We start from the raw sequence: 114,208 nt of genomic DNA on the forward strand, positions 1-114,208 counted from the left end.
CTTTGAAATTGCCCAGGGCCGTCTCGGCCCAGGCCGGATTCATCACTGCATGCGTTCCATCGGCATGGCCGAGCGCGCATTGGAATTGATGTGCAAGCGTGCCGCCAGCCGCACAGCCTTCGGCCAACCGTTGGCGCGCCTGGGCGGTAACATCGACAAGATTGCCGACTCGCGGATGGAAATCGACATGGCGCGCCTGCTGACGTTGAAGGCGGCGTACATGATGGACACGGTTGGCAATAAAGTGGCGAAGAGCGAAATCGCCCAGATCAAGGTCGTCGCGCCAAACGTGGCCTTGAAGGTCATCGACCGGGCGATCCAGATCCACGGCGGCGCCGGGGTCTCCAACGATTTCCCGCTGGCCTACATGTACGCCATGCAACGCACCCTGCGCCTGGCCGACGGCCCGGATGAAGTCCATCGCGCCGCGATCGGCAAGTTCGAGATCGGCAAGTACGTGCCCAAGGAAATGTTGCGCAGCAAGGGCTAGGATCTGGCTCAACACGGGTTTCTGTGGGAGCAAGCTTTGCTCCCACAGGCTAATCCTGTGGGGCGAGTCCGTTACTCCTTGACGCTCATGTACTCCTCGGCCCAACGGATATAGTCCTCGGGCTGGGTGTAGGTGTGTGTCAGTTCGGTGGCGCTCAGGTCCGAAGCCTGGGTGAAGATCTGCCGTTGTTCGCGAAGGCTGTCGTAGGTCGCCTTGATCGCGGCGAAATAGGCGCCGTGGCCGTCGATGGTCACGCGCACGCCCAACTCGGCCAGGCGCTTGTCGTCGCGCAGCAACGGGTTGCCATAAGTGACCAGCATCAGCGGCACCGTCAGGTTTTCGCTGATCTTCTCCAGATGATCGAAGTCTTGCACGCCCACCATGCAAATCCCGTCCGCCCCAGCACGTTCATATTGCTGGGTACGGCTGATGATTTCCTGGACCGGCAGAATCGCAGCGTTGGTCCGGGCGATGATCGCCATTTCCGGATCGACTCGCGCCTCCAGCGCCGCACGAATCTTGCCGACGCCTTCGGCGACGCCGATCAGGTCGGTGGATTTGCGCCCGAACTGGGCCGGCAGCAAGGTGTCCTCAATGGTCAGCGCGGCGATGCCGGCTCGTTCCAGTTCGACGATGGTGCGCATCACGTTCAGGGCATTGCCGTAACCGTGGTCGGCGTCGGCAATCACCGGCAGTTGGGCCACCCGGCCGATGCGAGTGGCCTGTTCGGCAAATTCGCTGAGAGTGATCAGGGCGAAGTCCGGCGCGCCCAATACTTGCAACGATGCTACCGAGCCTCCCAGGATGCCGACTTCAAAACCCAGGTCAGCGGCAATGCGCGCCGACATCGGGTCGAACACCGAGGCGGTGTGGTAGCAGGTGTTGGAAGCCAGCAGTTGGCGAAAGTTACGACGCAAATCTTGATGGGAAAGCCTGGACATATAAGTTCCACCAATGGAATGGAAAGGCTTGAGCAAAAGTGTCAACGCCGAAAGATCCAAAGGCTATCACGTGGCAAGCGCAAAGATGATGACGAATGTGTATGGGTGATGCCGTTATGGCATCAAGCGAAACAACGGGCCCGCAAGGTGGGCAGCCGGTGCTCTGCCGGTCAGTCGGGATACGAGGGGGCTACGCCGCCACCGCTTGTTGCCCCAGCCTGGGCAATGCCACGGCCCGCACCGTATCACCCGGTTGTACTTGCAGGCGTTTGGCAGTGAGGCGATCGACGAGCAGCTTGTGACCATGCTGATGCGCGCGAGCGCTGGTGACACGGCAATTTTCCAGGCGTCGATTGTGAATCAGCCACACCGGTGCCTGTTCGTCCGGGGTGCCAATGACCAGGGTCAGCGTCTGGCTGTCGCGGACTGTGCGGATCTTCGACACCGGCGCCTCGATCACCGGGCCGCCGTCAAAAATATCAATGTAGCCCTTGTGGCTGAAGCCTTCGGCACTGAGGATTTTCATGGCCGGCTCGGTGTTCGGATGAGCCTTGCCGATCACCGCCTGGGCCTGTTCGGTGAGCAGGCAGGTATACAGTGGCTGGCGTGGCATCAGCTCGGCGATGAACGACTTGTTGCCCATGCCGGACAGCTGATCGGCGTAGCTGAAATCCTTCTTGAAAAAATGCCGTCCCAGGCTGTCCCAGAACGGCGAACAGCCCTGTTCGTCGGCATGGCCACGCAGTTCGGCGATCAGTTTCTCGCCGAACAGTTGGGAAAATTCGGCCACGAACAGCAGGCGTGCCAGGGACAACAGGCGTCCGTTGTGGCCACGACGTTGCTCGGGGTGCAGGAACAACGAGCAGATCTCCGATTGCCCGGACATCTCGTTGTTGAGGAACAGGGTCGGGATCTGCCGCTGGATCCCCAGTTCCGGCGCCGAGCTGACCGTCAGCCCGACCCGATAGTTGTACCAGGGCTCGCGCAGCCCGACCGCGCCGGTCAGGGCGCTGATACCCACCACCTGCCGGTCATCGTCTTCAAGCACGAACAGGTAATCGGCGTCGGCACGTTCAACTTGCCCGGCAAAGGTCCGTTGGGCCCAGCGAACACGGTTGGCCAGACGCTCTTCGTTGGCCGGCAGGCTGGTGAAGCCGGGGCCGGCGCAACGGGCCAGGTCCAGCAATGCGGGCAGATCGGTAATGGCGACCGGACGGACAATCATGATGCGACTCCTTCATCGTGTCGGTCCAAACGTCGGTACAGGCCATGGGGTCGAGTGAGGTTCATAGGGCAATCACCCGGATCGGCTCGCCGTCCGTGATGTCCAGGGCGGCCAGCATGTCGGGCGACAGAGCCACGCAGCCCTCGGCGTTTAAGTCCAGCTCGGCGACGATGGCCCGGTAGTTTCCGAGGCCGTCGTTGCTCACCAGGTAACGGCCTTTTGCATCAATCTGCCGGCTTTGCCGGGCCGTGGCGATTCGGCTCTGCGTGATGGAGTGGATATGGGCGATACGGGCATGCAAGGTCGGCCCACCGTCGAAGATATCGACGTAGCTGTTGGTCTCGAAACCTTCGCGCTCGAGGATGTCGAAGGCTTCCTGGCCATCGGGATGCACCCGGCCGATGCAGGCCTGGGCCGCTGGCGGGAGCATAGGCACGTAGATCGGGTACTGCGGCATCAGCTCGGCAAGAAAGGTCCGGCTCTGCAAGCCACACAGCCTTTCGGCTTCGACGTAGGGCAAGTCAAAGAAGTGCTGGCCGATGGCGTCCCAGAAGGGCGACTGGCCGTCCTCGCTGCTGAAACCGACGATTTCGGTGATGACCGATTCGGCAAAGCGCTGGGGGTGGGCGGCGATGAACATCAGCCGGGCCCGGGACAGCAACTCCGATTCCGGCGTGCGCACCCGTTCGGCGTCGATGTGGAAGCCACGCAGCAGCGTCTGTCCGCTGAGGTCCTGACACAACGACAGCGCGGGCACGCCATGCTGGATGTTCAGCTCCCGGGATTCGCTGGAAAACGGTCGGTTGCGCAGGCTGTAGAACGGTTCGTTGTAACCGGTGCTGGAAAGAATTTCCGAACAACCGACCAGGCGCCCGGCCGCCAGGTCCTCCAAGACAAAAAAATAAGTCTGCGCGCCTGGGGCCTGCACATCGGCCTCGAACGAGGCGCATGAGTCGAGGATCTTTTCCTCCAGGCGGGCGGTATCGTCCGGCAGCGACGTGACGCCCACCAGGCTGTCACGCGCCAATTGCTGCAGTTGCGGCAGATCGGTTAATTGAACTGGACGTAAGGCCAGCATGGATTGCACTCCTGTTCCAGAGAGCCCGGTGGCAGGCACCGGGCTTGACGATCACTGTCGATGTCCACGCGTTGTAACCAAGGTTGGCCGAATCCTTCGGCCGCCGGCTTTCACTGACCGGCCGGATCGGGCACGGTGGCAGGGTTGCCGAATTTGTTGAGCACACACAAATAGACCACGCCCGCGGCGATCCAGATCAGGCCGAGCTTCTGCGCAGCCACGCCCATGTTGTACATGATGGCCGCGACGATCACGAAGCCGATCAGTGGGCAGATCAAGTGGCGGATCCATTGGCCGGACTGCTGGCGGCGCCAGTAGTGGTTGATGACGGTGATGTGCAGCAACATGAAGCCGCTCAGGGCGCCAAAGTTGACCAGGGAGGTGAGGGTGTCCACGGCGTCGATGAACAGGTAGCAGATCAACAGCGACAGCACTGCCACCAGGTAAATGCTCAGGTACGGGGTGTTGTGGGTCGGATGGACTTTGGCCAGCACCTTGGGCAACTGGCCGTCCCGGGCCATGCCGAACAACAGGCGCGATACCGCTGCCTGCGAAGTGATCGCCACGGCCACGCCCCAGGCCAGGGCCGTGGCAACCGCGGTCAAGGTGGCCAGCCAGCTGCCGGCCGCCAGCTCGGCGATTTCATAGAATGCGGTGTCGGCGGACTTGAAACCCATGCCGGCGGCCAGGTCCGTGGCGATCCAGGTCTGCACCACGAAGATCGCCCCCATCACCAGCAAGGTCACCAGGGCTGCCTTGCCGACGCTGCGGCCCGGGTCGCCCTTGATCTCTTCGGCCAGGGTGGAAATGGCGTCGAAGCCCAGGAACGACAATACCGCGATGGACACGGCTTGCATCAGCAAGGCGAAGTTGAAGTGTTCCGGGCTGTACAGCGGTGCCAGGGTCAGTTGGCCGTTACCGGCTCCACCGTGCAGGGCATTCCAGGCGTAGAACAGGAAAATCCCCAGCACCACCAACTGCGCCAATAGAAAAATGATGTTCATCCGTGCAGTGAAGGTAATGCCGCGCAGGTTGACGAAGGTCGCGCTCACCAGGAAGGCCAGGATGAAACCGACCTTGGGAATGTCCGGGTACAAATGGTTCAGCGCCATGGCGGCATAGACATAGAGCAGCGGCGGGATCAGCAGGTAGTCCAGCAGCATCAGCCAGCCGGCGATGAACCCGACGTGTGGGTTAAGACCCCGCTGAGCGTAGGAATAGACCGAACCTGCCACCGGAAAGGCCCGGGCCATGCTGCCGTAGCTCAAGGCAGTGAACAGCATCGCCACCATGCCGATGATGTACGCCAGCGGCACCATCCCCGGCGCCTCGGCGTTGACATAGCCATACACGCCGAACGGGGCGATGGGGATCATGAAAATCATCCCGTATACCACCAGGTCTGTCAGCGACAGGCCGCGTTTCAATTCCTGTTTGTAGCCAAATGCCTCAATGCTCATGAGCCGTTTTCCTTTTCAGCTGTGTGGGTTGCTCTTGCTTGCTGTCTGTCGCTGGAAACTTGCCGCTGCCGCGCTACAGCAGGGGCGCCAGGTAGGCGCTCCAGGTCCGTACCGCTTCGGGGCTGCGCAGTTGGTCGTTGCGCACCTCGATCAACACTGAATCCAGGCCGCGGCCATCGCCATGCACCGGAACCGTCATGTCGGTCATGGGGTTGATCTTGTAGGGCTGGTTGCCTGCTGCTCGCAGCGAATGGCGGCCCAGCCCGTCGACGATCTGCTGGGCGTATTCCTTGGCTTCACCGAACAGCACGCCCGCTTCGAGGGCGCGCGGCTGGCCATAGAACACCGGGGTGAAACTGTGGATGCCCACCACGCGCACCGGTCGATTGGCGGCCAGGCGTCGGTCGATCAACGCCCGCAACCGATCATGGAAGGGATGGAACAGACACTGCTGGCGATATTCGCGAGTGGCTTCGTCCAGGGCATGGTTACCCGGAACCTGGTAGATCTCACTCTGGGCCGGAATGCTGTCGGGTACGTGCAGCGGCCGGTTGAGGTCGATCAACAGCCGTGAGTAATTGGCCGACAGCAACGTCGCGCCGAGGGTTTCGGACAGGCGCTCGGCCAAGGCCAGGGCACCGATGTCCCAGGCAATGTGCTCCTGGGAGGCCGTTTCATCCAGGCCCAGGTTGTTCAGCGCATCGGGAATGAAGCGGCTGGCGTGTTCGCACACCAGCAGCACCGGGTGTTCGGACTCCTCCCGCGACAGTCGGTAGGGGGCCCTGGTGTAGAGGCCCGATTCAGCAAACTCAATAGATTCGTGCATAGTGCTCACAACGCTCGGCAGGTGACAGCGCCTCGGTCAAGGCCAGCTCCTGGGCCTTCAAGGCGAAGTAGGTTTCGACCAACGGGCCGGGCAGGGTATCGAGCAGCGCCCCGCTGTGGCGCAGGCAGTCCAGCGCCTGGGCCAGGGTGGTCGGCAGGGCGATAATGCCACGGGCGCGACGTTGTGCTTCATCCAGCTCATCGGGTATTTCATCGGTGACAGCGTTCAGTGCCAACCGTTGCTGGATGCCCAGTCGCCCGGCAATCAACAGTGCCGCCATCGCCAGGTGCGGCGAGGCGGTGGCGTCCATGGCGCGGAACTCCAGGTTGTACTGGTTCGCCAGCGGTTTTCCGCTCAGGCTCACGGTCGGGCAGATGCGCAGCGCCGCTTCACGGTTGCGCTGCCCCAGGCACGCATAGGAAGCGCTCCAGTGATGAGGTTGCAGGCGCTCGTAGGACACTGGCGTCGGCGCAGTCAGCGCGCACAGTGCAGGCAGATAGTGCAGCACCCCGGCGGCCCAATGCTGGCCGAGGCTGGACAAGCCGTTGCTGCTGGCAGCGTCATGCAGCACCGGGTCCGCGCTCAGATTTTGCAGGCTCAGGTGCAAATGCACGCCGTTGCACACGGCATGTGCCGAGGCCTTGGGGGCGAAGCTCACGTCCAGGCCCATTTGCCGGGCGATCTCGCGGGTGATTTCCCGTACGTTCACGGCCCGGTCGGCAGCGGCCACGCCCAAGCTCGGGCGGCAGGTGATCTCGTATTGATGCTGGCCATATTCGGGCAGGAACATTTCCGGCTCGACACCGCCGGCCCGCAGGGCGCTGAGCAACCATCCGGCGAATTCGGCCTGCTGGCGCTGGGCCTGGAGGCTGAAGGCCAGGCGATCAGGCGGCGCCGGCGTGGCAACCAGGTTGAATTCATGCTCGAACGCGGCAAAAACCTGCAAGCCCAGTTCGGTGCGATAACGCGCCACCTCGTCCTGCAACAGTGTACGCGGGCAGGCGCTCCAGGGCCGGCCGTCAGTCTCGCGCACATCGCAATGGATGAAGTCCAGGGCGGGCGCCTGGGCGTCGGGGCCGTTGTTGACGGTCACCCGGCTGGACAGGTCCGGCACCAGCCGCAGGTCGCCATAAGCGCCCCAAGGGTTGGCCGACGCGATGATGTCCTGGGGCGTCAGCGCGCTGTTGGCGGGCACCCAGCCACAACCGGCGGTGACGTAGTGGGGCAATTCATCGCTGGGAAACGAGCGCCCACGGGTCACGCCGATCAGGTCGGTGGTCACCAGGGTCGTGACGGGCAACGGAGCGAGGACGGCGGCAGGATCGAGGCGGCTCATGGCTGCATCTCCTGCAAACGCGCGAGCACGGTGTCGGTATCGGTGATCCAGCAATAGCCCTTGATCGCGTTCAGGCACGCCAGGTGCCGTTGTTCGGTGTAGGTGGCGCAGGCGTCTTCCACCAGCGTGACCAGGTAGCCGCGATCGGCGGCGTCGCGCACGGCCATGTCGACGCACTGGTCGGTGACAATGCCGGCGACGATCAAGTGGCGGGTCTGCAGGTTGCGCAGCACGTAGTCGATGTTGGTGGAGTTGAAAACCCCGGAGGAGGTCTTGGGCAGCACGATTTCGTTTTCCTGCGGCGCCAGTTCGGCAATGATCTGCGCCTCGGGGCTGCCCTTGGGCAGGTGCATGTCCGACAGCTTGTGATCCAGGGAGCGGTCGCGGCCATCGGCGGTGAGGCTTTCGATGTGGGTGTGCAACACGTTGTGCTGCCCTTCGCGCATCGCGTTGAGCAAGCGCTGCTGGTTGGGGATGACCTGCCGGCGGGCCCGATGGATGAAATACTCGGCTTCGGGGCTGTGCAAGTGGGCATCGAATTGCGGTTCCAGCCAGGCGCGTTGCATGTCCACCAGCAGCAAGGCGGTGTGCTGGCGGGTAAACGGCAGATCCCGCGGCGAGCGGTGGGGGAGCGAGAACATCCTTATTTTTCCTCCAACAAGTGCGTGTTGAATTCCGTGCGCAAGGCATCGATGCCTTCCAGGCGTTCGGCCAGCTCGGGGCATTGCAGGGTCAGGCAGGCAATCAGCGCCTCGACCTGGGCCAGCGCCGGCACCAGGCTGTCGAAGGCCGAGGCCGATTCCACCGGGGCGCTGATGATCAGGTCGGCCAGCTCGCGCAACGGCGAAGCGTAGACGTCGCTGAACAGCACGACCCGGGCGTGGCGCTCCTTGGCCGCGCTGGCCACGCGCAGGGCCTGGGCCTGGTAGCGACGGTAATCGAAGATCAACACCACGTCCTGGCGCTGCACGTCGAACAACCGGTCAGGCAGTTGGGCGTTGTCTTCCAGGGCGAAACAGCCGGCGCGCAGCAGACGCAGATGGTTGAGCAGGTAGTGGGCCAGGAAGCTGCTGAAGCGCCCGCCGAAGCAGTGCACCTGATGACGGTTGTCGAGCAACCACTGCACGAGAATGCGCACGTCTTCGGGTTGGGTCAGGGCCTGGGTGTCGATGAGGTTGCGTTGACTGGCGGCCAGGTACTGGCTCCAGGTATCGCCTTGCTGCAATTTGGCCCGCGGTTTCAACAGCGTGCGGGGGGAGCGCAGGCGATGGTCCATGTCACTGAGCAGTGCATCCTGGAATTCGGCATAACCGCCAAACCCGAGTTTTTTTACCAGCCGCACGATGGTCGGGTCGCTGACGCCGGCATGGTCTGCCAGGCGTGACATCGGACCGAGGCCGTTGCGTGGGTAGTGATCGAGCAGGGCACGTACGACCTTGCGTTCCGACGGCGTCAAAACCAGGCCGGGATCGGTGATCAGGTCTCTGAGAGGTGGCATCCGTGCTCCTTGCCAGGATGGGTGTTGAATTTCTTTCATAACTCCTGAAAACAGTATTTATGTAGCTGATGCTACATGTCCAGTGGTTTTTACGTTCCGTTTAAAATGCCCCAAGATTGTGCGAAACCCCTGTAGGAATTGGTCTCGGCTGGGTAGACCAGGTATGTCAGTCGATGCTTTTAGCGATGTCGGACATAACGCCTTTTTGTCTCACTTATTTGATTTCGTATAAGGTGCTGTACAACTAAAGGCGTGAATATCCCGCCCATGCGACCCTTCCGATTGCCTGAGAATCCAGTGTGCAAGCCACTCGTCTGACCTTGATCTGCCACGCCCGTACCAGTGCCCAGAAGCAGGCATGCTTTGGCTTGGACGAATCGCTGGACGCCGACTGGCTGACACGCCGCGCGCAGGTCGCCCCCCGCTACCGAAACGTCCGGCAACTGCTTTGCGGGCCGGAGCTGCGCACGCGCCAGACCGCCGCCCTGTTCGGCGACGAACCCCAGGTGGACCAGGCCCTGGCCGATTGCGATCTGGGACGCTGGCGCGGGTTGTCCATCGAGGAGTTGCTCGAGGCTGAACCGCAAGCCCTGCAAACCTGGCTCGACGATGCCGAGGCGGCCCCCCATGGCGGTGAATCTGTCGCCCAGTTGTGTCGCCGTGTCGGGGATTGGCTGGCCAGTCTGGAGACCCGGCCAGGGCATCTGCTGGCCGTCACCCACCCCTTCGTGATCCGCGCAGCCCTGGTGAGTGTCCTGGGTTGTCCGGCCGCCACATTCAACCGGATCGACATTGAACCGCTGTCCACCCTCGAGTTGCGTTTCAACGGCGTATGGCGATTGCGGACCCAGGGACCTGGCCAGGAGTCGCCGCGATGAAGACGTTGTCAGTCATTGGCATTGGAGCCGGCGATCCGGATCACCTGACGATGCAGGCAGTGAAAGCCTTGAACCGCTTGGACGTAGTCTTCCTCATGGACAAGGGCCCGGCCAAGGACAAGTTGTTGGACCTGCGGCGCGAAGTCTGTCGGCGCTACATCGTTGATCGCACCTACCGTTTCGTCGAAGCCTACAGCCCGGAGCGCCAACGCGGCGACCTGGACTACAAGGACAGCGTCGAAGCGTTGAACCACGCTAAACAGGCTACCTTCGAACGCTTGATCAATGATGAACTGTCCGATGGTCAACGGGGTGGTTTTCTGGTGTGGGGTGATCCGGCGTTGTACGACAGTACCGTGCGCATCCTGCAGGCGATCCTCGACGCGGGCCACTGCGCCTTCGAATTCGAGGTGATCCCCGGCATCACCAGCGTCCAGGCCCTGGCCGCCCGGCATAAAGTGCCGTTGACCCGCATTGGCGGTTCGCTGGAAATCACCACCGGACGCCGATTGGCGGCGGGGCAGGTGGGCGACGCGGCGAGTGTGGTGGTGATGCTCGATGCCGAGGGCGCCTATCGCCAGGTGAGCGATCCCGATACGCACATTTACTGGGGGGCCTATGTGGGGACGCCGGATGAAATCCTTATCGCCGGTCGCCTGGGAGACGTGGCCGATGACATCGAGCGCACCCGCAAGGCCGCGCGAAAGGCCAATGGCTGGATCATGGATACCTATTTGTTGCGTAAACCCTGATCTGACGACTCAAACCGAACCGTGGCGGGGGCGCTTGCTCCCGCTGTGCTCTGTAGGAGCTGGCGAAGCCTGCGATCTTTTGATCTTTTGATCTTTCGCTTGAGACTCAAGTGTTTGGGGAAAGATCGCAGCCTCGTTGCACTCGACAGCTCCTACACAGCTCCTACACAGCTCCACACGCTCCTACACAGCTCCTGCACAGCTTCTACGGCCCAGCGGGAGCAAGCGCCCTCGTCACGGGGATTTCACCCCCGACCAAACCGCTCCCGATACACCGATGGCGCCAACCCCACGACGCTGCGAAACGCCACGCGAAAGCTTTCCACCGAGCGGTAGCCACACAGTTGCGCGATGTTGTCGGTATTGTCCCCGGTGCTTTCCAGCAACTCGCGGGCCCGGGCCAGGCGTTCATGTTGCAGCCAGGCCTTGGGCGACACGCCGCAGGCCTGGGTGAAATGGCGCAGGAAGGTGCGTTCGCTCATGGCTGCCTGGCTGGCCAGTTCGCGCACCCCGAGGGGTTCGTGCAGGCGTTCGCGGGCCCATTGCATGACGCTCGACAGATCGCTGCGTGGCGTGCGGCTGACCGGCGAGGGAATGAACTGCGCCTGGCCGCCCGTACGTTGCGGCGACATCACCAACCGGCGTGCCACGGAGTTGGCGACCTGGACGCCAAAGTCCCGTGCCACCAAGTGCAGGCAGGCATCGATACCGGCGGCGCTGCCCGCCGAGGTGATGACCTGTCCTGAGTCCACGTACAGCACATCCGGGTCTACCCGCACGGCCGGAAAGCTTGCGGCCAATTCGTCGGTGTAGCGCCAATGCGTCGTGGCGCCCAGGCCGTCGAGCAGCCCGGCAGCGGCGAGTACGAAGGCACCGGAGCAGATCGACAGCAAGCGCGCACCACGGGCGTGGGCCCTGCGCAGTGCTTCGAGCAACGCCGGGGACGGTGGCTCGCTGCGGCTGCGCCAGCCGGGCACGACAATGGTCCGGGCGGTTTCGAGCAGTTCCATGCCACCATCGGCCAATACCTGGAAGCCGCCCATGGCGCGCATCGGGCCGTCATCGACCGCGACGATTCGATGCGTGTACCAGGGGAAATCGAATTCCGGTCGCTCCAATCCGAAGATCTCGACGGCGACACCGAATTCGAACGTGCACAGGCCGTCGTAGGCAAGAATCGCGACCAGACCAGGGTTAGGCTGCATTTGGCGGAAAATTCCCACAGAGTGTCTTGTGCGCCACTGTAGCGGTAAGCATCGGGGGGATAAAGTCTCTTCACGCCTTATCTATCCTGGAGTACACGCCCATGACCAGCCTGGTTCGCGAAGTGCCTGCTGCCCCCTCCGATATCGCCCTGCAGCATTTCAGCCGTCGCCTGACATTCGAAACCGATTGTTCCGACGTTCACGCCAGCCAACAGGCCGGCGACATCGATTTTGTGCTGGTGGATGTACGCGGACCCTTGGCCTACGAACGCGGCCACGTACCTGGGGCGATCAACCTGCCAACCCGCACACTCACCGCCCAGGCACTGGCCGCCTATGCCAAGACCACCCTGTTCGTGGTGTATTGCGCCGGCCCGCATTGCAATGGCGCGAACAAGGCAGCGGTGCGCCTGGCAACGTTGGGATACCCGGTCAAGGAGATGATCGGCGGTGTCATGGGCTGGCTCGATGAAGGCTTTCGCTTGACCGGCCTGGTGGAGCGCGTGACGGACGAGGCCATTCGCTGCGATTGCTGAAGCTGGCCGATCCGCTGTCCGATCGCGTTCTCAGGGCATGATTCGAACGAGGTCATCCATTGCCGACAGGAAACGATGAACGTCGTCTTGAGAGGTGTACTGCGCAAGGCTGATCCTGGCCACGCCGTCATGCTCGTCAATGCCCAGGGCGCGAACGGTCTGCGGGCTGAAATGATGACCATGCCAGAGACGAATGCCTTGTTCGGCCATGCGCCGGGAAATCATTTCGCTTGGTGTCGACTCCAGGGTAAAGGACACGGTCGGTACCCGGCGCTCCCGTTCATGTGACGCTCGGTAGCCGTGGATATGAACGCCTTTGAAGCTGCTCAATCCTTCCAGGGCTGATTGCACCAGTCGCTGCTCGTGTTCGACGATGGCGTGCATCCCCGCGACAATCTGCTGTCGCTTGCCAGTCTGCTCGCCGCACGTTCCAAACTCGCGACCGATCCATGCCAGATGATCGATGGCCCCCAGGATTCCGGCAATGGCCTCTCGGCTCTTGCTCCCGGTTTCGAATTTATAGGGCGGCTTATCGGCAGTGGGGCGAGGTTTGTAGGGCATGAGCCTTTCGAGCAAGGCCAGGCGACCCCAGAGGATTGCGTGATGGGGGCCGTGGAGTTTGTGCGAGGAACACACCAGGAAGTCACACCCCAGGGTCTGCACATCGATCACCCCATGGGGCGCGAACTGAACCGCATCGACATAGACCAATGCACCTTTGCGCTTGGCCAGTGCGGCAACCGCGGCGACATCATTGATCGTGCCGGTGACGTTGTTTGCATAGCTCAACGCGACAACCTTGGTACGCTCCGTAATGATCGAGTCCATGTCGGCGATGCTGAAACCGTAGGTAAGGGGATCGAACGGCAGCCAGCGAACTTTCAGCTCCAGGTCTTTCGCCAATTCGAGCCAGGGCGAAATATTGGCTTCATGATCTGACTGGGTAAGGACAATCTCATCGCCTTTGCCAAGGCTTCGCCCGAGGCAACGGGAGAGATGAAATGTCAGCGTCGTCATGTTCTGGCCGAACACGATTTCCTCGGCACAGTGGGCATTGACCAGTGCGGCGGCTGCGTACCGCGCCTGGCCGATGGCTTTTTCTGCAATGACCGATGTCGAGAAATGGCCGCCCAGGTTGGCATTGTTTTCAATCGCGGCCTCGATGCTCGCCTCCAGCGCGCGCTTGCACATCTGGGTACCTGCGGCGCTGTCGAGAAACACGCTGTTCCTCGCCGATGCCAGGGAGAAAATCGGAAACTGTTGCCTGATACGCTCGATATTCAAACTGTCGTTCCTTCGTGGTAGCGACTGAAACCGTTCAGGCCTTCAGGTCGCTGAGGCTGATGCCCTGGGCTAGTAGCAAATCCCTGATTCGATCGGATTCCGCCCAGTTTCTTTCGTTACGGGCAACGTTACGCGCCGCGATCAAGTCGCTTTGTTCCGATGTCAGGCGGGTGGCCTGAGTGTCGAATAAACCGATGTCCAGCACCGCATTGAAACTGCGTAGCAGGTCGATGCGTTCCGGCTCAGTCAGTTCATTGGTCTTGATCACCCACCAGAACTCAGCCATGGCGCTTGGCGTGTGCAGGTCCTTTTCGAGCGCAGCGAAGAACCTTCGATAGGACGCGGCATGCATTGCCGAAAAAGCCTCGCCGGGAGGGCTGCTGTTATCCAGGGCACTGCTGATCCGTCGCCGAGCTTTCTGCAATGCCGTGGCGACGTCATCCAGAGCCTCCCATGAAAAAGCCAGGGCGCTGCGATAATGCGAGCCCAGGACCAGCAACCGGAACGCGCAGGGGTCGTAGCCTTTGTCGACCAGCGAGTCCACAGTGAGGAATTCCCCGCTGGACTTGGACATTTTCTCTGTATCCACGTTGAGAAACTCGCAGTGGAACCAGTAGTTGACCCAACGGTGACCGAAGCAGCATTCCGATTGCGCGATCTCGTTGGAATGATGGACGTTGATATGATCGATACCACCGCAATGGATATCGACCCTTTCACCCAGGTATTTGCTTGCCATGGCTGAGCACTCGATATGCCAGCCGGGAAATCCCAGGCCCCAGGGAGATTCCCACTTCATGATCTGACCAGGAAACTTCGAGGTAGAAAACCATAAGGCGAAGTCCGCTTGCGAGCGCTTCAATGGATCGTGACTGACACGCTCAGTGGCTCTTTGCTCGTCCAGCACCAGCTGGCCAAGTTCATGATAGGCAGGAAACTTTTCCACGCTGAAATAGACATTGCCGGCACTTTCATAGGCCACACCTTTTTCCAGCAAGCGTTCGATCAACGTGATGATTTCAGGAATATGCTGCGTCGCCCGGCATACCACGTCAGGCCGGGTGATATTCAACAGGCCGCAGTGACGAAAAAACGCTTCTTCGTAGAATTGAGCAACCTGCCAGGGGGTCTTGTTCTCGCGAGCGGCACCCACCATCAATTTGTCGTGGCCCGCGTCGGCGTCGGATTGCAGGTGCCCGACATCCGTGATGTTCATGACGTGCTTTACCACCAGCCCTCGATGGCGCAGGGTCTTGGCCAGGACATCTTCGAAGATGTATGTGCGCATATTCCCTATGTGCGCATAGTGGTAGACCGTGGGGCCGCAGGCATAGAGGCCTACATGGTTTTCAACGATCGGAATAAAGGGGACGACAGTCCTTCCAAGGGTATTGAATAGTTCCATTTCTAACTCTTGCGTTGAGGGGGCATTGACGCCCCGGGCCAACCGGGCTCAGCGCCCGGAGGAAGTCGTATTGCCCTGTCGGTCGAGATCCAGCCATTGATGGACACTCTCGCGATCCCACGCCCGAAGCGCATAGTGCTTCAACGTCTCGGGAACCGGGTCGCCGTTGTAGATGAGCCTGTTCAACATGCCGGCGGCATCGACGTCGGCGATGCTCCAATCGTTGAAAAGAAACGTTTTCCCGTCCCGAAGGCTATGGGACAAGGTCTCGACCAGCCGCCGAGCATCGGCCATCGCCAATGGCCCCAGTGGTTCCTGCGACGGTGCGATGAAGATGGTCTCCGTGGGCCGGTTGCCGCGCAGGTTGAAGAAGTCGCTCCTCAGCCAGGCCTGGACCTGCCGGGCTTGGGCGCGGGCCTGAACGTCAACCGGTAACAAGCGGGCGCCTGGCGCAATGTCGTTCAGGTATTCGGCGATGGCGGACGATTCAGCCAGCGAAAACGCCCCATCCACCAGCGTCGGAACGCGGTGGGTGAGCGAGATCCCGGTAAATGGCGGCCGCTGGTGATCGCCTTGTGAGAGGTCGAGGTAGTGCAGGTCAAAATCGAACCGGCACTCCTTGAGCGCTACGAACGCGCACATGGCAAAGGGCGATGTGCATTGATGATCCACATATAGCTTCATTGAGTCCGCTCCATCCCGATCGAAGTCAGCAGGCTTGCGCGACAGCTTCCTGGCTGAGTTGCACGTCGAAAAAGCCGGTGTCCTCGGCCTCCTTTTCTCGGATCCACAGGTAATCGGCATAGGTAACCGCAGGGTCTTCGTGAACCAGATAGATAAAGCCGTAGTTCGTCGAGATCCCGATGGTAGGCGCAACGCTGTCGCCAATTTCAGGGGCCCTGATCATCTTGAAGAAACTTGGCCTGGCGCTCAGTTCATCGAGCCAACGGCGATGGATCACTTGGCCGGAGACGCTGTTGATCATCCCGATGACTTCGCACGTCGCGTTCGATCGGTTGACTTTATCCAGCATCGAATAGAACACCTCGGGATCGGTATAGCAGGCCGCGCAGAGATTGACGGCGTTGACGCCGCGCACGCGAGTCATCGCGCTGAGCTCCTGGGTCCCCATCATCCGGGCTGCCCACTCGATCAGCATCGGTCCGTTGGCCGTCACCATGACTTCCAGGAACGAGGGGCCGATGTTGACGCCGAATGCCTCCAGGCATTGGTGAACGTAAGCGATGATGGGGGCCGCTTCTTCCGAGAGCAGGTCGATCAGCACCTCACGATCGTTGACTACCCCGGCGCCTGGCACGGGCTTGCGATTGTCGCGCCAGATCTCGAAGACGAAATGTTCACCGTCGCGGGAAACAGCCTGTACCAGGTACTGCTGGCCAGCCAGGTATTCCATCGCCAGCAGCGTGTCGTTGATGAGCCCCATTTCGTTGAGTCGGCCCAGCTCCTTGTCCACCGCGTGACGCACCTGCGCCATCTCGTAGCAGAAATGAATACCGTCCGCCCCGGCGCTGTTGACCGGCTTAATGACCACCGGCCAGCCGTCGATCGTCTCGGTCGCCGCCTCGACCTCACTCGTCTGATGAATCAAGGCGACCCGTGCTGCCGGGATACCCATCTGATGCAGCCGCTTGGCCATGTGCCATTTGTCCCGGCGGCAGGCTGACAGCGCCGTGCCGTTGCCAGGCGTGCCCATCAACTCGCTGAGCTGGTCGGCCAGCTCAACGCCGGACTCGCATCCGGGAATGATGAACGCCGGTTCGAATTCAGCCAATTTGTCCGTCAGCGCCTTGAGATCTTGCGTCGCGACAAACCGCTGCTGGAAATCCTCTGGCTTGTAGCTGTCCACGTCATATTCAAGAATTTCGGCGGATGTCTGCACATGGACGCAGGTTATTCCATACAACTTGAGTTCGTCCGCAAGGCTTGCCCCGGTCGAGTAGGCATCGACGATCACCGCGTATTTCATGTTCTAACTCCTTCGACTGAAAGGCGACTAAGGTGGGAATAGCCGTTGTAGGTTGCGGCCAGGCAGATAAGGACCACCCCCGCGAAACTGAACACTGAAAAGGCCAGTCTCGAATCAACGGTTTGAAAAATGATGGTGAACAAGGGGGCGGCCGCCAGGATGGCTTCCGTGGTCACTGGTTCGCAGCGCTTTATCCCTTCCTGCAGCAATAGCAAGGGCAGGATCACGCCGACGAACGCCAGCAAGACCAAGGCGTCGAGATGATCGATGACGGCGGCGATCTCGCTCAGGTTCAAAGAGGTGTAGACGCCGGTAATCGCCAGCAAGAGATAGAACCGATGGGCGTAGAGATAGTGACTCGACGCCCCGTGATCCGCGACGACCTTCGAGAGAATGCTGGTCAATGCCATTGCGACACCGCACACGAGCATCATCAGGTAGCCCAGCAGCACCTGGTTGCTGTCGAATTCATCCCTGACTGCGGTGCGTCCGTCCATCGAGACCCAGCCCAGGTAGACGCTGGCCAGTGCGATGACAAGGGCGGCTATATAGTCGGCCCGGATCATGATCGCGGTCGGACGCAACAGCTTGTTCAGCACGAGCGTCGAAATGATCCCGACCCCGCCCACCAGCGCACTGACGATGGCCGGCTCCACCCATTTCAATGCCAGCAGAAAGGAGATCCAGAGTGCGGCGGAGCTGACGTTCAACATCAGCAGGCAACGTCGGATGGAGGCCTTTTTTTCCGGAGTCGCAAGCAGCGCAGGCGTCGAGCGTTTCCGGGCCATGTAGCCGAGAAAGAACACAGGCCAGGCGACGGCGAATAACACGAATGTCGCGATGACACTGTCGAGGCGTTGCAGCAGGATCCCGAAATACACCTCCTTGAGCCCATCGATCACGTTGACAAGCATCAACGCCGTGATCCCCACAAACAGAGCGTGTGCAGTGCGCATGGTACGGATTCCAATCAAGAAAGCGGTCATAGGGCGGTAAGTGTGCGAATGTTCCCTTTTCTCGATTGCTTATAGCGTTGGAGCAGCGCTTCTGCCGGCAATGTCCTGGATAACTTCGCGACTTCGTCCAGGCCGCTCTGTATATCGCCCAGGATGCGCTGGAGTGCAGACTCCGACAGCGTATCGAGCGGGTGAGCCCTGAGTCGTTCGTTCCCATGCAAACGGTCCAGCAGTGCATAGGTAATGATGTCGGCAACAGTCGGCGGGTTGATCACGAAGCCGATGGAAAAGGACTCTTCATGGGCCACCGTGGCATGCCAATAACCCCGGGGCATGAACGTCGTGGTGCCGGGCTTGACCAGCCGCTCCTCGTGGCCTTCGGGCATCGTCAGCGGCAATTTGGCGCCGGTGTAGGGATGCGTACCTTCTTGGTAGAAGCGGTTCGGGTTGTTCGGGAAAAATGGATAGATGGGGTCTGGTAGCGAAGTGTTTTCGGCGAACCTCCAGGTCTTTTCGCCTTTGATCTGGATCATGAAGTTGGTTTCATGATCGAAGTGCGTCGCCACTTCCACGCCATGGTTGGCCGCGAACGCCTCGCAGCTGACATAGTGCCTTGGAATGTCGAGTAGCTTCGCCAGTTCATCGCAGGCCAGGGATATCGCGGGGAGCGCTTCCAGATCCTTTATATAGACCATCGCGGCGCCATCGTTGTACGGAGCGAGGGCATCGGCGGACCTGGCCACGGTAATACGCTTGCCACCTGGAAAGAGCAGGTCGACGGGCCCAGGCAGCGCATTGAACAACTGTCGAATGTCCTGGAATTCTTCCAGGGCCGACAATTGCGTAAAGCGGCTCATTGCACCGTCGGCGACGTATGAGCGCTTGGGCCAGCACGTGTCGAGGAACACCTCGGTTTGGTCGCCAAACATCTGCTGCAGAATATTCATCACGCATTCCATCCTTGAAGCGGCGCGCATTGCGCGCCGCATTTTTTTCATCACACGGCCGCGGCTACTGGCTGAGTATTCGACGTGGCGTAGGAGGCGTTTTCCCGCTTGTAGAGGTAGCCCTCGTAGACGCGGGCAAGCTCATCGCTGCGGGTTTTCAGTTGGCTGGCGGCGCTGGCGAAAAGCGCTTGCTGCTCGTCTCGCGACAGGCCCACCATTTCACCCTCGGCGCGGCCCAGTGCGTTGAACAGGAGCTTGGCGAGCAGTTCGGTTTCTGATCGTTCATGGCCGATTCGCTGGCAAATGGTTTCGACCACCGCGGCATGATCGTGGAAGTGCCAACCCAGTCGGCAAAGACGGAATTTCACCGAGATAGGCGAGTCTTCCCACCAGTTCAGCGAGGCGTCGAGTTCGGTGTCGGTGATCCCGGAGAACTCCTCCACCAGCTGTTGGTGGCGTTTTTCCCAGAGGGTCAGCAACGACTGGATGCTGCCGAAGTTGTAGGGGGCCGGGCCATGTATCTTCCAGTTGAGCAACGCCGGGCTGACGTCCTTGGAGTGGCGGATGCCCGTCCGGCTGGCTTCCAGGGTCGAACGTATAGCAGGGGAGTGCGCCCAGAACTCGGCCATGACGCAGTGGACGATGTTGTTGCGAATCGTCCGCTGCTTGCCGAGGGTGTAATTCTGATGCAGGTGCTGCTGATCGTATTCGGGACCCTTGAGACCGATGAGGCTGGCTTGCAGGTCTCGGAAGGAAATCTGCCAGTCCCGGATGATCATTTGCGCACGGCTCAACCCGCGGCCTTGTGCCGCGCGTTTCTGCGCCGTTTCGGTCGCGACATCCAGCAGCATCTGGTAGATGCCCAGGCACAACTCACGCAGGCAGTCAGTGTAATGGGCCCAGCCGCCTTCGCCCTGGACACCCGGCCAGTCGGCCATCAGTTCATGGTCCGGCACCTGGATCAGCGTATTGCAGAAGCGGCGCACTTCGCGGGCAATGGCTGTCTGCGCGATGCCATCTTCAGACAAGCTGTCTTCAGGGTATTGTCCACGGGCCTGCACGACAGGCAGCCAATACGCCGCTTCCCGCACCGCCACGCTGGCCGTACTGCTGGCGTTCAGCGCCTTTCGCAATTTCGATTCGGCGATGGAATAGTTGAAGCTGGCCATTGCCTGCTTGGCCAGGCCTACCGAGAGTTGGGAAACGGTTTCGCTGGCATCGATATCACCCTCGACATCGTGATGCACACGGCAGTACCCCAGGTCGAGTCGCGTATGGAGCGGAGCGCCGAGGAATTTATGGTAGATGTCACCGTCACTGGAAATGAGTTGGAGAACCGGCGACATGATGAAGATGTGGCTCCCGACCAACTCGGAGATGCGTGGGTCGGGTTGGGAGTTCTCCACTTCAACCCACACCGGAATCGTTGACTCATTGACCGCACCGATAAGCTGGGGGTCGTTGAAAACGCTGTCCACCAAGCGATTACAACCATTACAGGACTGGCTATGGAAATAAATCAGTATCGGCTTGCCAGTCGATTTGGATTGCTCAATGGCGTGGACGTAGGACGTATGGTGGACCCAGTCAATCTTGTTGGTTTCGCTCATTTCTATGCTTCCATTCACGGTGGTTGAACACTTATTTGACGGATTTCAGTACATCGTCGAGCAACTGTGTCCGCGTCGCCGGATTCGTCCAGAGAGCTTGGGCGTCTGCGGTCAGGGTATGGAGCGGGTCGCAGTAAAGAAAAATCTTGTCCTTCTTTACGGCTGGCGCGCGATAGGCAGCGATGCCCAGGTGTTGGTCGTAGTAGTCGTAGCTATGGATATCGCGCTTGCCGCCACCGCCGGGCAAATCCACGATGAAATGCGGCGTGTTATGCCCGGCAATCAGGCCACGGGTGGATTTTTCCAGGGCGATCGAATCGCAAAGGCTCGTTCTGAGTGCTTCGACACCACGGATCATGTCCCCTTGAAAACAGTAGTAGGGACGCACGTTCAAGTAGGCTAGGCATTCGTTCAAGCGGTGCATGGTCTGCGGGTTGTCATTGACGCCTTTCAGGATGACGGCCTGGTTCCTGACCTCGACGCCACGCTCATAGAGCATCCCCAAGGCCTTGGCGGTGACCGCCGTTATTTCGTTCGGATGGTTGAAATGAGTGTGTATCGCAATGGACTTGTGCATCTTTCTCGCCCGGTCCGACAAGCGCGAAATGGCATCGGTCCAGTCGTGATCGCTCTGGATCTTCATCGGCAATACCGCCAACCCCTTGGTGGCGAAACGCATGCGCCGTACATGGGGAACGTCCAGCAGTCGTTCACCGATCTCGGTGATCTGCCGGGCCTTGAGTCGATAGGCATCGCCGCCCGAGATCACTACGTCCTCGACACTGGAATTGGTTTCTATGTAGCGCAAGGCAGGTTCCCAGCGCTCGCCGGGGGCGTTGATCTTCTTCTTGGTCACCGCATCGGTGTCCAGCCCCACCGCATAGCTGCGGGTGCAATACCGGCAGTAGACCGGACAGACATTGGTCGCCAGGAACAACACACGGTCCGGGTAGCGGTGGGTCAGCCCCGGGGCCGGTGAGTCGTCCTGCTCGCCCATGGGGTCGAGCTTCACCATGGGATGATCGATGGAGATCTCCGAGGCCAGGGGCAGGAACTGGCGCCGCAACGGGTCCAGGTAAGGGTTGTCCCAGTCAATCAGCGAGAGGATATATGGCGTCAGCCGGATAGACATCGGAGCCATCTGGTGACCTTCTTCAAGGTCTCTCAGGAACGCGGCACTGATTCTGTTCTTGATCAATGCGCCCAGCGCACCAACGCTGGTAATGGCATTTTTTTCTTGCCACAGATGATTCAGAAACAACTCGACATCAATGTCTTTCCAATGATTCAGGTCGCGCCAGAATTCATCACTTCGAAAGGCATATCGCAGCGACAGTAATGGTTTCAGACGCTGGCCCTGAGAAGAATGGGCAATCAATGACTTTAATTGAATGTCAGCAAAGTCATAATCCACAATGTTACTTGACATTTGGTGTCGTCCCTTTCAGGTGGCTGCGTCCATAGACTGACAATACTTAATATTTATCTTAAATCAAGGTGCTGGTTTGTTTATTTATCCAGTGCTTTTCAAAGGCGAAAGTGTACGTGCTGCAATTTTTTTAATTGCAGTTTTTATCCCGAACATAACCAGGCCAAGCAGTATTGTAGGGCGCGTATTGTTCTACGCTGCTCTATCGGCGCCTGAAACGGTTAATGAAGGTATATAGGAGTGCGATGAATTTAATTAGACACGGTGCCCGATTTCACTTCTTGATGAGTGAGTGTTGTCGAGGACGCGACAACGCCCGGTTGAGGCTGCGCCGTGCCCGAAGACTGAGTCGTGGAAGACTGCACCAGATATTGCGCCACGTTGGCGATGTCTTGGTCGTTGAGGGACTTGGCCACAGTCACCATCACAGGAGATGGACGCGAGGCATCACGAAAGGCTCGCAGTTGTGTCTCCACATACTTGGCAAACTGACCTGCCAGTTTTGGGTACTCGGCGTTTTCAGACGCGCCAGCCGTGCCATGGCAGGAAGAGCAGGCCACGATGCCGCGGGCATGATCGCCCCCGTTGAAGAGTCGTTCCCCTGCACCAGCGTCAACGGCCGCAGCGACAGCGGGTTCGTCGAACGGGCAGGCGTCTGGCTGGGCTTTGACGACGCCGCCCATCTGCGTGCAGGTGCCTTTGGGTACAGCGACCCACTCAAGTGGATCGTTGTCGACCTTGCTCATTTCCGAGCAGTCGTGCAGGCAACTGCTGTCGGAGCAATCGTTATGGCCTGCCTTGGCTACGCCGTAGCAAACCTCGGTCTCTGCTGTTTTATCAGCCGCCACATCGGCCAGCGAAGCACTGCTGATGGAGGCCAGCGCGGTGGCTACCAGAATATCCTTTAGATTCATCACGCAAGTTCCCGGTCAAGGTTTTATACAGTCATTAATTTTTATGAGCCCTTCGCACACACGAACGGACTGTATTGCAGTTAGTCTGTAAACACGTATCAGGCGTTCAGCGGATTATTTGATTTTTAAATGGGTTTTTAGCGGTGCCCGCGACAAGCGAACTTGACCGGCAAGTCGTGCCGGCACTTCGTGTGCAGGGAGTCATGAGTGTCGAGGAGGCAAGCAGCAATAAGATGGCGCCGTGTGCGCAGAGTTGATTCGCTCAAGTAACTGTTTGGATACATTTATCGCTCCCTTTTTTACAGGCCGCGTCTGGCGACTTGTCCGGAATCCGTTCCTGTCAGGTTACACAGCGCTCGTTGTCTATCGAAAGCGCTATGTGTCCGTCGTATCTTCACCGCGAAATCGAATGTATTGCTTTAGTGGGAGTTGCAAGGTGCTTTCTATTTGTAGCCCACGGCCAGAATATGTCTAATCGTTGTAAGCTTACAAAATGATTCAAGATGTAACAGGATGTCGCCGCCCGTCTGCAATCGGGGTTCGGCCCCAGCAGTACACGACCACGAAGACAAATTTGCCCGATACAGGTGCTTCGGCAGGGCTCAGGGAACGGCAGTCAGCAGGCCATCATTCAACCAGCGGGTGACCAGGGTAGCGCTATCGACAAGTTGGGGCTGACCCAGCGCGCTGTAACGCTCCTGGGCGGCGATTAACGCTTCACCCAGGGTCGTGCCCTGCGCCAAGCGCTCCAGCGCCGCGGCTTCCCAGGGCTCGACCTCGCGTGCTTCGACGCTCCAGCCGTTTCGATAGACGAGGGCGGTGCAGACGTGGCGATTCACTGACGGTAGAGGCTGGCTCTGCTGGCGGTGGGCGGTCCATATCGCGACCACCGGCCATTCGCAGGGCAGCAGCCCACAGCCCGGCGACAAGGTGAATCGTTGGACATCCAGCCCAGCGCTGCTCATTGTGGCCAGTGCCCGAGGATCGAGTGCCGTGGCTTCGCGGGCATGAGAGGCAAGGTGGAGGGTCCATTCCAATGACGCCACCGCCGCAAAATAAGGGTAGGGCGCTACGGGAAGATATTGATCGAGGAAAGTCGGCAGGCGCTCGCCGAACATGCCCAGGTCTGGATGTCGCGATGGATAGCGCCGCCCATAGTCATAGGCGAGCGAGCGAAAAAAATGATCGCCCACCAGCGCCTTGATGACAGGATAGGTCAAGGCCAACGATTGCTCCTGATGCCGCCACAGCCCGCTGCGATAGCGTGCGAAGCGTCGCCGGTCGCCAGCGCTTGCCGTCTCCAACCATCCTTGTGGCAGGACAGAGGGTGATGATGAACAATCCAGCGCCTGGGTAAAGCTGACCTGCAGCGCGGCCAACTCTTCACGTGTCATGCAACACCTCCCGGGCAATCGTCCGAGCGATCTCGACCTGATCGAGCAGCTCGCCCAGCGGCGGCAGGCGTGTGTCCCATTCAACCAGTACCGGTACCGGGCCAAACCGGCGCAACGCATTGCGATACAGTGACCAGACCGGTTCCGCCACCGCGCTGCCATGATCGTCGATCAGCAGGTCCTCTTCCTGGCTATGGCCCGCCAGATGAAATTCGCGAACAGTCGATTTATCCAGAGCCTGCAAGGCGGCGAGTGCGCATTCCCCATGGTTGCACTGATTGACGTGGAGGTTATTGAGGTCGAGTAGCACTGCACTTCCGGTGCGTGCCACCACTTCGGCGAGGAATTGGGCTTCGCCCAGGGTATCGCCATGGTAGCGCAAGCTGGTGGAGATGTTTTCGAGCAACAACTGTTGGCCCAACGTATCCTGGACCTGGTCGACCCGGTCACAGACCAGGTCCAGCGAAGCTTCAACCAGGGGTAGCGGCAGCAGGTCGTTGAGGCACCGTCCTTCAATCGCCCCCCAACTCAAATGCTCGGACACCAGGAACGGATCTACGTCCGCAGCCAGGCGTCGTATGCGTTCGACATGGGCGCTGGAAAAACCATGGACCGAGCCGATGCCCAGTCCGACGCCATGTAGGCTGATGGGATATCTTTGCGCCAGGCGTCGCAGAATATGCAGGTCCTTGCCGCCAGGCCCCAAGTAGTTCTCCGTATGAACCTCAAGCCAGTCAACGGCGGGATGGCCCTCCAGGAACGCTTGATAATGAGGGGCCCTGAGGCCAACACCAATCCGTGGTAATGGACGCACTTTTTATTGACTCGCTTCTCGATGGTCGCCGCTGATCATAGCGCAGTGCCGGATCGAATTGAGCAACCATTGATAACCGCTGTCTACCGCCGGCACCGTGTCTGCCGTGCGGCTATCGAACGATGGAGGAAGATCGATGTTCAAAGCGCTCGCCCTGTTCCTGTTGCTGGTCTCGTCCGGGTTGCAGGCCCAGCCCTCGTTGCACACGGACTTGCCGCTCAACTACCTGGCCCAAGTCGATGGGCAAGCCCGTAACCGCCCGCTGGTGATCTTCTTGCACGGCTCCGGCAGCAACGAACAGGACCTGTTCGAACTCAAGGACGAACTGCCCCGGCATTACAACTACCTCTCGGTGCGAGCGCCGAAGAACATGGAACAGGACCGTTACCAGTGGTTCGCCAAAAAAGGCGACGGTGCCTACGACGGTGACACTTCGGACCTGAAGGCCAGCGGCCAGGTGCTGCTGGACTTCATCGACAAGGCTCGGGCCAAGTATTCGACCGACGCGAGCAAGGTCTACCTGGTAGGGTTCAGTCAGGGTGCGATGATGAGTTACGAAGTGGCCTTGCGACACCCCGAAGCCGTCGGTGGCATCGCCGCGATGGGCGGGCGGGTCCTGTCGGTGTTGCGGGCGGAACTGACCCCCGATGAGCCGCGCCGGACTCTGGCGGTGTTCATCGGCCATGGCACGGCAGACCCGATCATTCCCTACCACGATGGCACCGAGGCCAACAGTTTCCTGAAGACCCTGGCGCTGGAGCCGCAATTCCATGCCTATCCGGGCGTGGGCCACAGCATCAGCGCCCTGGAAGTGCAGGACCTGCGGGCCTGGTTGGAGCGGCTCAATCCCTAGCTAGCGGCTGCATAGGATGCGCCGACGCCATCGCGAGCAAGCTCGGCTTCCACATCTGACGGTGTTTGTCTTCGATTCTTCGGCGAATACAAGCCCCTGTGGGAGCTGAGCTTGCTCGCGATAGCGGTAGGTCAGCTTGCAACAAAGTTAGGTGTGCCGACGCCATCGCGAGCAAGCTTGGCTCCCACATTTTGACGGTGTTTGTCTTCGATTCTTCGGCGAATACAAGCCCCTGTGGGAGCTGAGCTTGCTCGCGATAGCGGTGGGTCAGCGTGCAACAAAGTTGGATGTGCCGACGCCATCGCGAGCAGGCTCGGCTTCCACAGGGTGCTTATCACTTACCGCTGGCGATCTGCTTCACCAACGCTTCATGACCGGCTTTGTCGCTGGCTCGGGAAATGACCTGTACCACGGCCATGCGCGTGCCGGAGGCGCCCAGCAACGTGGTGTCGAGGGTTGGCCCGCCGCCCTGGGTCGCGCGGGTGTCGAGCTGGCGCAGGCCCAGGCCGGTGCCTTTTTGAGTCAGGCTTTTTTCGCTGAGGATCTTGGCGTCTGGCAAGGCTTTGATGCGTTGGGCAGCGAAGTCGGCCATGGTGGTGTCGAGAAACGCGCCATCGTCGTCCTTCACATGCGTGCCGTTGACAATGGTGTTCTCAGCGGCAATCACCACGGTTCTGCTGGTGGCATTGCTGTACATCGTCCCTGTCGCCCCGGCGGTGCCCTGGACGGCCTCACCAGCGGGCAATGGCGTCGCGGTAAAACCCTTGGGCAAGGTAAAGGTGAACTTGCCGCCGAGCATCGACACCTTCTGCGCCGGTGCATCGCCACCAGGTTTGGCCGGGGCCGCTTGGGCGGATACCACGACCAGGCTGGCGATGGCCCCCAGCAACAGGGCGGCGGCTTGTTTACTCAGCAATGACATTGAAACGCTCCACAGATAGGCCTGCCTGAAGGCCGATCATCCCATGGGCGTCGCACCGGACTCCAGCGCCAGTGCAAAAGAGCCCGTCATTTCAGCGAAAGGTGTGCGGTGTCGCAGGGCGGCGGCCGTCGACCCGTTCAGTCGGGTTCCACGTCCAATTGCAGGCTGTCGTCGGCCAGGCGTTCGGTTCGCCGGACAATACCGCTGATGCGCCGTCCTTCGGCGCTGAATACCACGATCTGGGCCTTATCCAGATCCTTCGGCAGCGGTGCTCGCACGTGCAGCGCGAACCAGGGTGGTTCGCCGTCGTCGAGGCGTTTGACGTCGAGCTGGCAGTCGACACTTTTGGTGTCGCGACCAAACAGCGTGTCGAGGCCGTAATCAAGATGAGTGCTGTCGGCAGCAGGGTCGAGGGACATCGGCGGTCTCCTGGATGGGTACGCACGGCTGATGTTCAAGTGATCCCTCCCGAAGTGGAAAATTCCATCAGATGAACTGCAGGGATTGAGTTGTGGGAGCAAGGCTTGCTCCCACAGATCACAAGAGCCTGGGCGGCTGGTGATCAAAGGCCAGGCACGCCGTCTTTCCACGCCGACCAGTTCTTCACAATGTCCTGCACCAGCGGGTTAGCGGTGCGGAACAGGTTTTCCAGCGCCGGGACGAACGCGCCCTGGTCGGCGTATTTGAGCAGGTTGTCGACCTCGTTGCCGCCGGGCTCGGGGCGGTCGAAGTCGGACCCGGCCCGCAGCACGGCCAGCCGGTTGATGTCCACCCGACCTTCGCGGCTGGCCCGCAGCAGGGCCTCGTAGGTGGAGTTGTCTTCCTGTTGGGTGGTGCAGTACACGCCTTTGTTATCGGTGAGCAGGCGGGTCCAGACTTCGGCGCGCTCGCTCAGGCGCGTACCGGAGAACCAGGTGTTGCCGGCCAGGGTGTCGCAGCGGGTCACCACCGGCGGCTGGTTGGCCGGGGCGTACGGATACTTCAAGCGCCAGGCCGCCGATTCCTTGCTTTCCGCCAAGCTCACCTTCTGGCTGAGGGCAAAGGCCTTGGCTTGCAGGGCCGGGTTGAGTTCGAAGACTTCCGTCTTGTAGTCCAGCGGCGGCTTTTCGTTCGGCCCCTTGGTGTTGATGCCCAGGTAACCGGTGGGCCAGTCCTTGGGCACGTCCCGCGAATCCAGCTCCCACTGGGTGCCGAACTCCACCAGGTAATGAGCCCAGGCCGTCGTGCCAAGCGTGCCGTGGTGCGGGTTGATGCCGGCGATCCCGGCCACCAGGAAATAGCTTTTGCGCAGGTCGACGGTGGGGGAGAGGGCCAGGGCCAGTGTCGAGGCCGCGGCGTTGGTCTGGCCCATGCCGGTGATCAGCAGGCAGACCCGCTCGGTATTGCAGCGGATCGTCGGATACTCGGCGGACAGACCCGGCACGCGGATTTCATCCTTGAGTTCGAGGCGTTCGATCCAATGCTGCGCCTCGGGGGCGAACATCGTGATCAGCATCACTTTGGGTTGAAGCGGCGGCGCGGCCCCGGCGGTCGAGCAGAACAGGGCCGTGCAGGCCAGGCCGATAGAAATAGACAGGCGATTGATCATGTATTCGTGACCTCCATGGATTCGAAATGGTGCTTCTACGGTTTGCTCAGAATTGATAGCCAACCCCGGCGTAGTATCCCCAGCCGTCGGAGCGGGCACGGAAGTCGCCGTCGCCGAAGTCAAGCTCACTGCCGTCCTGCCAGTTGCCGCCGTTGTGGAAGTAACGGCCCACCAGCGTAAAGCGCAGGTGCGTGAATGAATACAGCAAGACGTTGGTGGCGACTGTGGCGTTGGCGGTGCGGGCGGGGTTGTCCTTGTGCAGGTCCGAACCGAAATCGAAGTTGGTGAAGCCGATGTAAGTCAGCGAGGCGCCATTGCCGAACTGGCTGATCGGCACGATGTATTTGAGCTGGGCGCGGTAGCCGTCCCAGGAATATTCATTGCTGGCGCCATAGTTTTCCCATTGATAACGGCCATAGAAGTTGGCCGACAGGTTGACCCTTGAGTGAGTGTCGATGTCGGTGCCCAGGCCGCTGTACAAGGTGTTCGCTCGATTGGCGCTGTTGCTGCCGTGATCGTAGATCCAGTCGAACGCCACATACCATTCCTTGAACGGCCCGATGGCCAGGCTGCGACCGGCCAGGTAATCGATGGAGATACGCGGTTCGTGCTCCATGAACACGGGGGAGCCGTGGTCCCACACCCCTTTGTCGTGACTGTTGCCAATGTCGAAGATCTTTGGAATGTCGACGTAGCCATAGAGCTCGAAGGGCCCTTTGCGTCCGAAGTACTCATATTCCAGATAGATATCGTCGACCGGTTGCGGGCCGAAGCTGATGTCCTTGCTGCCGATGAGCGTCAAGTCCTGGTTGTACCAGTCCGACAGGTAGGCACCCTTTTTCGAGGGGGTCGCCTCGGGGCTGAGGGCTTCGCCCTGGGCGGACGCCTCGGTGGTTTGGGCTTGGGCCGTGGTGCTGAGTAGTCCGGTAACGGCGGTCAGTAGCAGGGCGGCTGCCAATACGCCGGGCGTAGCGCGACACTGGGAAGTGCAGTGCATGGAAAGTCCTTGTTCGTGCGGGCCGAAGCCCGGGGTCCGTGGTTGAAAAAAAACCATCGGTCCGCTGGGTAGGACCGATTGCGCAAACGTTTGCACATGTCGTACCAGTTTTTTGTATTGGATTGAAATGCATGGGATTCAGGCTTTTTTTCTGTCTTGTTGGTCAGGCTTGGTGCACCGAAATCGGCAGCGTCGTGTGAAGCGGCACCAACGTGTTGCAGGAGCATGTGCTCGACGCGGCACTGAGTCGGTGGCGTTGCTGATAGAATCGGCCATCTTGACTGACCAGAGGTATGCCCATGAGCGAGCCGATTCGCCTGACCCAGTACAGCCACGGCGCCGGCTGCGGCTGCAAGATTTCGCCCCAGGTGCTGGAAGTGATCCTGGCCGGCAGCGGTGCGCAGAACCTCGATCCCAAGTTGTGGGTCGGCAATGCGTCCCGGGACGATGCGGCGGTGTATGCCATCGACGAGGAGCGCGGGGTGGTCTCGACCACCGACTTTTTCATGCCGATTGTCGATGATCCCTTCGATTTCGGTCGCATCGCCGCCACCAATGCCATCAGCGATATCTACGCCATGGGCGGTGACCCGCTAATGGCCATTGCGATTCTCGGCTGGCCAGTCAACGTATTGGCCCCGGAAATTGCCCGGGAAGTGATTCGCGGCGGTCGTTCCGTGTGCGACGAGGCTGGGATTCCCCTGGCCGGCGGGCATTCGATCGACGCGCCTGAGCCGATTTTCGGCCTGGCGGTCACAGGCCTGGTGCAAAAGCGCCATATGAAACGCAACGACACGGCCACCGCCGGTTGCCGCTTGTACCTGACCAAGCCGCTGGGCATCGGCATCCTCACCACGGCGGAAAAGAAAGGCAAGCTGCGCGCCGCCGATGTCGGCCTGGCCCGTGACTGGATGTGCACCCTCAACAAACCTGGCAGCCGTTTTGGCAAGCTCGACGGCGTGACGGCGATGACCGACGTCACCGGTTTCGGCCTGCTCGGGCACCTGGTGGAAATGGCCGACGGCAGCCGCCTGACCGCGCGCATCCGCTATGACGCGGTGCCGCGCCTGCCGGGCGTCGAGTACTACCTCGACCTGGGCTGTGTGCCGGGCGGTACGCTGCGCAACTACGACAGTTACGCCAGCAAGGTCGGCCGCGTCCAGGAACTGCACAAGCGCGTGCTGTGCGACCCGCAGACCAGCGGCGGCCTGCTGATTGCCGTTACCCCCGAAGGCGAGGGCGAATTCTTGCAGGTTGCCGCTGAACTCGGCCTGGCGCTGGAACCCATCGGCGAATTGGTCGAGCGACAGCGTTACGCGGTCGAGGTGTCTTGATGAGCCATGACATCACCGATTACCGCGACATCTTCCTCAATGACCGGCCGATGATGGACACGCGCGCCCCGGTCGAATTCATCAAGGGTGCCTTCCCCGGCGTGGTCAATTTGCCGTTGATGACCGACAGCGAACGGCAACGCGTCGGTACCTGCTATAAACAGCAGGGACAGCAGGCCGCCATTGTCCTGGGGCATCAACTGGTGTCCGGCGAAATCAAGGCCCAACGCATCCAGGCCTGGGCGGAGTTCGCCAAGACCCATCCCGACGGTGTGCTGTATTGCTTTCGCGGCGGCCTGCGTTCGCAGATCGTCCAGCAGTGGCTCAAGGATGAAGCCGGCATTGACTACCCCAGGGTCGGCGGCGGCTACAAGGCCATGCGCAGCTTCTTGCTGGACACTGTCGAGCAGGCGGTCGCCCAGTGCGACCTGGTGCTGCTGGGCGGCATGACCGGTACTGGCAAGACCGAAGCGCTGGGCCAACTGAGCAATAGCCTGGATCTGGAAGGCTATGCCAACCATCGCGGTTCCAGCTTCGGCAAACGCGCCACCGGCCAGCCTTCCAATATCGACTTTGAAAACCGCCTGGCGGTGGACGTACTGAAAAAACGCGCCAGCGGCATCGAACAGTTCGTGCTTGAAGATGAGAGCCGTGCGGTCGGCAGTTGCGCCTTGCCGCTGCCCTTGTACCAGCGCATGCAGCAGGTTCCGATGGTCTGGCTTGAAGACAGCCTGCAGAACCGGGTCGAGCGGATCCTGCAGGATTACGTCATCGACCTGTGCGCGGAGTTTGTCGCCGTACATGGCGACGAAGGTTTCTCTCTGTTTTCCGAGCGGTTGCTGGCGAGCCTGGACAACATCCACAAGCGCTTGGGCGGCGATCGTCACCGGCGCTTGATGAACATCCTGGAAACGGCCCTGGCCGAGCAGGCCAACAGCGGTGCCGTCGACTTGCATCGCGGGTGGATCGAAGGCTTGTTGCGTGAGTATTACGACCCGATGTACGTGTTCCAGCGGGAAAAGAAGGGGCTGCGGATCGAGTTCTCGGGAGAGCAGGCGGCGGTGCTGGAGTATCTGCGCGAGCGGGCCGCCCGGGGCGGGTGACCACAGGTTTCATATCCCCTGTCAATCCCGGTGGGAGCGGGCTTGATTACGTCGGGCAGGTTTCCTGGCCATGGTCCAGGCCCTGCTTGTAGCTCTGGCTGGTGAGGCTGGCCTTGCCGTTGTGCCAGGTCAGGGTCAGCACGTACAGCGAATCAAAATCGCCTGACGCCCAGTCATCGGTAATAGTCTGCTTCTTGCCCACGGCCTCGCCGGCAACCTTGTTGATCAGCTCCGGCAGGTAGCCATGGGACCAGGCGGTATAGATGGTGGCGTTGTGGTATTTGTCGTGCAGCAGTTCGTCAGCCAGGTCGCTGGTGTCGTTGGCCGAATATTTGATGTTCACCGGCAACCCGAGCTTGATGGCGCTGGGGCTGATGGTCATCAGCGGGCGAATATAGCTGTAGGAATTGTCCAGCTCACCTTCTTCGACATTGCGGGTCGGGTTGGCCGCGAACACGTAGTCGGCCTTGCCGAATTTTTCCGGCAGCAGGGTGGCCAGGTCGATGGCACGGTTGAGGCCCTGGCAGTTGAGCTGGCCCAGGCCACCGGCGGGTTTCTCGGCGTGGCGCAGGAACACCAACGTTTGCACACCGTCGGCTGGCTGGGCGCGGCTGATGCTGGATTCCAGCGACAGCACCAGGCCACAGACCACAAGCAGCGTCGGCAGCAACAGCCACGAACGGTGTTTGAGGCGCTTGGCGAAATTCAGTGGGTTCATCATCGAATAAATAGTCTTCGGCACGCTTGAGTCAGGCTGACAAACCCTGGCACCACGAAGCGGCTGGCTTCGGGGGTTTTCCGTGTCGTTACGCCGTGTCGAATCCTTGGGGGCATTGCTCAGAGTCTCTTCAAGCCCTTTGGTTCGATGCTGGCGGGTTCCGGTGCACTGTAGCGACCTCCGTCAGGAGATGGGATGAACGTTAACGACAGGATGTTGCGAAATTAAGAAGGGATGACGTGAATTGCGTGACGGGCAGTGGTGCCGTCCCGTACATCTTGGATTATCCTCGGGCTTTCCTTCATTTCCGAGCCGACCCCATGCCCGACTTGACCCCATTCCCCATCACCGAGAAATGGCCCGCCCAATACCCGGAGTGGATCCAGCTCTACTCCCTGCCCACCCCCAACGGCGTGAAGGTCTCGATCATGCTCGAAGAGATCGGCCTGCCGTACGAGCCCCACAAAGTGGACTTCGGTAGCAACGATCAACTGTCGCCCGAGTTCCTTTCCTTGAACCCTAACAACAAGATCCCGGCGATTCTCGATCCCCATGGGCCGGGCGACCAGCCGTTGGCGCTGTTCGAGTCGGGGGCGATCCTGATTTATCTGGCGGACAAGAGCGGGCAGCTGCTGGCCCAGGAGTCGGCCGCGCGCTACGAGACGATCCAGTGGCTGATGTTCCAGATGGGCGGGATCGGGCCGATGTTCGGGCAGTTGGGGTTCTTCAACAAGTTCGCCGGCAAGGACTACGAGGACAAGCGGCCGCGCGATCGCTACATCGAGGAAAGCAAGCGCCTGCTCAAGGTGCTCGATGGCCGTCTGCAAGGGCGCGACTGGATCATGGGCGAGCGCTACACCATCGCCGATATCGCCACGTTCCCCTGGGTGCGCAACTTGATCGGCTTCTACGAGGCCGGTGATTTGGTCGGTATCCAGAACTTCCCCAATGTGACGCGGGTACTGGAGCGCTTCCTGGCGCGACCGGCTGTGGTGCGCGGGTTGAAAATTCCGGAATGAGTAGCCCGACAACCCGCCGATTCGATTACAAACAACTGGATGTATTCAGCAACGTGCCACTCAAGGGCAATCCGCTGGCGGTGGTGCTGGGGGCCGATGGGCTCAGTGACTCGCGCATGGCTGCCTTTGCCAACTGGACCAACCTCAGCGAAACCACATTCCTGTTGGCGCCGCAGCACCCGGAAGCCGATTACCGGGTGCGTATTTTCACCACCTCGACCGAGTTGCCGTTTGCCGGACATCCGACCCTGGGCAGTTGTCATGCCTGGCTGGAAGCCGGAGGTGTGCCGAAAGGGCAGGAGATCGTGCAGGAATGTGGCGTCGGCCTGGTCAGGATTCGCCGCAGCGATCATGGCTTGGCATTCCTCGCGCCGCCCTTGCTCAAGTCCGGCCCCCTGGAGGCCGACTTGCTCGAGCGAGTGCGCAAGGGGTTGGGGCTCGCAGCCGAGGCAATTGTCGAGGCACAGTGGGTCGATAACGGTGCCGGCTGGCTGGCCTTGATGCTCAAGGATCGCCAACAGGTCCTGACGCTCGAGCCCGATTACCCTCAGTTGCTGGATCTGGCCGTGGGCGTGATTGCACCTTGGGATCGGGCCGTGGATGGCGATGAGGCCCATTTTGAAGTGCGGGGCTTCATCGCCGGTGATGGCATGCCCGAGGATCCTGCCACCGGCAGCCTGAACGCCGGGCTCGCGCAGTGGATGCTGGGCAAAGGGCTGGCGCCTTCATCCTACGTGGTCAGCCAGGGGGTGACGATGGGCCGCGCCGGACGAATTCATGTCGAACAGGTGGGGGATGCGGTCTGGATTGGTGGCGCGGTGGTGACGTGCATCAATGGCTCGCTGACCTTGTGAGTAGATTATTGCCTGGCTGGTAACACGCTGTTTTCCAGCCGACGTTTGTGCCCTGGCCGGTCAGGGCATAAGCTTTGCTCCTTGTGATCGAGCACCCATTTCTGCCCAGGAGTCCCATGTCCAGCCAGTTCCCCGAAGCACGTCCACGCCGTCTGCGTCGCAATGCAAGCCTGCGCAGCCTGTTCCAGGAAACCGAGTTCACCTTGAACGACCTGGTGCTGCCGATTTTCGTCGAAGAAGAGATCGATGATTTTGTGCCGATCAAGAGCATGCCCGGTGTGGTGCGCATTCCTGAATCGAAGCTGGCCGGCGAGATCGAGCGCTACGCCCGTGCCGGTATCAAATCGGTGATGACCTTTGGTGTGTCCCATCACCTGGACAACGACGGCAGCGATACCTGGAGCGAGCGCGGCCTGGTGTCGCGCATGGCCGGGATCTGCAAGGACGCGGTGCCGGAGATGATTGTGATGTCCGACACCTGCTTCTGTGAGTACACCGATCATGGTCATTGCGGTGTGCTCCACGGCGATGAAGTGGACAACGACCGGACCCTGGTCAACCTGGGCAAGCAAGCCGTGGCGGCGGCCCGCGCCGGTGCCGATGTGATCGCGCCATCGGCGGCCATGGACGGGCAGGTCCAGGCGATTCGCCGGGCCCTGGATGAAGCCGGTTTCAGCCAGACGGCAATCATGGCCTATTCCACCAAGTTTGCTTCGGCGCTCTATGGCCCGTTCCGCGAGGCCGGCGGCAGCGCGTTGAAAGGCGACCGCAAGAGCTACCAGATGAACCCGATGAACCGCCGCGAAGCGCTGCGCGAATCCCTGCTCGACGAACAGGAAGGTGCCGATGCGCTGATGGTCAAGCCGGCCGGTGCCTACCTCGATATCATCCGCGACATTCGCCAGGCCTCGAACCTGCCGCTGTCGGCTTATCAGGTCAGTGGCGAATACGCGATGATCAAGTTCGCCGCCCAGGCTGGCGCCATCGACGAAGCCCGCGTGGTACGCGAAAGCCTTGGCGCAATCAAGCGGGCGGGGGCCGACCTGATCTTCACTTACTTCGCCATGGACCTGGCGCTGAGCGGGATCTGATCTCGCACGGCTCCTGGGGCTGGGTGTGAGATCCATGTTCACCGCCACTCCCTTGTGGGAGCGAGCTTGCTCGCGAAAGCGGTGGGGTCAGCTTGCATCAGTGTTGCCTGTGCCGCCGTCATTGCGAGCAGGCTCGCTCCCACATTGGGCATAGCCTGCATCCACTTTTGATCGTATGGTTGCTCCGCAATAACGAACCCGATGGAGCACCATGCAATTCAACCGATTGATGATCAGCCTTGCTGCGCTGCTGGCCTTGGCTGGTTGCGGCAGCCGTCAGGCGCAGGAGCCTGAGCGTCAGCCCGCTGAGGTCAAGAAGCAGATCGTGCAGTTGTTGCCGGCCAAGACTAAGGATCGAGAAGGCTGGGCGACTGACATCTACGTGGCCTTTGCGGCCCAGCAGATTCCCTCTACGACGCAGAACCTCTGTGCTGTCCTGGCGGTGACCGAACAGGAGTCGACGTTCCAATCTGACCCGCCCGTGCCGGGGCTGGGCAAGATCGCTCGTCAGGAGATCAACCGCCGTGCGGCGAAGGTGCACATTCCGGAGCTGTTGGTCAGCGGCGCGCTCCAGGTGCGTTCGCCCAACGGCAAAAGCTACAGCGATCGACTCAATGCGGCGCGTAGCGAGAAAGAGCTGAGCGGGATTTTCGATGATTTCATCGGCATGGTGCCGCTGGGCAAGACGTTGTTCGGCGATTTCAATCCGGTGCACACCGGTGGACCGATGCAGGTCAGCATCGCGTTTGCCCAGGCCAATGCGCGCAATTATCCCTATGCGGTGGAAGGCTCGATTCGTCGCGAAGTGTTCAGCCGTCGTGGCGGGATGTATTTCGGTATCGCGCATTTGCTGGGCTATCCGGTGAGCTACACCGAGCCGTTGTATCGTTTTGCCGATTTCAATGCCGGGTGGTACGCCAGCCGCAACGCGGCTTTCCAGCATGCGGTGAGTGTGGCGTCGGGCATTTTCCTGGCGCTGGACGGCGATCTGATTGCCCATGATTCCATCATGCCAGGCAGCACCGAACTGGCGGTGCGCACGCTGGGCAAGTCGCTGGGAATGCGCAACCCGACCATTCGCGATCAACTGGAGCAGGGTGACAGCCTGGCGTTCGAGGACAGCAAACTCTACAAGAGCGTGTTCAAGCTGGCTGAGCGAACCGAGGGCAAGGCGTTGCCACGGGCGGTATTGCCGGGGATCGTGCTCAAGAGCCCGAAGATCACGCGCAAGCTGACCACGGCGTGGTTTGCCAAGCGGGTGGATGAGCGTTATCAGCAATGCATGAAGCGGGCGTCGGGGCGTTAGCCAGGCGTTGAGCATAAAAAGCCCGGCGGATGAGGCCGGGCTTTCAGGGTGGCGGGGTGGGTGCGGCCGCTGCGCGCCCGAGCGGGAGCAAGCTCCCTCGCCACGAGGTGTGTTGCCGATCATTTGTTGCGTTCAAACAACTCATGCGTGGTTTTCGATCAGGCGATCGGAGCCACCTTCAGCGACACGACGTTCCAGCAGGCGATCGGCACCGCCTTCAGCGACGTGGTTTTCGATCAGGCGATCGGAGCCACCTTCAGCGACACGACGTTCCAGCAGGCGATCGGCACCGCCTTCAGCGACGCGGTTTTCGATCAGGCGATCGGAGCCACCTTCAGCCACACGACGTTCCAGCAGGCGATCGGCACCGCCTTCAGCGACGCGGTTTTCGATCAGGCGGTCGGAGCCACCTTCAGCGACACGACGTTCCAGCAGGCGATCGGCACCGCCTTCAGCGACGCGGTTTTCGATCAGGCGATCAGAACCGCCCTCGGCGACGACGGGTTGGGCAGAGGCGGCAAATACGTTGGCGGCCAGTACAGAGAAAGCGAGGCTGAGGATGACTTGGCGTTTCATGATGGTGTGCTCCGGGGGTGCAGTGGTTTGTGTGGGGCCATTGTTGTCCCGGGCGATCATCAAGAGAACTTCATTGACATGATGGTGAACATCGACGGCAGTGATAGCTCGTTGGCCCGCTACCGGTCAGCTTGATGGAACACTGATCAGGTCGCGGGCTCTACCAGCTAACGCTTATGCAGGAGGTGCGTCATGTATCAGTTATTCGGTTGCAGGCAATCCGGTTCTTCGGCGGTGGAGGTTGCCCTGCGTCTCTGTGAGGTGGCTTTTCGGCGAGTCGATGCCTATTCGACGCAAGACAACGATGCGGCGAAAGCGCTCGAGGCACTCAATCCCCTGAAGCAGGTGCCGACCCTGCAGTTGCCGGATGGTTCGGTGCTGACCGAAGCGGCGGCGATCCTGATTCACCTCGGGTTGACCTTCCCAGCATCGAAGCTGCTCCCACAAGACCCGGCCGCGCGTGCGCAAGCCATACGGGGCCTGGTCTACATCGCGGCCAATTGCTACACGCTCATCGGCATTATCGATTTTCCGGAACGCTGGCTGGACGAGGCGGACGAAGCGACTCGGCATCGATTGATATCCGGTACGCAGCAACGGCTGTATCGCAATTGGGCGCTGTTTGCCGACCAGTTCCCGGCCCGACCTTTTCTCGGCGGTGACGAACCGGGGGCGCTGGATATCCTGGCGGCCGTGATCACGAAGTGGAGAAACACGCGGGAGGCGATGCTGGGCGCCCGTCCAGCGTTCTACGAGTTGCTGGAGCGCATCGACCACCATCCGCGCATTGCGCCGGTGCTGTCGCTGCATTGGCCATTGTAGGAGCTGCGTAGGAGCTGCCGAGCGAAGCGAGGCTGCGATCTTTGCGCTGACGCTTGAATCTCAAGCAAAAGAGCAAAAGATTAAAAGATTAAAAGATCAAAAGATCAAAAGATCGTCCGAACGCGGCCCGAGCCTTCGGCAGCTCCTACAGGGTCAAGGACACGCCTTGCGTGCAGCCGCTTGCTCGACAAGGTCGACAAATTGCCGGACGTTCTCCTGATGCGCCGTCACCAGTTCGTCGATACTGGCGCCTGCCGGGGTTTGCAGGCTGCTACGGCACGTAAGAGGGCGGGTGTCGTTGCCCAGGTTGCGCAGCCGCCATTGCACATCCATGCGGGCATAGCGACCGGGGATCGAGTCAAAGCGTTGCACGTCTACCCGCAGCAATGATTTAGGCGCGCCAGGGTTGCTCAGCTGTTCGTCCAGGCTGCTGTGCAGTTCATCGGCCAGGCTGGCACCCCACCATTCGGTTTCCAGGATCGCCAACCCGCTGTTGCCCTGGCGAATGACCATCTGGGTGCGATCCACTTGGGGTGGGACGCTGACCAGTTCAATCTGGATGTCCACGTTGGACCGCGATTGGCCTGCAGGTTGAGCCGGGCTCAGGGTGTGGTAGTGGATCGGATCGCTGCGGCAGGCGCCGAGCAGCAACGCCACGACAACCAGGGTAAGTTTCAACGTCAGTGGCATGGGGCGTGCTCCTGTGATCATTCTTTCACCGGCAATGTGAGGTTGTGCGCCGGTGCGTCCTTGGGACGGCCGCGAAGCAGCGATTCGGGATGGCGGCTCAGGTAGTCCGACAGCTCGCGCAGCGAGCGCGACATGCGCCCCAGGTCGTCCAGGGTCTGGGTCAGTTGTTCGCGCTGCGGTGAATCTTCGGCCAGGGTCGAGTTGGCCGATTGCAGGGTCTTGCTGACGTCTTGCAAGGTGCTTTGCACACCCGGCAGGGTCTTGCTGTTGAACAGGGCCAGGCCTTTGCGCAGCTCCACCAGGTTGCCATTCAGGTTGCCGGCAATATTCTCCAGTGGCAGTTTATTGATTCGCTCGACCATTGCCTGCAATTGTTCCTGCAGCTGTTGGAGGCTGCCCGGAATGGTCGGGATACGCACGGGGCGGTCGCTTGGGTCGAAGGCGACTTTTTCCGCCTTGGGGTAGAAGTCCAGCGAGATGTACAACTGTCCGGTCAGCAGATTGCCGCTGCGGGCCTGGGCGCGCAGGCCGCGTTCGACGAAGCTGCCGATCAGGCGGGCGCCAGCGGCTTCGTCCTCTGGGTTGTGATTGAGCGACTTGAGCATTTTTTCATGGGCCTTGCCCAGGCGCTGCGGGTACATCACTATGCCGACGTCGACCGGGAAGCTGCGCTGTTTCTCATCGAAATCCAGATTGATGGCCACCACCCGGCCGATTTCCACTCCGAGGAACTCTACCGGCGCGCCGACTCGCAACCCGCGCAGTGCCTGATCGAACCGCAGGGCCAGGTATTGCGCCTTGCCGTCGGGAGGGGCGAGGGCGCTCTGCTGGTCGGCAAACAGTTCGAAGGTCTTGTCTTCGCTGGCCGTGGTGTCGTCTGGACTGTATTCCGGCGCCTGGAACGCGATGCCGCCCAGCAGCAAGGCCGAGAGCGACTCGGTCTTGACCGCGAAACCATTGGCACCGACGTTCACGTCCACACCGCTGACGTTCCAGAACCGGGTGTTTTCGGTGACGTACGCATCATTGGGTGCGTTGACGAACACATCGATGTTCACGCCTTTGCCCTCGGCGTCCAAGGCGTAGGACACGACCTGGCCCACCGGGATCTTGCGTAGGTACACCGGAGAGCCGATGTCCAGCGAGCCAAGGTCCCGGGAATGCAGGGTGAAGCGCTTGCCTGGTTCGCCGTAAGTAATCGGCGGCGGGTTCTCCAGACCCGTGAAGGACTTGACACGCGCTTTCGACTGACCGGCGTCGGCCCCGATGAAGTCTCCGGAAAACAAGGTGTCGATCCCCGAGATCCCGCCGGCCCCGATGCGCGGCCTTACCACCCAGTACACCGAGTCTTCGTGAGTAAAATTTTCGGCTGTCTTGGCGAGCTTGACCGTGGCGGTGACGTGCTTCTGGTTTTCGCTCAGTTGCACGTCGGTGACCTGACCGATGACCACGTTGCGATATTTCACCTGGGTCTTGTTGGCGGTCAGGCCCTGGCCGGTCTTGAAGGTAATGGTGATGGTCGGGCCTTCCTGCAGCCAGTTGTGGACCACCAGGGAAATGCCCACCAGCACCGCGATGATCGGCACGATCCACACCAGTGACACCGTCCAGCGGCGGGTGGTGACATGGGCGCGGCCGGGTGCGGGTTGCTGCACGTCAGTGGCTTGCGACTTCATCCATGACCTCCTCGAAGGGTTGAGTGTCCCAGATCAGCCGGGGGTCGAAACTCATGGCCGACAGCATGGTGAAGAGCACCACAAGGCCGAAAAACAGGATGCCTGGCCGCGGTTCGATGTCGCTCAGTGCCTGGAACTTGACCAATGCCGCCACCAGGGCCACCACCAGCACATCGAGCATCGACCAGTAGCCGATGACTTCCACCAGCCGGTACAGCTTCGCCCGCTGGACCTGGGCCCAGGTGCTGCGCCGCTGTGCAGTCACCAGCAGCAGGGTCAGTACCACGAACTTGATGCCGGGCACCGCGATGCTGGCGATGAAGATAATCAGGGCGATGTCCCAGGCACCGCTTTGCCAGAATTCGATGACGCCGCTGATGATGGTGCTGTCGGCGCCTTCGCCGAGCATCTGGGTATTCATGACCGGAATCAGATTGGCCGGAATGTAGAACACCAGCGCGGCGAGCATGTAGGCCCAGGTGCGGGCGATGGCGTCGGGTTTGCGTCGATGCAGGGCGGCGTCGCAGCGGGGGCAGGCCTGGGGCTCATCGGTCATGTCGCAGGCCAGGCCGCAGTTGTGGCACAGGCAGAGGTTCAGGTCGCGGGCGTCCGGCACAGTATCCAGCGGCTTGCCGTTCATAGGCTGTTCCACAGGTCGCGGACATCGCGCCCGGCAATGCGGATCATCAGCAGGCTCAAGGCCGCCAGGGCGAACAGGCCGATGCCCGGGAGCACGTCCAGCAGGCCGGCGAGCTTGATCACCGCCACCAGCGCGCCCAGCAGGCACACCTCCAGCATGCTCCAGGGACGCAGGGTTTCCAGGCTGCGCATGCACAGGCTGAACCCTGGCGCCCGCCGCTGGAGATAGGCATGGCCCAGCACCCAGAGCAGCAGCGCCAGTTGGAAGGCCGGCGCAATGATGATCGTCACCGCTGTCACCAGGGCGATGAAGGTGATGGGGCCCTGGCTCAGCGCCACGATGGAGTCCCATAACGTCGCGCTGTTGCTCAGCCCCTGGAGGCGAATGGTCATCACCGGGTAGATGTTGGCGAAAATCCACAACACCGCGGCCGTTACGCTCAAGGCCAGGCGCTGCTCGATGGTCAGGCCGCTGTAGCGCTGGATCACCGCCTGGCAACGCACGCACGTGGCTCTCTGGTGCGGGGCGAGCTCAACCGGCTCGTACACTGCATCGCAATGTTCACAAATGATCAGTCGGTCGGTGTTGGCCATCAGGATGCTCGCAGGAACAACCCTTTCAATATAGTGGAGAATGAGCAACCCGCCCGAGCGGATCATTCCCCGCGGATGTATTGCTCCAGTTGTCTGATCAGATCGGCCTGTTCGGCGATGGCTTCCTTGACCAGGTCGCCGATGGACAGCAGGCCGACCAGTTTGCCGTCCTCTACCACGGGCAAATGTCGCAGGTGTTTTTCGGTCATGATGCTCAGGCAGGTCTCGACGTTCTGGTGCGGGTCGATGGTGATCACGGGGGAGACCATGATGTCACTGACCTTCGTGCCCACCGATGAGCGACCGCGCAAGACCATTTTGCGGGCATAGTCGCGCTCGCTGATGATCCCCAGTACTTCGTCGTTCTTCACCACCAGCAAGGCACCGACGTTCTTCTCGGCCATGCGCAGCAGGGCCTGCAATACCATGTCGTCCGGTGAGATGGTGTGCACTTGCTGGTTCTTCTCATCTTTTAGCCGGAGCAACTGCGCGACGGTTTTCATGGGGAGCCTCGGGTGTTGTTTTTGCTGGTTGTTAAAGCATCGTAGACCCAACGGCGCAGAGCAAGCGGTAAAGCGGCGGCCAGTCGTCCAAAAGCGTCATGGCCGGTGAATTTCCCGCCGATGTGATGTCATCCAGCATGTGGCCAGTGGGGGCCCTCTGTGGGAGCAAGCCTGTGGGAGCAAAGCTTGCTCGCGATGAACGATGACACGGTCTAGCAGTTGAACCGCATCGCGGGCAAGCCTTGCTCCCACAAAAGCCTTGCTCCCACAAAGGAATAAATCCCCTCGCCACAGGGTAGAATCGTCGCTTGCGTAGAATTCGAGGTTGCAGCGGTGGATTTACAGCAGGGCTTCGTCCTGACCCGGCATTGGCGCGACACCCCGGCCGGCACCGAAGTCGAGTTCTGGCTGGCGACCGACGCCGGTCCCCGGCGCGTGCGCCTGCCGGTGCAGACGTCGGTGGCCTTTGTGCCGCAGATCCAGCGCGGCCAGCTCGAGGCCTTGCTGCAAGGGGAGAAGGAGGTAGAACTACGCCCCCTGGAGCTGCTGGATTTCGAGCATCGTCCGGTGCTGGGGCTGTATTGCCAGCAACATGCCCAGTTGATGCGCCTGGACACCACCTTGCGCCGCGCCGGTGTGGAGGTGTTCGAAGCGGACATTCGCCCGCCGGAGCGCTACCTGATGGAGCGCTTCATCACCGCCCCGGTCTGGTTTGGCGGTACGCCGGCCGCCGATGGCCTGCTGGTCGACGTCCAGATGAAACCGGCGCCCGGATACCGTCCACCGTTGCGCCTGGTGTCCCTGGACATCGAAACCACCGCCCAGGGCGATTTGTATTCCATTGCCCTGGAAGGCTGCGGCGAGCGCCAGGTGTACATGCTCGGCCCCCCCAATGGCGACGATACCGGCGTGGATTTCCAGCTGGAATATTGCGAATCGCGCACGTTGCTGCTGAAGAAACTCAACGAATGGTTTGCCCGTTTCGACCCTGACGCGATCATTGGCTGGAACCTGGTGCAGTTCGACCTGCGGGTGCTGCATGAACACGCCCGGCGCCTGGCCGTGCCGTTGCGCCTGGGACGCGGTGGCGAAGAGATGCAATGGCGCGAGCACGGCGCGCGCAACAACCACTTTTTCGCCTCGGCCGCTGGCCGGCTGATCATCGACGGCATCGAGTCCCTGCGTTCGGCCACTTGGAGTTTTCCGTCGTTCAGCCTGGAAAACGTCGCCCAGACGCTGTTGGGGGAGGGCAAGTCCATCGATAACCCCTACCAGCGCATGGACGAGATCAATCGCATGTTCGCCGAGGACAAGCCGGCCCTGGCCCGCTACAACCTCAAGGACTGTGAACTGGTGACGCGGATCTTCGCCAAGACCGAACTGCTCACGTTCCTCTTGGAACGGGCCAGCGTCACCGGCCTGCCGGCGGATCGCAGCGGCGGTTCGGTGGCGGCCTTCACGCACCTGTACATGCCGCTGATGCATCGCCAAGGGTTTGTTGCACCCAACCTGGGCCAGCGCCCGCCCGAGGCCAGCCCGGGTGGGTTTGTCATGGACTCCCAGCCGGGGCTCTACGAGTCGGTGCTGGTGCTGGACTACAAGAGCCTGTACCCATCGATCATCCGCACCTTCCTGATCGACCCGGTGGGCTTGATCGAAGGGTTGCGCCACCCGGATGACCAGGCATCGGTGCCAGGCTTTCGCGGGGCGCGCTTCTCCCGTACCCGCCATTGCCTGCCGGCCATCGTGGCGCGGGTCGCTGAAGGCCGGGAGACCGCCAAGCGCGAACACAATGCGCCGCTGTCCCAGGCGTTGAAAATCATCATGAACGCCTTTTATGGCGTGCTCGGTTCCAGCGGCTGTCGCTTCTTCGATCCGCGCCTGGCCTCGTCCATCACCCTGCGCGGCCACCAGATCATGCAGCGCACCCGCCAGTTGATCGAAGCCCAGGGACATGTGGTGATCTATGGCGATACCGATTCCACGTTCGTTTGGCTACGCCGTGCCCATGGCCAGGAGGAAGCGGCCAGGATCGGCCAAGACCTGGTGGCCCACGTCAATCAATGGTGGCGTGAGCAGGTGCGTGCCGAGTTCGGACTCGAGAGTGCGCTGGAACTGCAGTTCGAAACGCATTTCAAGCGCTTTCTGATGCCGACCATCCGGGGCGCCGAAGAGGGCAGCAAGAAACGCTACGCCGGATTGGTAACCCGTGCCGACGGCAGCGATGAAATCGTCTACAAAGGCCTGGAAACCGTGCGCACCGACTGGTCGCCGCTGGCCCGGCAGTTCCAGCAGGAGCTGTACGGGCGAATCTTCCATCGCCAGCCCTATCAGGATTATGTGCGCGATTATGTGCAGCAGACCCTGGCCGGTGCGTTCGATGATCGGCTGGTCTATCGCAAGCGCCTGCGTCGGCCGCTGGACGACTACGAACGCAACGTTCCACCTCACGTGCGGGCCGCGCGGCTGGCCGATGAGTTCAACCAGCGCCAGGGTCGTCCGCGGCAATACCAGAATGGCGGCTGGATCAGCTACGTCATCACCGTTGCCGGCCCCGAGCCGCTGGAAACCCGCAGCGCGCCAATCGATTACGACCACTACGTGACCAAACAGCTACAGCCGGTGGCGGATGCGATCCTGCCGTTTGTGGACGATGATTTCTCGACGTTGGTGGGCGGGCAGATGGGGTTGTTTTAGTCACCTCTGCATTGTGGGCTGGGGGATGCTCTTTTGGCTCTGTAGGAGCTGGCGAAGCCTGCGATCTTTTGATCTTGATCTTGATCTTGATCTTGATCTTGATCTTGATCTTGATCTTGATCTTTCGCTTGAGATTCAAGTGTCAGGGGAAAGATCGCAGCCTCGTTGCACTCGACAGCTCCTACACAGCTCCTACACAGCTACACAGCTCCTAGACCATCGCCAGCCGCTGCTTGCCCTGGGGCTGGGGAAATATCAGGTCGAGGGCTGCCAGGTCCTGCGGTTCAAGCTTGAGGTTGGCCGCTTCGGCATTCAAGCGCGCATGTTCAGGCTTTACCGCCTTGGGAATGGCAAGCACATTGTCTTGGCGCAACAGCCAGGCCAGTGCGATCTGCGCCGGTGTTGCGCGATGGCGTTCGGCGATCTGTCCCAGGGTGTGATCCTTGAGCAGGTGCCCGCCCTGGCCGACCGGGCAGTAGGCCATGACGGGCAAGGACTGGCGCTGGCACCAGGGCAGCAGGTCGAATTCGATGCCGCGTTGCTGCAGGTTGTACAGCACCTGGTTGGTCGCGCAGGCCGGCGCGGCCAGTTCTTCAAGGTCCGCCACGTCGAAGTTCGACACGCCCCAACGGCCGATCTTGCCTTCTTCGCGCAGCCGCTCGAAGGCTTCGACGGTTTCGTCCAGCGGGTACTGCCCGCGCCAGTGCAACAAGTAAAGGTCGATGTAATCGGTGTCGAGCCGCCGCAGGCTGCGTTCGCAGGCCAGGGGAATGCCTTTGCGACTGGCGTTGTGAGGGTAGACCTTGCTCACCAGGAAAACCTGGTCGCGCAGGCCGGTGATCGCTTCGCCAACGACGGTTTCGGCACCGCCTTCGGCATACATCTCCGCCGTGTCGATCAGGGTCATGCCCAATTCGATTCCCAGCCGCAGGGCGGCCACTTCTTTCTTGTGATGAGACGGTTCCTCACCCATGCGCCAGGTGCCCTGGCCAATGACCGGTACGGACACCCCCGCCAATTCCAGCGTCCTCATGCCTTTCTCCTGTTGTGCTGATCGATAATCCAATGAACAGCAGGATAGTCATAGGAGCTGGCGAAGGCTCGGGCTGTGTTCGGACGATCTTTTGATCTTTTGATCTTTCGCTTGAAATTCAAGTGTTAGGGGAAAGATCGCAGCCTCGTTGCACTCGACAGCTCCTACGGTTTTTGCACAGGTTTTTCTATTTTGCGGAGAACTTCAACACCATGGTCTGGGTGTAGGTCTGGCCCGGATCAAGCCGCGTCGAGGGGAAGTTCGGCTGGTTGGGCGAGTCGGGGTAGTGCTGGGTTTCCAGGGTGAACGCGCCCCAATGTGGATAGACCTTGCCTTGCTTGCCCTTGACGGTGCCGTCGAGGAAGTTGCTGGTGTAGAACTGCACGCCAGGCTCGGTGGTGTAGAGCTGCAGGCGTCGTCCGGAGTCTGTGTCATACACCTCGGCGGCCAGTTTGTTCACGTCGCCCTTGGCGTCCAGCGCCCAGTTGAAATCGAAGCCGCCCTGTTTCGGTTCGGCGAATTTGAGTTGCGGGTGATCGGCCTTGATGTGGGTGCCGATGGCGGTGGGTTGGGTGAAGTCCATCGGCGTACCGGCCACGGGGGCCAGTTCGCCGGTGGGAATGAGCTTGCCGGTGACCGGCGTGTAATGGGCCGCGTGCAGGGTCGCAACCTGCTCGAGTATGTCGCCGTTACCCGCCCCGGCCAGGTTGAAATAGCTGTGGTTGGTCAGGTTCAGCACCGTGGGTTTGTCGGTGGTGGCCTGGTACTCGATCCGCAACTCGTTCTGTTCGTTGAGGCTGTAGGTGACGTCGGTCTTCAGTGCACCGGGAAAACCCATCTCGCCATCGGGTGACAGGTAGGTCAGGGTGACGCCTACCGAGTCCTTGGCATTATGGGGCTGGGCCTTCCAGACGCGCTTGTCGAACCCTTGCGGCCCGCCGTGCAAAGAGTTGCCATGGTCGTTCTGCGGCACTTGGTAACGCTTGCCGTCCAGCTCGAAGGCGCCGTCGGCCAGGCGATTGCCGAAGCGGCCGATGGTCGCGCCGAAATACACGCTGCCGTTCTTCTGGTAACCCTGCACGTCGTCAAAACCGAGCACGATGTCGGCGGCCTTGCCGTGTTTGTCCGGCACGCTCAATGACTGGAGGATGCCGCCGTAGGTGATGACCGTGGCCTCCATGCCGTGACTGTTGCGCAGCACGAATTTTTCCACCGCCGTGCCATCGTCGGTCTTGCCGAACGCACTGCGTTCGTTGGTCAGGCCGGCAGCCTGGGAAGCCGAGGTGGCGATCATCAGAGACACTCCGAGGGCCGTGAGCAGTTGTCTGGATTCAAGCATGGTATGACCTTCCTTCCTGTTGTTTTGTTGTTGTTTTGAACGCGGGCGAGTCCGTTATTGGTCGGACAGCGCTGAAGGTTTTTCTGTTCAGTAGTCTTTCTATTTGGTGGGTGAGAAGGGATTTATAGCCATTAATTGGGATTTATCAAACAAAAAGTAAGACTAATTGAATGGTGGAGGCGTTGCTGGATATCGGGAGTTTTCTGCGAACACTGCACTTTTGCGATTTTTTCCGCTCTATCCATGGCCTGGAAGCGACGACCCCCATCGCTTCCCCATGCCCAGACCGAGACTCGATGGCCGGTGTTTTTTATTCTGTGACGAGATTGCGCCGCTGCTGCCTGGCATTGTTGGTCGGTGTGTCGATGCTGTTCAGCGGCGGCTGCAGCCATCAGCAGGGGCAGGACATGGTCACGCAGTTCAGCAACACCCGCCCCCAGGAGTTCTTGCAGACCAGCGTTGACCGCATGGCCACGTTGTCGATGCACGACAACCTGCAAAGCCTCTATCTGCTGATGAGCAAGCTGTACCTGCGCAACCCCGACGAACTGCGCAAGTCCGGCTTTCTCGACGCCCGTACCGCGGAAAAACAGGTACGCATGGCCATCGAGCAGCAACAACCCTTGCCGACCCTGGGAGGCAAGAAGGACCTGGCCGCCCTGAGCTATGCCATGAGCCCTGAATTTCTCGGCGATCGGGTAGGGGCGTTCATCTATGCCATCGGCAGCATGCTGGTCACAGCTCATGGCAATCGCCTCGAGTTCTACATGACTGACACCATCGACCCGCGTTTTGTCAGCAACGCTGCGCGCAATATCGAAAAAGCCACCTGGCTGCTGAGCCAGCGGCAGAACAAGGACGGCACGCCGCTGCTGTTTTCCAATGAGATTTCGGAGGAGGGCAGCAACCTGAGTTTTGCCGTGGAGTTCGGAAAAATCGTCGCCCGATTGGACCTGCTGACCCAAATGCTTGACGAGCGCTACCGGCGCATCGGCCTGAACTATGCCCAGAGCCTGCTATTCCTCAACTTCCTGCCGGTTCAATGAGTTGGTGGGGAAGGAATAAAGATAGATCATATTGATATAGGGAGGTTATAAGAAAAATCGCTATGCTCGCGGCCAGATTTTTCACGCGGTCGTGCTGAGACGGGTTTAATGGATTTCGGTAATGTCGGTTTAGTCGTTGCAGGCTTGGTGGTCGGTTTCATCGTCGGGATGACCGGCGTCGGCGGTGGTTCGCTGATGACCCCGATCCTGCTGTGGTTTGGTATCAACCCTGCGACGGCGGTGGGTACGGACCTGCTGTACGCGGCCATTACCAAGTCTGGCGGTGTCCTGGTGCATGCCAAAAACCGCAACATCGACTGGGCGATCACCGGCTGGCTGACGTTGGGCAGCGTGCCGGCGGTCGGCTTGACGCTATGGTTCCTCAGCAGCCTGCACAGCTCCCCTGACGCCATGAACGCGGTGATCAAGCAAGCCCTGGGTTTTGTGTTGTTCGTCACCGCCCTGGCGATCCTGTTCAAGAAGCGCCTGCTGCAATTCGCGCATGACCGCGCTGGCGGCCACTACAACCCCTCGGGTGTGCGACTCAATGTGCTGACGGTCATCACTGGCCTCGTGCTGGGTACGATGGTCGCCTTGACCTCGATAGGCGCTGGCGCCCTGGGCACCGTCGCGTTGTTCATCCTCTACCCGTTCCTGGTCACCAAGCGCCTGGTGGGCACCGAGATCGCCCACGCCGTGCCGCTGACCCTGGTCGCTGGCCTGGGCCATGCGAGCATGGGCAACATGGACTGGCACATCCTGGGTTTGCTGTTGATCGGTTCGTTGCCGGGGATCTACCTGGGCAGTCATCTGTCGGGACGAATCTCCGACGAGTTGCTGCGCCCGTGCCTGGCGGTAATGCTGGCGATGATCGGGTTCAAGCTGGCGTTCTAGCACTGACACCGAGATCCCTTGTGGTGACTGTACTTTTAGCGGTCACACCTCTTCCCACGCGCACGCGTTGGTTACCACGGTTGCGCAATGACCCCCCTGGCCTAAGCTTCAAGTCAGGCAGGCGCAGTATTGAGCGACTCTCGCGGAACAATCGCCGCCCTGTGCAATCAGTACAGCGTAAACATCAAAAGGAGAGGCGCATGCTCATTCGGTCGTTGACCTTCGCTACCTTGCTGGCCATCGCCGGCCCCCTGTTCGCTGCCGACGGCGACTCGCCCCTGTTGGCGGACGCAGGCAAGTCACGTCCCCTTGTCGTCATCGCGCCCAGTACGGTCGACCCTGCCTGGGTGAGCCTGAAAAAGGCCTTGAATGAGCCGGCAGGCAAGCAGGGCTTTTCCGAGCGCAACATGGTGCTCTATACCGTGCTCAATACCATTGGGCAGCGCGATGGCAAGGACCTGGATCCGCAGAGCACCATGGCGTTGATTCGCTCGCTCAAGCTGGGAGCCGGAGCGCAGACCAAGATCATCCTGGTGGGCAAGGACGGGGAGAAGAAGCTTGAGCATTCCGGGGCGATCGAATTGAAAGAGCTCTTCGACACCGTCGATAAACTGCCGGCGGCAGAAAAAGAGGCGGCAGCCCCGACGCCTCCTCCTGCGCCGGAACCCACACCGGCCAAGGATGCGAAAGGCACCAAGCCTGGCAAGGCAGTCAAGCCGTCGGCGCCGCCGAAGCCGCTGGATGATTGACTTCAAGTAACGACGAGGCGCTCCTGTGGCAAGGGCGCTTGCTCCCGCTGGGTTGCGCTATGTAGGAGCTGACGAGTGCAACGAGGCTGCGATCTTGTTCCAGGCAATTGAGTCGCAAGCGAATGATCAAAGGATCAAAAGATCGCAGCCTTCGGCAGCTCCTACAGGCCCAGCGGGCTCGTCGCCCTCGCTATTGGCCATCCAACGCCATCAGGATCCGGTACGCCGCTTTCACCCGTTCTTCAATCGGGTAATTCCTGTTGGCAAGCATGACGATCCCCATGTCCTTTCCAGGCACGAACGCCGCATACGCGCCGAAACCGTTGGTAGATCCTGTCTTGTTGATCCAGGCGCCGTCCGGTGCTGGCCGGGGCGGGTTGAGAGGCTCGACTTTTTGTGGGGCCAGGGCCATTTGCGGCGTGTTGCCTGCGAGCAACTCATCCAAGGTGAACGGGGCGGGGTAGTACTCCCAGCCCAGCCCCTGATTCATCCCGCCAACCCTGTAGAAACCTGTATGTGTCGTGGCGATCGCTTGCTTCAGATCCGCCGCCAGTGTTTCAGCTCGCAAGTTGGCCTCAAGAAAGCGCATCAGGTCCGATGAGCTGGTTTTCACCCCGTAAGCCTCGGAATCCAGGGCTCCCGGCCCGACCCGGACGGGCTTGCCGTCTTTTGCATAGCCTTGGGCGTATCGGCCCGACTGATCCTGCGGCACCCGCACATAGCTGTGCTTGAGGCCCAGCCCTGGCATCAGCGTGCGCTCCATCACCTCGTCGAACGGCCGCCCCATGCTGCGGGCTGCCAGATAGCCGAACAGGCCGATGCTCGGGTTTGAATAGAGCCGCTGGGTGCCGGCCGGGTAGAGCGGCTTCCAGGTGGTGTAATAGCCAAACATTCGGTCTGGGTGGTCCGCCTCGTCGGGAAACTGCAACGGCAGGCCACCGGCGGTATAGGTGGCGAGGTTGAGCAGGCTGATGCCCTCCAACGCGCTGCCGCGTAGCTCGGGGGCGAAGCGACTGGCCGGGTCCGCCAGGGACAGCTTGCCCTGGGCCTGGGCATAGGCGCCGAGGGTGGCGGTGAAGGTCTTGCTGATCGAGCCGATTTCGAAGAGGGTCTGCTCGGTGACCGGTTTTTTCGTGTCCTTGGCGGCGACGCCATAGTTGAAAAACCGACGTTGGCCGTTATGCGTGATCGCTACCGCCATGCCCGCGATGTCCTGTTGTTTCATCAAGGGCTGAATGACGGCATTGACGGTGTCTTCAATGCGCTCCTGGGCAAAGCCCATGGGCGTCCCGCAAACCAGGAAAAAAGTCCCGGCGAGTATCGATCTGGCAGTTTGCATGGTGCAGCGCTCTCGTTGGCCTTCCTTGAGGGATGGTCAATCTAGGGGGTTTTTGGCTGCCCGACAATCCGAGGCTATCAGGCCGAGGCAATGGTCCTGAGTCGTCTGGCAGGGCCGCGGGATTGCTTCCCGCAAAACGGCCCGGTTGTCCGACGCGTCCGGACCTCAAGCCAAACCACACAAAGCGGCAGCCGCCGGGTAAACTCGCGACTCTTTCTAAAGGAGTTCACATGAGTTACTACCAGCCCGGCATTCTCGCCACCCCTGTTCCGCCTCAGGCCCGTCATTTGTTTTTTGCCCTGGAATCGGTCGAGGCACTGCCGGCTGCGCTAGACAAACTCCTGTTGCTGCTCGATGGGCGGGCCGTGGTCGGCTTTGGTGAATCACTGGTCCAGGCGCTGGGCGTCCAGGTCGAAGGCCTGCGGGCCTTTCCTGCGTTGGCCGGCGTGGGCGTGGACAACCCGTCGACCCAACACGCGCTGTGGTGCTGGCTGCACGGCGAAGACCGCGGCGAGCTGATGCACCGCAGTCGCGCCATCGAGACGGCGCTGGCCCCGGCGCTGCAGCTGGTGCAGATGAACGAAACCTTCCGCCATATGACCGGCCATGACCTGACCGGCTACGAAGACGGCACCGAAAACCCTCACGACGAAGCGGCCATCGCTGCCGCCCTGGCCCAGGGCGCCGACGGGGTGCGCGGTGGCAGTTTCGCCGCGATCCAGCAATGGCAGCACGATCTGGACGGCTTCGCGGCGATGCAACCCCATGAGCGCGACAACATCATGGGCCGTCGCCTGAGCGACAACGAAGAAATCGACGATGCGCCGGCGTCGGCCCACGTCAAGCGCACCGCCCAGGAAAGCTTCGCCCCGGAGGCGTTCGTGGTACGTCGCTCCATGCCGTGGATCGAAGGCGACCGTGCGGGGCTGATGTTCCTGGCGTTCGGTTTCTCTCTTGATGCCTTCGAGGCACAACTGCGACGCATGAGTGGCCTGGAAGACGGCATCACCGATGGCCTGTATCGCATGAGCCGGCCAATCACCGGTGGTTACTACTGGTGCCCGCCGCTGTTGGACGGACGCCTGGATCTGCGCGCCCTGGCCCGCTAAGCGCAGCGGTTTGTGCAAAGCATGACGTGAACGCTATTCTTGGGCCGGACGTCTATCCGTGGAATGGGGGAAGCAAACGTGGATAAAGTCATCGTCATTACCGGTGGCGGCCGCGGAATCGGGGCGGCCACGGCGTTGTTGGCTGCCGGTTTGGGCTATCGGATCTGCATCAATTACCAGTCCGATGAGAGTGCCGCGCAGGAGGTGCTCGAGCAGGTCCGGGCCAAGGGCGCGCAGGCGATTGCCGTGCGGGCCGACGTGAGCATCGAAGACGAAGTGATCGGCCTGTTCAACCGAGTGGATGCCGAGCTGGGCCGTGTCACCGCCCTGGTGAACAACGCCGGCACGGTGGCCCACAAGTCCCGGCTCGATGAAATGTCCGAATTTCGCATTCTCAAGATCATGAAGACCAACGTGCTGGGGCCGATTCTTTGTGCCAAGCACGCGGTGCTGCGCATGTCGCCCAGGCATGGCGGGCAGGGCGGCAGCATCGTCAACGTCTCGTCGGTGGCCGCGCGCCTGGGGGCGCCGGGGGAGTACGTCGATTATGCAGCCTCCAAGGGCGCGCTGGACACCTTCACCATCGGCTTGTCCAAGGAAGTGGCTGGCGAAGGCATTCGCGTCAATGCGGTGCGCCCCGGCTACATCTACACCGATTTCCATGCCCTGAGCGGCGATCCGGACCGGGTCAGCAAGCTGGAGTCGGCGATTCCCATGGCCCGGGGCGGTCGTCCGGATGAAGTGGCTGAAGCGATTATCTGGCTGCTATCGGACAAGGCTTCGTATGCGACTGGGACGTTTGTGGATTTGGGTGGGGGGCGCTGAGTCCTGGGGTGTCTGTTTTGGCCCTATCGCGAGCAAGCTTTGCTCCCACAGGGGGCAGCGTTCCAATGTGGGAGCAAAGCTTGCTCGCGATGGCGGCCCGACAGGCAACCCAAATATCAAAACGAGCGAATAATCCGCCCCAACGTCTCCATGGCTTTTTCAGACGCCTCGGTCCACGGGCTGCCATAGTTCAAGCGGATGCAATTGCTGAAACGCCGGGTCGCTGAAAAGATCGGTCCCGGCGCGATGCTGATGCCCTGGGCCAGGGCCATCCGGAACAATTTCAGCGAGTCCATCTGCTGCGGCAGCTCCAGCCACAGGAAGTAACCGCCCGCCGGTTGGCTGACCCGGGTCTGGGCCGGGAAATAGCGGGCGATGGCGGCGAGCATCGCGCTTTGCTGTTCTTCCAGGGCGTAGCGCAGTTTGCGCAGGTGACGGTCGTAGCCGCCATGTTGCAGGTAGTCGGCGATGGCGGCCTGGGCCGGCATCGAGGCGCACAACGAAGTCATGAGCTTGAGCCGTTCGATCTTCTGCGCGTAGCGCCCGGCGGCGACCCAGCCGATGCGATAACCCGGTGCCAGGCTCTTGGCGAACGAGCCGCAATGCATCACTAGCCCTTCGGTGTCGAACGCCTTGGCGGGCTTGGGGGCCTGCTGGCCGTAATAGAGTTCGGCGTACACGTCGTCCTCGATCAGCGGCACCTGATGGCGGCGCAGCAACTCGACCAGCGCCTGTTTGCGTTCCTCGGGCATGGTCGCGCCCATGGGATTCTGGAAGCTGGTCATGCACCAGCAGGCCTTGATCGGATGGCGCTCCAGTGTCTGCGCCAGCACGTCCAGGTCGATGCCGTCGCGCGGGTGGACGGGAATTTCCACGGCCTTGAGCTTGAGCCGCTCCAGTACCTGCAGGCTGGCGTAGAACGCTGGCGCTTCGATCGCCACCAGGTCGCCGGGCTCGGTCACGGCTTGCAGGCACAGGTTCAAGGCTTCCAGGGCACCGTTGGTGACCAGCAGTTCTTCCATGGGCAGCATCAGCCCGCCGACCATGTAGCGCAGGGCGATCTGGCGGCGCAAGTGTGGATTGCCCGGCGACATGTCCGTGACCACCATTCGCGGGTCCATGTCCCGTGATGCGCTGGACAGCGAACGGGACAGCCGTTGCAGCGGGAACAGCATCGGGCTGGGGAATGCCGAGCCGAACGGTACGGTGGCCGGGTCCTTGATGGAGTCGAGGACCGAAAACACCAGCTCACTGACGTCGACTTCGGTGGATTCGTGCACCTGGCTGCTGATCGCCGGCTCCGAAAACGGGCTCGGCGCATGGGTGTTGACGAAGTAGCCGGAGCGCGGCCGGGCCCGGATCATGCCGCGTCGCTCCAGCAGGTAATAGGCCTGGAATACGGTGGACGGGCTGACACCGTAGGTCTGGCTGGCGTAGCGTACCGACGGCACGCGCTGACCCGGCCCCAGCATGCCCGAGCGGATCAGTTCAGCGATGTCGTCGGCAAATTTCTCGTAGCGTTTCATGGGGGGCCTAGTCTGGAGTGACGCGTGGTTTGCACTTCTTTAACTGTGGGAGCTCGCTCCCACAGGTGCCTGGCATCTTATAGCTTCACCGATTCATCGGTGCGACAAAACGGCTCTTGGCAACGCTGTAGATGCCCGGCTCGTTAGTGTCGGCGACCTTGAACGTCATTTCCTGGGAGCCTTTGCCCGGCCGTTCGCTAAGCATCGCTACGGACACCGGCACATCGACGATTTCCCCCGGGGCCAGGCTCAGTTGGGTCTTGCCCTGCAGGATGAAGCCGTCGCCGTCCACCAGGGACAGGTGATAATCCTGGCGCTGTTGGGTCTTGTTGATGATTTTCAGGCTGTAGATGTTCTCGATCTGGCCGGCGCTGTTTTCACGGAACAGGCCACGGTCCTTGCTGACGTCCAGCGACACCATGGGCCGTTGCATCAGCGCCACGACCAGCGCGCCGATCATTACCAGCAGCACGGCGGTATAGCCGATCAGCCGAGGACGCAGCAGGTGAGTCTTGCCACCCTGCAACTGATGTTCGGAGGTGTATTTGATCAGGCCTCGGGCGTAGCCCATCTTGTCCATGATCGAGTCGCAGGCATCGATGCAGGCCGCGCAGCCGATGCATTCCATCTGCAGGCCGTCGCGGATGTCGATGCCGGTGGGGCAGACCTGCACGCACATCTGGCAGTCGATGCAGTCGCCCAGGCCAATATTGGCTGGGATTGCCTCGCGTTTGCGCGGGCCGCGGATTTCACCACGGGCCGTGTCGTAGGAAATAGTCAGTGTGTCCTTGTCGAACATCACGCTCTGAAAGCGTGCGTAAGGGCACATGTGCATGCACACCGCTTCCCGCAGCCAGCCGGCATTGAGGTAGGTGGCTGCGGTAAAGAAGAGCACCCAGAACAAGCTCACACCCGCCATTTGCAGGGTCAGCAGTTCTTCGGCCAAGGGGCGGATCGGCGTGAAGTACCCCACGAACGTCAGGCCGGTGAGCAGGCTGATGGCCAGCCACAGCGTGTGCTTGGCGCTGCGGCGCAGGAGCTTGTTCAGGCCCCAGGGCGCCGCTTGCAGCTTGATCCGCTGGTTGCGTTCGCCTTCGGTGATTTTCTCGCACCACATGAAGATCCAGGTCCAGGAGCTCTGTGGGCAGGTGTAGCCGCACCATACGCGGCCGGCAAACACGGTGATCGCGAACAGGCCGAAGGCGGCGATGATCAGCAGGGCCGAGAGCAGGATGAAATCCTGGGGCCAGAAGGTCGCGCCAAAGATGTGGAATTTGCTTTCGGAAAGGTCCCAGAGCACCGCCTGGCGGCCGCCCCAGTTCAACCACACCGTGCCGAAGAACAGCAGGAACAGAACCCCCGCCCCGCTGATGCGCAGGGTACGAAACAAACCGGTGAAGCTGCGGGTGTGGATCAGGTTGTCGGTGCTCCTGGCCTTTATCTTCGTTGGCGCAGGTTCGAACGTCTGTATCAACTGGACGGGGATTCTATCGCTCATGGTCGGTCGCTCATCAGCCTCTATCTGGCCGGCGCACTATGACCATGGAACTGTTTGCATAACAGACTCAGGTGCTTCGATAAAAACCGGATCAGATGCCGCGAAGCCCAGGCCCTGCGACACTTTGATGCACCCCGGAAGTGACGAACATATTACTGTGGCGAGGGGATTTATCCCCGCTGGGCTGCGAAGCAGCCCCAAATGCATCTGTGACTGCGGTGTATCAGGCAGTACGTTGGGGCCGCTTCGCGCCCCAGCGGGGATAAATCCCCTCGCCACAAATGCATCTGTTGCCTGTGGATTGGGCTTCAGATCGCCGAACCGCTGTCGCTGGCCTTCAGGTGCTTGCGCCCGTCGACTGCGCCGGCCACGGTCAGTGCATCGGCCTCGGCCTCGGTGATGTAGACCAGGTCACCGTTGATCTCCACGGCTGACATGGCCTTGTCCGGGTCGGTGATGATGGCCAGCTCGCTGGCGGGGCGTTGTTTGGGGCCGTTGGGGGTTTCGAAATGGCAGGTCTGGTTGTCATCGATACGAACAGTCATGGTGTTGCTCCTTCAGGGGTCATGAACGTTAGGTCTCGCGGCCAAGCCAGGGTTCGTTGCGGCTGATCAGCGGTCAGGCGCACCTCTGGCGCCGCCTGCGGTCCATCGTTTATCGAATGAAAAAAGAGGACGGTCCATGGACACCTGGTGGCATGAAGTCTGGGTAACCCTGCAGGCGGAATTCGCCGATATCACCGATGCCCAGCAGATGACCCGGGTCACGGTGCGCCTGATCATGGCCGCGCTGCTGGGCGGCATCCTGGGTTTCGAGCGCGAACACAAGGGCAAGGCTGCCGGCGTGCGGACCCACATGCTCGTGGCCCTGGGGGCGGCGCTGTTCGTATTGGTGCCACAGATGTCCGGGTCCCAGGCCGATGCCATGAGTCGGGTGATACAAGGCGTGGTCGCCGGCATCGGTTTCCTCGGCGCCGGCACCATCCTGAAGAACAGCGACGGCGACGAAGGCCACGTCAAGGGCCTGACCACCGCTGCGGGCCTCTGGATGACCGCCGCCATTGGCATTGCCGCCGGGTTGGGGCGGGAGGCGACGGCGGTGCTCAGTACGGTGCTGGCGCTGGCGATTTTCAGTGTGATGCCGGTGATTGTCCGGGCGCTGGAGAAGGACGACAAACCATCCTGAATATAAGACTTGTGGAGCGGGCTTGCTCGCGAAGGCGGCGTGGCAAGCAATATTTTCCTCGACTGACACACCGCTTTCGCGAGCAAGCCCGCACAGGTTTTTCGTCATCCAGTTTCTTTATTACTACGCTTGAATCGAACCCGCTCCGGCGGCGCCTCGCTCGGCGGGTCACCCAGTGGCGGTTGTGGGGCCAGTGGCGGGTCTTTCTCTGGAATCGGTTCCGGATCAGGGCCGGGCGGGGGCAAGGTGGGGTCGTCGATGTTCGGATCGGGTGTTTCGGCCGGGATGGGAATATTCATCGGGACGGGTCTCCGTGACGCACATGGCTTGAGTCGTGCTTATTGTTGTTGACCACCTAGTACCGGCTTTGATCCCCAGGGTGCATCGGGGCAAATCCCTCTGAACTTTTAGTCGTTGATTCGGTTCGGAGTTTAAGTGAGTTTTTTCAGGGACCCGTTGGGCCTTTACCGCCACAAGCGCGTCCATGGGGCGTAAAAGGAGCGATGCTCGATGACTGCCGAACACCCGACTGAACCGGCCTGCAACCCGCATCTGCCGCTGTCTCAAGCCTTGTTGTTGCCGCGTATTGCTATTGAAAACACCATGCCGGTGATCGACGGTGGACAATTCGCTGCCAAGGCCGTGGCCGGGCAGGACGTGACAGTGACCAGCAAGGTCTTCGCCGATGGCCACGACAAGCTGGCCGTGCGCATTCGCTGGCGTGCGCTGCAGGATGAAGCGTGGAACAGCGAGGTCATGAGTGAGCTGGGCAACAACGGCTGGCGCGGCCAGTTCAACGTGCCGGAACAGGGCCGCTATGTGTTTTGTATCGAGGCCTGGATCGATCAGTTCGCCAGTTTTCGCTACGAGCTGGAGAAAAAGTTCGGTGCTGGGGTGCCGATCAGCCTGGAGTTACAGGAAGGGCGCAACCAAGTGCTGATGGCCGTCGAGCGCAGCACGGGTGAATTGAGCGAGCAACTGGCGGCCTTGCACCATGAGCTCTCCGGCCTGTTGCCGACCGAGCAGGTGGCGCTGTTCCTGGCGCCGCGCAGTGCCGATCTGATGTCCCAGGCCGACCATCGCCCGTACTTGAGCATCAGCCCCGAGTACCCGCTGGACGTGGAGCGCCAGTTGTCCGAGTTTGCCAGCTGGTATGAGCTGTTTCCCCGCTCGATCACCGACGATCCCCAGCGCCACGGCACTTTCAACGACGTCCATTCACGCCTGGCGGTGATCCAGGACATGGGTTTTGACGTGCTGTATTTTCCGCCGATCCACCCCATCGGCCGCAGTTTCCGCAAAGGCCCGAACAATTCCCTCACCGCCGGTCCCGACGATCCGGGCAGCCCATATGCCATTGGCGGCGAGGAGGGTGGGCACGAGGCCATTCACCCGCAATTGGGTAGCCGCGAGGACTTCCGGCGCCTGGTAGCGGCGGCCGCTGAGCACGGCCTGGAGATCGCCCTGGACTTCGCGATCCAATGCTCCCAAGACCACCCCTGGCTCAAGCAGCACCCGGGCTGGTTCAGCTGGCGGCCGGACGGCACGATCAAATATGCGGAAAACCCGCCGAAGAAATACCAGGACATCGTCAACGTTGACTTCTACGCGGCCGATGCGATTCCCAGCCTGTGGATGGAGCTGCGCGATATTGTGGTGGGCTGGGTCAAGGAGGGCGTGAAGATATTCCGCGTCGACAACCCTCACACCAAGCCACTGCCGTTCTGGCAATGGTTGATCGCCGATGTGCGGGCCCAAAACCCTGAAGTGATCTTCCTGGCTGAAGCGTTCACCACGCCGGCCATGATGGCGCGGCTGGGCAAGGTCGGTTACTCCCAGAGCTACACCTATTTCACCTGGCGCAACACCAAGGCGGAGCTGGCGACCTATTTCGCCGAACTCAACGAATCGCCGTGGCGCGAATGCTACCGGCCGAATTTTTTCGTCAATACGCCAGACATCAATCCGGCCTTTCTCCATGAGTCGGGGCGCGCCGGGTTTTTGATCCGCGCGGCCCTGGCAACCATGGGCTCAGGCCTGTGGGGCATGTATTCGGGCTTCGAGCTGTGTGAATCGGCACCGGTGCCGGGCAAGGAGGAATACCTCGATTCGGAGAAATACGAGATCCGCCCCCGGGACTTCACCGCGCCGGGCAACATCATTGCCGAGATCGCCCAGCTCAACCGCATCCGCCGGCAGAACCCCGCGCTGCATACCCACCTGGGCCTGAAGATCTACAACGCCTGGAACGACAACATTCTCTATTTCGGCAAGCGCACTGCCGACGGCAGCAACTTCATCCTGGTGGCGGTGAGTCTCGATCCGCACAACCCGCAGGAGGCCAGTTTCGAGTTGCCGCTGTGGGAGACGGGCCTGCCCGACGACGCCCAGACCCAGGGCGAGGATCTCATGAACGGACATCGCTGGACCTGGTACGGCAAGTATCAGTTCATGCGAATTGACCCGGCATACCAGCCATTCGGGATTTGGCGGATCAGCGTGGCGTGATGCTATGTAGGAGCTGTCGAGTGCAACGAGGCTGCGATCTTTCCAAAGACACTTGAGTCTCAAGCGAAAGATCAAAAGATCAAAAGATCGCAGGCTTCGCCAGCTCCTACAGGGGGATAAGGCCCCGCGCCACAAAAAGACCTCACAAGCCTGTATCCCGCGGCTTTATTGAATTCATCAGGAGTTGCAAATGGCGAAGAAACCCCGGTCTGCCACCTTCATCAAAGATCCGCTCTGGTACAAGGACGCGGTGATTTACCAGGTCCACGTAAAATCCTTTTTCGACTCCAATAACGACGGGATCGGTGACTTTCCCGGTCTGATCGAAAAGCTCGACTACATCGCCGACTTGGGCGTCAACACCATCTGGCTGTTGCCTTTCTATCCCTCACCCAGGCGCGACGATGGCTATGACATTGCCGAATACCGTGGCGTCAGCCCCGACTACGGCACCATGGCCGATGCGCGGCGGTTCATTGCCGAGGCCCACAAGCGCAACCTGCGGGTGATCACCGAACTGGTCATCAACCATACCTCGGACCAGCACCCCTGGTTCCAGCGCGCGCGCAAGGCCAAGCCGGGTTCGAAGGCGCGGGACTTCTACGTCTGGTCCGATGACGACCACAAGTACGACGGCACGCGGATCATCTTCCTCGACACCGAGAAGTCCAACTGGACCTGGGATCCGGTGGCGGGCCAGTACTTCTGGCACCGCTTCTACTCCCACCAGCCCGACCTCAACTTCGACAACCCGCAGGTCCTCAAGGCCGTGTTGTCGGTGATGCGCTACTGGCTGGACATGGGCATCGACGGCCTGCGCCTGGATGCCATCCCCTACCTGATCGAGCGCGACGGCACCAACAACGAAAACCTGCCCGAGACCCATGACGTCCTGAAGTTGATTCGCGCCGAGATCGACGCCAACTACCCCGACCGCATGTTGCTGGCCGAAGCCAACCAGTGGCCGGAGGACACCCAGTTGTACTTCGGCGATGTCGATGCCCAAGGCCTGAACGGTGACGAATGCCACATGGCCTTTCACTTCCCGCTGATGCCGCGCATGTACATGGCGCTGGCCCAGGAAGATCGCTTCCCGATCACCGACATCCTGCGCCAGACCCCGGAGATCCCCGCCAATTGCCAGTGGGCGATCTTCCTGCGCAACCACGATGAGTTGACCCTGGAGATGGTCACCGACAAGGAGCGCGACTACCTGTGGAACTACTACGCGGCCGACCGTCGGGCGCGTATCAATCTGGGCATTCGTCGGCGCCTGGCGCCGTTGGTGGAGCGCGATCGTCGTCGCGTCGAATTGCTCAACAGCCTGCTGCTGTCGATGCCTGGCACGCCGACGCTGTACTACGGCGATGAAATCGGCATGGGCGACAATATCTACCTGGGCGACCGTGATGGCGTGCGCACGCCGATGCAGTGGTCGATCGACCGCAACGGCGGCTTCTCCCGCGCCGATCCGGCCAGCCTGGTGCTGCCGCCGATCATGGACCCGCAATATGGCTACCAGTCGGTCAACGTCGAGACCCAGGCCGGCGACCCGCACTCGCTGCTCAACTGGACCCGACGCATGCTGGCGGTGCGCAAGCAGTCCAAGGCCTTTGGCCGCGGCACCTTGAAGATGCTCTCGCCCAGCAACCGCCGGATCCTGGCTTATACCCGCGAGTACACCGGGCCCGACGGCAAGCACGAAATCATCCTGTGCGTGGCCAACGTGTCGCGCAGCGCCCAGGCTGCCGAACTGGACCTGTCGGCCTTCGCCGGCATGGTCCCGGTGGAGATGTTGGGCGGCAATGCCTTCCCGCCCATCGGTCAGTTGAACTTCCTGCTGACCCTGGCGCCGTATGGTTTTTATTGGTTCGTCCTGGCAACAGAGAACCAGATGCCGAGCTGGCACGTGGAACCGGCCCAGAGCCTGCCGGACTTCACCACCCTGGTGCTGAAGAAACGCCTGGAAGAATTGCTCGAAGCGCCATCGCGCACCACGCTGGAGCAAACCATCCTGCCGAGCTGGCTGCAGAACCGGCGCTGGTTCGCCGGCAAGGACAGCGCGATCGAGAAGGTCGACATTGTCTATGGCGTACGCTTTGGTGACCCGCAGCACCCGGTGCTGCTCAGTGAGATCGATGTCACCAGTGGCGGCCAGACCCTGCGTTATCAACTGCCGTTCGGCCTGCTCGCCGAAGACCAGGTCGGTGCGGCGTTGCCGCAGCAACTGGCGTTGTCGCGGGTACGCCGGGTGCGCCAGGTGGGCCTGATCACCGATGCTTTCAGCCTGGAAAGCTTCGTGCGCGCCGTGCTGCATAGCATGCAGGCCGCCACGGTGCTGCCGTTCACCGGAGGTGAGTTGCGCTTTGAACCGACCGAAGGCCTGGCCGCGCTGAGCCTGGGAGACGAGCCTGAGGTGCGTTACCTGTCTGCCGAACAGTCCAACAGTTCGGTGGTGGTGGGCAGCAGCCTCGTGCTCAAGCTGATTCGCAAGGTCGCTTCGGGTGTGCACCCGGAACTGGAAATGAGCGCCTACCTGACGGCTGCCGGTTTCAGCAACATCTCACCGCTGCTGGGTTCGGTGGTTCGCCGCGACACCCAGGGTGAAGATGCGCTGCTGATGATCGCCCAGGGCTATTTGAGCAACCAGGGCGATGCCTGGGAATGGACCCAGAACAACCTGGAACGTGCCCTGCGCGATGAGCTGGCGGACGCCGTGTCCGAGCAGGAGCAGCATTACAACGCCCTGGGCGAACTGAAGGATTTCGCCGGCATGCTCGGCCAGCGCCTGGGGGAAATGCACCAGGTACTGGCCCAGGCCACCGACGACCCGGACTTCGCGCCGCAGATTACCAACGCCAAGCAAGCCCAGGCCATCGGCAAGGACGTGACCGCCCAGGTGGAAAATGCCTTGCGCCTGCTCAAGCAGAACCAAGGCCAATTGAACCCTGCAGACCAGGCCATGGTCGCACGCTTGCTGGAGCACAAGAAAACCGTCCTGGCCCATGTCCAGGCGCTGGCCGGCAAGGCCGAGGGTGGCTTGCGCATTCGCGTCCATGGCGACCTGCACCTGGGGCAGGTGCTGGTGATCAAGGGCGACGCCTACCTGATCGACTTCGAAGGTGAGCCGGCGCGACCGTTGCACGAGCGACGGGGCAAGCACAGCCCCTATAAGGATGTCAGTGGCGTGTTGCGCTCCTTCGATTATGCGGCGGCCATGGCCATTCACTTGCACACCGTCGACAGCACGGCCGATGCCGATGCGGCGCGGCAACGGGTCGCCGATCGTTATTTGAAAGAGGCTCGCCAGGCATTTGTCGAGGCATATCGGCTGGCGGCAGCTAGTCTTGCCCATGAGTGGAAGGATGCTGAAGGCGAAGACGCCGCGCTGGCGTTGTTCGGCCTGGAGAAGGCGGCCTATGAAGTGGCCTATGAAGCCGAGAATCGCCCCACCTGGCTGCCCGTGCCGTTGCACGGTCTGGTCGGGTTGTTAAGTGGGCTGCAACCCTTTTCCGACGTAGCCGGACCGATTTAGTGGAGAGAATCATGAGTGTCTCGAACAAAGAATCCCAGGGGCAGGCCAAGGAGTCCTTGCTGCCGGCGCCCCATGACATCGACGCGCTGGTGCGCGCCGAGCACCACGACCCGTTTTCCATCCTGGGGCCTCATGGCGACGACGCCGGCGGCCAGTTCATTCGCGCGTATCTGCCCGGTGCCCTGAGTGTCCATGTGCTGGCCCGCGATGGCGGCGAAGAGTTGGGGGAGCTGCAACCCACCGCAACCCCGGGGCTGTTCGTCGGTCATTTCGATCGTGCCCAGGCGTACGTGCTGCGCACCCGCTGGGCCGGCGGCGAGCAGGTTGCCGAAGACCCCTACAGCTTCGGTCCGTTGCTGGGGGAGATGGACCTTTACCTGTTTGGCGAGGGCAATCACCGCGATCTCAGTTCCTGCCTCGGTGCGCAACTGACCACCGTCGATGGCATCGACGGCGTGCGTTTCGCTGTCTGGGCGCCGAACGCCCGACGCGTTTCGGTGGTCGGGGATTTCAACGTCTGGGACGGGCGTCGGCATCCGATGCGCATCCGTTATCCGTCCGGCGTGTGGGAAATATTCATCCCCAGGCTCGGTCCCGGCGAAGGTTACAAGTATGAAATCCTCGGCGCCCACGGCATCCTGCCGCTCAAGGCCGACCCGGTGGCGCTGGCCACGCAGATGCCGCCAGACACAGCGTCGAAAGTCGCCTCGCCCCTGAAGATCGAGTGGCAGGACGACGAGTGGATGCAGCACCGTCGCGAGCGGCAGCTCCCGGGTGCGCCGTTGTCGATCTACGAATTGCACGCCGGCTCCTGGCAGTGCGAAATCGACGAGGCGGGGGAGGTGGCCCGGCAGTACAACTGGCATGAACTGGCCGAGCGGTTGATCCCCTATATCAAGGACCTGGGTTTTACCCACATCGAGCTGATGCCGATCATGGAGCACCCGTTCGGTGGTTCCTGGGGCTATCAGCCGCTGTCGCAATTCGCGCCGACGGCACGCTTCGGCTCGCCGGACGATTTCGCAGCGTTCGTCAACGCCTGCCACCAGGCCAATATCGGGGTCATCCTCGACTGGGTGCCGGCGCACTTTCCCACTGACACTCACGGCCTGGCCCAGTTCGACGGTACTGCGCTGTACGAATACGGCAATCCGCAGGAAGGCTTCCATCAGGATTGGGACACGCTGATCTACAACCTGGGCCGCACCGAAGTGCACGGCTTCATGCTGGCGTCGGCGTTGCACTGGCTCAAGCATTTCCACGTCGATGGCCTGCGGGTGGATGCCGTGGCCTCGATGTTGTACCGCGACTATTCGCGCAAGGCCGGCGAGTGGGTGCCCAACCGCCACGGCGGACGCGAGAACCTCGAAGCCATCGATTTCCTGCGGCACCTCAACGATGTGGTGGCGCTGGAAACCCCCGGTGCGTTGGTCATCGCCGAAGAATCCACGGCGTGGCCGGGGGTCAGCCAGAGCACCCAGCAGGGCGGCCTGGGTTTCGCCTACAAGTGGAACATGGGCTGGATGCACGATTCGCTGCACTACATCCAGCAAGACCCGGTGTACCGCGCCCATCACCATAATGAACTGAGTTTCGGCCTGGTGTATGCCTGGTCCGAGCGCTTCGTCCTGCCGATTTCCCACGACGAAGTGGTCCATGGCAAACGCTCGCTGATCGACAAGATGCCCGGTGACCGCTGGCAGAAATTCGCCAACCTGAGGGCCTACCTCAGCTTCATGTGGGGTCATCCCGGCAAGAAACTGTTGTTCATGGGCTGTGAGTTCGGTCAATGGCGCGAGTGGAACCACGATCAGCAACTGGACTGGTACCTGCTGCAATACCCTGAGCACCGTGGCGTGCAGAAACTGGTGAGCGATCTGAACCGGCTGTATCGCGAAGAACCGGCGCTGCACGACCAGGATGATGCGCCCCAGGGTTTCCAGTGGCTGATTGGCGACGATGCGCTCAACAGCGTCTACGCCTGGCTGCGCTGGAGCAAGGAGGGCCGGCCGGTGCTGGTGGTCGCCAACTTCACCCCGGTGCCGCGCGAGGCCTACCGGGTCGGCGTGCCGTTCGCCGGCCGTTGGGTCGAATTGCTCAACAGCGATGCCGACACCTATGCCGGTTCCAACTACGGCAACAGTGGCGGAGCCTTCACCGATGAAGTACCCAGCCATGGCCAGGCCCTGTCGCTGGAACTCAACCTGCCGCCGTTGGCGGTGTTGATCCTGCGACCGGAGGGTTAGTACCACAGAGATAGTGGGGGTGGATGATGACTGTGGCGAGGGGATAAGTCCCCTCGCCACAAGGAAGTGAAGTGGCTTTAACGTACCAGGCACGGCCGCTTGTTGTTGAACGTCCAGCCCGGAATCAGGAACTGCATCGCCACTGCATCGTCCCGCGCCCCAAGGCCCATGCCTTTGTACAACTCATGGGCCTTGGCCAGTTGGTCGGTGTCCAGCTCAATCCCCAGCCCCGGTTTCTTCGGCACCTGCACGCAGCCGCCCTGGATCTGCAAGGGGGCCTTGGTCAGCCGCTGGCCGTCCTGCCAGATCCAATGGGTATCGATAGCCGTGATGTCACCCGGTGCGGCGGCCGCCACGTGGGTGAACATCGCCAGGGAAATGTCGAAATGGTTGTTGGAGTGCGAGCCCCAGGTCAGACCCCATTCATTGCACATTTGCGCCACGCGTACGGAGCCTTGCATGGTCCAGAAGTGCGGGTCGGCCAGAGGGATGTCCACGGACTGCAAGGTGATGGCGTGGCCCATTTCGCGCCAGTCGGTGGCGATCATGTTGGTGGCGGTCTTCAGGCCCGTGGCGCGGCGGAACTCGGCCATGACCTCGCGGCCCGAATAACCGTTTTCGGCACCGCAAGGGTCTTCGGCATAGGCCAGCACCTTGTGCTGGTCGCGGCACAAACGGATCGCTTCCTTGAGTGACCAGGCGCCGTTCGGGTCCAGGGTGATGCGTGCCTGGGGAAAGCGCTCGGCCAGCGCCGTGACCGCTTCGATCTCTGCGTCGCCTTGCAGCACGCCGCCCTTGAGCTTGAAATCCTGGAAGCCATAGTGGGTGTGGGCGGCTTCGGCCAGGCGGACCACGGCGTCGGCGTCCAGGGCTTTCTCATGGCGTACGCGGAACCAGTCGTTGTCGGCGTCCGGCTCGCTGCGGTAGGGCAGGTCGGTCTGCTGGCGATCGCCGACGTAAAACAGGTAGCCGAGCATCTTCACTTCATCGCGTTGCTGGCCTTCGCCGAGCAGGGCCGCAACCGGTACGTCCAGGTATTGGCCGAGCAGGTCCAGCAAGGCCGCTTCCAGGCCGGTCACCGCGTGGATGGTGATGCGCAGGTCGAAGGTCTGCAGGCCTCGGCCGCCAGCATCGCGGTCGGCAAAGGCATGGCGCACGGTGTTGAGGATCTTCTGGTACGTACCGATGGGGCTGCCGACCACCAGCGAGCGGGCGTCTTCGAGGGTCTGGCGAATGCGCTCGCCGCCGGGGACTTCGCCCACGCCGGTGTGGCCGGCGTTGTCCCTGAGAATGACGATATTGCGGGTGAAGAACGGGCCATGGGCGCCGCTGAGGTTCAGCAGCATGCCGTCGTGGCCGGCCACGGGCACGACCTGCATGCTGGTGATGATCGGGGCTTTGCGGGTGTCTTGGGTATGCATAGTTGTCCCACTCGTTGTTTTTATACGGACATCGTATGACGGCGATGTTGATAGACATCATACAACTTGAAAAATTTATCTTACAAGCGTCCGTTGATTTTTAGGCTGCGTTCTTACCTTGGGTTCTTATTAATAGGTTGATTTTATTAAGTTTTATAGTGATTTCTAAGAAGTTGATCGATTTGCGGCAGGCTGGCGGAGTTGCTGGATGGCTGCCATGATTGTAGTTGTCATACAAGTTGTTGGTCGATGTGGTTTTTTATCCGCCATTCAGACCGCGCCGTTCAAGGACCCGCATCCATGCAGTCAAACACCGAAATGCCTGCCCGCAAGCGCACCCACAATCTGGCCTATGACCTGGTGGAGAAGTTGAGCCAAAGCATTGTGCTGGGGCAACTGAAACCGGGGGACAAGCTGCCCTCCGAAGGCGCCATCGTGCAGGCGCACGGGGTCAGCCGTACGGTGGTGCGCGAGGCGATTTCCAAGTTGCAGGCTTCAGGGCTGGTGGAGACCCGCCACGGCATCGGCACCTTTGTGCTGGCGCAAACCGGCGAGCCGGGGCTGCGGCTCAATGTCGACACTGCGGCGGGCGTGCGGGCAATCGTGGAGCTGCGCCTGGGCCTGGAAACCCAGGCCGTCGCCTTGGCGGCCCAGCGCCGCAGCGAACACCAGTTGCAGCAGATGCGCCAGGCGCTGGATGACTATCAGCGGCTGTCCAGCAACAACGACAGCTGTGTCGAGGCCGATCGGCATTTCCATCTGCTCATCGCCGAGGCCACGGACAACGCCTGTTTTGTCGAAATCATGCAGCACCTGGGCAGTGCAATGATCCCCAGGACTCGAGTGAACGTGGCTGAACGCGGCCAGGCCGACCTCGGAAAGCTGGCGCAACTGGCCAACCTGGAGCATGAGGCGATCTTCAACGCCATCAAACGCCAGGACCCGGATGCCGCCCGCGCCGCCATGTGGCTGCACCTGAGCAACAGCCGCGACCGGTTTGGCGCGGGCTCCTGACGGTTCATCGCCACCTGACCCACCGCCATCGCGAGCAAGCTCAGCTCCCACAGGGGATTTGTGGTGGACGCCGGAGCGATGAACACCCGAGAACCCTGTGGGAGATTGCTCGCGATGAGGCCGTCACATCCAACATCACTGCAAGCAGACCCACCGCCATCGCGAGCAAGCTCAGCTCCCACGGGGATTTGTGGTGGACGCCGGAGCGATGAACACCCGAGAACCCTGTGGGAGCGAGCTTGCTCGCGAAGGGGCCGGCAGGCCATGCGCAAAACCAGCAGGCAAAAAAAACCGGCGCAACCGAGGTTGCGCCGGTGGTGTTGCCAGTGGAGGCGAGGATATTCGTGGGTCCGCGCAACCACCGTTGAACCTGTAGCGGTTACGCTCGTTCCAGCGCCAGGGCAACGCCTTGGCCGCCGCCGATGCACAGTGTCGCGAGGCCTTTCTTGGCGTCGCGCTTGATCATTTCATGCAGCAGTGACACCAGGACTCGGCAACCCGACGCGCCGATAGGGTGGCCCAGGGCGATGGCGCCGCCGTTGACGTTGACTTTGTCCATGTCCCATTTCAATTCCCGGGCCACGGCCAGCGACTGGGCGGCGAAGGCTTCGTTGGCTTCGACCAGGTCCAGTTGCTCCAGCGACCAGCCGGCCTTGTCCAGGCAGCGGCGAGTGGCCGAGACCGGGCCAATACCCATGATGGCCGGGTCGACCCCGGCATTGGCGTAGGCACTGATCTTGGCCAGCACGGGCAGGCCCAGGGCCTTGGCTTTTTCCGCGCTCATCAGGATCACCGCAGCGGCGCCATCGTTGAGCGAGGATGCGTTGCCGGCGGTGACGCTGCCGTCTTTTTTGAAGGCGGGCTTGAGTTTGCCCAGGGATTCGGCGGTGGTGCCGGCGCGCGGCTGTTCGTCGGTGGCGAACGCCACGGGATCGCCTTTGCGCTGGGGAATCAGGATCGGCGTGATCTCATCGGCGAACCGACCGCCCTCGATGGCGGCGACGGCCTTCTGTTGCGACGCGGCAGCGAAGGCGTCTTGCTCCTCGCGGCTGATGCCGTACTTGTCCACCAGGTTCTCGGCGGTGATGCCCATGTGGTAATCGTTGAAGGCATCCCACAGGCCGTCGGTGATCATGCTGTCGATCATCTTCGCATGGCCCATGCGCAGGCCGGTGCGGGCGGCCGGCAACACGTACGGGGCCAGGCTCATATTCTCCATGCCGCCAGCGATGATGACGTCGGCGTCGCCACAGCGGATCGCCTGGGCGCCCAGGTGCAACGCCTTGAGGCCCGAGCCGCAGACCTTGTTCAGGGTCAGCGCCGGCACCGCATGGGGCAGGCCAGCCAGGATCGCCGCCTGGCGAGCCGGGTTTTGCCCGGAACCTGCGGTCAGCACCTGGCCAAGAATCACTTCATCGACCTGTTCGCCCGACAGACCGGTCTGTTCAAGCAGGCGACGAATCACCGCGGCACCGAGTTCCGGCGCGGGAATGGAAGCCAGCGAACCCTGGAAACTGCCGATGGCGGTACGGGTAGCGGCGACAATCACGACTTCTTGCATCGAATCTCTCCTCACTGGGCAGCGAACTGCATTTCAGGCACGTGGTCCGGCACGATCAATTTGCCGGCGGTCTTGGCGACGATTTCCTCGACGCTGACGCCCGGGGCACGTTCTTTCAGAATGAAGGCACCGTCCTGGATTTCCAGGTAGGCCAGGTCGGTCAGCACCCGCTTGATGCAACCGGCGCCGGTCAGCGGCAGGCTGCAACGCGGCAGCAGTTTCGATTCGCCGTCCTTGGACGCATGGGTCATGGTGACGATGATGTTCTCGGCGCCGGCCACCAGGTCCATCGCGCCGCCCATGCCCTTGACCAGTTTGCCGGGGATCATCCACGAGGCGATATTGCCTTCGACATCCACCTCGAACGCGCCCAGCACGGTCAGGTCGATATGGCCGCCACGGATCATGGCAAACGATTCGGCCGAAGAGAAGATCGACGCGCCAATGCGCGCGGTGACGGTCTGCTTGCCGGCATTGATCATGTCGGCATCGACTTCGGCTTCGGTGGGAAACGCACCCATGCCGAGCAAGCCGTTTTCCGATTGCAGCATGACTTCCATGCCTTCGGGAATGTAGTTGGCGACCAGGGTCGGAATGCCGATGCCCAGGTTCACGTAGTAGCCGTCTTGCATTTCGCGGGCGACGCGTTGAGCCATTTGTTCGCGGGAAAGTGCCATGTTGTTATTCCTTCATTCGGGCCGGGGGCAGGGGATCACTTGCGCACGGTGCGCTGTTCGATGCGTTTTTCGAACGTGCCGCAAATGACCCGGTCGACGTAGATGCCAGGGGTGTGGATCTGCGTCGGGTCCAGCTCGCCGGGTTCGACGATTTCTTCGACTTCCACCACGGTGATCTTGCCCGCCGTGGCGGCCAGCGGGTTGAAGTTCTGGGCGGTGTGGCGATAGATCACGTTGCCGAAATGATCGGCCTTCCAGCCTTTGACGATGGCGAAGTCGCCGGTGATGGATTCTTCCATCAGGTACTGGCGACCATGGAATTCACGCACTTCCTTGCCTTCGGCCACCGGGGTGCCGACGCCGGTGGCGGTGAAGAACGCCGGGATGCCTGCGCCACCAGCGCGCATTTTTTCGGCGAGGGTGCCTTGGGGGGTCAGTACGACTTCGATTTCGCCGCTGAGCAGCTGCTTCTCGAACAGGGCGTTTTCGCCCACGTAGGAGGCGACCACCTTGCGGATCTGCCGGTCTTCCAGCAGCACGCCGAGGCCGAAACCGTCGACGCCGCAGTTGTTGGACACCACGGTGAGGTCGCGGATGCCCTTGCGCTTGATCTCGGCGATCAGGTTTTCCGGGATGCCGCACAGGCCGAAGCCGCCGGCGATGACGGTCATGCCGTCTTCCAAGCCTTCCAATGCTTGCTCATAAGAACTCACGCGTTTGTCGAAACCTGCCATAGACACCTCTTTTATTCTTGATGGGGTCGCAATGGGATGCAGTGTTACGCCAAGTCATATATTTGTTAAGTTGATTTTTAGGTTGGATTGATTAATAAAACTCAACAATCACTCCCTGTAGGAGCTGCCGAAGGCTGCGATCTTTCCACTACCTGTTAAATCTCAAGCGAAAGATCAAGATCAAGATCAAAAGATCGCAGCCTTCGGCAGCGCCTACCCAACAGGACACAACACGCCCATGACCCTCAAGCAAATCCGTGCCTTCCTCGCCGTGGCCCAGAGCCTGAGCTTTGCCGTGGCCTGCGAGCGGCTGCACCTGTCCCAGTCGGCCCTGAGCCTGACCATCAAGGCCCTGGAAGAAGGCCTGGGCGGTCGTTTGTTCAGCCGCAATACCCGTAACGTGGCGCTGACGCCCGAAGGTGAGTCCCTGCTGCCGCTGGCCCGACGGCTGATTGCCGACTGGGACAACGCCGAGGACGAAATGCGCCAGCGCTTCACCTTGCAGCGCGGCCGCGTGACGTTGGCGGCGATGCCGTCATTTGCCGGCAACCTGCTGCCGCCGATCCTCAAGACCTTCCGCGCCCGCTATCCGAATGTCAACGTAACGGTCAACGACGTGATCAACGAACAGGTGTTGGAAATGGTCCGTGATCGTCATGTCGAGCTGGGCGTGGCGTTCGAGCCGATGCAGGGTTCGTCATTGGCGTTCACGCCCTTGTATCTCGATCGCTTCGTCGCGGTGGTGCCGCTGGACTCACCGTTTGCCCAGCGCGACGAAATCCACTGGGAAACCCTGCTGGAGCAGCCCTTCATCACGCTGCAACGACCCTCCACGGTACGGGTGATGCTGGAAGAGCATTTGCAGGCCCGGGGGATGAAACTGCCTGTGGAGTTCGAGAGCCATCAGTTGGCGACCGTCGGACGGATGGTCGCCAGCGGGCTGGGGGTGAGTGCCGTGCCGGCGCTGTGCGTCGGGCAGATGCGTGAGCTGGGTGCCCGCTGCATCACCTTGAGCGATCCGGTGATCGAGCGAGCCATCGGGGTGCTGACCAAGCCGGGGCACGAACTGTCGGCGGCGGCGCAGGCGTTGTTCGATACGCTCAGGGATCAGGATATAGGCGCGCAGTTGACACCGAAGTAACCACGCTCCCACAGGGGTATGGCGTGGTGTCAGATCAACAGTGGCAACAGTTGCTCACACGGCTCTTCAAGCTTGAGATCCAGCAGCTCATCGGCCCGGGTCTTGCCCCGGTTGATCGCCAGCAGCGGCTTGCCTTGGTCCTTGATGGCCCGGCACAGGCGAAACGCCGAATACGCCATCAGCGACGAGCCCACCACCAGCAGGCCGTCCGCTTGCTCGACGGCTTGCATGGCGCGGGTCGCGGTGAGGGTGGCGACATTCTCGCCGAAAAACACCACGTCAGGTTTCAACCGCTCGCCGCCGCAGTGAGGGCAGCGGGGCACCTGGAAGCGCGCCTCGAAGGCCGGGTCGAGCAGGGTGTCGCCATCGGGCGCCTGCACCGCATCGACACCGGCCAGGTAAGGGTTTTGCGCTTCCATCAACTGTTGAATCTGCTGTCGGTCGCTGCGCTGGCGGCAATCCAGGCACAGCACGCGATGCAGGCTGCCGTGCAGTTCGATCACGTCCTGGCTGCCGGCCAGGTCATGCAGCGTATCGACATTCTGGGTAATCAGGCCGCTGATGCGTTGCCGTGCCTGCAATTCGGCCAAGGCCTCGTGAGCCGCGTTCGGCCTGGCCTGCCGCACCCGCGGCCAGCCCAGCATCGCCCGCGCCCAGTAGCGCCGTCGTGCCTCGGCCTGGGCAAGGAATTCCTGGTACATCATCGGCTGTCGACCCCGGCGCACACCGTCGCTGTCGCGGTAGTCGGGGATGCCCGAAGGGGTGCTGATGCCGGCACCGGTGAGCACCAGGAAATGGCGCCCGGCCATGTGCGCCTGTAACTGATCGATGGGTGCTTGATGAAAGTCTTCTGGCATATGAAGGGCCGCGTTGGTCTGGGAGCTGTTGAGGTTAGCACTGCGATTGGGCAGGGAAATTCCTGTGGCGCCTTTCGTCGCCCTGGCCTCTGTTTTCTTCAAACTTCCCCTGTGCCGCGATATCCACCTTATGTGCGGTATATCAGAACCGTCGTGCTGCGCGGCAGTAGCGACCACGGCTAAGGAGAAGGAAATGGCAACGCCTGAAGAGAACCTGTTGGATTGGCTCAACGACGCCCATGCCATGGAACAGCAAGCGGAAAAAATGCTCAAGGCCCAGGCCGAACGTCTTGAGCATTACCCGGCGCTCAAGACCCGGATCGAACAGCACCTCGAGGAGACGCTCGGGCAGCAGAAACTGGTGGAGCAATGCATTCAGCGCCTGGGCGGCAGTACGTCGACGCTCAAGGACCTGGCCGGCAAACTCATGGCCTTCGGTCAGGCGGTGGGCGGCATGACGATGAGCGATGAGGTGGTCAAGGGCGCCATGAGCGGCTATGTGTTCGAGAACCTCGAGATCGCCTCCTACACCGTATTGATCGAGGCCGCGAAAGTGGCGGGCGATGTGGAGACACAACGGGCTTGCGAACAGATCCTGCCACAGGAAATCGCCATGGCCGACTGGTTGCGCGAGCACCTGCCACAGATCACCCAGGCATTCCTGGAGCGTTCGGCCAGCCCGGATACCGAAGCCAAGCGCTGAGCAGTAAAGAGCGGCCGGCGCGGTGTTGCGCTCGCTCCTGAATCTGCCGAGAAGAGGAAACGTATGAAACAGACCACAGGTGAAGTACGGGCCATCAATCGACAGAGCGCAATGGTGGGCGTGTACGTGGCGCGGGAGGATCGCCATACGGTGCTTGAGCTGAGCTCAGCCAATGACATCGATATTGGTGACATCCTGGAGTGGGACAGCGGCACGGCCTTGGGCAGTCAGTCCTATCACAACCTGACCAAGGGCTGGACCGCCGATGTGTATGTGGCAAACCACGGTGTGGCGGCGGCGAACCTTGAGGTCCAATTGCTTGTGGGCTCTTCCTGACGGCGCCTTCGATCCATAACCTCGGGAGAAAGAACATGAGCAAATTAAAGTGCGGTTGCCCCGATTGCCAATGCGAGGTGGATCCGCACCGGATGTTCAACCACGACGGCGAAGCTTATTGCAGCCAGGCTTGCGCTGAACAACATCCCAACGGTGAACCCTGTCCGGCCTCCGACTGCCATTGCGAACGCAGTGGCAAGATAGGTGATCGCAATATCACCGATAGCCAACTGGACGACGCGCTGGAGGAAACGTTTGCGGCCAGCGATCCGATTTCACCCTGAGCATTCTTGAATCCGGGTATCGGCGACAGGGTATCCGGACGCCGCAAGCCGGTCAGTGCGGTGGTGCAGGACAACACCGGCAGCCCGCGAGTTTTGGCTTCCTGGAACGGCGCGTGGCCAGGGTGGCGAGACCGGTGCAAAGGGGCGCTGGCGTCACTTGGTCTTTGGCGGACAGCGTGGAAAGACACGCACTGTTTTTCCCATAGGCCCCAGAGGATTTTCACGGGATGAAGTTCGGTGTTCAGGGCGGCTAATAGTCACTGCCTTTTAATAGCTTGATGCAATAAAGAACATGGTTGCGGCCATATAAATTGAGCATTGACCATTCGTCGCCGGTTACAGCGTTTCCTTAAAACCTTGGCGGCGTCATGTTTTCCGAATAAGACGAGTCAGCAAGGCTCGTTGATATCAACTAACGAGGTGAATGAAATGGCTAACACAGGTAATAACAACCCTGGCAATTTCGCTAACGATCGTGAGAAGGCATCGGAAGCCGGGAAAAAAGGCGGCCAAGCATCGGGGGGCAACTTCGCCAATAATCCCGAGCGCGCCTCCGAGGCTGGACGCAAGGGTGGCCAGGCATCGGGCGGCAATTTCGCCAACGACCCGGAACGTGCCGCAGAGGCCGGCCGCAAAGGCGGGCAAGCCTCGGGTGGTAACTTTGCCAATGACCCTGAGCGAGCCTCCGAGGCTGGACGCAAAGGTGGCCAGGCTTCGGGCGGCAACTTTGCCAACGACCGGGAAAAAGCCTCCGAGGCTGGTAGGAAAGGAGGCGAAAACAGTCACGGTGGCGGGCGTAATTCCTAATGTCCCGTGGTCTTGCAGGTCCTGTGCCGATGGCATGGGGCCTGTCCCGGCCTATATATTGGAAGTCGGGCGTTTCATGCCCGACTTCGCTACGATATTTGCTGTTTAAGATGATGGATAAGTGCGTCTCAGCTCGCAGTTAACCACTTGTCTTTTTGTCTTGAAGAAAAACTAAATTTTATTCGTTCAACTTCTTCAGAGTTTTATGAGTCTGCCGTCGGCAGTGTTCTCATGAGGTATGTCCTGAGCGAGGAGTTTAATCATGTTTCTACATAACAAACGATTGCAGTACACCGTGCGCGTCGCTGAGCCAAATCCCGGACTTGCCAATCTGTTGCTCGAACAGTTCGGTGGGGCCCAGGGCGAACTGGCCGCGGCGTCGCGTTATTTCACCCAGGCCTTGTCCGAGGACGACCCGGGTCGCAAGGATTTGCTGATGGACATCGCTACCGAAGAGCTCAGCCATCTGGAAGTGATCGGCTCGATCATCGTGATGCTGAACAAGGGCGCCAAGGGCAAGATGGCCGAAGGCGTGGAAAAGGAGGGCCAACTGTACCGGGACATCAATGGTGCCGGTAATGACTCTCACATCACCAGCCTGCTGTACGGGGCCGGTTCGCCATTGACCAACTCCGCCGGGGTGCCATGGACTGCCGCTTACGTGGACACTATCGGCGAGCCGACAGCGGACATGCGTTCCAACATTGCGGCCGAGGCGCGTGCGAAAATCGTCTACGAACGGCTGATGAATGTCACCGACGATCCTGGCGTAAAGGAGGCCCTGGGCTTTCTGATGACACGTGAAATCGCGCATCAGATGTCGTTCGAAAAAGCCCTGCATGCCATCCAGCCCAACTTCCCGCAAGGCAAACTGCCAGGCATGCCGGAGTTCACCAACGTGTACTTCAACATGTCCCAAGGTGAACCTGGCGTGCGCGGCCCATGGAACCAGGGCGATGATTGGGAGTTCGTCGAGAACCCGACGCCGGCGGTCGACGGTGGCGATGGCCTGGCCAGCGTGCAGTTGAGTGAAAAGGACGAGGCACTGTTGATGGACATGAAGGCACGGACGATGTCCGACCCTGAAAGTAACCCCACCACAGGCGCCGACTTGGGTTCGGGGATGCAAGGTGACAAACTGTAGACAAATGGCGAGGGAGGCGACTCCCTCGCCTGATATTCCGATTGATCGTTGCGGCCATTGCCGCAACGATCAGCCATGCCAAGGTCAAGACCAGTAAGGACATTCGATGGACCAGCCCACCTCCCGGATTCGCTCCCCTTGGCGCACCTGGCTCAACCCCGTGCAAGACAACCTTTTGTTGGGGCTGACGTTCTGGCTCGGGCTGGCGTTGGTGGCCACATTGCTGCTCTACAGTGGTTACAACGCCCTGGTCGGCGCTGACCGACAGAACCTGGGCTACGCGGTGTTGGGCGGTACCTCGGGCTTTGCCGCCACCGCCCTGGGTGCGTTGATGGCGGTGGTGCTGCGGGATATCTCTTCGCGTACCCAAGACATCATGCTGGGGTTCGCCGCCGGCATGATGCTCGCCGCCAGCTCGTTCTCATTGATCCTGCCGGGCATCGAAGCGGCACAAATCATCTGTGGCAACCAGTTGCTGGCGGCGTTTGTCGTCGTCGTTGGCCTGGGCCTGGGCGTGGCCCTGATGATCGGCCTGGACCGTTTTGTACCACACGAACACGAGCTTAGCGGCCGGCGTGGCCCCCAGGTCGAGCGCATCAATCGTGTCTGGCTGTTCGTGCTTGCCATCACCTTGCACAACTTGCCGGAGGGCATGGCCATCGGCGTCAGTTTTGCTGGCGGCGACTTCAAGGTCGGCCTGCCCCTGACTACCGCCATCGCCATCCAGGACATCCCCGAAGGCCTGGCCATTGCCATGGCGCTGCGGGTCACCGGTATCAGCACCTTGCGTGCCGCGCTCATCGCGGTCGGTTCGGGGTTGATGGAGCCTCTGGGCGCGGTGATCGGCCTGGGCATGTCCTCGGGCGTCGCCGTCGCGTACCCCATCAGCCTGGGGCTGGCGGCGGGAGCGATGATCTTCGTGGTGTCCCACGAGGTGATCCCCGAGACCCATCGCAATGGTCATGAAACCCCGGCGACCCTGGGATTGATGATGGGGTTTGCGGTGATGATGTTTCTCGACACGGCGTTGGGCTGAAGGCCTGCCAAATATCTGTTGGATTAGATCCAGTGGGTGTTCCTGTGGGAGCGAGCTTGCTCGCGATAACGATGGATCAGTTGATATCAATATTGCTGACCCGCCGCAATCGCGAGCAAGCTCGCTCCCACATTGGTTTGGTGTTTAGCAAGGCCCCCGTAACCCTCGACCTATACTCAACTCCGTGGATGACATGAATCCGGGGTGGCGCGACTGTGCTGCGTTTGCTGATGTTGGCCGTTATGCTCGTTCTGGCGGGGTGCGCCACGTCACAGCGCGGCCAACAGGCGGCCACGGTGACGATTGACCAGGCCACTTGGCGACAGGTGGACCAGCAGATCATCGCCGCCTCGAAAAGCGCTATCGAACAGACCGGGCTCTACGCCCGCGGGTCAATGGAACATTGGCGCCTGTTGATCTATGAGCGCACCGAGGCTGAGTTCATCCCCTGGTTCAGCAGCTATTGGACCCAGGAGTGGCTGGCGGTGAAAGTCAGTTGGTACGCCGCCAGCGCCGAGGGCGAGGCGGACTCCGCGGCCAGGCGCCTGGCGGTCTACCTGCAAGAGCAATATCGCGAACAGGTGCTGGAGCCGGTGGCTGTGGAAATTGATCCCGAGGCGATCAGGGCCACCGCGACGAATTACTACATACGCCAGCTCAATCAACAGGTCCAAGTCGTTGCCCAGCGGCATCGAATCCCGAACGAACTGATGAACAGGCGCCTGCACGGCATTCCTGCCATCAACCTGGGGCCGCCGGCGGCGCGTAACGCGTCATTGTACGAGATGATTCATACCGAGCCGCTGAACACACTGCCGGCTTATGCGGCCCTGATCGATCACGTCAACAAGGCGGCTACCACAGGTGCCGGGCCATCGGAGGCGGTGATCGCAACAGTGGCGCAACGCACCAGTGAAAAAATCGAGGCGCAATTTGCCACGCGTGGGGCGACCAGCGCGGCGGCGGCGGTGGCTGGAAAGGCGGCCGGCGCGTTGATTTCGGTGGGTGTGGCGGGTATTCGCGCGATCATCCACGAGGGCGAGCGGCCGGAAATGGAGGCGCAGATCCGCAAAAGCCTGAGCACCGCGTTCGATGAGGCGTGGTCCAAGTCGCTCAAGGATCCCCTCAGCGGGGTGATGGCGCCGGTGTACTACCTGGACGAGGAAATAGTAGGCAACCTGGTGGAGGCGGACCTGGCCAATCGAGCGGTGACATTGCCGGAGATCAAGCCGTGACGGCTGGCTCATTCTGACCCGAGGGTGACACGACAACCCTTGCGATGGCGGATCTGTTCGTCCGACGGGCGTTCCTTGATGAACTCGAAGCGCGGCTCGCCTTCGCTGTAGATCACCAGCCAGCCCCATTCCAGCTCGCTTTCATCCTGTCCGGGCTTGGGCGGCGAGGCCCACCAGGGTTCTTTTTGCATGATCTGACGCATCGTCTACTCCTGCCGATTGATCCTTTGAACTATAGACCGCTCGATTTGATGACAAGCGCCCATGAAAACGCCTGCATCCATTGCGTCGTACCCGGCTTTTGTGGCGAGGGAGCTTGCTCCCGCTGGGCTGCGTTGTAGGAGCTGTCGAGTGTAACGAGGCTGCGATCTTGTCCCAGGCAATTGAGTCGAGAGCGAAAGATCAAGATCAAAAGATCGCAGCCTTCGGCAGCTCCTACCACAGCCCAGCGGGAGCACGCTCCCTCGCCACGTTTTTTCCTGGCAACTCAGTGTGCTCTGACCCCGCCCACCAGCGTCTAGCGTCTGTATCCCCGCACTCGAACGGGGAATGACTGGACCCCGCGCATATGCAAGCACTGTTGAACGAGATCCTCGATGCGGTTCGCCCCCTGATTGGTCAGGGCAAGGTGGCCGACTACATTCCGGCCCTGGGCACTGTGGCGCCCAACCAGTTGGGCATTGCCGTGTATGGCAACGACGGCGAGTTGTATTGCGCCGGCGACGCCGAAACAGCGTTTTCGGTGCAGAGTATTTCCAAGGTGTTTAGCCTGGTGCAGGCCATCGGGCATTCCGGCGAAGCGATCTGGGAGCGCCTGGGCCATGAGCCGTCCGGCCAACCGTTCAACTCCCTGGTGCAACTGGAATTCGAACGGGGTCGACCGCGCAACCCGTTTATCAACGCTGGCGCGTTGGTGATCTGCGATATCAACCAGTCGCGCTTCGCCGCCCCGGCGCTGTCGATGCGCGATTTCGTGCGCCGTCTGTCGGGCAACCCGCAGGTAATGGTGGATGGCAAGGTCGCCGAATCGGAATACCAGCACCGCGCCCGCAACGCGGCGATGGCGTACCTGATGCAATCGTTCGGCAACTTCCATAATGACGTGGAAGCGGTGTTGCGCAGCTATTTCAGCCACTGCGCCCTGCGGATGAGCTGCATCGACCTGGCGCGGGCGTTCTGCTTCCTGGCCAACGACGGGTTCTGCAAACACAGTGGCGAACAGATCCTCACCGCCCGGCAGACCCAGCAGGTCAACTCCATCATGGCCACCAGCGGCTTGTACGATGAAGCCGGCAATTTCGCCTATCGCGTCGGCCTGCCGGGCAAGAGCGGGGTCGGTGGCGGGATTGTCGCCGTGGTGCCGGGGCGGTTCACGGTGTGCGTCTGGTCGCCTGAGCTCAATGTCGCCGGCAACTCGCTGGCCGGCATGGCAGCGCTGGAGTTGCTGAGCCAGCGCATCGGCTGGTCGGTGTTCTAGGGGCTTGTCTCACAAACAAAAGGGCCCGCTCCTGATCCAGGAGCGGGCCCTTTTGTTTAGGACGTATCAGCAGAGGCGGTCGATGACCCGGACCTCAGAAGTGTTCTGCATCGACTGCCAGGCCTGGGTCAGCGTTTGCAGCACGCGACCGATGAAGTCTTTGTCGGCCGCGGCCTTCTTGCCAACGTAGCCCTGGCCGCGGCGGTACATCTTCAGCCGGGCACCCAGCTCTTGCGTGTTCTTTTCGAACTCGTCTTCGCGGGTGTAGGGCGACAGGCAGTCCATATGCACCTGGCCAGTCTTGCTGATCCACAGGATATGGCTGTCGAGCGTGTCCTTGTGTGCTGCGAATATGCGAGCCAGTTCATCAATAGATGGTTGATTATTCAGATTCATGTGTAAGCCCCTTGACCATTTGGTTGATCTGTCTGGTGGTTCGCAAAAACTTCGCTATTGGGTAAGTACCTGCCCAGTGCCTGCATGGCCAGCACCGAAACCAGGCCGTCAGCGTTCGTCCGCCTGACTTCGACGGGGTCGTGCATCGGTTGTGTAGTGTTATCGAAGGGCTGCTACGCAAATGCGCTACAACGAAGAGAAACAGCGAAGAATCTTCAGGCAGTGTCAACTTTCGAGGGTCGACCACGCGCGTCATGAGGATCTTCGCCGACGTTTCTCGTCCTTGTTACCGGACGGTCAGGCCAGGTCAGCACCTTCAATCTGCCTTGTGGGCAGTCCCTTATCCAAAAAACAGCTCGGCGGTCAGACGAGCTTGCTCAAACAGTTGCCTGTACTCCCGATCGGGGAGACGTCTGCATCATGCAAGGGCAAATCGGAGGCGTCAACGGTTTTGTAGTGATTATTTTTGGTCACTACATATTGTCGGACAAAACGGTTTGGGTATGAAAATTTGGCGAAGGCGCGGACTTATCTGTGGGAGCAAGGCCTTGCTCCCACAGATCCCTTCGCCACAGGGGGATTCTCACCACGTCATGGGTGAACCCATGTTCAGGTCGCCTTGGCCTTGCTCGCCTTGCGCGGTGCGCCGCCTGCCTTGCGCTTGGCCGGCTTGCGTTTGTTTTTCCACGGTGTAGCGCCGCGCCCGGCGGGGCTGGCCGGGCCGCTGATGGTCAGGCTCATGCCCTGGCAGCGGGCGACGTGCTTGCTCATCCAGGCGGCTTGCCGGGTCACGAATTCTTCCAGGCTCATTTCGCCGCTTTGCACCATGTCCAGCGCCTGTTCCCAGATGGCTGTGGTGCCCGGGTCGGCGATGGCCCGGGGCACGGCGTCGATCAGGCTGAAGGCCGCCGGGGTGGCGGACAGCGCCTTGCCGTTTTTCACCAGGTAGCCGCGGTCAAGCAGCCCCTGGATGATTGAGGCCCGGGTCGCTTCGGTGCCGATGCCGGTGGTGTCCTTGAGCTTTTGTTTGAGCAGCGGATCCTCCACCAGTTTGGCGACGTTCTTCATCGCCTTGATCAGGTCGCCTTCAGTGAACGGCTTGGGCGGTTGGGTCCACAGGTCCTTGGGTTTCACCTCGTCTACGGCGCAATCGCGACCTTCGCTCAGTGCCGGCAGGGTCTGCGGCACCGGTGCTTCACGGCCCCTTGCCGGCGCCAGGGCTTCGGGCAGGGCGCGTTTCCAGCCGGGTTCGACGATCTGCTTGCCCACGGCACGCAGCGCTTGGCCGGCGCAGTCGAAGTCGGCCTGGGTCCGGTCGTATTCGTGGTTGGGCAGGAACTGCGCCAGGTAGCGCGCGCGAATCAGCGTATAGACGGCGCGCTGCTTGCCGGCGAGTTTGTCGAGGTTCCGGGCGGCGGCGGTGGGAATGATGCCGTGGTGAGCGCTGACCTTGGCGTCGTTCCAGGCCCGGGACTTGCGTTGCGGCTGCAGGTGCTCGCGCAGCGGTGCAAGGCTCGGGTCGGCCTGGGCGAGGGCGGCCAGGATGGCCGGGGCTTCGCTGTGCTGGCTCAAGGGCAGGAAACCGCAATCGCTGCGTGGGTAGGTGATGAGCTTGTAGGTTTCGTACAGCGACTGGGCAATGTCCAGGGTTTCCTGGGCGCCAAGGCCGAGTTTCTTCGAGCAGACTTCCTGCAATGTGCCCAGGTCGAAAGGCAGCGGCGCCGCTTCGCGCAGGCGCTCGGTACGCACCTTCAGCGTCCGGGCGGTGGCGGCATTGCTCATGGCTTGGGCGGCATCCCGGGCCAGGGCCTGGTTCAGGCAACGCTCCTGGTCGTCGCAGGCGTCCGGATCGGCGCGCCACTGGGCGGTGAACGCCGTGCCTTCGTGGCTTAGCTGCACGTCGATGGCCCAATAGGCGACCGGCACGAAGTCGGCGATGCTGCGGTCGCGGTCCACCACCAGGCGCAGTGTTGGTGTTTGCACGCGGCCTACCGGCAACACGCCCTGGTAACCGGACTGGCGTCCCAGCAGGGTGAACAGGCGACTCATGTTCATGCCGATCAGCCAGTCGGCTCGGGAACGGCCCAGGGCCGAGTGATACAAGTTGAAGGTTTCGGCCCCCGGCTTGAGGGCGGCCAGGGCCTTGCGGATCGATGCTTCGTCCAGGGCCGAGAGCCATAGCCGCCGGATCGGCCCGCGATAACGGCAATGTTCCACCAGCTCCCGGGCGATCATTTCACCTTCACGGTCGGCGTCGGTGGCGATCACCAATTCCTTCGCTTCCCCCAGCAGGCGCTTGACCGCCTTGTACTGGCTGGCGGTTTTCGGCTTGACGGTCATTTTCCATTGCGCCGGCACGATGGGCAGGTCGGCCAGTACCCAGCGCTTGTAGCGCGCGTCGTAGGCGTCGGGCGGGGCGGTTTCCAGCAGGTGGCCGATGCACCAGGTGACCGTGATGCCAGGGCCCAGCCAGCAACCGTCGCCACGGCGCGTAGCACCGAGCACAGCGGCGATGTCCTTGGCCTGGGACGGTTTTTCACACAGGTACAGCTGCATAGCGCCCTTTTCCTGAAGCAGATTTCATGGGGCTGTAGCATGGTCATGGATGCGCGCCAGGGCAAGTTTTATCTGTATGGATATACAGATAAAAAGCGTTGCGCTGCGTTACCAAGGGCCTCTGGCGTGACGTTCAGCGGCCTGTTGGCACGCAGAATGAATTTCTCGCAGGGGTATCGCTCATAACTTCAAGGCGGTTGCTACCGCAAAGAAGGTTTATGAGGTCAAGGAGAGTCACTTTCATGAATTCGATGCCAAATGGCAACGGCCAGGCGACTACACGTTTGATTCTCGTTGTGGAAGATGATCCAACCATCCTGGAGTTTCTCTGCGAGATCCTTGAGGAAGAAGGGTTCGTCGTGGAGCCTCGGGAGAGCGCCGATGCGGCGCTGACGTTTCTCGAAGAGAGCGCCCATTACGTCGACCTGTTGCTCACGGATATCACCATGCCCGGCAAGATCGATGGCGCGGACCTGGCCAACTTGACCGGAGACCGCTGGCCGCAGATACCGTTGCTGATCATGTCCGGCTTCGAAACGCCGGAAAGCGCTGGAATCAAGCACCACGCTTCGTTCATCGCCAAGCCCTGGGCGCTGGGACAGATGCTGGACCTGGTGGAAAGCACGGTGAAAGGTCACCAGGCCCACTGAGGGTTTGATCTGAGCAACGTTATGGCTCCTGCGGGGCTCTGGGCTCTGGAGCTGTGTAGGAGCTGGCGAAGCCTGCGATCTTTTGATCTTTTGATCTTTCGCTTGAGACTCAAGTGTCTTTGGAAAGATCGCAGCCTCGTTGCACTCGACAGCTCCTACACAGCTTCTACGCGGCTTCTACGCAGCTTCTACGCGGCTTCTACGTAGCTTCTACGTGGCTTCTACGTCGCTTACGGGCTTGGTCCGGTGGGAGCAAGCGCCAACCTCAGTTTTTATCCAGGTCCACGTTCCGGGTTTCCCGCAGGCAGATCATGCCCACCACCAGGCTCACCCCGGTGATTACCACCGGGTACCACAGCCCATAGAAGATATCCCCGGTGTAGACCACCAGGGCAAACGACACGGTGGGCAGGAAACCGCCGAACCAGCCGTTGCCGATGTGATAGGGCAGGGACATGGAGGTATAGCGAATGCGGGTCGGGAACAGTTCGACCATCAACGCTGCCAGCGGTCCGTAGCACATCGCCGAGATGATGATCAGGGCCACGATCAGCGCAACAATCATCGGTCGGTTGATCTGCTGGGTATCGGCCTGCTGTGGATAGCCTGCCAGGGTCACGGCGCCGCGCAGGGCCGCTTCGTCGTAGCCGTCGATCTTCACGTCACCGATGTTGACCTGCACGGAACTGCCGGCCGGAGCCGCAACGCTGCTGTAGGGCAGGCCCTGCTTGACCAGGAAGGTCTTGACCTTGTCGCAAGGGCTGTCGAAACGCGCCTTGCCCACCGGGTCGAACTGGAAGGTGCAGGTGGCCGGGTCGGCGACCACGGTGATCGGTGCCTGGCGGCTCGCCAGGTCGATGGCCGGGTTGGCGTAGTGGGCCAGGGTCTTGAAGATCGGGAAGTACAGGGCGGTGGCCAGCAGCAGGCCGATCATCAGCACCGGTTTGCGCCCGACCTTGTCCGACAGCCAGCCGAAAAAGATGAAGAACGGTGCGCCGATCACCACGCTGACAATCAGCAGGCTGTTGGCCAGGGCCGGGTCCATCTTCAGGAACTGGGTGAGGAAAAACAGCACGTAGAACTGCGCGGCGTAGAAAGTCACCGCTTGCCCGGCGTTGATGCTGAACAGGGCGATCAGCACCACCTTGAGGTTCTCCCATTTGCCGAAGGATTCGCGGATCGGCGCCTTGCAGCATTTGCCTTCTTCTTTCATTTTCAGGAAGGCCGGCGACTCATGCAGGCTCAGGCGAATCCAGGTGGAGATGCCCAGCAGCAGGATCGACAGCAGGAACGGAATGCGCCAGCCCCAGACTTCGAACTGATCGCCGGTGAAGTAGCGGCAGCCCAACACCACCAGCAGCGACAACAACAGCCCCAGGGTGGCGGTGGACTGAATCCAGCTGGTATGGAAGCCGCGCTTGCCCATTGGCGCGTGTTCGGCGACGTAGGTCGCCGCGCCGCCGTACTCACCGCCCAGGGCCAGGCCTTGGAGCATGCGCAATGCCACCAGGATGATCGGTGCAGCGATGCCGATGCTGGCGTAGTTGGGCAGCAGGCCGACGCAGAACGTCGCCAGGCCCATCAGTACGATGGTCGCCAGGAACGTGTACTTGCGCCCGATCATGTCCCCCAGCCGGCCGAACACCAGAGCCCCGAATGGCCGCACGATGAAACCGGCGGCGAACGCCATCAGGGCGAAGATGAACGCGGTGGTGTCGTTGACCCCGGCAAAGAACTGCTTGCTGATCACCGCCGCGAGGGCGCCATAGAGGAAAAAGTCGTACCACTCGAACACCGTCCCCAGGGACGAGGCGAAGATGACTTTCTGGGTTTCCTGGCTGGTGCCGACGCTGCGCGTGGCTTCCAGGGGCTGAACATGCTCGGACATAGCGGTATCCCTCACAGTGATTGTTTTTGTTGTTCCACTGCGACGCCGGGTGAGGCGTCTCCTGATTTGATACGTTCCTTTTGCTTACACACATTCCCTGTGGGAGCGGGCTTGCTCGCGAAGGCGGTGTGCCAGTCGACATCATCGTCAGCCGACACACCGCTTTCGCGAGCAAGTCCACTCCCACAGGGGGACTTACTTGTTTTTCAGACCGTGGCCGGCTCCTTTTGGGGCGTAGTGATTCTTGTGTCGGCCTCAAGCATCATCTGCGCCGCTTTCTCGGCAATCATCAACGTCGGCGAGCAGGTGTTACCCGAGGTGATGCGCGGCATGATCGAGGCGTCGGCAATGCGCAGGCCCTTGATGCCGTGCACGCGCAGTTGCGCATCCACCACCGCGTCGTGGTCCTGGCCCATGCGGCACGTGCCCACCGGGTGGAAAATCGTCGTGCCGATGCGGGCGGCGGCCTGGTGCAACTCCTCTTCGGTTTGCAGGCTGGGCCCCGGCAGGTATTCCACCGGTTTGAACGCGCTCAGGGCCGGGGCCGCGACGATGCGTCGGGTCAGGCGGATGGCGTCGGCGGCGACCCGCAGGTCTTCGGGATGGCCCAGGTAATTGGGCTGGATCAGCGGCGCTTCGCGCGGGTCGGCTGAACGAATGTCCACCCGGCCACGGCTTTGCGGGCGCAGGTCGCAGACCGATGCGGTGAACGCCGGGAAGCTGTGCAGCGGTTCGCCGAAGCGTTCCAGGGACAACGGTTGCACGTGGTATTCGAGGTTGGCCGAGGGCTGTTCCGGGCCCGAGCGGGCGAACGCGCCGAGTTGGCTGGGGGCCATGGACAGCGGGCCGCTGCGGTCGTACAGGTAGCGCAGGCCCATGCCCATTTTGCCCCACAGGGTGCCCGCGATCTGGTTCAGGGTGCGGGCGTTTTCCAATTGGTAGATCAACCGCAGTTGCAGGTGGTCCTGCAAGTTGCCGCCGACACCGGGCAGCTCATGGGTCACGCCGATGCCCAGGCGTTGCAGCAGGCTGCGCGGGCCGATCCCGGAACGTTGCAGGATCCCCGGCGAACCCACGGCCCCGGCGCACAGGGCAATTTCCTTGCGGGCCTTGAAGGTCATGCCCTTGCCTTGCCAGCGCGCGCTGACGGCGTGGGCGCGGTCGTCACGCAGCAATACGCGGTCGACCTCGACGTCGGTCAGCACCGTGAGGTTGGCGCGTTGGCGAACCGGCTTGAGAAACGCCTTGGCCGCGTTCCAGCGCACCCCGGCTTTCTGGTTGACCTGGAAGTAGCCGCAGCCTTCATTGTCGCCGCTGTTGAAATCATCGACGTTGGGGATGCCGCTCTGTTCGGCGGCGCTGCGGAAGGCATCGAGAATCGGCCATGACAGGCGCTGGCGTTCGACCCGCCATTCCCCACCGGCGCCGTGAAATTCGGACGCGCCGGCAAAGTGGTTTTCGCTTTGCCGGAACAGCGGCAGCACGTCTTTCCAGGCCCAGCCAGCATTGCCCTCGGCAGCCCAGCCGTCGTAGTCCGCCGCCTGGCCGCGCATGTAGATCATGCCGTTGATGGAGGAGCAGCCACCCAGGACCTTGCCGCGAGGGTAGCTCAAGGCGCGGCCTTGCAGGCCCGGTTGCGCTTCGGTCTTGAAGCACCAGTCGGTGCGTGGGTTGCCGATGCAGAACAGGTAGCCGACCGGGATGTGAATCCACGGATAGTTGTCGCGCCCGCCGGCTTCGAGCAGCAGCACCCGGTGTTGCGGGTTGGCCGAAAGCCGATTGGCCAGCAAGCATCCGGCAGGGCCGGCGCCCACGATCACATAATCGTATTCATCGACGACAGGTTGCATTCGCGACCTCATTTTTGTTTTTGTGGGATCCATCCTAGTTGTTAGTTTTCGTCAAAAGAATGTTAGTTTTTGCGCAGCGGCTGTGCGTTTATAAACAGTCATGCCTTCAGGCGTGTTCAAGGATCGCCTCATGTTCGACTGGAATGACCTGCGCTATTTCCTGGAACTGCAACGCAGCGGCCGTTTGCTGACGGCTGCACGGCGCCTGAACACTACCCACGCCACCGTGGCCCGGCACATCGAGGCCATCGAGAAAAGCCTGGGCACCGCGCTGTTTGTCCAGCATGCCCAGGGCTATGAGTTGACCCCGGCGGGCGAGACGCTGCTCAAGCACGCCGAAGCCATGGAGAACGTAGCGTTGCTGGCCCAGGAGGACATCACCCAGTCCAGTGCGCCCCTGGGCAAGATCCGCCTGGGGGTGACCGAGGGGCTGGGCATCATGTTCCTCGCCAGTCGCATGGACGGGTTGTTCCAGCGCTATCCGGGGCTGGAAGTGGAACTGGTGGCAGTGCCGCGATTTGTCAGCATCCTCAACCGTGAGGCGGAAATCAGCATCCACCTCGAACGCCCGGCGGCCGACCTGCTGGTCACCCGCAAACTCACCGACTACAGCCTGGCGCTGTACGCCAGCCAGGCCTACCTGGACCGCTCGCCAGCGCTGCGCAGCCGCGAGGACCTGGCCCGTCATGCCTGGATCGGCTATGTCGACGACCTGCTGTTCAGCCAGGAACTGATGTTCCTCAACAGCTTTTGCCGCAACCCCCGCGTGGTGTTCCACAGCACCAGCGTCATCGCCCAGCAACAGGCCGCGCGCTCGGGCCTTGGGATCGCCGTGCTGCCGTGCTACATGGCCAGTGGCGACCCGACGTTGGTGCCGCTGCTGCCGGACGAAACCATCCGCCGCAGCTACTGGATCAGCACTCGCCGCGAACTGCACAAGTCCGTACGACTGCGGGTGCTGTGGGATTACGTGGTGCAGTTGTGCGAGCGGGAGCAGGGACTGCTGTTGCCCTGAGCAAACACATCTGTTTGGGCTGAGAAAACCTGTGGCCAGGGATTGTTCCCGCTGGGCTCTATAGGCGCTGGCGAAGCCTGCGATCTTTTGTTTTTGATCTTTCTCTTGCGACTCAATTGTCCGGGGCAAGATCGCAGCCTCGTTGCACTCGTCAGCTCCTACACAGCTCCTACACAGTTCAGGCTCGCCATATCCCACTAAACCCGGTGGGAGTGAGCCTGCTCGCGATGCGGCGGTCGTTTCACCTGTGAACTGACTGGCGGCGCTTGTCAGAAAAATCCCGAAAGAGTACAAATGTACTCCATGACGACTCTCACCCCCCGCCGTACCGCCATCCTGACTTTCATCCGCGAACGCATCGCCGATCAGGGCCAGCCTCCCAGCCTCGCTGAAATCAGCGAGGCGTTCGGTTTTGCCTCCCGCAGTGTGGCGCGCAAGCATGTGCTGGCGCTGACCGAAGCCGGTTTCATCGAGGTCAATCCGCACCAGGCCCGGGGCATTCGCTTGCTGAACCAACCACCACGGCCCGAGCTGCTGGACGTGCCGGTGCTGGGGCGAGTGGCCGCCGGGCTGCCGATCGGCGCCGACGCCGAGGTCCACAGCCGACTGATGCTGGACCCGGCGATTTTTACCAAGGCGCCGGATTACCTGCTGCGGGTCCAGGGCGATTCGATGATCGAGGACGGCATTCTCGACGGTGACCTGGTGGGTGTGCAGCGCACGCCGCAGGCCGCCAACGGCCAGATTGTCGTGGCGCGCCTGGACGGCGAAGTCACCATCAAGCGCTTCGAGCGCATCGGCGAGCGGGTGCGCTTGCTGCCGCGCAATCCGGCCTACCAGCCGATCATCGTCGAGGCCGACCAGGACCTGGCGATAGAAGGGGTGTTCTGTGGCTTGGTGAGGCAAGGCTGATGGGCGCTGTCGTTGCGCTGGACACGCTGTTCAACGGCGGCCAGGTCTGGAAGGGCCGGCCTGCGCCGCCAGCCGCCAGCCCGCAACCCACCGGCCATGGGGCACTGGACGCGGCGTTGCCCAGTGGTGGCTGGCCGGAAGCGGCGTTGACGGAACTGCTCATCGCCGCGCCGGGCGTGGGTGAGTTGCAACTGGTGTGGCCGACCCTGGCGCGGCTGTCGGCGGCGGGGGAGCGGATCGTGCTGGTGGCACCACCGTTCGTGCCCTATCCCCAGGCCTGGCAGAACGCTGGCATCGACCTGCAACAGTTGTCGGTGATCCGCGCCGATGAACGCGATGCCCTGTGGGCCACCGAACAATGCCTGCGTTCGGGCAGTTGTGGCGCGGTCCTGTGCTGGCCCCACCAGGCGGATGACCGGGCCTTGCGCCGCTTGCAAGTGGCAGCGGAAACCGGCCAGACCCTGGCGTTCGCCTGGCGCTCGATCCAGGAAGCCATCAACCCGTCGCCGGCGGCTCTGCGCATCGCCATCGATACCCGGCCGGCGCAATTGCGCGTGCTCAAGTGTCGGGGCGGGCTGGCCCGTTCGGCGCCGATTGCCTTTGCCACGCTCGCCCCACAAACCGGGCATTGAGGTTGCGATGCGCTGGGTCTGTATTCTCTTCCCGCAATTGGCGCTGGACGCCGCGCTGCGTCAGCGCCCCGATCCCGACCAGCCCCTGGCATTGCTGACCGGTCCGGCCCAGCGTCGGGTGCTGCAAGCGGTGAATGCGCCGGCACGGGCCCTGGGCTTGCGTCCCGGCCAGACCATGACCGCCGCCCAGGCCTTGAGCAAAGGCTTTGCCACCGCCGAATACGACGTGGCGCAAATCGAACACTGGCAACAGTTCCTGGCAGCCTGGGCCTACCGTTTCAGCTCCCAGGTCAGTTTGCATTACCCGCGTACACTGCTGTTCGAGATCGAGTCGAGCCTGGGCCTGTTCGGACCCTGGCCGGTGTTCGAGGCGCGCTTGCGGGCCGAGCTGACCGAGCTGGGCTTTCGTCATCGCATCGTCGCAGCCCCCAATCCGGTGGCGGCGCGGGTGTTGGCCAATGCCTATGACGCCCTGGTGGTGCCCGACGCCGAGACCTTGCAACAATGCCTGGGAGACATGCCCGTGGAGCGGATCGGCCTGGAACCCGAGGTCGCCACGGCGCTGTCGCGCATGGGCCTGCGCCGCCTGAGCCAGGTCCAGGCCTTGCCCCGGCAGACCCTGGCACGGCGTTTCGAGGCCCAGGTGCTCAAGCACCTCGACGCGTTGACGGGCAGTCGCACCCTGGCGCTGTCGTTCTACCTGCCGCCAGACCGTTTCGATGTGCGCATCGAACTCAACTATGACGTGCAATCCCATCAGGCGCTGCTGTTCCCATTGCGCCGCTTGACCGGTGACCTGTCGGCCTTCCTGTGCGGACGCGACAGCGGCGTGCAGCGCTTCGACCTGCACCTGGAGCACGCCGGTTTGCCGGACACGCTGATCAAGGTCGGCCTGCTCAGCGCCGAACGGGATCCTGCGATGCTTTTCGAACTGGCCCGCGGTCGCTTGGAGCAGGTGCAGGTCGCGGCCCCGGTACGGGGTTTTCGCTTGTGTGCCGAGGACCTGCCGAGTTTCGTGCCCCAGCGCCTGGAGCTGTTCGACGAGCGCCCACAACAGTCTTTGCCCTGGGAGCAACTGCGCGAACGGCTGCGGGCGCGGTTGGGGGATGACGCGGTGCAGGGCCTGGGGTTTCGCGATGACCATCGACCTGAATGCGCCTGGCAAATGACGGCCCAACCCCGGCCCCAGGCCTGTCCGGTGCGCGCTGGCGTGCAACGTCCCGGCTGGCTGCTGAATGAGGCCCAGGTGCTGCCGGACAGCCAGGCGCGAATCCTCATGGGCCCGGAACGCATCGAGACTGGCTGGTGGGACGGTGCCGATGTACGCCGCGACTACTACCTGGTCGAAACCCGCAACGGACAACGAGGCTGGGCCTATCGACCGGTGGGCGAGGGCGGGCCGCTGTGGCTGCAGGGCTGGTTCGCATGAGCGTTGAGTATGCCGAGCTGCATTGCCTGTCGAACTTCAGCTTCCAGCGCGGAGCCTCCAGTGCCCTGGAGCTGTGCCGTCGCGCCAGACAGCAGGGCTATCAGGCCCTGGCGATCACCGACGAATGCACTTTGGCCGGAATCGTCCGGGCCTGGCAGGCGGCCAGGGAGCTGGAGCTGCAACTGATCATCGGCAGCGAAATCCAGGTCGAAAACGGCCCGAAGCTGGTGTTGCTGGTGGAAAACCTGCAGGGCTATCAAGCCTTGTGCCGGCTGATCACCCGCGCCCGGCGTCGCAGCGAGAAGGGTCACTATCGCATCGTGCGAGAGGACTTCGACCAGCCCTTGCCGGGGCTGCTGGCGTTGTGGATAGCCGAGGGCAAAGACGCCGAGGAGCACGGCCGTTGGCTCCGGTCGATCTTTGCCGGGTGCCTATGGCTGACGGTCCAGTTGCATTGCGCACAGGACGACCGCCGCCGGTTGGCAGACTCGTTGGCGCTGGCCGAGCGCTTGGATCTTCCAGCCGTGGCCAGTGGTGATGTGCACATGCACGTGCGCGGCCGTCGTGCCTTGCAGGACACCATGACCGCCATCCGTCACCACGTCCCGGTGGCCGAGGCCGGCCAGCGCCTGCACCCCAACGGCGAGCGTCACTTGCGCAGCCGCAAGGCTCTGGCCGATCTCTACCCGCGGGCCTTGCTCGACGAAACCCTGAACATCGCCCGGCGTTGCACCTTCGACTTGGGTCAACTGCGCTATCAATACCCCCGCGAGTTGGTGCCCGAGGGGCATGATCCGGCGTCCTGGCTGCGGGAACTGACCGAGCGCGGCATGCGCGAGCGGTGGAAGGATGGCGTGACAGACAAAGTGCGGGCACAGATCGACAAGGAGCTGAGCCTGATCGCCGAGCTGGGTTATGACAGCTATTTCCTCACCGTACAGGACATCGTCAGCTTCGCCCGCAGCCGCCATATCCTTTGCCAGGGGCGTGGTTCGGCGGCCAACTCGGCGGTGTGCTACGCCCTGGGTATCACCGAGATCGATCCCAGCCTTACCAACCTGTTGTTCGAACGCTTCCTGTCCCGGGAGCGCAACGAGCCGCCGGACATCGACGTCGATTTCGAACATGAGCGTCGCGAGGAAGTGCTGCAGTACGTGTTCCAGCGCTACGGTCGTCATCGAGCGGCGTTGACGGCGGTGGTCAGCAGTTACCACGGCGCCGGGGCGGTGCGCGATGTGGCCAAGGCCCTGGGCTTGCCGACGGATCAGGTCAACGCCCTGGCCGATTGCTGTGGCCGCTGGAGCGACGAGGCGCCGCCAGTGGAGCGCTTGCGTGAAGGCGGCTTCGACCCGGACAGCCCGGTGTTGCGCCGAGTGCTGGGCCTGACCCAGCAACTGATCGGTTTTCCCCGGCATTTGTCCCAGCACCCTGGCGGCTTCGTGATTTGCGAGCAGCCCCTGGACACCCTGGTGCCGGTGGAAAACGCCGCCATGGCCGAACGCACCATCATCCAGTGGGACAAGGACGACCTGGACGCGGTCGGGTTGCTCAAGGTGGACATCCTGGCCCTGGGCATGCTCAGTGCGATTCGTCGCTGTTTCGACCTGATCGAGCACTACCGGGGGCAGCGCTATGCCTTGGCGTCGTTGCCCCAGGAGGATCCGGCGACCTACGAGATGATCAGTCGCGCCGACACCATCGGTGTGTTCCAGATCGAGTCCCGGGCGCAGATGTCGATGTTGCCTCGGCTGAGACCCCAGACGTTCTACGATTTGGTCATCGAAGTGGCGATCGTGCGGCCCGGGCCGATCCAGGGGGGGATGGTGCATCCATACCTGCGGCGCAGAAACAAAGAAGAGGCGGTGACTTATCCCTCTGAAGCGCTGGAAGAAGTGCTCAACCGCACCCTGGGTGTCCCCTTGTTCCAGGAGCAGGTCATGCAGATCGCCATTGTCGCGGCCGATTACACCCCAGGTGAAGCCGACCAGTTGCGTCGCTCCATGGCTGCCTGGAAACGTCACGGTGGGTTGGAGCCCCATCGGGAACGCCTGGCGCAGGGGATGAAGAAAAACGGCTATACCGCTGAATTCGCCGCGCAAATCTTCGAACAGATCAAAGGCTTCGGCAATTACGGTTTTCCCGAATCCCACGCCGCCAGTTTCGCCTTGCTGACCTACGCCAGCAGTTGGCTCAAATGCCACGAACCGGCGGCGTTCGCCTGTGCCTTGATCAACAGTTGGCCCATGGGGTTCTACAGTCCGGACCAGATCCTCCAGGATGCCCGCCGGCATCAACTGTCGATCCGCCCGGTGGACGTGCGCGCCAGCGATTGGGATTGCAGTCTCGAACCCATGGAGGGCCGACAACCAGCGATCCGCATGGGGCTGCGCATGGTCAAGGGTTTTCGCGAAGAGGATGCCCGTCGTATCGAAGCGGCCCGCCAGCATCGGCCCTTCAGCGACGTGGCCGACTTGGGCGAGCGCGCGCAGCTCGATGCCCGGGCCCAGGCGCAACTGGCCGACGCGGGCGCCTTGCAGGGCTTGGCCGGTGATCGTCATCGTGCCCGCTGGGAAGTGGCCGGGGTGCAGAAGCAACTGGGTTTGTTCGCCGGTTTGCCCAGCCAGGAGGAACCCCCCGTGGCCCTGCCAAAACCCACGCTGGGGGAAAACCTGTTTGCCGATTACGCTACGCTCGGCACGACACTGGGCCCTCATCCGCTGGCCCTGTTGCGCCCCGAACTGCGCGCCCGGCGCTGCCGCAGCTCACGGGAGCTGCAGGCGGTGGAGCATGGCCGCAACGTCAGCGTCGCCGGCCTTGTCACCGGCCGCCAACGCCCGGGCACGGCCAGCGGTGTGACCTTCGTCACCCTGGAAGATGAATTCGGCAACCTCAACGTGGTGGTCTGGCGCGACTTGGCCGAGCGCCAGCGCAAGACCTTGGTAGGCTCGCAATTGCTCAGGGTCGACGGGCGCTGGGAAAGCGTCGGCGAGGTCCGCCACTTGATCGCCGGGCGCCTGAGCGACCTGACCGAGTTGTTGGCGGGTATCCAGGTGCATAGCCGTGATTTCCGCTAGACAACACTACCCCCCGTGGCGAGGAGATGTGTAGGAGCTGTCGAGTGCAACGAGGCTGCGATCTTGTCCCAGGCAATTGAGTCGCAAGCGAAAGATCAAGATCAAAAGATCGCAGGCTTCGCCAGCTCCTACAGGGCCAAGCAGGAGTAATCTCTGGCCACAGGGATCGTGCGCATGAAACCAAACGCCAACCCAGCGCTCGAAGCTCTGATCGCAAGGGATTTGTGTCTGCCGACTCCCTGCAGGCGTTTTGAGGTTCAGAATTGACCATGCAGTTTCTATCCCAAAATCACGGGTGCCCTGGATGGGGCGGTGAAATGGCCGGGCGTATCCGGGCGTTCGATTGGAGCAGGACCGAGTTGGGCGCCATCGAGCACTGGTCCGCCAGCCTGCGCAGCGCCGTCCAATTGTTGCTGGCTTCGCCCCTGCCGATGGTGATGTTGTGGGGCCGTCAGGGCTTCATGATCTACAACGATGCCTATGCCGAGTTCGCTGGTGGCCGCCATCCTTACCTGCTGGGGTGCGCGGTGGAGTTGGGCTGGCCGGAGGTCGCCGAGTTCAATCGACATGTGCTGGACGTCTGCCTGGCCGGTGGCACCTTGTCCTACCGCAGCAAAGAGCTGGTCCTGCTGCGCGATGGCAAGCCTGAAGATGTGTGGATGGACCTCTATTACAGCCCGGTGCCCGATGACGACCAGTCCCCGGCGGGCGTGTTGGCGATTGTGGTGGAAACCACCGAGCACGTGTTGACCGAGCGCGCCCGGCAAGAGGCCGAACGCAGTTACCGAGCCGTCAATGAACGCATCCAGTTGGCCCTCTCGGCCGGACCGTTGCTGGGGTCGTTCGTCTGGGACATCCAGGCCGACACGCTGTCGGGCGATGAGCGTTTCGCCCGTACCTTCAACTACCCGCCAGACTGTTCGCTGGACGCACTGCCCATGGAAATTGCCCGCCAGCGCATCCACGCCGATGACCTCGAAGAGGTCAACCAGCGGGTCGAACTGACCTTGCGCACGGGCATCCCCTACAGCGCTGAATATCGGGTACGCGGCGTGGGCGGTGATTACCTGTGGGTGCTGGCCAGCGGTCGCTGCGAATTCGATGCCACGGGCAAGCCCCTGCGTTTTCCAGGTGTGCTGATTGACATCAATGAACGCAAGACAGCCGAAGCGTCGCTGCTCAAATTCACCCGCGACCTGGAACAGCGAGTCGCCGACGAGGTGCAGGCGCGGCTGGCAGCGGAAGAGCAGTTGCGTCAGTCGCAAAAGCTCGAGGCCATTGGCGGTCTCACTGGCGGCGTGGCCCATGACTTCAACAACTTGCTGCAAGTGATTGCCGGCAACCTGCACTTGCTGGCTCGCCACGAGCCGGATAACGCCAACGTGCAGCGGCGGGTCAGTGCCTCCATCGAAGCCGTGGAGCGGGGCGCCAAGTTGTCATCGCAATTGCTGGCTTTTGCCCGGCGCCAGCCATTGTCACCGGCGGTCTACAACCCGCGACGCATCTACGATGGCATGGGTGAACTGCTGCAACGGGCCTTGGGCGAAACCATCCAGATTGAAATGAGCCTGCCCCAGGAGCCCTGGTGCATCCACGTCGATCGCAATCAATTGGAAAACGCCCTGTTGAACCTGGCGATCAATGCTCGCGATGCCATGGGCGGCGAGGGCATCATCCGCCTGATCGGGGAGAACATCGCGCTCGATGAAGCGTTCTGTGCCGGCAAGGGGATCTCGGCCGGCGACTATGTCCGGCTGTCGGTGATCGACCGCGGTGCCGGCATGCCGCCCGACATCCTGAAGCAGGTGTTCGAACCGTTTTTCACCACCAAGACCGATGGCCAGGGCACCGGGCTTGGACTGAGCATGGTGTTCGGGTTCGTCAAGCAGAGTGGCGGCCATATCGAGATCTCCAGTGACTTGGGCGAGGGCACGCGAGTACGGATGTATTTCCCTCGAAGCCTTGCGCCCGAAGCGGGGGAAACCAAGCAACACGACGTGCTTCAGTCCGGCAGGCAAGAGACGATTTTGGTGGTGGAGGACAACGAAGAGGTGCGCAGCGCGTCGGTGGAACTGCTGGAGCAGTCCGGTTATCGGACCCTCACGGCCGCCAACGGCGATGAGGCGATGAAGTTGCTAATGGAAGGCATCTCGGTCGACCTGATCTTCACCGACGTGGTCATGCCCGGTCTGATCAAGAGCTCCGACCTGGCCGCCTGGGCCAAGGTGCAGAAACCGCCGGTCCCGGTGCTGTTCACCTCGGGGCATACCCGGGACATCATCTCCCGCAACCATCAACTGAGCCCCGATACCCATTTGTTGAGCAAACCCTACGGCCCGGACGCGCTGACCCGGATGGTGAGGAACGTGCTCGGTGGCTGATCGCCGCGCAGCAAACAAATGGAACCGAAGCCGTTGCGTCACCTTCGAATGTTCAAGACCGGTCATCCATCCGGCCCTGCCATGAACGAGGTGCCTATGAACGACGATCCAGCAAACACCCAGCCAGTCCGCCCTGCCGGGACGGACCAGGCTCAGAGCGCCGCCACGGAGGTCGATCAGAAGAATCGTCATCGGGACAATGACAACACCTTCAGCCCCGGGTTCAAGCCTGATCCGGATCGGCCGAAATCTGGCGAGGATACTGACGCTGATATCGACACCGATGGTGGCTAGCCTATAAAAAGCCCCGTTTTCTTTTTAGAACGGGGCTTTTTATATTTCGCTACTTGCTTGGATGCGCAGCCTGAAGTTTCTTGGCGGCTTCCAGGTGCTGTTGCAGGTCTGGCAGCATCTTCTGGGCGAACGCCTTGAGTTCGGTATTGCCAGCCTTCTTGTCGTCGGTGACGGTCTCGGCTTCTTTCTTGAACAGGGCGATGGTTTCTTCGTGGGCCTTGACCTGGTTGTCGGCGTAGGCTGCATCGAAGGATTCGTCGCGCATGTCGAGAATTTTCTCCTTGGCCTGCTTCACCAGCGTGGTGTCGTCGGGTACTTCGATGTCATGTTTTTGCGCCAGGGCTTTCAGCTCTTCGTTGGCCTTGGTGTGGTCGGCGATCATCTTGTTGGCGAATTCCTTGATGTCCGCCGATTGGCTTTTTTCCAAGGCCAGTTTGCTGGTCTCGATTTCTGCAATGCCACCGGCCGCCGCGTTGTCGACAAAGTCGTTGGAAGTCGCGGCCCATGCCATGCCCATGCTGCTACTCAAGGCAACTGCCAGGCCGAGTTGACGCAGGGTAGATCTGTCCATAGGTAAGTCTCCACACAGGTTGAACGAGCGATTCTTGTCGCCTCTGTTCAATGGAGGGCGACGCACCGGCAAAGGTTTGATCGCCAATCGATCCGGTACGACGAACGGTCTCCGCTGGTCGGATTGGCGGTCGACAGAACCCTGTCGAGGAGGCCATCCTGATAATCGACGGGCGCCGCAAGGGCGTCTGCCACCGACCCATCGAAGGAGGTGTTCCATGCCGGTGTCCCACGATTTGTGCCAGGATCTCAAATGCACAAAAGACCACATCCAGCAAAAACGCAGCGAGAATCCAAGGCTCGACTCGTTACTTCAAAAATACTCCCAACTTGATGCCGAGGTGGTCGAAGCCGAAAAACCGTCCACCGGCGCGCTGTCCGACGATGCTTTGGAGACGCTCAAGAAGAAGCGATTGCTGGTCAAGGACGAGATCGTGGATCAGATGCAGCGGTAGTGCGAAGGGCTTTTGTGGCGAGGGAGCTTGCTCCCGCTGGGCCGTAGGAGCTGTCGAGTGCAACGAGGCTGCGATCTTTGCCCGAACACTTGAACCTCAAGCGAAAGATCAAAAGATCGCAGCCTTCGGCAGCTCCTACCACAACCTAGCGGGAGCAAGCTCCCTCGCCACGACAGGTCCTCATTCCAGGCAAGTCTTGCCTCACCGATTGTCAGGTCAGTGGGTCCCAGCGCTGCGACCAGTCGCTGCCGGTCTTGACGATTTCTCGCAATACCTCGAACGCTTGCTGCAACGCCGCTGAATCCCGATCGCGGGAGTAGACCAGATAGGTGGGGTAGTTGAACTCCGGTGCCTTGGGCACCCGTTCCAGGATGCCGCTGTCCAGGTAGCTCTGCACGACCCGGGTGCGGAAGTAGCCGCTGCCGCCATTTTCCAGGATGTACTGCAGGGCCAGCGGGCCGAGGTTGAAGGCCACGGCGGCCTTGGCCTTGTCCGGTAGCGCGGTGTCGTGTTGGCGACGGAAATCAGCACTCCAGTCGATGTACGCGTAGGGCTCGGGACGAGTGGCCAGGCGTACCAGGATGAGTTTTTCTTCCAGCAGTTGTTCTACCTGCAGGCGCGGCCAGTATTCGGGTTGATACACCACCGCCGCGTCCAGCAGACCCAGCTCCAGCTGTTGCAGCAGTTTCTCGCCGTCGCGGATGTCCATGCGCAGGGCATGACCGGGAATTTTCTGGCGCAGCTCGCCGGCCCAGGCGAGCATCAAGGGATTGCACAGGCTGACCTCGCCCCCCAGGTGCAAGACGTTGCGATAGCCCTCGGGCAGTGGCAGGTCCCGGCGGGCCGCTTCCCAGGTCTGCACGAGCTGGTTGGCGTAGACCACGAACGCCTCGCCGTCGCTGGTCAAGCGCGCGCCGGCACGGTTGCGTACGAACAGCGCGCAGCCGAGCTGGCTTTCGAGCTTCTGGACCCGGGCGGTGATCGCCGTCTGGGTCACGTGCAGCTTTTCGGCGGCCGCAGCGAGGCTGCCGTGGCGGACGATTTCCAGGAAGGTGCGGGCGAGGTCGATGTCCATGTTCAGGCCGATGCGGGGGAAGCGGGCATTGTAAGAGCTGCCGCGCCTCCCCGATACCGCGCATTATTGGACGGCTTGGGCCTGTGCTGTTCGCGCCCAAGGGGCGACCAGGCGTTCTGGCGTGCGGCAGGCCTTGTGCTTGAAGACGAAACCACGGCACTTGTCGGCGAAGCCATGGCGATTGTCCACCATGTCATGTCGCATCTGTGCGAGCTCACCATCGCGGCACGCCTGAATCGCTGACAGGCTCCGTTCGGCCTTGCGAGCCCGGATGCTTTCATAGGTCGGATCGAGCAGCGCACCGTTGGCCCGTTGCAGCAGCCACAGGCCGAACTCGTCGGGGCAGCGCGGTCCGATCTCCTGGACCATGCCATAGCGCAACGCCTGGAGGGCGCTGATCGGCAGGCAGTCCTGGGTGAGTTTCCAGGCCATGTCCGGGCCAACCGCGCGGGGCAGGCTGTAGGTCCAGTATTCAGAACCGTACAGGCCCATGGTCGCGTAGTGCGGGTTGAGCACGATGTCACGGCGCGCCAGGACGATATCGGCTGCCAGGGCCAACATCACACCGCCGGCCCCGGCGTTACCCGTCAGGCCGCTGACCACCAGTTGCCGTGCGTTGAACAACTCAAGGCAAACGTCATCGATGGCCTGTATGTTGGCCCAGGCCTCCAGCCCGGGTTCGGTGGCGGCCTGGATAACATTCAGGTGCACGCCGTTGGAAAAACTGCCGCGCCCGCCGCGGATCAACAGCACCTGGGTGTCCCGGGACTTGGCCCAGCGCAATGCCGCCACCAGGCGTTGGCATTGCTCAGTGCTCATCGCCCCGTTATAGAACTCGAACGTCAACTCCCCCACATGGCCGCACTCGCGGTAGCGAATGGGCTGGTAAGGCTCATCGCTGAACGGCTGGCGGGCCAGGGAACCGTCGAGCACCGGGACGCCTTCGAGGCGGTTCGACAGTACATGGCGCGCCGGACGCTTGAAGGTCTGTTCGCCGGGCTGCGGCTTGCGGCGCAGGGCGCCGATCCACAGGCTTGCATCCCCTGTCGCCACCAGCACCGCATCGTCACGCACCGCCAGCAGTTCGCCGGGCAGGCCGTGACGAACGTCCGGATGGGCGTCGTACAGGTAAAACTGCTCGCCGGCCAGGCTTGCCAGCACTCCGGGTTGACCGTCGGCGGCATCGATGCAGCGTTTGATGAAGCCGGTGCTGTCGTGCCAGCTGAAGGTGCGATGGGCCTGGGTCATGTTCGGTTGCAGGCGTCCGACCACGTCATGACGGCCATAGTCCAGTGGCACCGGGATGAAACCGTCGAGGTATTTTTCCACGACCTCGCGGATGCAACGAATGGCCGCATCGCTGACCGGGCCGTTATACAGCTCGGATTTGCGCAGGCCTTGGGGCAGGTCGAATTCGCAAGTGGCCCAGACTGGGCCGGCGTCCATCTCCTCTACCGCCTGCAACGCCGTGACCCCCCAGCGCTCGGGCTGCCGAGTGATCGCCCAGTCCAGGGCGCTGGCGCCGCGGTCGCCAACAATTGCGGGATGAATGATCACCACCGGGCGCCGCGGGTTGCGCCATAACTGCTCGGGAACGCGGTCCTTGAGAAACGGACAGATCACTAGGTGGGCGCCGCTTTCTTCGATTTGCCGGCAGACCGAGTCCGGATCGGTGAACAGCACGACGCTGGGGCGATAGCCGGCCTCGCGCAGGTCCAGCCAGACGCGTTGGGTCAGGCCGTTGAAGGCGCTCGACAGCAAAATGATTTTCAGTGTGGGCATGAGTCTCTTCCGTGAGATGAGCAGGCGCCGGCTCCCGATGAGCCGTCCCTGGCTTGATGGAAGCGCTACGTTAGCGGTTGGAGGATGAGCGGGAACTGACAGGGGTCAAGGTTGTGAGTGCAACGCAGAATCAGGTGGGGTAAAAACACGAATCCCGCCACGGGGGCGGGATTCGTTTGCAATCAAAAGGTTCGCGAAGAAGGCGAACTCAATCTCAGGCTGGGAACAGCTCGGACAGTTTCATGGCCAGCATCATGTCGCCTTCGGCGCGCAGCTTGCCGCCCATGAACGCCTGCATGCCGTCGGTGCTGCCGTCGACGATGCCTTGCAGGGTTTCGCCGTCCATCACCAGGGTCACCTGGGCGTCCGGGTTTTCACCTTCCTGCAGTTCGCAGGTGCTGTCCTTGACGATCAGCGAGAAGTTCTTGGTATCGTCGATGCGGAAACCGAATACCAGGTCCAGGCCGGCAGCGGCGGCTGGGTTGAACTTGGCTTTCATGGCTTGTACGACGTCGGCTACGGAGGTCATGGTTTCGATCCTTATTTGGGTGGTACAGCAAGGGTCTACAGTAATCCGGACTCAGCGAAAGGTGATGAGGTCCGGGGCCTTCAGCAGTTGCAGGTGGGCATGGCTGTTGAAGGAAGCCAGGGCCACCTCGCGGCCCCTGAATTTCAGGTGGTTGAGCGAGGTGTTGACGATTTGCCAGTTCAGTTCGAAGGCCTGTGGGGCCGGTATCTGGGTGATCAGGTGAAGCAGGGCGGTGATGGTGCCGCCGGAGGTGAACACGGCGATCTTATGGGTGTTGTCGGCTTGCTCCAGGATGCGCTGCAGGCCCGCCTGGACCCGTTCGACGAAACCCTGCCAGCTTTCCAGGCCCGGCGGGTCATATCGACCGCTGAGCCAGCGCTCGATGATCAGTGCGAAGATGCGCTGGAATTCGGCGCGGTTCTGCGCAGCGTTGCGCAGGATATGCAGCGCCTCGGGTTCCTGGGGGAGCATGTCCGGCAGCAGGGCGCGAATGACCGCGTCGGCATCGAACTCGTTGAACGCGGCGTCGATTTCCAGCCCGGGAACCGGTAACCCGGCGGCGGACATCTGGCCCAGCGCGCCGATGGCGGTATCCTGTTGGCGACGCAGGTCACCCGAGAGGCAGCGATCGAATACGACACCGAGCTGCGCCAGGTGGCCGCCGAGCACTTGCGCCTGGCGCACGCCATTGGGCGAAAGGACATCGTAGTCGTCCGCACCAAAGGAGGCCTGGCCATGTCGAATCAGATAGATACTGCCCACGTCCGCGTCATCCCGGTACGTTGAAGGTTTGGCGAGGTTATGGGGATGGCGGTGAGCTGTCAATGAAAAAACATACGCTTGTTTGAAATGCCCGTTGCAGCCTTGCCCTGTCTCGCTCGCGTTTAGGTAACCAGCGGTTTCATGGCTGGTCGCGACGCAGGCGCATGGGTATGCTGGGGCCGTTACGCGCCTGCGTTCAGTGGCGCATTGCATTTAAGGAGTTGCTGTGGAGTTTTTCATCGAGTACGCCGGTTTCCTGGCCAAGACCGTGACGTTGGTGATCGCCATCCTGGTGGTGCTGGCCAGTTTTGCGGCGCTGCGCAGCAAGGGGCGACGCAAGTCGACCGGCCAGTTGCAGGTGAGCAAACTCAACGATTTCTACAAAGGGCTGCGTGAGCGCCTGGAACAGACGCTGCTGGACAAGGATCAGCTCAAGGCCCTGCGCAAGGCCGAGGGCAAGGCTGAAAAGGCCGGAAAGAAAAACAAGGACAAGCCGGCGGCCAAGCCCCGGGTGTTCGTGCTGGATTTCGACGGCGACATCAAGGCCTCGGCCACCGAGAGCCTGCGTCATGAAATCACTGCGCTGCTGACCCTGGCGACGCCGAAGGATGAAGTGGTGCTGCGCCTGGAAAGTGGCGGCGGCATGGTCCACAGCTACGGCCTGGCTTCGTCGCAGTTGGCGCGGATCCGTCAGGCCGGCGTGCCGTTGACGGTCTGCATCGACAAGGTCGCGGCCAGCGGCGGCTACATGATGGCGTGCATCGGTGAGAAGATCATCAGCGCTCCCTTCGCGATCCTGGGTTCCATCGGCGTCGTCGCGCAGTTGCCCAACGTCAACCGGCTGCTGAAGAAGCACGACATCGATTTCGAAGTGCTGACGGCCGGCGAATACAAACGCACGTTGACGGTGTTCGGTGAAAATACCGAGAAGGGCCGGGAGAAATTCCAGGAAGACCTGGACATCACCCATGAGCTGTTCAAGAACTTCGTGTCCAACTACCGCCCGCAACTGGCCATTGATGAAGTGGCAACCGGTGAAGTCTGGTTGGGTGTCGCGGCGCAGGGCAAGGGCTTGGTGGACGAGTTGAAAACCAGCGATGAGTACCTGGCCGAACGGGCCAAGGGTGCCGAGTTGTACCACCTGCACTACGCCGAACGTAAAAGCCTGCAGGAACGTATCGGCATGGCGGCCAGCGGTTCGGTGGATCGCGTGCTGCTCAATTGGTGGAGTCGGCTGACCCTGCAGCGGTTCTGGTAATTCGGGGATGGGTATTCACCACTAAACCCTGTGAGAGCGAGCCTGCTCGCGATAGCGGCGGCACATCCAGCATCCTCTGTTCAGACACACGGCCTTCGCGAGCAAGCCCGCTCCCACAGTGGTTCCGAGGTGGACTGGGCATCGATCACTCAGCCACAAAAAAGCCCTGAACCGGTACACCCGGCTCAGGGCTTTTTCATGGGGCGGTTTCAGCGACGACGGAACAGCGGCAGCGGCTCGTCAGTGGCAGCCTGGTAGGTCACCGAGAAGTCCTTGAGGCTTTCGAGGGCTTCGTAGGGGTCTTTGTCGGCACGCAAGGCAAAGGCGTCGAAGCCGCAGCGGCGCATGTAGAACAACTGGTCGCGCAGTACGTCGCCAATCGCCCGCAGTTCACCCTTGAAACCATAACGGTCACGCAGCAGGCGGGCGTTGGAGTAGCTGCGCCCGTCGGTGAAGGCCGGGAAGTTCAAGGCGATGACCTGCAACTGGTTGGCGTCCTCGCCGATTTCCTCGGCTTCCTCGTCGGCGTCCAGCCATACGCCCAGGCCGCCGTCGCGAGCCTTGAGGGCGTGGGCATGATCGCGCCACAGGGCCAGGGGCACGATCAGGTCGTCACAGTTGGAGATGCCATCGAGGGTCGCGTCCTTGGGCAGCAGGTGCCAGGTTTCGTCGATGACCTCGTTGTTCTTAATGATTCGCTGCATAGACGCGTTCCTTGAAGAGGTCGATGCCAATACGTTGGTAAGTGTCGATGAAGCGCTCGTCTTCGGTACGTTGTTCGATGTACACGTCGATCAGCTTCTCGATCACGTCAGGCATGTCGTCCTGGGCAAACGACGGGCCGAGGATCTTGCCCAGGCTGGCGTCGCGGCTACCGCTGCCGCCCAGGGAGACCTGATAGAACTCTTCGCCTTTCTTGTCCACGCCCAGGATGCCGATGTGGCCGACGTGGTGGTGACCACAGGCGTTCATGCAGCCGGAAATGTTCAGGTCCAGCTCGCCGATGTCGAACAGGTAGTCCAGGTCGTCGAAACGACGCTGGATCGATTCGGCGATAGGGATCGACTTGGCGTTGGCCAGCGAGCAGAAATCGCCGCCTGGGCAGCAGATCATGTCGGTCAGCAGGCCGATGTTCGGAGTGGCGAAACCTTGCTCGCGCAGCTCGCCCCACAGGGTGAACAACTGGCTCTGTTCAACGTCTGCCAGGATGATGTTCTGCTCGTGGGAGGTACGCAGCTGGCCGAAGCTGTAGCGCTCGGCCAGGTCGGCCACGGCGTCCAGTTGCTTGTCGGTGATGTCGCCTGGCGCGACGCCGGTCGGCTTCAAGGACAGGGTCACCGCGACATAACCCGGCTTCTTGTGGGCCAGGGTATTGCGGGTGCGCCAGCGGGCGAAGCCTGGGTGTTCTCTGTCGAGGGCGGCCAGTTCGGCGTCCTGGTTGTCCAGGGCCTTATAAGCCGGGTCGACGAAGTGCTTGGCGACGCGATGCACTTCGGCTTCGGTCAGGGTGGTCTGGCCGCCACGCAGGTGAGCCATCTCGGCTTCGACCTTCTCGGCGAACACTTCAGGCGTCAGGGCCTTGACCAGGATCTTGATCCGCGCCTTGTATTTGTTGTCGCGACGGCCATAGCGGTTGTACACCCGCAAGATTGCGTCGAGATAGCTCAGCAGGTCCTGCCATGGCAGGAACTCGTTGATGAACGCGCCGACCACCGGCGTACGTCCCAGGCCACCGCCCACCAGCACACGGAAGCCCAGCTCGCCGGCCGCGTTGTAGACCGTCTCCAGGCCGATATCGTGGACTTCGATGGCCGCTCGGTCCGAGGTCGAGCCGTTGATGGCGATCTTGAATTTGCGCGGCAGGTAGGCGAATTCCGGGTGAAAGGTCGTCCACTGGCGGACAATCTCGCACCACGGGCGCGGGTCGATCAACTCGTCGGCCGCGACACCGGCGAACTGGTCGGTGGTGACGTTGCGCAGGCAGTTGCCGCTGGTCTGGATCGCGTGCATCTGTACGGTGGCCAGCTCGGCCAGGATCTGGGGTACATCTTCCAGGGCCGGCCAGTTGTACTGGACGTTCTGCCGGGTACTGATGTGGGCGTAGCCCTTGTCGTAGTCGCGGGCAATTTGCGCCAGCTTGCGCACCTGGCGCGAGGTCAGTTGGCCATAAGGCACAGCCACGCGCAGCATCGGGGCGAAGCGCTGGATATACAGGCCATTCTGCAAGCGCAGAGGGCGGAATTCTTCTTCGCTCAGCTCGCCTGCCAGATAGCGTCGGGTCTGATCACGGAACTGCTTGACGCGGTCCTCGATGATCCGCTGATCGTACTCGTCGTATACGTACATATAAGTCTCGGTCTCAGGCTTGGGCCGATCAGAAACAGCTGCATGTTGGCTCGCTGGAATCGGGTTCTGCCTCGGCAATTCTGCGCGCACGGCCGCGCGCTCCTAGAGGAGCCGGTGCAAGATACCTGTTTTGAGTTATGCGCAAAAGTGATGTTTGAGTATATGTAAAGAACCAAATCGACTAATGAGATTGATTATTGGCTAACCCACATTTGTCGTGCGGGCAATCATCGTCTTAACTGTGGTCGAGTCCCTATGCAATCACCTAAAAAACCGACAAGAGGCGATGCAATGAGCAATCCGACCAAAGCAAGGAAAAGCGACAGTTCTGTTGATGCCTGGGCCATTTTGTTCCTGATCATCCTGGTGGTGGGCACCGCAGTGTTCTGGGTCAGCCATCAATAAGTTCGAGCCGTTGCAGGCTACATGAAGGTCTCGTGCCGATGTGCCCGTTCGCCACCCGGGTCGTTATACTGGGTGGCGTATTATTTGGGGCGGGGCGGGATGTCGAAGTTTATCTGCAGGCTACTGGGGCTTTTATGCCTGTTATTCTGGGTGCAAGCCCAGGCCGCCCATGTGGTTTCATCTTCGTCCGATGCTCTGGCTGCCAGTTCGGCTGCGCCTAGCGTGGTGTTCCTGAACCCGGGGTACTCCACCGAGATCTTCTGGGTCACCTATACCGAGTTCATGCAAGCGGCGGCAAGCGGACTGGGTTTGCGGCTGCGCGTGGAGTATGCCGAGCGCGATCCCCAACTGATGATTCGCCAGGCGCGCGAGGCCATCATGGCCAAAGACCGTCCGGACTATCTGGTGTTGGTCAACGAGCAGTATGTCGCCCCGCGGATCCTGCAGTTGGCGCAGGGCAGTGGGGTCAAGCTGTTCCTGGTGAACAACACATTGACCGGCGATCAGACTCGCCTGCTGACACAGGACGGTACTCCACCTCCCGAATTGCTCGGCAGCCTGATACCCGATGATGAGCGCAGCGGTTACCTGATGCTCAAGGAACTGTTGCGCCAATACGGACCGCTGGCGCCTGGGCAGACGCTCGATCTGCTGGCCTTTTCCGGGAAGAAACTCACCCCTTCGGCGCAACTGCGTGAGAAAGGCCTGCTCCGGGCGTTGGCCGAGCACCCGCAAGTGCATCTGCGCCAGTTGGTCTATGGCGAGTGGAGTCGCGAAAGGGCTTATGAGCAGGCGAGCCAGTTGGTCAAGCGCTATCCGCAGACCGCGCTGGTCTGGTCGGCCAACGATGAAATGGCCCTGGGCGCCATGCAGGCGTTCGAGCAGGCGGGTCGCCAGCCGGGCAAGGATGTGTTGTTCAGCGCCATGAACAGCTCCAGGCCGGCGCTGCAGGCCCGTATCGACGGGCGCTTGAGCGTGCTGTTCACCGGGCACTTCAGCTTGGGAGGGTGGGCCATGGTGCTGCTGCATGATCACGCCCGGGGCGTCGACCTCGCGCGTCATGGCGGCTACAACCAGCAGGTCGACCTGATGCAGTCGCTCGATCCGGCCCGCGCCCGCGCGTGGTTGAACATGAATCCCGCCAAGGACTATCGCCTGGACTTCAAGCGCTTCAGCCTGGTGTCCCACCCGGATGGCGAGCGCTATGTCTTTTCGCTCGATGCACTGGGGCGGCGCTAGAGCAGCTCGGATCGAGGCTGGCGAGACGGGCAATATGACTGTTTCGGTTCGCAAGGACCTGGGGCCATATTTTGCAGATCCGTTCTATACGCCCGCAAAGTACAACACCAGATTGACGATCCCATACAACGCCAACCCGAAAATCACCGTAAACAGGATGCCGAGGATGATGAAGTGGCTCGGCTTGCCATGGGTGAAGTCACGGGCGCGGTTTTTTCCGCTTTGCACGCCAAACGCCGCCGCTCCCACGCTGTGCAGCATTTGCCAGAGGGTGGGCGCCTTATTTTCGTTGGGTTCATCCATGATGCTCTCCATACACAAGGTCGTATGTGGAGAGCATAGTCAATTGCTGCGAACTTAGTTGTCGTAACCCAGGTTTGGCGACAGCCAGCGCTCCGTCACGCTCAAGTCCTGGCCCTTGCGAGCGGTGTAGCTCTGGACCTGGTCCTTGTCGATCTTGCCTACGGCGAAGTATTGCGCCTGGGGATGGGCGAAATACCAGCCGCTGACCGCCGCTGCCGGGAACATGGCGTAGTGTTCGGTGAGGAACACACCGCTGCGCCCGGCCTTCAGTTCTCTGGCCTCGGGATCGAGCAGGCGGAACAGGGTGGCTTTCTCGGTGTGGTCCGGGCAGGCCGGATAGCCGGGGGCAGGGCGGATGCCCGTGTATTGCTCCTTGATCAGGGCGTCGTTGTCCAGGCTTTCGTCCTTGGCGTAGCCCCAATATTCCTTGCGCACCTGCTGGTGCAGCCACTCGGCACAGGCTTCGGCCAAGCGGTCGGCCAGGGCCTTGACCATGATCGAGTTGTAGTCGTCGCCAGCCTCTTGGTAGGCCTTGGCGACTTCTTCGGCGCCGATGCCGGCGGTGGTAATGAAACCGCCGACATAGTCGGTCACGCCGCTGTCTTTGGGCGCGACGAAGTCGGCCAGGGAGAAGTTCGGCTTACCATCGGTCTTGATGATCTGCTGGCGCAGGTGATGCAGGCGCGCCAGTGGCTTGCCATCGTCGCCGTAGACTTCCAGGTCATCGTCATGCACCTGGTTGGCCGGCCAGAAGCCGAACACGGCGCGGGCGCTGATGAGTTTCTCGTCGATCAGCTTGCGCAGCATCGCCCGGGCATCGGCGTACAGCGCAGTGGCCGCTTCGCCGACCACTTCGTCGGTGAGGATGCGCGGGTATTTGCCGGCCAGGTCCCAGGAAATGAAGAACGGTGTCCAGTCGATGTATTCGGCCAGGACGTTCAGATCGATGTTGTCCAGCACTTTGGCGCCCGTGAAGGTCGGCTTGACCGGCTGGTAGCTGCTCCAGTCGAACTGTGGCTTCTTGGCCACGGCGGCGGGGTAGCTCAGGCGTTCGGTGCGGGCGCTGCGGTTGGAAGTACGCTCGCGTACGTCGATGTAGTCCAGGCGGGTTTTCTCGACGAAAGCCGGCTTGAGCTCCTTGGACAGCAACTGGGTCGCCACGCCCACGGCGCGGGAGGCGTCGGTGACGTAGATCACCGCGTCGTTGCTGTACTTGGGTTCGATCTTCACTGCCGTGTGGGCCTTGGAGGTGGTGGCACCCCCAATCATCAGCGGCAGGTGGAAGTCCTGGCGCTGCATCTCCCGCGCCACATGCACCATCTCATCCAGGGACGGGGTGATCAGACCGGACAGGCCGATGATGTCGCACTTCTGCTCCTTGGCCACCTGCAGGATCTTCTCCGCCGGCACCATCACGCCCAGGTCGACGATGTCATAGCCGTTGCAACCGAGCACCACACCGACGATGTTCTTGCCGATGTCATGCACGTCGCCCTTGACCGTGGCCATCAGGATCTTGCCCTTGGCCTCCGGCTTGTCGCCTTTTTCCGCCTCGATGAACGGGATCAGGTGGGCCACGGCCTGCTTCATCACGCGGGCGGACTTGACCACCTGGGGCAGGAACATCTTGCCGGCGCCAAACAGGTCGCCGACGATGTTCATGCCGGCCATCAGCGGGCCTTCGATGACCTCGATCGGCCGGGCGAACGACTGTCGCGATTCTTCAGTGTCTTCCACAATGTGCGTGGTGATGCCCTTGACCAGCGCATGTTCCAGGCGCTTGTTCACTTCCCAGCCGCGCCATTCCTCGGTTTCCGCTTCCTTGACGCTGCCGTCGCCCTTGTACTTGTCGGCGATGGCGAGCAGGGCGTCGGTGCCTTCGGGGGTGCGGTTGAGGATCACGTCTTCCACCGCGTCGCGCAGTTCCACCGGGATCTGGTCGTAGATCTCCAGTTGGCCGGCGTTGACGATGCCCATGGTCAGGCCCGCGCGGATCGCATAGAGCAGGAACACCGAGTGGATCGCCTCGCGCACCGGGTTGTTGCCGCGGAACGAGAAGGACACGTTGGACACCCCGCCCGAGGTCAGCGCGTAGGGCAGTTCGTCACGGATGTAGGCACAGGCGTGGATGAAGTCCACGGCATAGTTGTTGTGCTCTTCGATACCGGTGGCGACGGCGAAGATGTTCGGGTCGAAGATGATGTCTTCCGGCGGGAAGCCGACTTCATTGACCAGGATGTCGTAGGAGCGCTTGCAGATTTCCTTCTTGCGCGCCTCGGTGTCGGCCTGGCCGGCTTCGTCGAAGGCCATCACCACCACGGCGGCGCCGTAGCGCTTGCACAGCTTGGCGTGATGGATGAACTGCTCGACGCCTTCCTTCATGCTGATGGAGTTGACGATGCCCTTGCCCTGGATGCACTTGAGGCCGGCTTCGATCACTTCCCACTTGGAGGAGTCGATCATGATCGGCACGCGGGAGATGTCCGGTTCGCCGGCAATCAGATTGAGGAAGGTCACCATGGCCTTCTTCGAATCGAGCATGCCCTCGTCCATGTTGATGTCGATCACCTGGGCGCCGGCCTCGACCTGCTGCAGGGCCACTTCCAGGGCTTCGGTGTAGTTGTCCTCGCGGATCAGCCGGGCGAACTTGGCGGAGCCGGTGATGTTGGTCCGCTCGCCGACGTTGACGAACAAGGAGCTGCGATCGATGGTGAACGGTTCCAGGCCCGACAGGCGGCAGGCCCGTGGGATCTCTGGAATCTGCCGCGGCGCATAGCCGGCCACGGCCTTGGCGATGGCTTCGATGTGCGCCGGGGTGGTGCCGCAGCAGCCGCCGACAATGTTCAGGAAGCCGCTCTGGGCGAACTCTTCGATGACCTTGGCCGTTTCGGCTGGCAGTTCGTCGTACTCACCGAATTCGTTGGGCAAGCCGGCGTTGGGGTGAGCCGAGACGTGGGTGCTGGCCTTGTTCGACAGCTCCTCCAGGTATGGGCGCAATTCGCTGGCGCCCAGGGCGCAGTTCAAGCCCACGGAGATCGGCTTGGCGTGGGCCACGGAGTTCCAGAAGGCTTCGGTGGTCTGGCCCGAGAGGGTGCGGCCGGAGGCGTCGGTGATGGTGCCGGAGATCATGATTGGCAGTTCGACGCCCAGTTCTTCGTAGACGCCTTGCACGGCAAAGATCGCCGCCTTGGCGTTCAGTGTGTCGAAAATGGTTTCGATCAGGATCAGGTCGGCGCCGCCTTCGATCAGGCCCTTGGTGGCCTCGGTGTAGTTCTCCACCAGTTCGTCGAAGGTCACGTTGCGGTAGCCGGGGTTGTTCACATCCGGTGACAGCGAGCAGGTGCGGCTGGTCGGGCCGAGCACACCGGCGACGAAGCGCGGCTTGTCCGGGGTTTCCAGGGTCTTGGCGTCGGCCACCTTGCGGGCCAGGCGCGCGCCTTCCAGGTTCAGCTCGTAGGCCAGGCCTTGCATGCCGTAGTCGGCCTGGGACACCTGGGTGGCGTTGAAGGTGTTGGTCTCCAGGATGTCGGCGCCGGCATCCAGGTAGGCTTTTTCAATGGCACCGATCACGTCGGGGCGGCTGAGCACCAGCAAGTCGTTGTTGCCCTTGACGTCGCTCGGCCAGTCGGCGAAGCGCTTGCCACGGTAGTCCTGTTCTTCCAGCTTGTAGCTCTGGATCATCGTGCCCATGCCGCCGTCGAGGATCAGTATGCGTTCCTTGAGGGCTTGCTGGAGAAGATAAAGGCGAGCGCTGCGATCGGACATAGGACTACCTGGAAAAAAGACCATTACGAAGGCCGGGATGATAGCAAACCTGTACAGGATTTGATCATGATGGGCTTTTGCATGAATATCGCTCATGTTTGCAAGGCGATGCTGGCCCGGTAGAATCGGCGGATTATCTCTTAGGGACCGAGACATGCCGTACCGCGTCTTATTCGGCAGTCTGTTGCTGCTGTTGTGTTTCACCGCAGCCGCCGGGAGTCCCGCTCCCGCGATCTCCTACACTCGCGATATCCAGCCGATCTTCACGGAAAAATGCGTGGCCTGTCATGCCTGCTACGACTCCGCCTGCCAGTTGAACCTGGGCAGCGGCGAAGGCGCGGCACGGGGAGCGAGCAAGTTGTCGGTGTACGACGGCGAGCGACGCCAGGCGGCCGATCCGACCCGCTTGTTCTATGACGCCTCCGGCCAGCGCGCCTGGCAGCGCAAGGGCTTCTATTCGGTGCTTGACGCCCAAGGCAGCCAGGCTGCCCTGATGGCGCGCATGCTCGAGTTGGGTCACCGCACGCCGCTGCAGCCCAACGCCAAGTTGCCGGAAGAGATCGTGCTGGGCCTCAATCGTGAAAACAGCTGCGCGATGCCGGATCAGTTCAACGAGTACGCAGGTGTCCATCCCAAGGAAGGCATGCCCCTGGCCGTTACCGGGCTGACCGACCAGCAATACCAGACCCTGCAACGCTGGCTGGCCGCAGGCGCCCCCATCGATCAGCAGGCCCTGGCCCCGAGCGCCGCCGAAGCCTTGCAGGTGGTGCAATGGGAAAACCTGCTCAATGCCCCTGGCGCCCGGGAAAGCCTGGTGGGCCGCTGGTTGTTCGAGCATTGGTTCCTGGCGCACCTCTATTTCAAGGACGGCGAGCCGGGGCATTTTTTTCAGTGGGTCCGTTCGCGCACGCCTACCGGCCAGCCGATCGACCTGATCAATACCCGCCGTCCGAACGATGACCCCGGCACCCGCATCTATTACCGGCTCTGGCCGGTGCAAGGGGTGATCGTGCACAAGACCCACATCACCTACGGCTTGAGCGCGGCGAAGATGGCGCGCATCAGGAGCCTGTTCTACAGCGGCAAATGGCAGGTTTCGGCGTTGCCGGGCTACGGTCCGGAGCGCCGGGCCAACCCATTTTCCACCTTCGAAGCGATCCCGGCCCAGGCTCGCTATCAGTTCATGCTCGATAACGCCGAATATTTCGTGCGCACGTTCATTCGCGGGCCGGTGTGCCGGGGCCAGATCGCCACGGACGTGATCCGCGATAATTTCTGGGCATTGTTCCAGGCCCCCGAACATGACTTGTACATCACTGACCCGAACTACCGCGGCCAGGCCACGCCGCTGCTGGCGATGCCGGGCCAGAACGACGATGTGGGCAGCGTCGTCAGCCTGTGGCTCGATTACCGGGACAAGCGCAACGAGTATGAGGCCTTGCGCCGCGACGCCTATGCCGATGTGCCGGCGCCGAGCTGGTCGACGCTGTGGGCCGGAAATGACAATGCATTGCTGAGCATTTTCCGGCATTTCGACAGTGCCTCGGTCAACAAGGGCCTGATCGGCGAAGTGCCGCAGACGATGTGGCTATTCGACTTCCCGTTGCTGGAACGCACTTATTACCAACTGGCGGTAAACTTCGATGTATTCGGCAACGTGTCCCACCAGGCCCAGACCCGGCTGTATTTCGACCTGATCCGCAACGGTGCGGAGCAGAACTTCCTGCGCCTGATGCCGGCCGACTCCCGGGAAGGCTACCTTGACGACTGGTACCAGGCCGGCGGCAAATTCAAGATGTGGCTCGATTACGAAGCCATCGACGATGACAAGCCCACCGCCCTCAAGCTTGACGAGCGCGACCCCAAGGGCGATTTCACCATGCAGTTGCTGGCCCGTTATGGCGAGCTCAATGCGTTCCCCGACCCCATCAATCGCTGCGACGGTGCCTACTGCTCGCGCCCGAACATCGATCCGGCGCTGCAAAACGCCGAACAGGCCCTCAGTCGCCTGGTGTCACGCCCGGCGGCGGGGCTCAAGGTGATTGACCAACTGCCGGAAGCGACCCTGTTGCGCATCGAAACCGCCAGCGGTCATCGGGAGGTCTACAGCCTGCTGCGCAACCGAGCCCACAGTAACGTGGCGTTCCTGCTGGGCGAAGAAGCGCGCTACCAGCCGGGGCTGGACACACTGACGGTCTACCCGGGTGTGCTCAGCAGCTATCCGAACTTCATGTTCAACATTCCGGCCGGGCAAGTGCCGGCGTTCGTCGAGGCCATGCAAGGCGCCCAGGATGCACCGGCGTTCGAGCGGATTGTCGAGCGCTGGGGCATTCGTCGCAGTCACCCGCAGTTCTGGTACTACTTCCATGACCTGAGCCAGTACATCCAGGAGACTGAGCCTGTGGAAAGCGGTGTGCTGGACATGAATCGCTACCA

General features: G+C 61.5%; 101 protein-coding genes (2 of these 101 only partly in view). 44 read left to right on the forward strand and 57 right to left on the reverse strand.

Features of this window, described 5'->3' with window-relative positions:
• Positions 1–490, forward strand: the end of a protein-coding gene (locus GFU70_RS09800; protein ID WP_058544024.1) for an acyl-CoA dehydrogenase. The gene continues 740 nt to the left of window position 1, outside the view; 490 of the gene's 1,230 nt are visible here — the last part of the coding sequence; the start codon falls outside the window, past its left edge; it ends in the stop codon at positions 488–490.
• 71 nt (positions 491–561) lie between these two features.
• Here the strand turns inward: GFU70_RS09800 and GFU70_RS09805 are convergent, their stop codons facing one another.
• From GFU70_RS09805 to GFU70_RS09840, 8 genes are all read right to left on the reverse strand, one after another.
• Positions 562–1,431 (reverse strand): isocitrate lyase/PEP mutase family protein, encoded by an 870-nt coding sequence (locus tag GFU70_RS09805; RefSeq protein ID WP_003200006.1) that lies wholly within the window; start codon positions 1,429–1,431, stop codon positions 562–564.
• A 190-nt stretch (positions 1,432–1,621) separates the two neighbouring features.
• A complete protein-coding gene (gene astA, locus GFU70_RS09810) occupies positions 1,622–2,656 on the reverse strand; it encodes an arginine N-succinyltransferase (protein WP_058544023.1) in 1,035 nt (344 codons plus the stop codon).
• A gap of 61 nt (positions 2,657–2,717) precedes the next feature.
• Positions 2,718–3,734 (reverse strand): arginine N-succinyltransferase, encoded by a 1,017-nt coding sequence (locus tag GFU70_RS09815; protein WP_116642784.1) that lies wholly within the window; start codon positions 3,732–3,734, stop codon positions 2,718–2,720.
• 110 nt (positions 3,735–3,844) lie between these two features.
• On the reverse strand, positions 3,845–5,194 hold the full coding sequence (locus GFU70_RS09820) for an APC family permease (RefSeq protein ID WP_058544021.1): 1,350 nt from the start codon (positions 5,192–5,194) through the stop codon (positions 3,845–3,847).
• 73 nt (positions 5,195–5,267) lie between these two features.
• Positions 5,268–6,020 (reverse strand): N-formylglutamate amidohydrolase, encoded by a 753-nt coding sequence (locus GFU70_RS09825; protein WP_153387942.1) that lies wholly within the window; start codon positions 6,018–6,020, stop codon positions 5,268–5,270.
• On the reverse strand, positions 6,004–7,356 hold the full coding sequence (locus GFU70_RS09830) for a glutamine synthetase family protein (RefSeq protein ID WP_064106774.1): 1,353 nt from the start codon (positions 7,354–7,356) through the stop codon (positions 6,004–6,006). The genes GFU70_RS09825 and GFU70_RS09830 overlap by 17 nt, the downstream gene beginning before the upstream one ends.
• Positions 7,353–7,997, reverse strand: a complete 645-nt coding sequence (locus GFU70_RS09835) for an isochorismatase family cysteine hydrolase (RefSeq protein ID WP_058545504.1) — start codon at positions 7,995–7,997, stop codon at positions 7,353–7,355. The genes GFU70_RS09830 and GFU70_RS09835 overlap by 4 nt, the downstream gene beginning before the upstream one ends.
• A 2-nt stretch (positions 7,998–7,999) precedes the next feature.
• A complete protein-coding gene (locus GFU70_RS09840) occupies positions 8,000–8,854 on the reverse strand; it encodes a MurR/RpiR family transcriptional regulator (protein ID WP_058545505.1) in 855 nt (284 codons plus the stop codon).
• A 299-nt stretch (positions 8,855–9,153) separates the two neighbouring features.
• Between GFU70_RS09840 and GFU70_RS09845 the strand changes: the two genes are divergently transcribed.
• Together GFU70_RS09845 and cobF are read left to right on the forward strand one after the other, a co-directional pair.
• The gene (locus GFU70_RS09845) at positions 9,154–9,732 is read left to right on the forward strand and encodes a histidine phosphatase family protein (RefSeq protein WP_058545506.1); all 579 of its coding nucleotides are present in this window, start codon (positions 9,154–9,156) and stop codon (positions 9,730–9,732) included.
• Positions 9,729–10,484 (forward strand): precorrin-6A synthase (deacetylating), encoded by a 756-nt coding sequence (cobF, locus tag GFU70_RS09850; RefSeq protein WP_116642783.1) that lies wholly within the window; start codon positions 9,729–9,731, stop codon positions 10,482–10,484. The genes GFU70_RS09845 and cobF overlap by 4 nt, the downstream gene beginning before the upstream one ends.
• A 245-nt stretch (positions 10,485–10,729) precedes the next feature.
• On the opposite strand, the gene ftrA is transcribed toward cobF, so the two are convergent.
• Positions 10,730–11,689: a transcriptional regulator FtrA gene (ftrA, locus tag GFU70_RS09855; protein WP_116642782.1), complete on the reverse strand. Its 960-nt coding sequence runs from the start codon at positions 11,687–11,689 to the stop codon at positions 10,730–10,732.
• 101 nt (positions 11,690–11,790) lie between these two features.
• Here ftrA and GFU70_RS09860 point away from each other — a divergent pair, with 101 nt between their 5' ends.
• Positions 11,791–12,225 carry a rhodanese-like domain-containing protein gene (locus GFU70_RS09860; protein ID WP_058545509.1) on the forward strand — a complete coding sequence of 145 codons (435 nt, stop codon included), beginning with the start codon at positions 11,791–11,793 and terminating at the stop codon, positions 12,223–12,225.
• A 30-nt stretch (positions 12,226–12,255) separates the two neighbouring features.
• Here GFU70_RS09860 and GFU70_RS09865 read toward each other — a convergent pair whose 3' ends face one another.
• The 11 genes from GFU70_RS09865 to GFU70_RS09915 all read right to left on the reverse strand — a co-directional run bounded on the left by GFU70_RS09865 (position 12,256) and on the right by GFU70_RS09915 (position 24,965).
• Positions 12,256–13,509, reverse strand: a complete 1,254-nt coding sequence (locus GFU70_RS09865) for a cysteine desulfurase-like protein (RefSeq protein WP_058545510.1) — start codon at positions 13,507–13,509, stop codon at positions 12,256–12,258.
• Between the two features lie 34 nt (positions 13,510–13,543).
• Positions 13,544–14,956: a cysteine--tRNA ligase gene (gene cysS / locus GFU70_RS09870; RefSeq protein WP_226921074.1), complete on the reverse strand. Its 1,413-nt coding sequence runs from the start codon at positions 14,954–14,956 to the stop codon at positions 13,544–13,546.
• A 6-nt stretch (positions 14,957–14,962) separates the two neighbouring features.
• On the reverse strand, positions 14,963–15,598 hold the full coding sequence (gene yfcF, locus GFU70_RS09875; protein WP_058545512.1) for a glutathione transferase: 636 nt from the start codon (positions 15,596–15,598) through the stop codon (positions 14,963–14,965).
• A 25-nt stretch (positions 15,599–15,623) separates the two neighbouring features.
• Positions 15,624–16,901 (reverse strand): ATP-grasp domain-containing protein, encoded by a 1,278-nt coding sequence (locus GFU70_RS09880; RefSeq protein ID WP_063322085.1) that lies wholly within the window; start codon positions 16,899–16,901, stop codon positions 15,624–15,626.
• The gene (locus GFU70_RS09885; protein WP_064106775.1) at positions 16,898–17,857 is read right to left on the reverse strand and encodes an EamA family transporter; all 960 of its coding nucleotides are present in this window, start codon (positions 17,855–17,857) and stop codon (positions 16,898–16,900) included. The genes GFU70_RS09880 and GFU70_RS09885 overlap by 4 nt, the downstream gene beginning before the upstream one ends.
• A gap of 26 nt (positions 17,858–17,883) precedes the next feature.
• Complete coding sequence (locus GFU70_RS09890) at positions 17,884–18,804, reverse strand: JmjC domain-containing protein (RefSeq protein ID WP_058545515.1); 921 nt, start codon at positions 18,802–18,804, stop codon at positions 17,884–17,886.
• Positions 18,805–18,854: 50 nt separating this feature from the next.
• Positions 18,855–20,414, reverse strand: coding sequence for a thioredoxin family protein (locus GFU70_RS09895; RefSeq protein ID WP_058545516.1), 1,560 nt, complete (start codon positions 20,412–20,414; stop codon positions 18,855–18,857).
• Between the two features lie 31 nt (positions 20,415–20,445).
• Positions 20,446–21,843: a KamA family radical SAM protein gene (locus GFU70_RS09900; protein ID WP_058545517.1), complete on the reverse strand. Its 1,398-nt coding sequence runs from the start codon at positions 21,841–21,843 to the stop codon at positions 20,446–20,448.
• 251 nt (positions 21,844–22,094) lie between these two features.
• Positions 22,095–22,757 carry a DUF2282 domain-containing protein gene (locus tag GFU70_RS09905; RefSeq protein WP_058545518.1) on the reverse strand — a complete coding sequence of 221 codons (663 nt, stop codon included), beginning with the start codon at positions 22,755–22,757 and terminating at the stop codon, positions 22,095–22,097.
• A gap of 602 nt (positions 22,758–23,359) precedes the next feature.
• On the reverse strand, positions 23,360–24,151 hold the full coding sequence (locus tag GFU70_RS09910; protein WP_058545519.1) for a DNA-binding domain-containing protein: 792 nt from the start codon (positions 24,149–24,151) through the stop codon (positions 23,360–23,362).
• On the reverse strand, positions 24,141–24,965 hold the full coding sequence (locus GFU70_RS09915) for a DUF692 domain-containing protein (protein WP_058545520.1): 825 nt from the start codon (positions 24,963–24,965) through the stop codon (positions 24,141–24,143). The genes GFU70_RS09910 and GFU70_RS09915 overlap by 11 nt, the downstream gene beginning before the upstream one ends.
• Before the next feature lie 136 nt (positions 24,966–25,101).
• On the opposite strand from GFU70_RS09915, the gene GFU70_RS09920 reads away from it, so the two are divergent.
• Positions 25,102–25,818 (forward strand): alpha/beta hydrolase, encoded by a 717-nt coding sequence (locus GFU70_RS09920; RefSeq protein WP_153387943.1) that lies wholly within the window; start codon positions 25,102–25,104, stop codon positions 25,816–25,818.
• A gap of 334 nt (positions 25,819–26,152) precedes the next feature.
• Here GFU70_RS09920 and GFU70_RS09925 read toward each other — a convergent pair whose 3' ends face one another.
• The 4 genes from GFU70_RS09925 to GFU70_RS09940 all read right to left on the reverse strand — a co-directional run bounded on the left by GFU70_RS09925 (position 26,153) and on the right by GFU70_RS09940 (position 29,325).
• Positions 26,153–26,740, reverse strand: a complete 588-nt coding sequence (locus GFU70_RS09925) for a hypothetical protein (protein WP_058545522.1) — start codon at positions 26,738–26,740, stop codon at positions 26,153–26,155.
• Between the two features lie 137 nt (positions 26,741–26,877).
• Positions 26,878–27,159 carry a hypothetical protein gene (locus tag GFU70_RS09930; protein WP_058545523.1) on the reverse strand — a complete coding sequence of 94 codons (282 nt, stop codon included), beginning with the start codon at positions 27,157–27,159 and terminating at the stop codon, positions 26,878–26,880.
• A gap of 143 nt (positions 27,160–27,302) precedes the next feature.
• Positions 27,303–28,328 carry a purine-nucleoside phosphorylase gene (locus GFU70_RS09935; protein WP_116642777.1) on the reverse strand — a complete coding sequence of 342 codons (1,026 nt, stop codon included), beginning with the start codon at positions 28,326–28,328 and terminating at the stop codon, positions 27,303–27,305.
• Between the two features lie 46 nt (positions 28,329–28,374).
• Positions 28,375–29,325: a nucleoside-specific channel-forming protein Tsx gene (locus tag GFU70_RS09940; protein ID WP_058545525.1), complete on the reverse strand. Its 951-nt coding sequence runs from the start codon at positions 29,323–29,325 to the stop codon at positions 28,375–28,377.
• A gap of 299 nt (positions 29,326–29,624) precedes the next feature.
• On the opposite strand from GFU70_RS09940, the gene selD reads away from it, so the two are divergent.
• Together selD and mnmH are read left to right on the forward strand one after the other, a co-directional pair.
• Positions 29,625–30,659, forward strand: coding sequence for a selenide, water dikinase SelD (selD, locus tag GFU70_RS09945; protein WP_064106776.1), 1,035 nt, complete (start codon positions 29,625–29,627; stop codon positions 30,657–30,659).
• The gene (mnmH, locus tag GFU70_RS09950) at positions 30,659–31,762 is read left to right on the forward strand and encodes a tRNA 2-selenouridine(34) synthase MnmH (RefSeq protein WP_058543761.1); all 1,104 of its coding nucleotides are present in this window, start codon (positions 30,659–30,661) and stop codon (positions 31,760–31,762) included. The genes selD and mnmH overlap by 1 nt, the downstream gene beginning before the upstream one ends.
• A 46-nt stretch (positions 31,763–31,808) precedes the next feature.
• On the opposite strand, the gene GFU70_RS09955 is transcribed toward mnmH, so the two are convergent.
• Entirely contained in the window at positions 31,809–32,483 is a 675-nt protein-coding gene (locus tag GFU70_RS09955) for a histidine phosphatase family protein (protein ID WP_116642774.1), read from the reverse strand.
• Positions 32,484–32,800: 317 nt separating this feature from the next.
• On the opposite strand from GFU70_RS09955, the gene GFU70_RS09960 reads away from it, so the two are divergent.
• The 4 genes from GFU70_RS09960 (at position 32,801) to GFU70_RS09975 (ending at position 36,750) form a co-directional block, all read left to right on the forward strand.
• The gene (locus GFU70_RS09960) at positions 32,801–33,499 is read left to right on the forward strand and encodes a glutathione binding-like protein (RefSeq protein ID WP_058543763.1); all 699 of its coding nucleotides are present in this window, start codon (positions 32,801–32,803) and stop codon (positions 33,497–33,499) included.
• Positions 33,496–34,353 (forward strand): PhzF family phenazine biosynthesis protein, encoded by an 858-nt coding sequence (locus GFU70_RS09965; RefSeq protein WP_058543764.1) that lies wholly within the window; start codon positions 33,496–33,498, stop codon positions 34,351–34,353. Before GFU70_RS09960 ends, GFU70_RS09965 begins: the two co-directional genes overlap by 4 nt.
• 116 nt (positions 34,354–34,469) lie before the next feature.
• Positions 34,470–35,444, forward strand: coding sequence for a porphobilinogen synthase (gene hemB / locus GFU70_RS09970; protein ID WP_003200059.1), 975 nt, complete (start codon positions 34,470–34,472; stop codon positions 35,442–35,444).
• 211 nt (positions 35,445–35,655) lie between these two features.
• Positions 35,656–36,750 carry a DUF1615 domain-containing protein gene (locus tag GFU70_RS09975; protein WP_153387944.1) on the forward strand — a complete coding sequence of 365 codons (1,095 nt, stop codon included), beginning with the start codon at positions 35,656–35,658 and terminating at the stop codon, positions 36,748–36,750.
• Positions 36,751–36,891: 141 nt separating this feature from the next.
• Here GFU70_RS09975 and GFU70_RS09980 read toward each other — a convergent pair whose 3' ends face one another.
• Positions 36,892–37,326 carry a phage infection protein gene (locus GFU70_RS09980; RefSeq protein ID WP_193034287.1) on the reverse strand — a complete coding sequence of 145 codons (435 nt, stop codon included), beginning with the start codon at positions 37,324–37,326 and terminating at the stop codon, positions 36,892–36,894.
• Positions 37,327–37,518: 192 nt separating this feature from the next.
• Here GFU70_RS09980 and GFU70_RS09985 point away from each other — a divergent pair, with 192 nt between their 5' ends.
• Positions 37,519–38,148, forward strand: a complete 630-nt coding sequence (locus tag GFU70_RS09985; RefSeq protein ID WP_058543766.1) for a glutathione S-transferase family protein — start codon at positions 37,519–37,521, stop codon at positions 38,146–38,148.
• Between the two features lie 153 nt (positions 38,149–38,301).
• On the opposite strand, the gene GFU70_RS09990 is transcribed toward GFU70_RS09985, so the two are convergent.
• From GFU70_RS09990 to GFU70_RS10010, 5 genes are all read right to left on the reverse strand, one after another.
• Positions 38,302–38,838 carry a membrane integrity-associated transporter subunit PqiC gene (locus GFU70_RS09990; RefSeq protein WP_058543767.1) on the reverse strand — a complete coding sequence of 179 codons (537 nt, stop codon included), beginning with the start codon at positions 38,836–38,838 and terminating at the stop codon, positions 38,302–38,304.
• 17 nt (positions 38,839–38,855) lie between these two features.
• A complete protein-coding gene (locus tag GFU70_RS09995; RefSeq protein WP_153387946.1) occupies positions 38,856–40,514 on the reverse strand; it encodes an intermembrane transport protein PqiB in 1,659 nt (552 codons plus the stop codon).
• Positions 40,495–41,154 carry a paraquat-inducible protein A gene (locus GFU70_RS10000; RefSeq protein ID WP_058543769.1) on the reverse strand — a complete coding sequence of 220 codons (660 nt, stop codon included), beginning with the start codon at positions 41,152–41,154 and terminating at the stop codon, positions 40,495–40,497. The genes GFU70_RS09995 and GFU70_RS10000 overlap by 20 nt, the downstream gene beginning before the upstream one ends.
• Entirely contained in the window at positions 41,151–41,747 is a 597-nt protein-coding gene (locus tag GFU70_RS10005) for a paraquat-inducible protein A (protein ID WP_058543780.1), read from the reverse strand. The genes GFU70_RS10000 and GFU70_RS10005 overlap by 4 nt, the downstream gene beginning before the upstream one ends.
• Positions 41,748–41,809: 62 nt before the next feature.
• A complete protein-coding gene (locus tag GFU70_RS10010) occupies positions 41,810–42,250 on the reverse strand; it encodes a CBS domain-containing protein (RefSeq protein WP_058543770.1) in 441 nt (146 codons plus the stop codon).
• 333 nt (positions 42,251–42,583) lie between these two features.
• On the opposite strand from GFU70_RS10010, the gene GFU70_RS10015 reads away from it, so the two are divergent.
• Entirely contained in the window at positions 42,584–44,947 is a 2,364-nt protein-coding gene (locus GFU70_RS10015) for a DNA polymerase II (RefSeq protein WP_058543771.1), read from the forward strand.
• Between the two features lie 211 nt (positions 44,948–45,158).
• Here GFU70_RS10015 and GFU70_RS10020 read toward each other — a convergent pair whose 3' ends face one another.
• Both GFU70_RS10020 and GFU70_RS10025 read right to left on the reverse strand, forming a co-directional pair.
• On the reverse strand, positions 45,159–45,980 hold the full coding sequence (locus GFU70_RS10020) for an aldo/keto reductase (RefSeq protein ID WP_153387947.1): 822 nt from the start codon (positions 45,978–45,980) through the stop codon (positions 45,159–45,161).
• A 187-nt stretch (positions 45,981–46,167) separates the two neighbouring features.
• On the reverse strand, positions 46,168–47,319 hold the full coding sequence (locus GFU70_RS10025; RefSeq protein WP_058543773.1) for an aldose epimerase family protein: 1,152 nt from the start codon (positions 47,317–47,319) through the stop codon (positions 46,168–46,170).
• A 296-nt stretch (positions 47,320–47,615) separates the two neighbouring features.
• On the opposite strand from GFU70_RS10025, the gene GFU70_RS10030 reads away from it, so the two are divergent.
• From GFU70_RS10030 to GFU70_RS10040, 3 genes are all read left to right on the forward strand, one after another.
• Positions 47,616–48,365: a hypothetical protein gene (locus tag GFU70_RS10030; protein ID WP_116642769.1), complete on the forward strand. Its 750-nt coding sequence runs from the start codon at positions 47,616–47,618 to the stop codon at positions 48,363–48,365.
• 108 nt (positions 48,366–48,473) lie between these two features.
• Complete coding sequence (locus GFU70_RS10035; protein WP_058543775.1) at positions 48,474–49,259, forward strand: sulfite exporter TauE/SafE family protein; 786 nt, start codon at positions 48,474–48,476, stop codon at positions 49,257–49,259.
• 200 nt (positions 49,260–49,459) lie between these two features.
• On the forward strand, positions 49,460–50,008 hold the full coding sequence (locus GFU70_RS10040; RefSeq protein WP_153387948.1) for a DUF4174 domain-containing protein: 549 nt from the start codon (positions 49,460–49,462) through the stop codon (positions 50,006–50,008).
• Positions 50,009–50,198: 190 nt separating this feature from the next.
• Here GFU70_RS10040 and ampC read toward each other — a convergent pair whose 3' ends face one another.
• A complete protein-coding gene (gene ampC / locus GFU70_RS10045; RefSeq protein WP_116642768.1) occupies positions 50,199–51,347 on the reverse strand; it encodes a class C beta-lactamase in 1,149 nt (382 codons plus the stop codon).
• Positions 51,348–51,577: 230 nt separating this feature from the next.
• Between ampC and GFU70_RS10050 the strand changes: the two genes are divergently transcribed.
• Together GFU70_RS10050 and GFU70_RS10055 are read left to right on the forward strand one after the other, a co-directional pair.
• Positions 51,578–52,456: a Dyp-type peroxidase gene (locus GFU70_RS10050; protein ID WP_153387949.1), complete on the forward strand. Its 879-nt coding sequence runs from the start codon at positions 51,578–51,580 to the stop codon at positions 52,454–52,456.
• A 78-nt stretch (positions 52,457–52,534) separates the two neighbouring features.
• Positions 52,535–53,281, forward strand: a complete 747-nt coding sequence (locus GFU70_RS10055; RefSeq protein WP_153387950.1) for an SDR family oxidoreductase — start codon at positions 52,535–52,537, stop codon at positions 53,279–53,281.
• A 116-nt stretch (positions 53,282–53,397) separates the two neighbouring features.
• Here GFU70_RS10055 and mapR read toward each other — a convergent pair whose 3' ends face one another.
• From mapR to GFU70_RS10070, 3 genes are all read right to left on the reverse strand, one after another.
• Positions 53,398–54,807 carry a GntR family transcriptional regulator MpaR gene (gene mapR / locus GFU70_RS10060; RefSeq protein ID WP_058545646.1) on the reverse strand — a complete coding sequence of 470 codons (1,410 nt, stop codon included), beginning with the start codon at positions 54,805–54,807 and terminating at the stop codon, positions 53,398–53,400.
• Positions 54,808–54,892: 85 nt separating this feature from the next.
• Positions 54,893–56,305: a cytochrome c oxidase accessory protein CcoG gene (ccoG, locus tag GFU70_RS10065; RefSeq protein WP_153387951.1), complete on the reverse strand. Its 1,413-nt coding sequence runs from the start codon at positions 56,303–56,305 to the stop codon at positions 54,893–54,895.
• A 308-nt stretch (positions 56,306–56,613) separates the two neighbouring features.
• Complete coding sequence (locus GFU70_RS10070; protein WP_153387952.1) at positions 56,614–56,850, reverse strand: DUF3203 family protein; 237 nt, start codon at positions 56,848–56,850, stop codon at positions 56,614–56,616.
• A 136-nt stretch (positions 56,851–56,986) separates the two neighbouring features.
• Here GFU70_RS10070 and GFU70_RS10075 point away from each other — a divergent pair, with 136 nt between their 5' ends.
• Positions 56,987–57,490 carry an MgtC/SapB family protein gene (locus GFU70_RS10075; protein WP_153387953.1) on the forward strand — a complete coding sequence of 168 codons (504 nt, stop codon included), beginning with the start codon at positions 56,987–56,989 and terminating at the stop codon, positions 57,488–57,490.
• Positions 57,491–57,594: 104 nt separating this feature from the next.
• Here the strand turns inward: GFU70_RS10075 and GFU70_RS10080 are convergent, their stop codons facing one another.
• A complete protein-coding gene (locus tag GFU70_RS10080; protein ID WP_153387954.1) occupies positions 57,595–57,789 on the reverse strand; it encodes a hypothetical protein in 195 nt (64 codons plus the stop codon).
• Between the two features lie 211 nt (positions 57,790–58,000).
• Here GFU70_RS10080 and GFU70_RS10085 point away from each other — a divergent pair, with 211 nt between their 5' ends.
• The 3 genes from GFU70_RS10085 to glgB all read left to right on the forward strand — a co-directional run bounded on the left by GFU70_RS10085 (position 58,001) and on the right by glgB (position 65,779).
• Positions 58,001–59,998: an alpha-1,4-glucan--maltose-1-phosphate maltosyltransferase gene (locus GFU70_RS10085; RefSeq protein WP_153387955.1), complete on the forward strand. Its 1,998-nt coding sequence runs from the start codon at positions 58,001–58,003 to the stop codon at positions 59,996–59,998.
• 190 nt (positions 59,999–60,188) lie between these two features.
• Positions 60,189–63,533 (forward strand): maltose alpha-D-glucosyltransferase, encoded by a 3,345-nt coding sequence (treS, locus tag GFU70_RS10090; RefSeq protein ID WP_116642765.1) that lies wholly within the window; start codon positions 60,189–60,191, stop codon positions 63,531–63,533.
• Between the two features lie 11 nt (positions 63,534–63,544).
• Complete coding sequence (gene glgB, locus GFU70_RS10095) at positions 63,545–65,779, forward strand: 1,4-alpha-glucan branching protein GlgB (protein ID WP_058545640.1); 2,235 nt, start codon at positions 63,545–63,547, stop codon at positions 65,777–65,779.
• A 77-nt stretch (positions 65,780–65,856) separates the two neighbouring features.
• Here the strand turns inward: glgB and gudD are convergent, their stop codons facing one another.
• The gene (gudD, locus tag GFU70_RS10100; protein ID WP_153387956.1) at positions 65,857–67,200 is read right to left on the reverse strand and encodes a glucarate dehydratase; all 1,344 of its coding nucleotides are present in this window, start codon (positions 67,198–67,200) and stop codon (positions 65,857–65,859) included.
• Between the two features lie 300 nt (positions 67,201–67,500).
• On the opposite strand from gudD, the gene GFU70_RS10105 reads away from it, so the two are divergent.
• On the forward strand, positions 67,501–68,214 hold the full coding sequence (locus GFU70_RS10105) for a FadR/GntR family transcriptional regulator (protein WP_058546628.1): 714 nt from the start codon (positions 67,501–67,503) through the stop codon (positions 68,212–68,214).
• 379 nt (positions 68,215–68,593) lie between these two features.
• On the opposite strand, the gene GFU70_RS10110 is transcribed toward GFU70_RS10105, so the two are convergent.
• The 3 genes from GFU70_RS10110 to GFU70_RS10120 are packed head-to-tail and all read right to left on the reverse strand — an operon-like array spanning position 68,594 to position 71,186.
• Entirely contained in the window at positions 68,594–69,775 is a 1,182-nt protein-coding gene (locus GFU70_RS10110; protein WP_058545353.1) for an acetyl-CoA C-acetyltransferase, read from the reverse strand.
• Between the two features lie 11 nt (positions 69,776–69,786).
• Positions 69,787–70,452, reverse strand: coding sequence for a CoA transferase subunit B (locus GFU70_RS10115; RefSeq protein WP_003180355.1), 666 nt, complete (start codon positions 70,450–70,452; stop codon positions 69,787–69,789).
• A 35-nt stretch (positions 70,453–70,487) separates the two neighbouring features.
• The gene (locus tag GFU70_RS10120) at positions 70,488–71,186 is read right to left on the reverse strand and encodes a CoA transferase subunit A (RefSeq protein ID WP_058545352.1); all 699 of its coding nucleotides are present in this window, start codon (positions 71,184–71,186) and stop codon (positions 70,488–70,490) included.
• Between the two features lie 238 nt (positions 71,187–71,424).
• Here GFU70_RS10120 and GFU70_RS10125 point away from each other — a divergent pair, with 238 nt between their 5' ends.
• Positions 71,425–72,327 (forward strand): LysR family transcriptional regulator, encoded by a 903-nt coding sequence (locus GFU70_RS10125; RefSeq protein ID WP_058545351.1) that lies wholly within the window; start codon positions 71,425–71,427, stop codon positions 72,325–72,327.
• A gap of 29 nt (positions 72,328–72,356) precedes the next feature.
• Here GFU70_RS10125 and GFU70_RS10130 read toward each other — a convergent pair whose 3' ends face one another.
• Positions 72,357–73,184 carry an NAD-dependent protein deacetylase gene (locus GFU70_RS10130; RefSeq protein WP_058545350.1) on the reverse strand — a complete coding sequence of 276 codons (828 nt, stop codon included), beginning with the start codon at positions 73,182–73,184 and terminating at the stop codon, positions 72,357–72,359.
• 193 nt (positions 73,185–73,377) lie between these two features.
• Here GFU70_RS10130 and GFU70_RS10135 point away from each other — a divergent pair, with 193 nt between their 5' ends.
• From GFU70_RS10135 to GFU70_RS10165, 7 genes are all read left to right on the forward strand, one after another.
• Positions 73,378–73,887 carry a ferritin-like domain-containing protein gene (locus tag GFU70_RS10135; protein ID WP_116642764.1) on the forward strand — a complete coding sequence of 170 codons (510 nt, stop codon included), beginning with the start codon at positions 73,378–73,380 and terminating at the stop codon, positions 73,885–73,887.
• A gap of 63 nt (positions 73,888–73,950) precedes the next feature.
• Positions 73,951–74,223 carry a hypothetical protein gene (locus GFU70_RS10140; RefSeq protein ID WP_153387957.1) on the forward strand — a complete coding sequence of 91 codons (273 nt, stop codon included), beginning with the start codon at positions 73,951–73,953 and terminating at the stop codon, positions 74,221–74,223.
• A gap of 35 nt (positions 74,224–74,258) precedes the next feature.
• Positions 74,259–74,507, forward strand: a complete 249-nt coding sequence (locus GFU70_RS10145; protein ID WP_058545347.1) for a metallothionein — start codon at positions 74,259–74,261, stop codon at positions 74,505–74,507.
• A 429-nt stretch (positions 74,508–74,936) separates the two neighbouring features.
• Positions 74,937–75,314, forward strand: coding sequence for a general stress protein (locus tag GFU70_RS10150; protein ID WP_058545346.1), 378 nt, complete (start codon positions 74,937–74,939; stop codon positions 75,312–75,314).
• Positions 75,315–75,576: 262 nt separating this feature from the next.
• Positions 75,577–76,458: a manganese catalase family protein gene (locus GFU70_RS10155; protein ID WP_153387958.1), complete on the forward strand. Its 882-nt coding sequence runs from the start codon at positions 75,577–75,579 to the stop codon at positions 76,456–76,458.
• 106 nt (positions 76,459–76,564) lie between these two features.
• The gene (locus GFU70_RS10160; RefSeq protein ID WP_153387959.1) at positions 76,565–77,494 is read left to right on the forward strand and encodes a ZIP family metal transporter; all 930 of its coding nucleotides are present in this window, start codon (positions 76,565–76,567) and stop codon (positions 77,492–77,494) included.
• A gap of 215 nt (positions 77,495–77,709) precedes the next feature.
• Positions 77,710–78,729, forward strand: coding sequence for a hypothetical protein (locus GFU70_RS10165; RefSeq protein WP_153387960.1), 1,020 nt, complete (start codon positions 77,710–77,712; stop codon positions 78,727–78,729).
• Between the two features lie 8 nt (positions 78,730–78,737).
• Here the strand turns inward: GFU70_RS10165 and GFU70_RS10170 are convergent, their stop codons facing one another.
• Positions 78,738–78,932, reverse strand: a complete 195-nt coding sequence (locus GFU70_RS10170) for a hypothetical protein (protein ID WP_058545342.1) — start codon at positions 78,930–78,932, stop codon at positions 78,738–78,740.
• A 365-nt stretch (positions 78,933–79,297) separates the two neighbouring features.
• Here GFU70_RS10170 and glsB point away from each other — a divergent pair, with 365 nt between their 5' ends.
• Positions 79,298–80,206: a glutaminase B gene (gene glsB, locus GFU70_RS10175; protein WP_058545341.1), complete on the forward strand. Its 909-nt coding sequence runs from the start codon at positions 79,298–79,300 to the stop codon at positions 80,204–80,206.
• 66 nt (positions 80,207–80,272) lie between these two features.
• Here glsB and GFU70_RS10180 read toward each other — a convergent pair whose 3' ends face one another.
• Together GFU70_RS10180 and GFU70_RS10185 are read right to left on the reverse strand one after the other, a co-directional pair.
• Positions 80,273–80,602, reverse strand: a complete 330-nt coding sequence (locus tag GFU70_RS10180; RefSeq protein ID WP_003200138.1) for a hypothetical protein — start codon at positions 80,600–80,602, stop codon at positions 80,273–80,275.
• A gap of 609 nt (positions 80,603–81,211) precedes the next feature.
• A complete protein-coding gene (locus GFU70_RS10185; protein ID WP_153387961.1) occupies positions 81,212–83,158 on the reverse strand; it encodes a DNA topoisomerase III in 1,947 nt (648 codons plus the stop codon).
• Positions 83,159–83,400: 242 nt separating this feature from the next.
• Between GFU70_RS10185 and GFU70_RS10190 the strand changes: the two genes are divergently transcribed.
• Positions 83,401–83,808, forward strand: a complete 408-nt coding sequence (locus tag GFU70_RS10190) for a response regulator (RefSeq protein ID WP_058545339.1) — start codon at positions 83,401–83,403, stop codon at positions 83,806–83,808.
• Between the two features lie 265 nt (positions 83,809–84,073).
• On the opposite strand, the gene GFU70_RS10195 is transcribed toward GFU70_RS10190, so the two are convergent.
• Both GFU70_RS10195 and GFU70_RS10200 read right to left on the reverse strand, forming a co-directional pair.
• A complete protein-coding gene (locus GFU70_RS10195) occupies positions 84,074–85,696 on the reverse strand; it encodes an MFS transporter (protein WP_116642759.1) in 1,623 nt (540 codons plus the stop codon).
• A 206-nt stretch (positions 85,697–85,902) separates the two neighbouring features.
• Positions 85,903–87,546, reverse strand: coding sequence for a GMC family oxidoreductase (locus tag GFU70_RS10200; protein WP_153387962.1), 1,644 nt, complete (start codon positions 87,544–87,546; stop codon positions 85,903–85,905).
• A 130-nt stretch (positions 87,547–87,676) separates the two neighbouring features.
• Between GFU70_RS10200 and GFU70_RS10205 the strand changes: the two genes are divergently transcribed.
• From GFU70_RS10205 to GFU70_RS10235, 7 genes are all read left to right on the forward strand, one after another.
• On the forward strand, positions 87,677–88,561 hold the full coding sequence (locus GFU70_RS10205) for a LysR family transcriptional regulator (RefSeq protein ID WP_053123328.1): 885 nt from the start codon (positions 87,677–87,679) through the stop codon (positions 88,559–88,561).
• 294 nt (positions 88,562–88,855) lie between these two features.
• Entirely contained in the window at positions 88,856–89,473 is a 618-nt protein-coding gene (lexA, locus tag GFU70_RS10210; RefSeq protein ID WP_013692700.1) for a transcriptional repressor LexA, read from the forward strand.
• Complete coding sequence (gene imuA / locus GFU70_RS10215; protein ID WP_116642757.1) at positions 89,473–90,105, forward strand: translesion DNA synthesis-associated protein ImuA; 633 nt, start codon at positions 89,473–89,475, stop codon at positions 90,103–90,105. Before lexA ends, imuA begins: the two co-directional genes overlap by 1 nt.
• Positions 90,106–90,112: 7 nt before the next feature.
• The gene (locus GFU70_RS10220) at positions 90,113–91,534 is read left to right on the forward strand and encodes a Y-family DNA polymerase (RefSeq protein WP_153387963.1); all 1,422 of its coding nucleotides are present in this window, start codon (positions 90,113–90,115) and stop codon (positions 91,532–91,534) included.
• Positions 91,510–94,608: an error-prone DNA polymerase gene (locus tag GFU70_RS10225; protein WP_193034288.1), complete on the forward strand. Its 3,099-nt coding sequence runs from the start codon at positions 91,510–91,512 to the stop codon at positions 94,606–94,608. Before GFU70_RS10220 ends, GFU70_RS10225 begins: the two co-directional genes overlap by 25 nt.
• A gap of 269 nt (positions 94,609–94,877) precedes the next feature.
• Positions 94,878–96,989 (forward strand): PAS domain-containing sensor histidine kinase, encoded by a 2,112-nt coding sequence (locus GFU70_RS10230; protein ID WP_153387965.1) that lies wholly within the window; start codon positions 94,878–94,880, stop codon positions 96,987–96,989.
• Positions 96,990–97,070: 81 nt separating this feature from the next.
• Entirely contained in the window at positions 97,071–97,283 is a 213-nt protein-coding gene (locus GFU70_RS10235) for a hypothetical protein (protein ID WP_413037915.1), read from the forward strand.
• Positions 97,284–97,332: 49 nt separating this feature from the next.
• Here GFU70_RS10235 and GFU70_RS10240 read toward each other — a convergent pair whose 3' ends face one another.
• The gene (locus tag GFU70_RS10240) at positions 97,333–97,854 is read right to left on the reverse strand and encodes a DUF4142 domain-containing protein (protein ID WP_153387966.1); all 522 of its coding nucleotides are present in this window, start codon (positions 97,852–97,854) and stop codon (positions 97,333–97,335) included.
• A 217-nt stretch (positions 97,855–98,071) separates the two neighbouring features.
• Between GFU70_RS10240 and GFU70_RS10245 the strand changes: the two genes are divergently transcribed.
• Positions 98,072–98,308, forward strand: a complete 237-nt coding sequence (locus GFU70_RS10245; RefSeq protein ID WP_153387967.1) for a YdcH family protein — start codon at positions 98,072–98,074, stop codon at positions 98,306–98,308.
• Between the two features lie 211 nt (positions 98,309–98,519).
• On the opposite strand, the gene GFU70_RS10250 is transcribed toward GFU70_RS10245, so the two are convergent.
• The 4 genes from GFU70_RS10250 to GFU70_RS10265 form a co-directional block, all read right to left on the reverse strand.
• On the reverse strand, positions 98,520–99,383 hold the full coding sequence (locus GFU70_RS10250) for a LysR family transcriptional regulator (protein ID WP_153387968.1): 864 nt from the start codon (positions 99,381–99,383) through the stop codon (positions 98,520–98,522).
• A 63-nt stretch (positions 99,384–99,446) separates the two neighbouring features.
• Positions 99,447–101,165, reverse strand: a complete 1,719-nt coding sequence (locus GFU70_RS10255) for a hydrogenase maturation protein (RefSeq protein ID WP_153387969.1) — start codon at positions 101,163–101,165, stop codon at positions 99,447–99,449.
• 214 nt (positions 101,166–101,379) lie between these two features.
• Entirely contained in the window at positions 101,380–101,694 is a 315-nt protein-coding gene (locus tag GFU70_RS10260) for an SCP2 sterol-binding domain-containing protein (protein WP_153387970.1), read from the reverse strand.
• A 51-nt stretch (positions 101,695–101,745) separates the two neighbouring features.
• A complete protein-coding gene (locus GFU70_RS10265; protein ID WP_116642753.1) occupies positions 101,746–102,456 on the reverse strand; it encodes a histidine phosphatase family protein in 711 nt (236 codons plus the stop codon).
• A 226-nt stretch (positions 102,457–102,682) separates the two neighbouring features.
• On the opposite strand from GFU70_RS10265, the gene sohB reads away from it, so the two are divergent.
• The gene (gene sohB, locus GFU70_RS10270) at positions 102,683–103,714 is read left to right on the forward strand and encodes a protease SohB (protein WP_153387971.1); all 1,032 of its coding nucleotides are present in this window, start codon (positions 102,683–102,685) and stop codon (positions 103,712–103,714) included.
• Positions 103,715–103,923: 209 nt separating this feature from the next.
• On the opposite strand, the gene GFU70_RS10275 is transcribed toward sohB, so the two are convergent.
• Both GFU70_RS10275 and GFU70_RS10280 read right to left on the reverse strand, forming a co-directional pair.
• Entirely contained in the window at positions 103,924–104,418 is a 495-nt protein-coding gene (locus GFU70_RS10275) for a DUF934 domain-containing protein (RefSeq protein ID WP_058543993.1), read from the reverse strand.
• The gene (locus tag GFU70_RS10280; protein ID WP_153387972.1) at positions 104,402–106,060 is read right to left on the reverse strand and encodes a nitrite/sulfite reductase; all 1,659 of its coding nucleotides are present in this window, start codon (positions 106,058–106,060) and stop codon (positions 104,402–104,404) included. Before GFU70_RS10280 ends, GFU70_RS10275 begins: the two co-directional genes overlap by 17 nt.
• 504 nt (positions 106,061–106,564) lie before the next feature.
• Between GFU70_RS10280 and GFU70_RS10285 the strand changes: the two genes are divergently transcribed.
• Positions 106,565–107,704, forward strand: a complete 1,140-nt coding sequence (locus GFU70_RS10285; RefSeq protein WP_116642752.1) for an ABC transporter substrate-binding protein — start codon at positions 106,565–106,567, stop codon at positions 107,702–107,704.
• A gap of 84 nt (positions 107,705–107,788) precedes the next feature.
• Here the strand turns inward: GFU70_RS10285 and GFU70_RS10290 are convergent, their stop codons facing one another.
• A complete protein-coding gene (locus GFU70_RS10290; RefSeq protein ID WP_058543990.1) occupies positions 107,789–108,007 on the reverse strand; it encodes a DUF2970 domain-containing protein in 219 nt (72 codons plus the stop codon).
• Between the two features lie 54 nt (positions 108,008–108,061).
• Entirely contained in the window at positions 108,062–111,772 is a 3,711-nt protein-coding gene (metH, locus tag GFU70_RS10295) for a methionine synthase (protein ID WP_153387973.1), read from the reverse strand.
• A 154-nt stretch (positions 111,773–111,926) separates the two neighbouring features.
• Here metH and GFU70_RS10300 point away from each other — a divergent pair, with 154 nt between their 5' ends.
• On the forward strand, positions 111,927–114,208 hold the 5' portion of the coding sequence (locus GFU70_RS10300; RefSeq protein ID WP_058543988.1) for a fatty acid cis/trans isomerase. Its footprint extends 10 nt past the window's final position; the window shows 2,282 of its 2,292 coding nt (coding positions 1–2,282); its start codon is at positions 111,927–111,929; its stop codon lies off the right edge, out of view.

Source organism: Pseudomonas brassicacearum (genome assembly GCF_009601685.2).
GTDB classification, from domain to species: Bacteria; Pseudomonadota; Gammaproteobacteria; order Pseudomonadales; family Pseudomonadaceae; genus Aquipseudomonas; species Aquipseudomonas kilonensis_B.

Excerpts from the sequence above, each read along its gene's own strand:
- GFU70_RS09805 (WP_003200006.1), bottom strand. The coding sequence starts at position 1,431 with ATGTCCAGGCTTTCCCATCAAGATTTGCGTCGTAACTTTCGCCAACTG.
- astA (WP_058544023.1), bottom strand. The coding sequence starts at position 2,656 with ATGATTGTCCGTCCGGTCGCCATTACCGATCTGCCCGCATTGCTGGAC.
- GFU70_RS09815 (WP_116642784.1), bottom strand. The coding sequence starts at position 3,734 with ATGCTGGCCTTACGTCCAGTTCAATTAACCGATCTGCCGCAACTGCAG.
- GFU70_RS09820 (WP_058544021.1), bottom strand. The coding sequence starts at position 5,194 with ATGAGCATTGAGGCATTTGGCTACAAACAGGAATTGAAACGCGGCCTG.
- GFU70_RS09825 (WP_153387942.1), bottom strand. The coding sequence starts at position 6,020 with ATGCACGAATCTATTGAGTTTGCTGAATCGGGCCTCTACACCAGGGCC.
- GFU70_RS09830 (WP_064106774.1), bottom strand. The coding sequence starts at position 7,356 with ATGAGCCGCCTCGATCCTGCCGCCGTCCTCGCTCCGTTGCCCGTCACG.
- GFU70_RS09835 (WP_058545504.1), bottom strand. The coding sequence starts at position 7,997 with ATGTTCTCGCTCCCCCACCGCTCGCCGCGGGATCTGCCGTTTACCCGC.
- GFU70_RS09840 (WP_058545505.1), bottom strand. The coding sequence starts at position 8,854 with ATGCCACCTCTCAGAGACCTGATCACCGATCCCGGCCTGGTTTTGACG.
- cobF (WP_116642783.1), top strand. The coding sequence starts at position 9,729 with ATGAAGACGTTGTCAGTCATTGGCATTGGAGCCGGCGATCCGGATCAC.
- ftrA (WP_116642782.1), bottom strand. The coding sequence starts at position 11,689 with ATGCAGCCTAACCCTGGTCTGGTCGCGATTCTTGCCTACGACGGCCTG.
- GFU70_RS09860 (WP_058545509.1), top strand. The coding sequence starts at position 11,791 with ATGACCAGCCTGGTTCGCGAAGTGCCTGCTGCCCCCTCCGATATCGCC.
- yfcF (WP_058545512.1), bottom strand. The coding sequence starts at position 15,598 with ATGAAGCTATATGTGGATCATCAATGCACATCGCCCTTTGCCATGTGC.
- GFU70_RS09880 (WP_063322085.1), bottom strand. The coding sequence starts at position 16,901 with ATGAAATACGCGGTGATCGTCGATGCCTACTCGACCGGGGCAAGCCTT.
- GFU70_RS09885 (WP_064106775.1), bottom strand. The coding sequence starts at position 17,857 with ATGCGCACTGCACACGCTCTGTTTGTGGGGATCACGGCGTTGATGCTT.
- GFU70_RS09890 (WP_058545515.1), bottom strand. The coding sequence starts at position 18,804 with ATGAATATTCTGCAGCAGATGTTTGGCGACCAAACCGAGGTGTTCCTC.
- GFU70_RS09895 (WP_058545516.1), bottom strand. The coding sequence starts at position 20,414 with ATGAGCGAAACCAACAAGATTGACTGGGTCCACCATACGTCCTACGTC.
- GFU70_RS09900 (WP_058545517.1), bottom strand. The coding sequence starts at position 21,843 with ATGTCAAGTAACATTGTGGATTATGACTTTGCTGACATTCAATTAAAG.
- GFU70_RS09905 (WP_058545518.1), bottom strand. The coding sequence starts at position 22,757 with ATGAATCTAAAGGATATTCTGGTAGCCACCGCGCTGGCCTCCATCAGC.
- GFU70_RS09910 (WP_058545519.1), bottom strand. The coding sequence starts at position 24,151 with ATGACACGTGAAGAGTTGGCCGCGCTGCAGGTCAGCTTTACCCAGGCG.
- GFU70_RS09920 (WP_153387943.1), top strand. The coding sequence starts at position 25,102 with ATGTTCAAAGCGCTCGCCCTGTTCCTGTTGCTGGTCTCGTCCGGGTTG.
- GFU70_RS09925 (WP_058545522.1), bottom strand. The coding sequence starts at position 26,740 with ATGTCATTGCTGAGTAAACAAGCCGCCGCCCTGTTGCTGGGGGCCATC.
- GFU70_RS09930 (WP_058545523.1), bottom strand. The coding sequence starts at position 27,159 with ATGTCCCTCGACCCTGCTGCCGACAGCACTCATCTTGATTACGGCCTC.
- GFU70_RS09935 (WP_116642777.1), bottom strand. The coding sequence starts at position 28,328 with ATGATCAATCGCCTGTCTATTTCTATCGGCCTGGCCTGCACGGCCCTG.
- GFU70_RS09940 (WP_058545525.1), bottom strand. The coding sequence starts at position 29,325 with ATGCACTGCACTTCCCAGTGTCGCGCTACGCCCGGCGTATTGGCAGCC.
- selD (WP_064106776.1), top strand. The coding sequence starts at position 29,625 with ATGAGCGAGCCGATTCGCCTGACCCAGTACAGCCACGGCGCCGGCTGC.
- mnmH (WP_058543761.1), top strand. The coding sequence starts at position 30,659 with ATGAGCCATGACATCACCGATTACCGCGACATCTTCCTCAATGACCGG.
- GFU70_RS09955 (WP_116642774.1), bottom strand. The coding sequence starts at position 32,483 with ATGATGAACCCACTGAATTTCGCCAAGCGCCTCAAACACCGTTCGTGG.
- GFU70_RS09960 (WP_058543763.1), top strand. The coding sequence starts at position 32,801 with ATGCCCGACTTGACCCCATTCCCCATCACCGAGAAATGGCCCGCCCAA.
- GFU70_RS09965 (WP_058543764.1), top strand. The coding sequence starts at position 33,496 with ATGAGTAGCCCGACAACCCGCCGATTCGATTACAAACAACTGGATGTA.
- hemB (WP_003200059.1), top strand. The coding sequence starts at position 34,470 with ATGTCCAGCCAGTTCCCCGAAGCACGTCCACGCCGTCTGCGTCGCAAT.
- GFU70_RS09975 (WP_153387944.1), top strand. The coding sequence starts at position 35,656 with ATGCAATTCAACCGATTGATGATCAGCCTTGCTGCGCTGCTGGCCTTG.
- GFU70_RS09980 (WP_193034287.1), bottom strand. The coding sequence starts at position 37,326 with ATGAAACGCCAAGTCATCCTCAGCCTCGCTTTCTCTGTACTGGCCGCC.
- GFU70_RS09985 (WP_058543766.1), top strand. The coding sequence starts at position 37,519 with ATGTATCAGTTATTCGGTTGCAGGCAATCCGGTTCTTCGGCGGTGGAG.
- GFU70_RS09990 (WP_058543767.1), bottom strand. The coding sequence starts at position 38,838 with ATGCCACTGACGTTGAAACTTACCCTGGTTGTCGTGGCGTTGCTGCTC.
- GFU70_RS09995 (WP_153387946.1), bottom strand. The coding sequence starts at position 40,514 with ATGAAGTCGCAAGCCACTGACGTGCAGCAACCCGCACCCGGCCGCGCC.
- GFU70_RS10000 (WP_058543769.1), bottom strand. The coding sequence starts at position 41,154 with ATGAACGGCAAGCCGCTGGATACTGTGCCGGACGCCCGCGACCTGAAC.
- GFU70_RS10005 (WP_058543780.1), bottom strand. The coding sequence starts at position 41,747 with ATGGCCAACACCGACCGACTGATCATTTGTGAACATTGCGATGCAGTG.
- GFU70_RS10010 (WP_058543770.1), bottom strand. The coding sequence starts at position 42,250 with ATGAAAACCGTCGCGCAGTTGCTCCGGCTAAAAGATGAGAAGAACCAG.
- GFU70_RS10020 (WP_153387947.1), bottom strand. The coding sequence starts at position 45,980 with ATGAGGACGCTGGAATTGGCGGGGGTGTCCGTACCGGTCATTGGCCAG.
- GFU70_RS10025 (WP_058543773.1), bottom strand. The coding sequence starts at position 47,319 with ATGCTTGAATCCAGACAACTGCTCACGGCCCTCGGAGTGTCTCTGATG.
- GFU70_RS10030 (WP_116642769.1), top strand. The coding sequence starts at position 47,616 with ATGGCCGGTGTTTTTTATTCTGTGACGAGATTGCGCCGCTGCTGCCTG.
- GFU70_RS10035 (WP_058543775.1), top strand. The coding sequence starts at position 48,474 with ATGGATTTCGGTAATGTCGGTTTAGTCGTTGCAGGCTTGGTGGTCGGT.
- GFU70_RS10040 (WP_153387948.1), top strand. The coding sequence starts at position 49,460 with ATGCTCATTCGGTCGTTGACCTTCGCTACCTTGCTGGCCATCGCCGGC.
- ampC (WP_116642768.1), bottom strand. The coding sequence starts at position 51,347 with ATGCAAACTGCCAGATCGATACTCGCCGGGACTTTTTTCCTGGTTTGC.
- GFU70_RS10050 (WP_153387949.1), top strand. The coding sequence starts at position 51,578 with ATGAGTTACTACCAGCCCGGCATTCTCGCCACCCCTGTTCCGCCTCAG.
- mapR (WP_058545646.1), bottom strand. The coding sequence starts at position 54,807 with ATGAAACGCTACGAGAAATTTGCCGACGACATCGCTGAACTGATCCGC.
- ccoG (WP_153387951.1), bottom strand. The coding sequence starts at position 56,305 with ATGAGCGATAGAATCCCCGTCCAGTTGATACAGACGTTCGAACCTGCG.
- GFU70_RS10070 (WP_153387952.1), bottom strand. The coding sequence starts at position 56,850 with ATGACTGTTCGTATCGATGACAACCAGACCTGCCATTTCGAAACCCCC.
- GFU70_RS10075 (WP_153387953.1), top strand. The coding sequence starts at position 56,987 with ATGGACACCTGGTGGCATGAAGTCTGGGTAACCCTGCAGGCGGAATTC.
- GFU70_RS10080 (WP_153387954.1), bottom strand. The coding sequence starts at position 57,789 with ATGAATATTCCCATCCCGGCCGAAACACCCGATCCGAACATCGACGAC.
- GFU70_RS10085 (WP_153387955.1), top strand. The coding sequence starts at position 58,001 with ATGACTGCCGAACACCCGACTGAACCGGCCTGCAACCCGCATCTGCCG.
- treS (WP_116642765.1), top strand. The coding sequence starts at position 60,189 with ATGGCGAAGAAACCCCGGTCTGCCACCTTCATCAAAGATCCGCTCTGG.
- glgB (WP_058545640.1), top strand. The coding sequence starts at position 63,545 with ATGAGTGTCTCGAACAAAGAATCCCAGGGGCAGGCCAAGGAGTCCTTG.
- gudD (WP_153387956.1), bottom strand. The coding sequence starts at position 67,200 with ATGCATACCCAAGACACCCGCAAAGCCCCGATCATCACCAGCATGCAG.
- GFU70_RS10105 (WP_058546628.1), top strand. The coding sequence starts at position 67,501 with ATGCAGTCAAACACCGAAATGCCTGCCCGCAAGCGCACCCACAATCTG.
- GFU70_RS10110 (WP_058545353.1), bottom strand. The coding sequence starts at position 69,775 with ATGCAAGAAGTCGTGATTGTCGCCGCTACCCGTACCGCCATCGGCAGT.
- GFU70_RS10115 (WP_003180355.1), bottom strand. The coding sequence starts at position 70,452 with ATGGCACTTTCCCGCGAACAAATGGCTCAACGCGTCGCCCGCGAAATG.
- GFU70_RS10120 (WP_058545352.1), bottom strand. The coding sequence starts at position 71,186 with ATGGCAGGTTTCGACAAACGCGTGAGTTCTTATGAGCAAGCATTGGAA.
- GFU70_RS10125 (WP_058545351.1), top strand. The coding sequence starts at position 71,425 with ATGACCCTCAAGCAAATCCGTGCCTTCCTCGCCGTGGCCCAGAGCCTG.
- GFU70_RS10130 (WP_058545350.1), bottom strand. The coding sequence starts at position 73,184 with ATGCCAGAAGACTTTCATCAAGCACCCATCGATCAGTTACAGGCGCAC.
- GFU70_RS10135 (WP_116642764.1), top strand. The coding sequence starts at position 73,378 with ATGGCAACGCCTGAAGAGAACCTGTTGGATTGGCTCAACGACGCCCAT.
- GFU70_RS10140 (WP_153387957.1), top strand. The coding sequence starts at position 73,951 with ATGAAACAGACCACAGGTGAAGTACGGGCCATCAATCGACAGAGCGCA.
- GFU70_RS10145 (WP_058545347.1), top strand. The coding sequence starts at position 74,259 with ATGAGCAAATTAAAGTGCGGTTGCCCCGATTGCCAATGCGAGGTGGAT.
- GFU70_RS10150 (WP_058545346.1), top strand. The coding sequence starts at position 74,937 with ATGGCTAACACAGGTAATAACAACCCTGGCAATTTCGCTAACGATCGT.
- GFU70_RS10155 (WP_153387958.1), top strand. The coding sequence starts at position 75,577 with ATGTTTCTACATAACAAACGATTGCAGTACACCGTGCGCGTCGCTGAG.
- GFU70_RS10160 (WP_153387959.1), top strand. The coding sequence starts at position 76,565 with ATGGACCAGCCCACCTCCCGGATTCGCTCCCCTTGGCGCACCTGGCTC.
- GFU70_RS10170 (WP_058545342.1), bottom strand. The coding sequence starts at position 78,932 with ATGCGTCAGATCATGCAAAAAGAACCCTGGTGGGCCTCGCCGCCCAAG.
- glsB (WP_058545341.1), top strand. The coding sequence starts at position 79,298 with ATGCAAGCACTGTTGAACGAGATCCTCGATGCGGTTCGCCCCCTGATT.
- GFU70_RS10180 (WP_003200138.1), bottom strand. The coding sequence starts at position 80,602 with ATGAATCTGAATAATCAACCATCTATTGATGAACTGGCTCGCATATTC.
- GFU70_RS10185 (WP_153387961.1), bottom strand. The coding sequence starts at position 83,158 with ATGCAGCTGTACCTGTGTGAAAAACCGTCCCAGGCCAAGGACATCGCC.
- GFU70_RS10190 (WP_058545339.1), top strand. The coding sequence starts at position 83,401 with ATGAATTCGATGCCAAATGGCAACGGCCAGGCGACTACACGTTTGATT.
- GFU70_RS10195 (WP_116642759.1), bottom strand. The coding sequence starts at position 85,696 with ATGTCCGAGCATGTTCAGCCCCTGGAAGCCACGCGCAGCGTCGGCACC.
- GFU70_RS10200 (WP_153387962.1), bottom strand. The coding sequence starts at position 87,546 with ATGCAACCTGTCGTCGATGAATACGATTATGTGATCGTGGGCGCCGGC.
- GFU70_RS10205 (WP_053123328.1), top strand. The coding sequence starts at position 87,677 with ATGTTCGACTGGAATGACCTGCGCTATTTCCTGGAACTGCAACGCAGC.
- lexA (WP_013692700.1), top strand. The coding sequence starts at position 88,856 with ATGTACTCCATGACGACTCTCACCCCCCGCCGTACCGCCATCCTGACT.
- imuA (WP_116642757.1), top strand. The coding sequence starts at position 89,473 with ATGGGCGCTGTCGTTGCGCTGGACACGCTGTTCAACGGCGGCCAGGTC.
- GFU70_RS10220 (WP_153387963.1), top strand. The coding sequence starts at position 90,113 with ATGCGCTGGGTCTGTATTCTCTTCCCGCAATTGGCGCTGGACGCCGCG.
- GFU70_RS10230 (WP_153387965.1), top strand. The coding sequence starts at position 94,878 with ATGCAGTTTCTATCCCAAAATCACGGGTGCCCTGGATGGGGCGGTGAA.
- GFU70_RS10235 (WP_413037915.1), top strand. The coding sequence starts at position 97,071 with ATGAACGAGGTGCCTATGAACGACGATCCAGCAAACACCCAGCCAGTC.
- GFU70_RS10240 (WP_153387966.1), bottom strand. The coding sequence starts at position 97,854 with ATGGACAGATCTACCCTGCGTCAACTCGGCCTGGCAGTTGCCTTGAGT.
- GFU70_RS10245 (WP_153387967.1), top strand. The coding sequence starts at position 98,072 with ATGCCGGTGTCCCACGATTTGTGCCAGGATCTCAAATGCACAAAAGAC.
- GFU70_RS10250 (WP_153387968.1), bottom strand. The coding sequence starts at position 99,383 with ATGGACATCGACCTCGCCCGCACCTTCCTGGAAATCGTCCGCCACGGC.
- GFU70_RS10255 (WP_153387969.1), bottom strand. The coding sequence starts at position 101,165 with ATGCCCACACTGAAAATCATTTTGCTGTCGAGCGCCTTCAACGGCCTG.
- GFU70_RS10260 (WP_153387970.1), bottom strand. The coding sequence starts at position 101,694 with ATGACCTCCGTAGCCGACGTCGTACAAGCCATGAAAGCCAAGTTCAAC.
- GFU70_RS10275 (WP_058543993.1), bottom strand. The coding sequence starts at position 104,418 with ATGCAGCGAATCATTAAGAACAACGAGGTCATCGACGAAACCTGGCAC.
- GFU70_RS10280 (WP_153387972.1), bottom strand. The coding sequence starts at position 106,060 with ATGTACGTATACGACGAGTACGATCAGCGGATCATCGAGGACCGCGTC.
- GFU70_RS10285 (WP_116642752.1), top strand. The coding sequence starts at position 106,565 with ATGTCGAAGTTTATCTGCAGGCTACTGGGGCTTTTATGCCTGTTATTC.
- GFU70_RS10290 (WP_058543990.1), bottom strand. The coding sequence starts at position 108,007 with ATGGATGAACCCAACGAAAATAAGGCGCCCACCCTCTGGCAAATGCTG.
- metH (WP_153387973.1), bottom strand. The coding sequence starts at position 111,772 with ATGTCCGATCGCAGCGCTCGCCTTTATCTTCTCCAGCAAGCCCTCAAG.